The organism is Promicromonospora sp. NFX87, assembly GCF_048564965.1.
In the GTDB taxonomy this organism is placed as follows: domain Bacteria; phylum Actinomycetota; class Actinomycetes; order Actinomycetales; family Cellulomonadaceae; genus Promicromonospora.
In genome coordinates this window covers 3575503-3690845 of record NZ_CP183413.1, presented here as the reverse complement: position 1 = coordinate 3690845, position 115343 = coordinate 3575503, and the positions used below count along the sequence as shown (strand labels likewise).

Sequence of the window (115343 nt, the reverse complement as noted above, 5' to 3'; positions counted from 1 at the left end):
AGCCTCGTCGTCGGTATCCAGGGCATCCCCATGGGCCTGCCCCACACGCGCCCGCTGTCCCTGACCGCCCACGCGACGCGGCCGGCCCTCGTCGACGACTACACGTCGTGGTTCGGCAGCGTGAAGGTGCCGGGCTCGCTGGCCGCGCTGCTGGAGTACCGGCTCGGCGAGGCGGGGCACGACGCGATGGGCTTCACGGTCCACGTGCCGCACTACCTCTCCCAGGCGCAGTACCCGCCGGCGACCGTGGTGGCGCTGCACCACACGGAGCGGGCCACCGGGCTCGACCTGGCGATCCCCAAGCTGGAAGAGGCAGCCACCGACGCGAAGATCGAGGTGGAGAAGCAGGTTGCCGACTCGGCCGAGATCGCGGCCGTGGTCAAGGCGCTGGAGGAGCAGTACGACGCCTTCGCCCGTTCCGTGGGTCGCCCGAGCCTCCTCGCGGAGACCACCCCGATCCCCAGCGCGGAGGAGCTCGGCGCGGAGTTCGAGCGGTTCCTCGCACAGCAGAACGGCGACTGATCCGGGAATCCCGCGGGGGGCGCGCACCGAGCAAGAGGTCGCGCGCCCCCGCGGAACCGCAGGTCTGAGCCGCACAGCGGACGCCTGAGTCGGAGGCTGAGGCGCACACCGGCTCCGTTCGAACAGGCAAAAAGGAGCCCGGTGTGTCATAGCTGCGGCAGAAATGTGCCTGTTCCGTGGCACATTTGAGTGGTACGTGCCACACTGGCGCACGTTGCAGTGACGTACCAACGCCACGTCCGCCGTGTCGTGAGCAAGCGGGGAAAGCATTGCGGCACGGGGGTGGGCATCGGGCCCGCCGTCGGTTCCCGGACGGAAGGTCGAAGGACAGCATGGCGCAGGGTTCTGTGAAGTGGTTCAACGCGGAAAAGGGTTTTGGGTTCATCGCCCAGGACGGCGGCGGCGCCGACGTCTTCGTCCACTACTCCGCGATCCAGTCCAACGGGTACCGGTCTCTCGAGGAGGCCCAGCGGGTCGAGTTCGAGATCACCCAGGGTCCCAAGGGTCCGCAGGCGGAAGCAGTAGTCCCGCTCTGAGGTATCTGTGAAAGGCCGCCACCCCTCGGGGTGGCGGCCTTTTCGCGTCCTGGGCGGGGGTTCGCTTCCGTCGGGCGACCGGGTCAGGGCGCGGCGGTCTCCAGCGGTGCCGCCGTCCCGGCGAACGCGGTGGCGTCGTCGCCCACGAGCAGGGTGGCCGGCACCGCGAGCGTGCGCAGGGCGCGCCCCAGACGGGCCTCACGCAGGTCGGGGCGCACGATGTCGCCGTCATGCGCTGTGCGGGCCTCTGCGGCCCCCTGAGGCACGTTGTGCGGCTCTTCGCCGTGGCGGGCGGGGTCGTGGCGGGCCGCCGGAGGGTCCTTCGGCAGCTCCCGGACGGCGGCGAGGACCAGGTTGCCGTAGCGGCGGCCCTTGAGGATCGCGGGCTCGGCGACGGCGGCGAGCCGGCCCGAGGAGGCGGCGTCCGGCCCGAAGGCCTGGGCGAGGCTCGCGACCTCGCGGCGGGCGGTGGTCAGGGGCGGCTTGTCGGCGCAGTTGACCAGCAGGACGCCGCCCGGGCGGAGCACGCGGTGCGCCTCGGCGGCGAACCCGGTGCCCACGAGGTGGGCGGGCGTGCGGTCCCCGGCGAAGACGTCGCGGACCACGACGTCGTAGGACTCGTCGCGGGCGGACGCGAGTGCCCGCCCGGCGTCGTCGGCGCGCAGCCGCAGCAGGGGTGAGCGCGGCAGGGCGAACCACTCGCGGACGAGCTCGAGAAGCCGCGCGTCGAGGTCCACGCCGAGCTGGCGTGAGCCCGGCCGTTCGTGCTCCACGTGCCTGGCGAACGCGCTGCCGGCGGCACCGAGGTGCAGCACCTTGAGCGGTCCCGGCGGCAGCAGGGCGACGAAGGCGGCCATCTGCTGCATGTACTCGAAGTCGAGGAATCCCGGGTCCGACAGGTCGAGGCTGGAGCTCGGCACGCCGTTGACGTGCAGCGTCACGCGCTGCGGGAAGTCGGGGTCGCGAACCACCTCTGCGGTGCCGGTGCTGATCGGCACGGGGCCGACGGGCAGCTCTGCGGTGAGTGTCAGTGGTGCGGAGGAGGATGGGCTGCGTCGGGCGGAGCGGCGGGCCATGGGGACAGTCTCTCCCGGGTCGGCGGCTCGCTTGACAGAATAGAACGTATGTTCGATAGTGTCGCACAAGGGGTTCGATCGGAGGTTCGAGATGGGCACCATGCACTCTCAGAGCGCGCGGGACGTCGTGTCCGCGCGGATGCTCGTGCCGGTCCCGCCAGGCGTCAGCGCCCTGCTGCGCAAGGCGGACGCGGAGCTGGCCGAGGCTGCGCGTTCGGCAGACCCGGGGGACCGGTTCGTCCACGCGCACCTCGCGGCGATCCGTTCGGCGGCCGCCGTTGTGGCGCTCCGTGGGCGACCGTCGGCGCGTTCCGGTGCGCGGACGGTGTGGGACATGCTGGCGCACGCCGAGCCGGAGCTGGCGGCCTGGTCCGGCTACTTCGCGGCGGGGGCGTCCCTGCGGGCTGCCGTCGACGCGGGCCGCCCGGAGCAGGTGGAGCCCGCCCGGGCCGACGAGCTGCTCGCGTGCGCCGAGGACTTCCGGGACGAGGTGGCGATGCTCGTGGACCCGCAGGCCGGGTTCTCCGCGCAGCGCCTGACCCTGGTGCCCGAGGCGTCGTAGCAGGCGCGTACGCGGCCGGGCGGGTGTGTCCCGCCTGGTCGATACTCGGAGCGATTCTCGGAGCGCTGAGCAAGCACCGAGCAACAGCAAGAACGGAGCACGTTCGTGAGCAAGGGGCCGCGGTCAGCGGCGGCGAGACGCAACTGGGGATCGGACGAGTCCGGCTGCTCGGTGCTGCACCTGGACATGGACGCGTTCTTCGCGTCCTGCGAGCTGGCTCGCCGGCCCGAGCTGCGCGGGCTGCCGGTGATCGTCGGTGGCCAGGACCGCGGGGTCGTGCTGGCGGCGACGTACGAGGCCCGCGCGTACGGTGTGCGGTCCGCGATGCCGATGACGCGGGCCCGTCTGCTGTGTCCGCAGGCCACCGTGATCAAGCCTGACCACACCCTGTACCACGACGTGTCCCGGTCGGTCATGGGCATGCTCCAGGAGGTCACACCGCTCGTCGAGCAGATCAGCGTGGACGAGGCGTTCCTCGACGTGAGCGGTGCCCGGCGGCGGCTCGGCCCGCCCACGGTGATCGGGGCCGCGCTGCGCCGTCGTATCCAGGCCGAGCACGGCCTGACGGCGTCGGTGGGCATCGCCCGGAACAAGTTCGTGGCGAAGCTGGCCTCGACGCACTCCAAGCCCGACGGGCTGATGCTCGTACCCGTCGAGGCCACGGTGGACTTCCTGCACACGCTGCCGGTCGGCGCCCTCTGGGGTGTCGGCGAGAAGACCGAGAAGGCCCTCGCCGCGTGGGGCATCACCACGGTCGAGGAGCTGGCGCACACGGACCTGGCGAGCCTGCAGACCGCCGTCGGGCGGGTGAGTGGCGCGCACCTGCACGACCTCTCGTGGGGTCGCGACCCCCGTCCCGTCGTGCCGGAGCACCGGGAGCACAGCATCGGGGCCGAGACCACCTTCGGCACGGACCAGGACGACACCGTGGCGGTCAGCCGGCGGGTGCTCGAGCTGTCCGACCGGGTCGCCGCCCGTATGCGCCACCAGGGCGTCATGGCGCGCACGGTGTCCGTGAAGGTCCGGTCCAGCGACTTCGCCACGTTCACCCGATCGCGAACGCTGGAGGGGCCCACCGACGTCGCGCGGGACATCTACCTGGTCGCTCGGGAGCTCGTCGCGGGGGTCGATCTGGGCGGGCTGCCGGTCCGGCTGGTCGGTGTACGGGGTGAAAATCTCCAGCAAAGAGATGGTTCCACGCAGCAGCCGACGCTCGAGGAAGCGGTCGATCCGCGCTCCGGAGCCCAGCGAGAGGCTGAACTTGCGCTCGACGCTGTGCGCGAAAAGTTTGGGAAAACAGCGATCGACCTGGGTGTACATCACAAGAACGGCGCGCATCGATACTGATCTGCCCCTATAGTCGCTGGTATGCCCGGGATGTCGACTACCAACGACGGCCGGGTCGTCCTATCCTGGAAGGGACACTGTTCCTTTGCGAGATCCGGGGGTCTCGATGCCTCTGTCCGAGTACGAGCAGCGGGTGCTGGAGCAGATGGAGCGTGCTCTGACGTCAGACGACCCGCGGCTTGCAAATACGCTTCAGTCCACAGGTCGGGGTAACGCTCTTCGCTATGTGCTGTCCGGGGTCGGCGTTGTCGTCGGCCTGCTTCTTCTTGTCGTAGGTGCGGCGACGTCACAGACCTGGCTCGGCGCCATCGGCTTCGTGCTGATGTTCGCGGGCGTGGTCTTCGCGTTCCTCGGACCGCGCAAGAAGCAGCAGGACGGTCCGGTCGGCGTCGTTGCTGACGACGGCACGGTCCAGCCGCCGCACGGGGGAGCGCGCAAGCCCCGTAGGCGGCAGGGCGGTGGCAGCTCAGGCGGCTTCCTGGCCCGGCTTGAAGAGCGCTGGGAGAACCGGCGCAACGAGGGTGGTCGCTAGCCGACCGACAAACGTCGGTGGTCCGGTACCGGACCACCGACCCATGTGCGTGTCAGGCACAGCGCTACGTGCCTGACACGGCCACATGAACAGGAGCCGGGCCCCGCGGGGCCCGGCTCCTGTCATACCCGCCAACGGTCAGGGCTTGGTGGTCAGGGCGTGGGTCAGGTCCGTCGTGATCGCGGTGGTCAGCTCCTCGAGCTCCTCCGGGGTGGGCGGCGTCGACGTGCGGGCGTAACGCTCCTCCTCCGCGGCGTCGGCCAGCGCGGTGAGCCGCTCCGCGACGTCGTCGGGCAGGGGTGTGCCGGTCCGGGTGCGCACCTCGTCCGCGATGAAGGCCGGAGCCCTGCGCAGGGTGACCGACGGGCCGAGCCGCACGTCCTGCTCCGCGAGCAGCGCAAGGACACGCGACCAGGCGCGTTCGGGGTCGAGCACCTCCACCTCGGCCCGCCGGCGCAGCAGCAGCCATGCGGCACCGCCGAGCACGCCGAGCGCGATGATCACCGCGACGACCCAGGCCCAGCCGGGAAGCGTCTGGTCGGAGACGTCGTTGCCGGACGACCCGCCCGGCGTGGCAGCCGGGTCGGTCTGCTTCGTGTCCCGGGTCGGCTGCTGCGTCGGCACCTCGTTGGCCCGCGGGGCCGTGGGTGAGGCGCTGGGGGCACTGCCGACACCCGGGTTGGCGTACGCGGGCAGCGGGCCCGTCTGGACCTGGGGAGTCGGCTCGAACCGGACCCACCCGACCGTCGGGAAGTAGATCTCGGGCCAGGCGTGCGAGTCCTGGCCGGTGACCCGGTAGCCGTTGTTCCCGTCGGGCCGGCCGGGCAGCCAGCCGATGCCGATCCGCGCGGGGATGTCCAGGCTGCGCGCCATCACCATCATGGACAGGGCGTACTGCGTGCAGTACCCCTCCTTGTCCTGCAGGAAGTCCCAGACGGTGTCGGACGAGCCCCGGTAGTCGGCGTCCGGGTCGTACACGAACCCGGCGCCCGACCGCAGGTGGTTCTGCAGCGCCACCGCCGCGTCGAACCGGGTAGGTGCGTCCCCGGCGACGTCTTCGGCGTACGCGGCGATCTCGGCCTGGTGCTCGGTCTCGGGCACCTCGGTGTAGCCGGCAGACCGTGGGTCGCCGGACGTCGGCGCGGCGCGCAGCACCTCCGGCGTGAGCTGCCGGTCGATGATCTCGACGCTGTACGGGGCGCCGGGCTCGGCGCCGCCGGGACCGCGTACCTCGTCCCGGAGCGCGTCGTAGGCCCAGTCGCCGCTGACGTCGACGGTGCGGGGCTCGAGCGGCAGCGGCAGCTCTGCGCCGGTGAGCTGCCCGATCTGGATGTCCATCCGGCGACGTTCGCCGGCCCCTCCCTCGCCGTCGGGCGCCAGGACGGTGGACGAGTCGAACTCGGCAAGGCCACCCTCGGACACCGAGCGGTGGGTCTGGACGCCGTCGAAGGCCGTGAGGGTCATGACCCGCAGGGGGCCGGCCGGTTCGTCGCCCGCGAGCGTGTACGTGAGCACGGTGCTCGTGGAGCGAGCACTCAGGGGCTGGCGCATGTCCAGCTCCGACGAGAGCTCCACCGTGTCGGACGGCGTGGAGATGAGCTGGCTCCACGTCCCGGCCAGCGCGGGCAGCGCTGCCATGCCCGTGGCGACGCCGAGCGACGCCGCCGCGACCGCCGCGGCCGTGACCGCGGTGATCCACGAGCGGAACCGCTGGGCACGGCGGACCGCCGCGGAGTCGGACTCGCTGTGCCGGCCGGGGGTCACGCCCACCGGGTCGACCGTGAGCAGCAGGAGCATCGCGGTGACGCTGATGAGGAAGACCTGCCACTGCACCTCGCCGATCAGGGTGAGGGGCGGGGTCCACAGGAGCAGCAGGGGCACGCCGGCGAAGCCGGGCATGCGGGCACCGGCGAGCGAGTCCACCACGAGCAGCACCAGCAGCGTGCCACCCACGGCGACCATGCTGATGGCCTCACCCGGGCCGACCGGAGCCACCTGCGTGCTCATGGTCTCGGTGGCCTGCCGGAACCGCTCGATGACCTGGTCGAGGGAGTCCGGTCCGACGAACGGCTCGAAGCGCTGGCCGGGGCCGCCGTACCGGGCCAGCACGTACCAGCAGGCGACCAGCACGCCGGCCGCCGTCGCGATGAACGAGGCGTTGCCCGACGCGCGGTCGGCGGCCCGGTCGGCACTCAGGCCCTGGCCCGCGGCGCGGCGTGCCGCGGCCCGGTCGACGGCGGCCCGGAGCAGGAGGTAGCGCACCAGGCAGCTGGTGGCGGACACGAGGACGACGCCGGTGGTGCCGGCCGTGAGCCACGGCCCGGGGTCGATCACGAGGGTGAGCGCGTGCATCGACGCGATGACGGCGATGGCGACCAGGACGCCCGAGGCGACCGTGCGGACCAGCGGTCCGCGGTGTGCGGGGATCATCGTGCACGCTCCGCGAGCAGGGCCCAGGCGCGTTCCGGGTCGGTCCGGGCCTCTGACGTGCTGACCTGCCAGCCGGACGCGCTCAGCTCGGCCGCGGTCTCGTCCATCTCGTGCTGGAACCCGGCTCCTCGGGGGGTCACCAGGATCGCCCAGCACGTGCCCTCGGCGCCCAGGGCGGCGAGCTTGTGGCGGGCGTCGGGGTCGTGCGGGCCGAGCACGGCGATGACGATCTCGCCGGGTGTCCTGGCGAGCCGGAGCGCACGCGCGGTCGTGCTGGTCGCGTGATTGCCCTCGGCGGACCCGCGGTGCCCGCGGATGTCCACGCAGGCGTCGAGCAGCGCCGACCGGCTCGCCCGGGTCGTCGCGAACCGCTCGCCCTCCAGGCTGGGGGCGACGGTGGTGGTCAGCAGGCGGGTCGGGTGCCCGGCGTCGAGGAACGACGTGGCGATCGAGGCGGCGAGCTCCACCGCCCACTCGCCGTCGTCCACGGCCGCGGGACGGCGCGGGCTCCCTGCCTCCTGCCAGTGGGGCAGCAGCGAGCGGTCGAGCAGGACGGTCACCGGGCGTACGCCGGCGCTCTCGTCGGCGCGGACCATGAGCTGGCCGCGGCGCGCGGCGCTCGCCCAGTGGACCCGGCGCGGGTCGTCGCCCGCCACGTACTCGCGCAGCACCGAGTCGTCGGTCGACTGCAGGCGCGCGCCCGTGGCCGAGTGGTCGACGTCGCCCACCGAACGCGTGCGGACGGCGAGCTCCACGGTGCGCGGCCACACCGGCACGTGCGTCGCGGCGCCCAGCGGCTGGGTGGCGCGGACCAGGCCGAAGACATCGGTCCGGGTGGTCAGCAGCGGGCCGAGCGACCAGCGCCCGCGCCGCGTCGGGGTCAGCGAGTAGTGCACGGCGATCCGGTCGGCGCGGGCCGACACCCGGGCCCGGATGCCCTGGTGGCCGGCGAGCTCGTGCGCCGCCTGCTCGGACAGCCGCAGCCGGGACAGCCGTTCGTACGCGGCGCCGCTGGCGTGGTGCGCGGAGACGAGCAGGCTTACCTCCGCGGTCCGGTCGCGGACCACCGGGTTCGGGGTCACGGCACGGGTCACGTGCAGGGCACCGCGCCCGGACTCGAGCCGCTGGGTCCCGATGGCCACCCAGGCCACCGCGACGGCGAGCAGCGCGGCCGCGCCCAGCCCGACCAGGTCGGGCAGGGTGAGCACCAGGCCGAGGGGCACCATCGCACCACCCAGGCAGGCCGCTCCGATGCCTCGCGGGGTCAGCCTGACCCTGCTGATCCGGACGAGCGTGTCACGCCACGTCATGTGCTTGTCGCCCTGGCCGCTCAGAACTTGCGCCGGTCGGCGGGGCCGAGGGCGGGCACCGGCGTGCGCTGCACTATCTCGTCCACGAGCGTCTCGGGGGTCACACCGCTGAGGCGGGCCTCGGTGGTGAGGATGAGGCGGTGCGCCAGGACCGGCCGGGCGAGCCGCTGGACGTCGTCCGGCAGTACGTGGTCGCGGCCCGCCATCGCGGCGATCGCCTTGGCGGCGCGCAGGAGCTGGAGCGAGGCGCGCGGCGACGCGCCGAGGCGCAGGCCCGCGTGCTCACGTGTGGCCCCGACCAGGCCCACCACGTACCGCTTGACCGACGGCGACGCGTACAGGGACCGCGCGAGCTGGGAGAACCGCAGCATCGAGCGCCCGTCCGTCACGGGCTGGAGGTGGGCCAGCGGGGTGCTGGTCTCCTGCCTGTCGAGCATGAGGATCTCGGCGTCGACGTCGGGGTAGCCGACGGTGATGCGCGCCATGAAGCGGTCCCGCTGCGCCTCGGGCAGCGGGTAGGTGCCCTCCATCTCCACGGGGTTCTGCGTGGCGACGACGAGGAACGGCCGCGGCAGCTGGTGCGTGGTGCCGTCGACGGTGGTCTGGCCCTCCTCCATGCACTCCAGCAGCGCGGACTGCGTCTTGGGGGAGGCGCGGTTGATCTCGTCGCCGATCACGATGTTGCTGAACACCGGGCCGGGCCGGAACTCGAACTCGTGGCTCCCGGTGCGGAAGATGTTGACGCCGGTGAGGTCGCTCGGCAGCAGGTCCGGCGTGAACTGGATACGGCCGACGTGGCAGTCGATGCTGCGGGCGATCGCCTTGGCGAGCGTCGTCTTGCCGACACCGGGCACGTCCTCGACCAGCAGGTGGCCCTCGGCCAGCAGGACGGCGAGGGTGATGTCGGCCAGTCCCGGCCGGCCGGTGACCACCGACTCCACGGCTCCGCGGACGCGAGCCATGGTTTCCACCAGCTCGTCGAGCGCACCCGACCCGGGCGCCGCCTGCGGGGCGGCCCCGCCGCTGTAGTGAGTTTCCGCGAGGCCGGGCGCGGCGGGTTCCGTGTGCACAGGTGGAGACCTCCATCAGGGCCGAGCTACCGGCCGGGGTTTTCGGCGCGAAGCCACGCCGATTCGGAGCCGGAGCGGCTCACGCTGCCCGGCTGGTCCAGCGTAGTAGAGATGTAAAGCACTGAGTTGTCTGCGTCACGCAGTCTTCACAGGTCCCAGAAGGTGGTTTGCCCGGCGGGATCCGCCCCCTGCCAGGGCTGTGGACTGGCGCGGGAGCGCGGCTCGGTGCCAACTACTCCGACATTCCACGCCGCGCCCGGCGCGAATTTACTCCACCCACTCTTTACCTCTTTGACCTGCGCATTGAGGGTCTGTGGGTAGTTCTCCCCATCGTTTTTCCGAGTGGTGTGGTGGAAAGTGGAGTAGCGTGGAGTGTGCGGGAGCGAGAGGAGGTGCTGGCCCATGGCTGCGATGGCAGAAAATTTCGCGGGTCTGGGTCTGCTCCTCGGTACGTACACCCCGAAGCTGGACGAGAAGGGCCGGTTGATCCTTCCCGCGAAGTTCCGGGGGCGTCTGTCCAGCGGTCTGGTGATGACCAAAGGGCAGGAGCGGTGCCTCTTCCTTCTCCCGATGGACGAGTTCCAGCAGATCTACACCCAGATCCGGCAGGCGCCGGTGACGAGCAAGGCTGCACGGGACTACACGCGAAACTTCCTCGCGGGAGCTAGCGACGAAGTACCGGACAAGCAGGGCCGGGTCTCCATCCCGTCACACCTGCGCGAGTACGCCGGCCTGGATCGCGAAGTGGTCGTGATCGGGGTCGGGAGCCGCGTGGAGGTGTGGGACGCGCAGGCCTGGTCGACATATCAGGAGCAGACCGAACCCGACTACATCGATCAGGCCGAGGAGATCTTCCCCGGGCTGAGCTTCTAGACAGCTTCTAGGGCAGGGCGAGGCAGGCGGCCGTACGGCCAGGCCTCCTCCCGCTGGATCCGGCGCACTTCCCCGCCGCCGGAACCGTGCGGAGGGAGACCTGACCGGACGGCCGGCTCCTGCAGGTTCAGCAGCACGCCAAGCAGGACCCCAAGCAGGACATCAAGCAGGACAGCAGGGCACGACGCAGGAAAGGAGCCACCGATGAACGCGACCGACAACCGTCCAGGTACCAACAGCGACGCCGCCGACCGCCACCTCCCGGTGCTGCTCCAGCGGTGCGTCGACCTGCTCGCGCCGGCGCTCGCCGCGCCCGGCTCGGTGCTCGTGGACTGCACGCTCGGCATGGGCGGCCACACCGAGGCGGTCCTCGACCAGATCCCGACGGCCCGCGTGATCGGCATCGACCGGGACCCTCAGGCGCTCGCCCTCGCGGGTGCGCGGCTGGCCCGGTTCGGCGACCGGTTCACGCCCGTGCACGCGGTCTACGACGAGATCGGCGAGGTCGTCGCCGAGCACGCCGGCGGCTCCGTGCAGGGTGTGCTCATGGACCTCGGGGTGTCCTCGCTGCAGCTCGACGAGGCCGAGCGGGGCTTCGCGTACGCGCAGGACGCGCCGCTCGACATGCGTATGGACTCCACCCAGGGGCTGACGGCGGCCGACGTGCTCAACACGTACGACGAGCGCGACCTCGCGCGGATCCTGCGGGAGTACGGCGAGGAGCGCTTCGCGAGCCGGATCGCGAAGGGCATCGTCAGGCTCCGGGCGGAGCGGCCGTGGGACCGCAGCGGCGAGCTCGTCGACCTGCTGCGGGCCAGCATCCCCGCGGCCACGCGCAAGACCGGCGGACACCCGGCCAAGCGCACGTTCCAGGCACTTCGGATCGAGGTGAACGGTGAGCTCGAGGTGCTCGAGCGCGCCGTGCCCGCCGCGATCGAGGCGCTCGCCGTGGACGGCCGGATCGTCGTGGAGTCGTACCAGTCCCTGGAGGACCGGATCGTCAAGCGTGCCATCGCGCAGGGCACGACGTCGTCCGCCCCCTCGGGACTGCCCGTGGAGCCGGAGACGCACCGGCCCTACCTCGAGGCGCTCACCCGGGGCGCGGAGGAAGCCGACGCCGAGGAGCTGGAGCGCAACCCGCGTTCCGCCTCGGTCCGGCTCCGCGCCGCCCGGCGTCTGCGCCCCACGCCTGACCACCTGCTCAACCGCAACACCCAGCACCACACCGCGAAGGAGGACCGCCGATGAGTGCCACGACCGCTGCGACGGCCCGCGCCGCTCGTCCCGCCGAGCTGCCCCGTACCCGCAGAGCGCCCCTGACCGCGATCTCGGGAGGTGCCGGCCAGCGCGGCCGCCGCCTCGACGCCGTCCGCGCGCCGCTGCACGCGAAGAGCCGCGTGCCGTTCCTCGTGCTGTGCGCGACCCTGATGATCGGCTCGCTCGTGGCGGTGCTGGTCCTGAACACCACGCTCGCGCGTGGCTCCTACGAGATGTCCAAGCTGCAGGGTGAGGTCGCGCAGACCGCTCAGGACGTGCAGGGCCTCCAGGAGGACCTGAGCGCCGCCGAGACGAACCTGGACGACAAGGCCCGCAGCCTCGGCATGATCCCGGCGGAGAACCCGACGATGGTCAGTATCGAGACTGGCAAGGTGGTGAAGGGAACGGGTCAGTGACCCGCCCGACGTCGGACCCGGGCCGGCAGCGCACCCCGACGGGGCGCGCTGCCGGCCCGCGTTCCACGCAGCCGCGCGGTGCCCAGGCTCGTTCTGCCCAGCCCCGCAAGCCGCAGTCCGGTACGCCTCAGCCCAAGCGGGCTCAGCCGAAGCCCCAGGCCAAGAAGCCTCAGGCCAAGAAGCCTCAGGCCAAGAAGCCTCAGCCGAAGGCGCAGCCCGGGAAGGCCCAGCCCAAGGCCCAACCGAAGAAGCCTCAGCCCAAGGCCCAGCCCAAGAAGTCCCAGCCCCGTGCGACGAGCACCCGGCTGGGATTTCAGGCGCCCGCAGGACCCGGCAGCAGCGCGGCCCCGACACGCCCCGCCCAGTCGCCCGCCCGCTCCCGGGTGGCCCGCCCGCTGCCGCCCCGGCCGGGCCGGCCGGAGGCGCGGCAGCGCTGGCTGGTCGGCATCGCGGCGCTCGTGGTGCTGATCTTCCTGGTGCGGCTCGTCCACGTGCAGCTCATCGAGGGTCCGAGCCTCGCCGAGAAGGCGCAGGCGGCCCGTACGGCGACCGCTGTCACGCCGGCACACCGCGGTGACATCACGGACGCCGACGGCGAGCTGCTCGCGACGTCGGTGGACCGGTACACGGTGGTCGGCGACCCGGTGGCGATCAAGGACTTCCGCGGCGCGGCGCGCGGCGTGGAGGACGGCGCGCTCGGCATCGCGCACCTGCTCTCGCCGATCCTCGACATACCCAAGAACGAGCTGGCGGCCCAGCTCGTCGGCAAGTCCCGCTACAAGGTGCTCGCCAAGAACGTGGTCCCAGAGGTGCAGCGCGCCATCTCCGCGCTGGAGATCCGCGCGTACGTCCGGACCGACCTCACCTCGCGGCGCACGTATCCGGCGGGCACGGTCGCGGGCTCGCTGGTCGGGTTCGTGAACGGCGAGCAGACCGGCCAGGGCGGCATCGAGATGGCCTACGACGACCTGCTGGCCGGCACCGCGGGCACCGACACCTACGAGCGCAGCCTCGACGGGCTGCGGATCCCGGCGGCGGGGCAGGAGTCGGTGCCGGCGGTGCCGGGCAGCGACGTCAGGCTCACGCTGGTGCACGACATCCAGTGGAAGGCCCAGGACGCGCTCGACGAGGCCAAGCGGAAGACCGGCGCCGCGTACGGCATGGCCATCGTGCAGGACGTCCGTACCGGCGAGATCCTGGCGCTCGCCGACTCGGACTCGGTGGACCCGAACGACCGCTCGACCGACGCGGTGGCGGACGGTTCGCGCGTGGTCAAGGACGTCTTCGACCCGGGTTCGACGGGCAAGGTGATCACCACGGCAGCGGCGCTGGAGGGCGGCCACTGGACCCCGGAGAGCCGGTTCTCGGTGCCGGACACGTACACGGCGCCGAACGGCCAGACCTTCCACGACTCGCACGACCACCCGGTGCAGCGGCTCACGCTGACCGGGATCCTGGCGCAGTCGTCGAACACCGGGACCGTCCAGGCGGGCGAGAAGATCCCCCTGCAGGAGCGGCAGGAGTACCTGGAGAAGTTCGGCTTCGGCCAGCCGACGGGCCTGCAGCTGCCCGGCGAGTCGGTGGGCTTCATGCCGCCCGACGACGTGGCCGACTGGGACGGCCGCACGCAGTACACGGTCCTGTTCGGCCAGGGTCTCTCCGTGAACGCCATGCAGGCCACGAGCGTCTTCTCGACGGTGGCGAACGGCGGGGTGCGGATGACCCCCACCCTGTTCGAGGGCTCGACGAGCCCGGACGGCACGGTGACGCCGGCCGACCGCGAGCCGGGGAAGCGGGTCATCTCCGAGGAGACCGCCGACACGGTCGTCAGGATGATGGAGACGGTGACCGAGGACGGCGGTACCGGCACCAACGCCGACATCCCCGGCTACCGGATCGCGGGCAAGACCGGTACCGCGCAGATGCCCGCGGGCAACGGCTGGACCTACATGGCGTCGTTCATCGGCGTCGCCCCTGCCGACGACCCCCGGTACACCGTCGCCGTCTTCCTCAAGAGCCCGAAGAGCTCGATCTTCGGTGGCGACGTCGCCGCTCCGGTGTTCAGCGACATCATGGGGTTCACCCTGCAGAAGATGGACGTGCCGCCTAGCGAGCGGGAGCACCGGCGGCTCAGGACGGAGTGGTAGCCCCGGGGTCCGTGACCTCCACGGTGACCGCCACCGTGATCTCCACCGGGCTGCCCAGCGTCGCCGTCAGTATCGACTCGATGGCGAACCGGGTGGACTCCGCGAGGTCGACGGCGTCCGGGTCGAGCAGCCACTGCAGCTGAAGGCCGTCCATCAGGGCGATGACGGAGTTGGCCGCGCGCTCGGCCTCGCCGTCGGGCAGCGTGACGTCGCGCTCCTGCGCGATCGTCAGCACCGCCTGCGAGATCTCGCCGCGCAGCACCGAGAACCGGTGGGCCACCCAGCTCGACGCCGGGTGCCCGTCGGTCACCGACTCGCCGGTGAGCACCGCGTACGCCTGCACGATGCCGCGCCGGTCGGCGTTCAGGCGTGCGGTGGTGACCAGGTGCCGGAACAGGTCCATGCCGCCGGGGATGTGCTTGCCCTCCAGGTGCTGCACGTCCACGCGGTCGCGGTACTCGAGCACCTCCCACAGCAGCTTGTCCTTGCTGCCGAAGTGGTGCAGCACGCCTGCGTGCGTGATGCCGACCTGCGCGGCGACGTCGACCAGCGAGCCCTGGTGATAGCCCTTGGACCCGAAGACCCGCGTGGCCGCGGCGAGGATCTCCTCCCGCCGGTGGGCGCGGGTCGGTCGCTTGGTCTTCGGGGCAGCCTGCTCGGTCGCTTCGGACATGCCCATACGATACGGGGTGAACGGGCTTACTAACCAGTAAGTAAGTGTGGTTGAATGCGTGGCAGCCGTCCGACGCTGAACGGAGCACACGTTGTCATCGCAGGCAATCACCCGACAGGCCAGCACCACGCAGGCCGTCAACAGGCAGGCCGCCACCTCGCAGGCCACCGCCCCGGAGCCCGAGCTGCTCCGTCTCCTCGACGAGCTGTCCACCGAGGAGAAGGTGTCGCTCGTCGTGGGCGCCTCCATGTGGGCGACCACCGCGGTGCCACGCCTCGGGCTGGAGCCCGTGGTGATGTCCGACGGTCCGGTCGGCGTGCGCGGCCCGGGCGGCGGGACCTCGGCGATGTTCCCCGCGCCGTCCGCCCTCGCGGCCACCTGGGACCTGGACCTGGCCCGCCGGTCGGGTGCCCTGTTCGCCGCCGAGGCGAAGCGGCACGGTGTCGACGTGGTGCTCGCCCCGCAGGTGAACCTGCAGCGCACGCCCGTGGGCGGCAGGCACTTCGAGTGCTACTCCGAGGACCCGCACCTGACCGCCGAGATCGCGGTGGCGCTCGTGGGCGCCGCGCAGGAGCGGGGCGTCGGGATGTGCGTCAAGCACTACGTCGCCAACGACTCCGAGACCGAGCGCACGCGCTACCTCGCTCGGCTCGACGAGCGCACGCTCCGCGAGGCCTACCTGGCGCCCTTCGAGCGGCTCGTGCGCGACGTCGGCCCGTGGTCGGTGATGGGCGCCTACAACGGCGCCGACACCGGCGGCGTCTCCGCCAGGCTCCTCGAGCACCGCCCGCTCGTGGTCGACCTCCTCAAGGAGGAGTGGGGCTACGACGGCCTGTTCGTCAGCGACTGGGTCGCCACCCAGTCGGTGGCGCCCGCGGTGCGCGGCGGCCTGGACCTGCAGATGCCCGGGCCTGACGGCGCCTGGGGCGACGGCCTGCTCGACGCCGTCCGCTCCGGCGAGGTCGCGGAGTCCGAGCTCGACGACAAGGTGCTGCGCCTGCTGCGGCTCGCGCGCCGCACCGGCCGCCTCACGCTGCCCGACGACGGTGCGGCCGACCGCACGGGCGTGGTCGCGGCCGGTGTCCACGCCGCGATCGACCATGCCGCCGCGAGCACCGCCGAGCCCCCCGCCGAGCGGCTCCTGCGCGAGCTCGCCGCGCGCTCCGTCGTCGTGCTCAAGGACGACGCCGGGCTGGTGCCGTTCGGCCACGACCCGGCCCGGCCGCTGCGTGTCGCGCTGCTCGGCCCCGCGGCCGTCGAGCCGTTCTTCCAGGGCGGTGGCTCGTCGTTCGTGCACCCCGACCGCCTCACGTACCCGGCCGACGAGCTGCGCGCCGCGCTGCCGCAGGGCTCCGAGGTGACGCTGCTCGCCGGCGCGCGCGCCCTGCACAACCCGCCGGAGCTCGACGTCGACCGGTGCACCGACCCGGCGACCGGCGAGCCGGGGCTCCACGTCGAGCTCCTCGCCGCCGACGGCAGCACGCTCGAGGAGTACACGGCCCGCGAGTGGACCGGCTGGCTCCACGACGTCCGGCCCGACGCGGACGCCGTCCGGCTGCGGGCGCTCGTCCGCCTCGACGAGGCGGGCGAGCACGAGCTCGGCGTCGGCACGGTCGGTGTGCACCGGGTGACGATCGACGGCGCCCGGGTCGCCGAGGGCGACATCCGCGTGGACGAGGGCATCGTGCTCTCCTCGGGGCACAACCACCCGATCGCGGAGCTCGTCGCGGCGAGCGGGTCCGCGGTCCTCGACGCGACTCTCCAGGTCGTGCACGCGGTGGGCTACGGGCACTTCGTGCGCGCCGCCCTGGTGCACCGGCTGCCCGGTCCCTCGGTGGCGGACGAGCTGGCCTGGGCGGTGACGGCCGCCGCGGCTGCCGACGTCGCCGTCGTGGTCGTCGGCACCACAGCCGAGGTCGAGTCCGAGGGTTACGACCGCCCCGACCTGAACCTGCCGGGCAACCAGGACGAGCTCGTGCGCCGCGTCGTGGCGGCCAACCCGCGCACCGTCGTCGTCGTGAACGCCGGTGCGCCGGTGCTGCTGCCCTGGCTCGCCGATGTGCCGACCGTGCTGTGGGGCTGGCTGCCGGGGCAGGAGGCGGGCACCGCGCTCGCCGACGTGCTGACCGGCGTCACCGAGCCGTCCGGCCGCCTGCCGTGGACCCTTCCCGCGCGCTTCGAGGACGTCCCGGTGCCGCACGCGCGGCCGGTCGACGGGGTCGTCGACTACGCCGAGGGCACCGACATCGGCTACCGGGCCTGGGAACGCCGGCTTGGGGCCGCGGCCGACGGCGGCTCTGCCGGCTCGGACGCACCCGTTCCGGCCGCCCCCTTCGGGCACGGCCTGGGCTGGACCACCTGGGACTACGAGGACGCCGTCCTCGCCCGGGGCGAGGCCCACGGCTCCCCGTCGACCCTGACCGTGTACGTGACGGTGCGGAACACCGGCCGTCGTGCGGGCCGCGAGGTCGTCCAGGTGTACATCGAGGCGCCCGACGGCGGCCCGAGCCGCCCCGTGCGGTGGCTCGGCGGCTTCGCGGTCGCCGACGTCCCCGCCATGGGGAGCGCCACCGTCCGCGTACCCGTCCCGGCCCGGGCGCTGCAGGTCTGGGACCCGCAGACCAAGGACTGGGTGACGCCGCCGGGTGTCTACCGGCTGCGTACCGGCAGGTCCGTCGCGGACCTGCGACTGACCAACGAGCTGACCACATAACCATCCGTCCCGCACACGCGGGAGGAGTGCAAGGAGGCACACCGTGAGGATTCACAAGCACGTCGCCGCGGCGGCAGCCGCGGCAGCCATCGCGCTGCTGGCCACGGCCTGCGGCGGGGGCGGCGGAGGCACCGACGCCGCGGCCGGCGGAGGCGGCGAGACCCTGACCGTCGGCATGCCGAACGGCGTCCAGACGGAGAACCACAGCCCGTTCGCCACGGGTTCGTCGGCGCTCTCGCTCGGCTACGCGTTCACCATCTACGAGCCGCTGATGATGCGTAACCAGGCGCGCCCCTCGGAGGAGCCGTTGCCCTGGCTCGCCGACAGCGTCGTCTGGAACGAGGACTTCACCGAGGCGGTCATCACGCCCCGCGAGGGCGTCACCTGGTCGGACGGCGAGGAGTTCACCGCGGACGACGTCGCCTTCTCGATCCAGCTGCGCAAGGACTTCGACGCGCTCAACGCCGCGGCCCTGCCCTACGACACCATCGAGACCGACGGCACCACCGTCACGGTGACGTTCACGGCCGGGCAGTTCGTCAACCAGTCCAAGCTGTACGACCTGGTCATGGTGCCCGAGCACATCTGGGCCGACGTCGAGGACCCGACCACCGACACCAACCCGGAGCCGGTCGGCACCGGGCCGTACACGCTCGAGTCGTGGACGCCGCAGGCCGCCACCGTCGTCGCCCGCGACGACTACTGGGGCGGCGAGCCGGCCGTGCCCGAGATCCGCTACTCGTCGTACAACGACAACAACGCCCTGACCACGGCGCTCACCACCGGCGAGGCGCAGTGGGGCTGGACGTTCATCGCCGACTTCGAGAACGTCTACATCGCCCAGGACCCCGAGCACTACAACCAGTACGCCGCGGGCGGCCTCGGCATCGACGTCCTCTACCTGAACAACGAGACCAAGCCGTTCGACGACAAGGCCTTCCGGCAGGCCCTGAACATGGTGATCGACCGCCAGGAGCTCGTCGACGTCGCGACGTCCGGCGTGAACCCCGCGCTGACCAGCGTCACCGGCCTGCCCCTGCCCGCCGGTGAGGAGTTCCTCTCGCCCGAGTACGCCGGCCAGGAGTACGCCGTCGACGTCGAGGGCGCCCGCGCCCTGCTCGAGGACGCCGGCTACACGTGGGAGGGCGAGAAGCTCGTCGACCCCGACGGCGAGGAGGTCACGTTCGAGCTGGTGAACCCGGCCGGCTGGAACGACTACCTGACCGCGCTCGACCTCATCAAGAACTCGGCAGCCGAGCTCGGCGCCACCGCCACGGTCAACCCCGTCAACCAGGACGGCTGGTTCGCCGACGTCATCCCCGGCGGCGACTTCCAGGCCACCCTGCACTGGACCGACGGCGGCGCCACCCCGTGGGACATGTACTCCGACATCATGGACGGCGCCCACTACAAGAAGCTCGGCGAGCCTGCGACGTGGAACTTCGGCCGCTTCCAGAACGACGACGCCACCCAGGCGCTCGCCGACTACGCCGCCGCGCCCGACGAGGCCGCCCGTGCCGCCGCGCTGGAGACCGTCCAGAAGGTGTTCGTCGAGGAGGTGCCGGGCATCGCCATCTGGACCCGTCCGGCCACCGCGCAGTACTCGACGCAGAACTACGTGGGCTGGCCCTCCGAGGAGGACCCCTACAACCAGCCGCAACCCACCGGGGTGCAGGCCGCCCAGATCCTGATGAACCTCGAGCCTGCGGACGGCTGATGAGTCACAGCACACCGGTGCTGGCCGCGCACGGCCTCACCAAGCACTTTCGGGCGGGTGGACGCCGCATCGCCGGCCGTCCGCCCGCCCGGGCGATACACGCCGTGGACGGCGTGGACCTCGAGCTCCACCGCGGCCAGGTCCTGGCCGTGGTGGGGGAGTCGGGCTCCGGCAAGTCCACCGTCGCCCGGCTGCTGGCCGGCCTGATCCCGATCACGGCCGGCCAGGTCCTGCTCGACGGCACCGAGGTCCAGGTGCGGGGCCGGCGGGCGTTCCGCGCGTACGTGCGACGCGTGCAGATGATCTTCCAGGACCCGTTCGCGTCCCTGAACCCCGTGCATCCCGTGCGCTACACGCTCACCCGGGCGCTGCGGCTGCACCGGGGCAGGCTGCAGGGAGCGCAGCTGGAGGCCGCCCTGACCGAGCTGCTGGAGCGCGTGCACCTCACGCCCGCGGCGCGGTACGTCGACAAGTACCCGCACGAGCTGTCCGGCGGACAGCGGCAGCGCATCGCCATCGCGCGGGCGCTCGCTGCCGAGCCGGAGGTGCTGCTCGCGGACGAGCCCGTCTCGATGCTCGACGTCTCGATCCGGCTCGGCATCCTCAACCTCCTGGCCGACCTGCGCGACCGGCTCGGGATCGCCGTCCTGTACATCACGCACGACATCGCCTCGGCGCGCTACTTCGCCGACCGGACGACCGTGCTCTACGCGGGGCAGGTCATGGAGACCGGGGACAGCGAGTCGGTCACCCAGGAGCCCTTGCACCCGTACACGCGGCTGCTCGTGGCCTCCGCGCCCGATCCGGACGACCTCGCGGGCGCCGGTGCGGCGGCCGTGCGGGACCAGGGGACCGGCGGCGAGCCGCCGAGCCTCGTGGATCCGCCGCCCGGGTGCCGGTTCGCGCCGCGCTGCCCGTACGCGACCGACCTGTGCCGGGCCGAGACGCCTGCGCTGATCGAGGTGTCGGCCGGCCGGTCGGCGGCGTGCTGGGGGTACAGCGAGCGGGAGGACCGGCCGTTGGTGCCGGCGGGGGTCTCGACAGGCTCGACGAACGGGGCAGGCGCATGAGGTTTCTGCTGCGCAGGGTCCTGTTCTACGCGCTGACCGCGTGGGCCGCCATCACCATCAACTTCTTCATCCCGCGCCTGCTGCCGGGCGACCCGGTGACTGCCCTGCTGGGCCGCATGCAGGGCCGCATCGACTCCAACGCCGAGCACTCGCTGCGTGTGCTGTTCGGGCTGGACCAGGACACCACCCTGTGGCAGCAGTACGTCGACTACTGGGGTCTGCTGTTCCGGGGCGACCTGGGCCTGTCCTTCACGCACTTTCCGACGCCGGTCGCGGACATCGTGAGCCAGTCGCTCCCGTGGACGGTCGGGCTCGTCGGGGTGGCGACGATCATCGCGTTCGTCATCGGCTCGCTCATCGGCACCTTCCTCGGCTGGCGCCGCGGTACGTGGGCCGACGGGCTGCTGCCCGTGGCGACCTTCTTCCAGGCGGTGCCGTACTTCTGGCTCGGCCTGATCACCATCGCCGTCCTGTCGGTGAACCTGGGCTGGTTCCCGTCCAGCGGCAGCTACGACCGCGGCCTGGTGCCCGCCTTCACGGGCGAGTTCATCGGCTCGGTTATCTACTACGGCTTCCTGCCGGCCCTCACCGTGGTGCTGTCGTCGGTGGCGGGCTGGGTGCTCGGCATGCGCAACATGATGGTGACGGTCTCCTCGGAGGACTACGTCACCGTCGCGCACGCCAAGGGCCTGCCGGAGCGCCAGGTGATGCTCGGTTACGCGGCCCGCAACGCGGTGCTGCCGCAGGTCTCCAGCTTCGCGCTGTCCCTCGGCTTCGTCGTCGGCGGCACGCTGATCATGGAGATGGTCTTCTCCTACCAGGGCATCGGCTACACGCTCTACCAGGCGGTCTCCACGCACGACTATCCGCTGATGCAGGGCTGCTTCCTGGTCATCACGCTGTCCGTCCTCGTGGCGAACATGGTGGCCGACCTCGCCTACGCCCTGCTCGACCCCCGCACCCGGACGGAGGACCGATGAACAACCGGCTGATGTTCCTGCGCAACGGCAAGGTGATCACGGGCCTGGTCATCCTCGGCTTCTTCACGCTGCTCGCGCTGTTCGGCCCGTGGATCGCGCCGTACGACCCGAACCAGGTGAGCGACGCGCTGCTCAGCCCGCCGTCGGCGGCGCACTGGCTGGGGACCGACCACACGGGCCGCGACATCCTGTCGCAGCTCGTCGTCGGCACCCGCGGCGTGCTCGTCGTCGGCCTGGTCGCCGGCGTAAGTGCCACGGTGGTGGGCGTGCTCGTGGGCGTGACCGCCGGGTTCGTCGGCGGCGTCGGCGACGAGTCGCTGTCCGCGCTGTCGAACATGTTCCTCGTCATCCCGCAGCTGCCGTTGATCATCCTGATCGCCGCGCAGCTGCCGTCCGCGGGCGGCCTCACGGTGGCGCTCGTCATCGGCGCCACCGGCTGGGCGTGGGGCGCGCGCGTGCTGCGGGCCCAGACGCTGTCGCTGCGCAAGCGCGACTTCGTCGAGGCGGCACGGGCCAACGGGGAGCGCACGTGGCGCCTCGTGCTCGCCGAGGTGATGCCCAACCTGACGGCGGTGATCGCCTCCGGCTTCGTCGGCACCGTGACGTTCGCCGTGCTGTCCCAGGTCACGCTGTCGTTCATCGGCATCACGCCGGTCAGCGACTGGAACTGGGGCACCATCCTGTTCTGGGCGCAGAACAACCTGGCGCTGCAGCGTGGCGCGTGGTGGTGGTTCGTGCCGGCGGGCGCGTGCATCGCCCTGCTGGGCATGGCCCTGACGCTGGTCAACTTCGGTATCGACGAGATCGTCAACCCCCGCCTGCGGTCCACCGGCCTGCACGCACGCTCGCTGCGCCGCCGGGGCATCCGGCCGCGCGTGGGGTTCACCCCGGTGGTGCGGGAGGCACGGTCATGAGCCAGACGGACATCGGTACCCAGACGAGCGCGCAGGCCGAGGCGCCGACGCCGTCGGACCCGGTCCTGGAGATCCGGAACCTGAGCGTCGACTACGGGTTCGGCGACGACCCCACGCATGTGCTGCGCGAGGTCTCGCTCACGCTGAACCGCGGCGAGGTGCTGGGCCTGGCGGGGGAGTCGGGCTGCGGCAAGTCCACGCTCGCCTACGCGGCCACCAGGCTGCTGTCGCCGCCCGGTCTCATCACCGGCGGCGAGGTCTGGCTCACCGGCCGCGACGGCAGGCGCGCGGACCTGCTCTCCCTGTCCGACGCCGAGCTGCGGGCCGCCCGGTGGCGCGACATCGCCATCGTGTTCCAGGGCGCGATGAGCTCGCTCAACCCCGTGTTCCGGGTCGATCGCCAGCTCATCGACGGCATCCTCGCGCACCGGCCCCGCATGCGGCGCGAGGAGGCCCGGGAGCGGGCGGCCGAGCTGCTGCGGCTCGTCGGCATCTCGGCGGACCGGCTGCGGTCCTACCCGCACCAGCTCTCCGGCGGCATGCGGCAGCGCGTCATGATCGCGATGGCGCTCGCGCTGGAGCCGCAGGTGCTCATCATGGACGAGCCCACGACGGCGCTCGACGTCGTCATGCAGCGCCAGATCCTGGAGCAGGTCATGGAGCTGCGCGAACGGCTGGGCTTCTCCGTCGTGCTCATCACGCACGACGTGTCCCTGCTCGTCGAGGTCGCCGACCGGATCGCCGTCATGTACGCGGGCGAGATCGTGGAGACGGCGGCCGCGCGGGACGTCTACGCGAAGCCGCGACATCCGTACTCGGCGGGGCTGCTCGGGTCGTTCCCTCCGCTGCACGGTCCGCGGCGGGAGCTCACCGGTATCCCTGGCGCGCCGCCCGACCTGTCCCAGCGCCCGCCGGGCTGCCCGTTCGCGCCCCGGTGCCCGCATGCCATGGACGTGTGCCGTACGGAGCTGCCCGTGCTGGGGCGGACGACGCAGGCCGAGGAGGGGCGTCTGGTGGCGTGCCACCTGCACACGCCCGGGCTGGTGGGCGGCGAGCTGCCGGACCTGGTGGCGCGGTAGCGGGGTGCCCTAGCCTGCAGCCATGTTCGAGGCCTCCTTTCTCTGGCTCCTGATTCCGCTCGGCGCGCTGCTCGCCGTGGTCTTCGGTGGCGTGTTCGTCATGCGTCTGCAGAAGAAGCTCCGGGAGCCGCTCTTCCCGGGCGGCACGGAGCCGACGGGCGGGGGCGCCGGCGGCCCCGAGCCGACGGGCTGGGGCGCAGGCACCGGCACGTTCCAGCAGGGAGCCGGGGAGAGCCGTGAGGACTTCGTCCGGCGGCACCGCCACCGGCCGGGCGTCGTCGCCGACGGCGTGACCCTGGTGGACCTGTACGACCGGATCAGGCGGCTTGAGCACCGCATCGCGGTGCTCGAGGGCGACCGGGACGAGGACGTGCGTGGTCCTCGCCCGTGAGCCTCGAAACATCACCCTCGGCGGGTAATAGTTCACCCGTCATTTGATAATATTGGCCCCTTCTTACCCTTAATCTCCCCTATGTGGATATTTTGGGCATGGGTGGGGCGCGCCGAACAGCATCTGCGGTGGGGGACCGTCTGGCGCGAGGGATCCGGACGCGCGCCGGCAGCGGGGTAGCCGCGGTGACGGCGCTGGTCGTGCTCGCGACGGGTGCCTCAGCGCTGGTCACGACCGGTGCTGCCGACGGGATGCTGTCGGCGATGGGTCTGAGCGACGAGCCCGTGCTGGAGTGTCCCGTCGAAGAGCCCACGATGGCGGACGCCCTGGCCACCGCCGCACGGTGTGGCCACGAGGTCGAGGCGCTCGACGAGAAGACGCCCTGGCAGTCGTACTTCGGCCAGCCGTCGGGGCAGGTGCGGCTCGAGGTCGGGAGCAGCGCTGACGCGTCCGACGCGGACGGTGACGGAGACTTCGAGCCGATCGAGACCGCGGTCGCCGAGGACGAGGCCGGCCGCCTGAGCCCCACCGCACCGGCGGTGGCGATGAGCTTCTCCTCGGGCGGCGACGACGCCGCTTCCGAGCCGGACGTGCTGGCACGGATGACCTCCGCGGACGGACAGGTCGTGGACGTCGAGGCGCCCTTCGAGCTCACCGAACCGGTCGTCGACGGGGACCGGATCGTGTACCCGGACGTCCTGTCGACCGGAGGCAAGCCGTCCGGAGTCGACCTCGTCGTCGCGGTGAACGCTGACGGTTCGGGGTTCAGCCAGGTGCTGCGGATCGCGGACGAGAAGGCTGCGCGCAACCCGCACGTGGCCGGCCTCGACGCCGACTTCGGCCTCGGCGTGAGCGCCCAGGACGCCGCCGGTGCGGGCCTGGAGGTCGCGCGGGAGCACGGCGCGTTTACCGTCACCGATCCGCACGCGACCGAGCCGGACGCCGACGGCGGCGACCCGGAGGTGTTCCGGTCGTCCCGTCCGCTGGTCTGGACCTCTGAAGCGCCTGCGGAGGAAGCATCCGTGGGCGAAGAGCGTGCGGACCAGGCTGCCGGCACGACCGCCGCGCCGGCCCGGGCGGTGTCGTTCTCCGAGGCGGAAGCGAGCCCGTCCGCCTCGACCCTGTCCGGCTCGGCCGACCCGCTGGCGGGTCCGCTGACCCCGGGCGCTGTTGTCGAAGTTCCCGTGGACGACGGCGTCGACACCGAGGATGTGGTCGGCGCCGCGATCGAGAGCGCGGCGACCGAGGAAACTACACAGTTTCCGATGTTCGCCGCTCTGGCGGTTTCCGGAACTCTCTCCGAGGTGACGGCGATCCGCAGCGCCTGGCCGGACAGCTCCTCCTCGTACCAGTTCGACGGCGACGCCGGCGTCGGCCGCTGCTCGGCGCCGGACCAGTACGCGGGGTACCAGTGCGGGCTGACCAGCACGCACCGAACCCTGTACGAGTTCGGCGGCCTGAGCGGGGTGGGAGGTCTGTCGTCGGCGGACGTGACGCAGGCCGTCTTCAACATCAACGCCACCTTCTCCTACAACTGCGACAAGACCGGCGTCTGGGTGTACCAGGCCGGCGGGAACGTCGTCAGCAGTTCGACGACGTGGCACAACCCCGGGTCTTGGTCGACGAGGCTCGATACTGCGCTGGTCACGCACAGGACGGGCTGTGACGGCATGGTGCGGTCGGTCGGGTTCGACGTCACGGCGGGGGCGAAGAAGGTCGCGTCGTCGAACTGGTCGTCGCTGACCCTGGGTGTGCGCTCCGCGAACGAGACGACGATGACAGGCTGGAAGCGGTACATCGGCCGGAACGACGGCAACGGCGGCACCAGTGGACGCGCCACGCTCTCCGTCACGTACAACCGCGCCCCGGGTGTTCCGACAAGCCTGACGACGTGGTATGGCAAGACAGACTTCTCGTGCAGGACCGGGACGGATCGCCCGATGCTGCGCACCACGACCCCCAAGCTGTCCGCCTTGATCCGCGACCCCGACGGGAACACGACCAAGGCGCGGTTCCAGATCTGGCGGATCAACAGCAGCACCCAGGTCTGGGGCGCGTACATGTCGTCGTACCTGTTCTCCGGCCGGACGCACACCATCCAGGTACCGTCGGGCAGGCTGGCCCACAACACCGTCTACCGGTGGCGCGTGCTGGCCAAGGACTCGACGGGCCGAGAAGGCGCGTGGTCGCAGTGGTGCGAGTTCGGGGTGGACATCATCGGGCCGAAGACGCCCACCGTCACCGTTCTCACCTCGGGTGAGGGCATCGAGGCGGCCTATCTCGACGACAACCTGGAGCACGGCGGTGTCGGCCTGACCGGAAAGTTCCGCCTCGGCCCGAACGGCTCCACCGACGTAGCGAGGTACGAATACTCGTTCGGCGCCCAGAACTTTGACAAGCCCGCCAAGGCGCAGTCCTCGGGAACCGCGACGATCTCGTTCACGCCCAAGACCTCAGGTCCGCTGCCGCTGTGGGTGCGTGCGTACGACCGCGCGGGCAACCCGTCGGATACCCCCGACCGCGTGCATTGGTTCGACGTCGCCTATCCGGAGTCCACAGGCCTCTGGCGCTTCGACGAGGGCACCGGGACCACGGCGTTCGACGACTCCGGCTCGGAGGTGCCGCGTAACCTCACCCTGGGTTCGGGGACCACCTGGGGCAACGGCCCGCACTCACTCTTCGGTTCCCGGACGGGCGACCGTGCCCTGTCGCTCAACGGCGTGAGCGGCCAGGCTGCTGCGCCCGCCGTCGTCTCGTCCGCGAAGAGCTTCGTCGTCACGGCGCACGTCCGGCTGGACCCGGGGGCCGCGCAGGACCAGCAACACGTGGCGCTCTCGCAGAACGGGACGACCAACCCGGCGTTCACCCTCGGCTATCGCACGTCGTGCGCAGCCACGGGCAGCCAACCCTGCTGGTCGATGATGATGTACCGGTCGGACTCCTCGGACCTGACCAACATCGCCGCCCAGTCGAGGATCGCTCCGGTCAGAGGCCAGTGGGTCCACCTGACCGGTGCGTACGACGCAGACACGGACAAGGTCTCGCTGTGGGTGTGCGAGATCGGCACCCCCGACGTCCCGTCACCGGCAGAACCCGTGCGCGCCGACTCGACCACGACACTGACCGCACCGTGGGCGTCGACCGGCTCCTTCAACGTGGGCCGCCGCACCCTCGCGGGTGTGTCCGACAACTACTGGCACGGCCAGGTGGACAACATCCGTGTCTTCGACGGCCAGGTCCTTGCGGAGAACAAGATCCGCCGGCTGTGCCAAGGGGCGGACGACGTCGACTTCAAGGGCGGGGCCCCCGCGCTGGACCCGACCCTCAAGGACAAGTCGGCCGAGGAGATGAACCAGTGACCGCACGAGGAGCGGGTAGAGACGTGCGGAAGCTGACGAGCCAGATGGGGACAGCGGTGACGGGTATGGGTGCGCGGATGCGTGACGGTCTGACCAGGGCCACGGTTGGCACGGCACGAAGGGTGCGGTCTGGGTGGCGCAGCGGAGCCCGCCGCGCCGGTCTGGTGACCGTCGCGAGCGGACTGGCCCTCGCGCTGGTCGCGGAGCCGGCGCTCGCGGTCGGCCCGCACGTGGGCATCGACTGCCAGAGCACGGCGGCGGACCAGAGCACGGCGCTGGAGCTGGCGGACGCCTGCGGGCGGGATGTCGAGATCACGTCGGCACGCTCGCCGTGGTCGACGTTCACCGCTACCGAGGACGGCCTGGTTTCCCACGAGCTCACCGCGACCGCCTCGCGGACCGCGGTGACCGGCACCTGGGGACCCGTCTCGAACCGGGTCGTCGACGCGGACCCGACCGACGGCGTGCTCTCGGTGGCGGCACCCGTCTACCCGATCACGCTGTCGGACGGCACCGAGGGAGTGCCGCTCGCGACGATCACCAAGGACGGGCACTCGCTCACCTACGACAGCCCGTTCGACCTGACGGAGCCGGTCGTCGAGGGCGGCACGGTGACCTATCCCGCTGTCGCAGGCAAGGGCGCCGACCTGGTCGTCACCATCAACCAGGACGGCACGGGCATCTCCACGGCGCTGCGGCTGGCCGATCGCGCCGCCGCCCGGCGCGCGGACGAGCGGCTCGGTCTGAGCGAGCTCACCTTTCCGGTCACGACGTCGGCGGGTCTGACAGTCATGCAGAACGCCGCAGGCGGTTTCGACGTCGTCGACCCGTTCGGACAGGACATCTTCCGCGCTCCCGTGCCGAAGATGTGGGACTCCTCCGCCTCCGGCGCGCCCGACGAGAGCGCCGCGGGCTCCGGGCTGTTCAGCTCCGGTGCCACGCCGCGGGACGCCAAGGCCTCCGCGGGGCCGACGCCCGCCGCGCGGTGGGACAAGATCAGCGACGTGGACCCCGCCGACCCGGCGGCCCGTGCCACGGCGCCGTTCTACGGGGACCAGCAGGTGTCGATGCCGGTGGACCTTGTCCCGGCTCAGGCCCGCCACACCACTGGTGCGCTCACGCCGGCGCCGTCGGCAGGCGCGGGCACGGGAGCAGGTGCGCTGAGCGGCGCCTCTGCGCCGGGTACCGACCTGACCGGCGGGCTGTCCGTGGGCGGGGGCTCCCTGGACGGGCTGGGCGGGTTCGGCTCCGCCGGTGCCACCGAGCCCTCGACGGTCGGTGTGCGGATCCGGCCCGACCGGGACTTCCTGCTCTCGGCTCCGGACACGGTGTTCCCCGCGCTCATCGACCCGACCGTGACCTCCTCGGGCAACGAGTGGCTCCTGGCGCGCGAGGGCGCCCCAGGTACCACCAGCGAATACATGTTCCAGGGCAGCAAGGGCCTTGGCCTGTGCGACGCCGCAGTCGTCGCCACCTGCCCCGGGACAGTCCGGTATCGGCTCGGCTGGCAGTTTGCCGGCCTCGACCACCTCGGACTGCTCGAATCTGCTGACATCTCGTCGGCCACGTTCAGCGTCTACGGTGACGACAGCTGGGACTGCACGGCCCGTACGGTGCGGCTGTACGCCACGAAGCCGATCGACGCGGAGTCGAACTGGGAGAACTGGGGCGCTCCTCCGTTCGGTACCGAGCTGTCCCGCGTGACGGTCGCGCACAAGGAGGCGTGCGACAACGCCGGATGGGTCGACTTCGACGCGACGACGGGCGCCAAGAACCTGGCCGCGACCGATACCGGCACGCTCAGCCTGGGCCTCGTCGCCCTCGACGAGACCAACATGACGCAGGGGTGGAAGCGGTACCGCCACGACGCCAAGCTCACCGTCGAGTACGAGCCCCCGGCCGTCTCTCCTAACGCCGAGGGTGCCGACCTGGCGGCACGTACGGAGAACCTCGACCCGGCCGAGCAGGCCGCGGACGATGCGGCACCGGATGCCGCCACGCCGACACCGGAGCCTGTGGCGAGTCCGTCGGAGCCGACAGCGGACCCGGCGCTCGTCCCCGTGCAGAAGACACCGGACGCCGCCGAGGCGACCCTCCCTGTGCCCGAGACGTTGACCGCTGTCCCGGCGACGGCGCTGGGCGGGCTCGACCTGAAGATCGGTGCCCCGGCCCCTGCCGCGGGTACCCCCGAGGCCGCTTCAGAGGTGCACGTCGAGGTCGCTGACCAGGCCGCGGCCGTCGGCGCCGGGATCTCCGGTGTGCTCCTCGACGTCACCGACACGTCCGCCGAGGCCCCGCCGGAGGACGGGGTGCGGCAGGTGCAGGTCCAGGTGGACTACGACAAGTTCACCGATCTGGCCGGCGCCGACTGGTCCAGCCGTCTTGGCATCGTCCGCATCCCGGAGTGCCATGCCACGACCCCGGACCTGGAGGAGTGCTCGCCCACGCCGGTCGACTCGACGAACGACACCGAGCAAGGCACTGTCACCGCGACGCTCGACCTGGCTGCCGCCGGCAGCCCGGCCGCTGTCGCAGGCACCGATGCGGAGTCTGCCGGTGCCGAGAAGAGCGCCGGTGCCGAGGCACAGGTGAGCGCGCTCGCCGCCACCGGCGGCGACACGTTCGCGGTCACGGCCGGTACCAGCTCCGGCTCCGGCGACTGGGGCGCCACACCGTTGTCGTCGGCGTCCTCGTGGTCGGTCAGCGGCGGCACGGGCTCACTGGGGTGGTCGTACCCGATCCAGGTCCCGTCCCCGGCTGCCGGGCCCTCGCCCGAGCTCGCGATCGGGTACTCGAGCGCCTCCCTCGACGGGCGGGTGTCCAGCACGAACAACCAGTCCTCGTGGGTCGGGGACGGGTGGGACATGACCAGCGGCTTCGTGGAGCGGCGTTACGTGCCGTGCTCCGAGGACCGCGACGAGACCAGCGGCGGGCAGAACCCGAACAACGCCTCCCGCAAGACCGGTGACCTGTGCTGGGACAGCGACAACGCCTTCCTCGTGTTCAACGGCACCTCCTCGGCACTGGTGAAGGACGACGCCACCGGGACGACCGACGCCATCGAGTGGCGTCCCGAGTCCGACGACGGCACGCTCGTGCAGCAGTACGGACGACCGACAGGCGATGCCGCCAAGGACGATGCGAACTGGGCCGGGGAGTACTGGAAGGTCACGACGACTGACGGCACCACCTATTTCTTCGGCAAGGACGGGCGGTACTCCGGCGACACGCTGGCACAGAACTCCCGCTGGACCGTTCCGGTGTACTCCAACCACCCGAACGAGCCCGGGTACGAGTCCGCCTTCGCGGAGTCGGGCCACCAGATGGGGTGGCGGTTCAACCTCGACTACGTCCGGGACACGTCGGACAACACGATGACCTACCGGTACGAGAGCGAGACCAACCGGTACGGCGCGAACAACAACACGGGCGCCACGCGCTCCTACACCCGTGGCGGCACGCTCGACTGGATCAGCTACGGCACCCGCGCCGGGTCCGAGCCGGTGAGCGCAACCGGAGCCGGCGCTCCGCACCTGGTTGACTTCGCCACTGCCGAGCGCTGCCTGGCGGCGGCGGCGGACTGCGAGAACGCCGACCGCGGTACGACGGCGGGCGCGGTGCGCTGGCACGACACACCTGTGGACCTGCTGTGCTCGTCGAACATCAGCTGCCCGGACGTCCGGAGTCCGGCGTTCTTCTCGACCAGGCGCCTCACGACCGTCGTGACGAAGGTGAACGTCGGCGGCACGCTGACGGCCAAGGACACGGTCGCGCTGACCCAGACGTGGCGTGACCCGGGCGACGGCACGGGCCGGATCCTGTGGCTCGACGCCATCAAGCGCACGGCCAACGGCCCCAGCAGCGCGGCGTCGGACGACATTGTCTTCGACCCCATCCGGTTCACGGGCAGCGATCCGATGCCGGGTCGCGTCGCGGACACCGTCGACGACGGGCTGCCGGTCATGAACCGCATCCGGGTCGCGAGCATCACCACCGAGACCGGTGCGACGATCTCGATCGAGTACACCCCGACGGAGTGCACGGCGGCTTTCCACGAGCCGGTCGCACAGGGCTATCTCGATCTTGAGAAGCAGCAGAACAACGAGTCACGATGCTTCCCCGTGGTGTGGCACCCATGGGGCATGCCGCTGCCGCGCAGCGAGTACTTCCACGCCTACATGGTGTCCAAGGTGACCCAGTCGGCGGGCAACAGTGGTGCGTTCAGCGTTCCTGTCGTCACCTCGTACTCGTACGGCTTCGGCATCGAGTGGGCGCGGATCGATGACCCGCTGACCCCGAAGAAGGACCGCACCTACTCGGTCAACCGCGGGTACAAGACCGTTACCACCACCACGGGGTCCAGCTCGGTCGGTGCGAAGACCAGGACCCGGTACCTGCAGGGCACCGGCGAGCTCATCAAGCTGGAGCTGGGCTCGATCACCACCCGCGATGTCAGGGACCACGAGCGGTTTGCCGGGATGCCGGTCACGAGCACGGTAGTCAACAGTCAGATGGATGTCTCGAAGACGATCACCATCCCCGAGGCGGAGGAGACGGCGAGAACGGGTAGTGCCGGGACGGATGACCTGCTGGTCGCTCACCGGACCACCCGGGTGGACGTCTACACCGCGTCGTACACGGCCGACGGCTCGCAGGAGTACGTGACGCGCACCGATACGGAGTACGGCGAGCACGGCGAAGTCCTCAAGGTCGATGACTACGGTGCGTACTCGGAGACACCCGAGGACAACGACACTTCGGACAACCTCTGCACCACCACCGGCTATCTGAAGGACAGCGCCAAGCATTTCGTGGTGCCGATTACGACCAAGACGGTCAGCGTGCGGTGCGCCATCACGGAGACCACTCCCGACCAGTTGATCGGGGCGTCAGAGATCAGCTATGACGATCCTGACGACCGGGGGCTGCCGACGAGCGTCAGGACGAACGACAAGGACGGCGTTCTCGACGAGAAGTCTCCGATCGTGTACACGGAGTATGACGACCGGGGCCGAGTAGAGAGCTCGACCGACCCGCTGGGGCGTGTGTCTGAGACGCTCTACGACGAGAACGCTCATGGTGTCCCTGCCACGGTGACCACCAAGAGCCCGGACCCGGACGGCGCGGGCGACGGCGATGGTGATGGCGTCACCCTGACCGAACACGAGTCGACGACCACCCTGCACCCGCTGCTCGGTGTACCGACCAAGGTGAGCGACCCGAACGACCGCCTGACGACGGCGACCTACGACGCCGCCGGTCGCCTACTGTCGGTGAACTATCCGGACCGGCAGGGCGAGTCGGCGAACGTCACGTACGCGTACTCGACGTCGCGCACCGGTGTGAACGCGGTGACCACCAAGACGCTCGCCGCGGACGGGGTCAAGTACCACGTGTCCGTGGCTCTGTACGACGGTCTGCTGCGACCCATCCAGACGCAGACCGAGTCGCTGGACGGCGACGAGGAAGCCGTCAACGGCCGGCTCGTCACCGACACGGAGTACGACGTGAACGGTCGGGTCGCATTCACGACCTCGGGCTGGTTCGCGACGGGAAAGCCGAGCACGACCCTGGTGGGAGCGTCCGTCGAGCCGGACGCCAAGACAGCCTTCACCTACGACGGCCTAGGGCGGGTCCGGACCGAGGCCCTGTTCACGGGGACGCCCTCGCACCCGCTCCACGAGCGGTGGCGCACGACCACGTATTACGACGGTGCGACGACGGTCGTGATACCGCCGGACGGTGCGACCCCGACCCAGACCAAGGCCGACGCCCGTGGCCGGACCGTGGAACTGAGCCAGTTCCTGCGCGACCCGGTCAAGGACCTGTCTGTGCGCACGCTGGCCGGCGTACTGGACCTGGACGAGCAGACCACCAAGTACGAGTACGACAAGGCCGGACGGCTGTCCAAGGTCTTTGACCCCGCCAGCAACGAATGGGAGTACAAGTACGACAAGCTCGGCCGACAGTACGAGGCCAACGACCCGGACGCTGGCAAGACGAAAACGGAGTATGACGCCGCAGGCCAGGTCACGTCGGTGACGAACGGCGCCAACCAGCAGTTGCACTACACCTACGACCAGCTGGGCCGCCGTAAGACGGTCCGGCAGGACGCGGCCACCACAGGCGCGCTCCGCGCCAAGTGGACGTATGACGTCTTGACCTCCTACGCCGGCACCAACCCGCCGTCGGCCAAGGGCCAGGTCACGAGCTCGACTCGCGTTGCGCCGTCGGCCGACGGCGGTGGCGAGTTCGTCACGGCCCTGACCGGGTTCGACGCGGCCTATCGGCCGACCGGGACGGTGACCGTGATCCCGGCGACCACGCAGATGGGCGCTCTGAAGGGCAGCTACGAGCAGAAGGTCACCTACACCGCGGACGGGCAGGTCGCCTCGACCACGTATCCGGCCGCCGGTGGGCTGAGCAAGGAGACGGTGACCACCCACTTCGATGAGGAGACGAGCGTCGCCGAGTGGATGGGTGGCGGGTTCGGGTGGGGCACGTATGTCGCCTCCAGCCGCACCGACGTCTTCGGCAGACTGTCCTACCTCGACCTCGGCAACACCTACGGCACCGTCGTGTCCTACGGCTACGAGGTCGGCACCAGCCGGCTGATGAACGTGAAGCTCGACCGCGAACGGATCGGCGGAACCGAGCTCGACATCAAGTACGCGTACGACGACGCAGGCAACGTCCTCAGCGCCAAGGACAAGCCGACCACGGCGGGCCGCGCCGCGGACCAACAGTGCTATCAGTACGACGCGCTGCGCCATCTGACCGAGGCCTGGACGCCTGCTACCGGCAACTGTGCGCTGGCGAAGTCTCCCGCCGCACTGGGCGGGGCCGCCCCCTACTGGGCCTCCTTCCAGTACGACGACGTTCTTGGCAATCGCACCGACGAGACCTACACGACTCGCGGGCTTGCTGGCGATGTCGACGGCGGAGTGACGACCACGAGGGGCTACGACTATGAGGGCAGCAGGGACCTTAATGGGAACGGCAACTCGACTGATCCGGGTGAGTTCGCCGGGCCGCACGCGGTCACGTCGATCACCACGGACGGGCCTAGCGGGACCACGGGAACGTCATTCACCTACGACAACTCGGGCCGGACGCGGACCCAGACTCAGGACAGCGATTACCTGACCAGCAAGCTGTCCCTGGGCTGGGACCACGAGAGCGAGCTAGCCTCGACCAGCACTGCCACCACCGTGTACCCGGAGCCCGAGCCTGGCCCCGGGGACGACGACAGCGACGGCGACCAGTCCTCTGGGACCGGGCCCGACCGGGGAACGGGTACGACGACGACCGTCACCGGGCGGAACCTGTACTCCGCCGACGGAGATCGCCTCGTGCGGACTGCTCCGGACGGGACGATCACGGTGTACCTCGGTGGTCAGGAGATCACCAAGGCACCCAACGGAACAGTCACCGGCGCCAGGTACTACAGCTTCGCCGGCCAGACGGTCGCGATGCGTACCGCGAACGGGCTCGGTGGTGTGACCTCGCTGATCAACAATGCGCAGGGCACGCCGCTCGCCTCGGTGCACAACACCAACTGGACCACCAGCAGTGTGGCCAAGCACTACACGCTCCCGTTCGGTGAGCAACGTGGCGGGGACCCGACACCTGGCGACCACGAGTTCCTCGGCAAGGTCCGCGACGGTGCCACTGGGCTGACCCTCGTGGGGGCTAGGTGGTACGACGAAACGGTTGGCAGGTTCCTGACCGTGGACCCGGTCATGGACCTGACCGATCCGCAGCAGTGGAACGCGTACACGTACGCCAACAACAACCCGACCACATGGTGGGACCCTGACGGACTCGAACCACGGCCCTGGCACCAGGACGGCGTGGGCTTCAGCCACCCCAAGTCCAAGGCGTACCTCCGCAGCGAAGGCTCCAACAGTCGCGGGTGGGACACCGGCTGGGGTCCAGGCACCTACTCCGGACCTATGACCATCTCGACAGGGATTCCTGGTTTGGTCGATGGCTCGGGAGGGAGCTGGGGCGATCCCGTGGAACTGCACGGTGATTACGAGGGCCCGCAGCACACTCCCGGCTATGACTTCCTGGCCGGCGTGTACTCACCACAGACGGAGCAGGCCCTCAACAGTGCCTCTTGGTTGACCATATACGCCGACGCCGCACAATTTGGCCTCGACTTGGCCTGTATGGAGAGAGGCTGTCCTGACAGTCAGGAAGTTGGCGCGGGTGGCGCAGCCGTCTTAGCGGCTGGAGCTCTGCCAGGGCCGAACTTTGCCAAGGGTGGCGACGAGGTTGCCGACGCCGCAAGTACCGCGGCCAAACCAGTGCTTGGTGCTTCAATGTCATTCGGTAACGTGATGACTTCTTTCCGCAAACTTCCGCCGGGGAGGAACCCAAAGTACGTCAAGAAGGTTGCGTCGGAGGACGAGCTGGAGGCCGTCTTTAACAGCTGGACGGCCGGTGCACAGAAAGTTGAGCCTCGAGGCGACAAGGCGTCTGCGGCATTCGAATTGGCGGACGGTACTCGGTTACAGTGGCGGACGTCGTCACTGTCCGGTGGCGCAACCATTGAAATCGTCCCGACTGCGGGCAGGGAGCGAAAGGTGCACATTGATTGACGACGATGAGATTGTCGGTGAGTTTCTTGAAGACGGCCTGGATGACTGGGTCTCGCTCCACAATGTTGTGTGGTTCACAACTCGCGGAGAAATCACTGAAAAATCAAAGACGCACGCCATGGAAATACTCGGTCGGCTCTATTCTGACGGTTTGATGGTCCCGGGACGGCTTGGCGATGTCGGGTTCGAGGACTGGCCGGGCGGAGTTAGCGAATGGGTGACCAGGTCGAGATCCGAACTGGACGAACTCGATTGGAAGCCAATGGGTGCAGGCTTCCGGCTGCGCCTGACGGAGCATGGCGAAGCGATTGCTCGCGAGGCTGAAAGTCGCTCGTGATCCGAATGAACGAAGCGTGCCGAGCAGAGCTTCTGCGCTGTTATCGCAGAATGCTTCTTCACACGTTTCTATAGCAGCGGGAGGATATTTTGACGATTCTTCATGTCTGTGCAGTAGTACAACGTCCTGACGGCTCCAGGCGGCCCACGGTGGACGCCGTACGGGATCGTGTCCTAGAGAGGCGCTGATCACCGTGGCCGAGTGTATTGATCGCTCTGGCTGGCCTCTTTTCAGTTTCTGCCGATATCCGACGTGCTGGTGAGCAGACTGGTCTCGACACAACCACCACCCAAGCCCCACAGACAGGACAGGCCCCTACCCCCGGACGCGGTAGGTTCTACCCCGTGACATCCCCGTTCGACCGGATCCGCCCGGCGGCCACCACCGCGCGCCAGGTCTCCGACCTCGCCGCCGCGTTCGGCCTCACCATCGCCCCAGGTCATCCCGCTGATGCCGCGGTCACCTGCGTGGCCTCGGACAACCGGGTCGCCAGGCCGGGAGACCTCTTCGTGGCCGTCCCCGGCGCCCGCGCACACGGCGCGCAGTTCGCCGCCGACGCCGTCGCGCGCGGTGCCAGCGCCATCCTCACGGATGCGCGCGGGGCAGAGCTGATCGGCGCCGACAACACGGTCCCGGTGCTCGTCGCGGACGAGGACCCCCGCGCCATCCTCGGCCAGGTCGCCGCCTGGGTGCTGGGCAACCCCGCCGAGGACCTGATGACCTTCGGCGTCACCGGCACCAACGGCAAGACCACGACGACCTACCAGCTCGACCACCTCTTGCGGTCGCTCGGCTGGACGGGCGGCCTCATCGGCACCGTCGAGACCCGCTCCGGGGACCGCGTCATCCCCAGCGTCCTGACGACCCCCGAGGCCGCCGACCTCCAGGCCCTGCTCGCCGCGATGCGTGAGGACCACGTGCGCACGCTCGCCATGGAGGTCTCCTCCCACGCGCTCGCGCAGCACCGGGTCGACGGCGTCGTGTTCGGCGTCGCCGGGTTCACCAACCTGACCCAGGACCACCTCGACTTCCACGGCGACTTCGAGTCGTACTTCGCCACCAAGGCCGACCTGTTCACGCCCGCCCGAGCCCGCCGCGGCGTCGTCACCATCGACGACACCTGGGGCGAGCGCATGGCCGAGGCCGCGCAGATCCCCGTCGCGACGCTGTCGACCAGCGCGAAGGACGCCGACTGGACCGTGACCGACGTCGCGCCGTCGGGCACCGGATCCGCCTTCACCCTCACCCACCGCGACGGGCGAACCCTGCGCACCTCCACCTCGCTGCCCGGCGGTTACAACGTGGCCAACGCGGCGCTCGCGGTGACGATGGTGCTCGAGGGCGGCTCGGACATCCGCGACGTGACCGACGCGCTGGCGGCCGGCGACGGCCTGAGCGCCACAGTGCCCGGCCGCATGGAGGTGCTCGCCACCGCACCGCGCGTGGTCGTGGACTTCGCGCACAACACCGAGGCGCTCGAGCTCAGCCTCGCTGCCCTGCGCCCGACGACGCCCGGCAAGCTCTCCGTGGTCTTCGGCGCCACGGGCGACCGCGACCCGGGCAAGCGGCCGTTCATGGGCGCCGCCGCCGTCCGCGGCGCGGACGTGGTCTACGTGACCGACGACGACCCCCACGACGAGGACCCCGCGAAGGTGCGGGCCGAGGTGCTCGCGGGCACCGGGATCGAAGGCACGCCGAGCCGCACCGTCGATGCGGTGGACGGCAGCGGCTCGCGTACCGTGGAGGTCCACGAGGTCGCCCCGCGCGCGGACGCCATCCGCGCCGCGATCCTCGCAGCCGGGCCGGACGACACCGTGCTGGTCGCGGGCCGCGGGCACGAGACCGTCCAGGAGATCGCCGGCGTGGACCACCAGCTCGACGACCGCGTCGAGGCGCGCGCCGCGCTGGCGGACCGGGCTGTGCAACCTCAGCAGAACGTGTAACCCCAGCAGAACGTGTAACCCCAGCAGTACGCGCGAGCCCAGCAGTACGCGTAGCCAGAGCAGGACCCCGTGCAGGAGAGGACACCACAGGCATGATCGAGCTGACTGCGGCCCAGGTCGCTGCAGCCACCGGCGGGCGGCTGCACGCCGACCCGGACGTCACGGTCACGGGGGCGGTGATCATCGACTCGCGCGACGCCGCGCCCGGTGTGCTCTTCGTGGCGCTCCCCGGCGATCGGGTGGACGGCCACGACTACGCGCCCGCCGCGGTGGCCGCTGGTGCCGCGCTGGTGCTGGCGTCCCGCGAGCTGGACGGCCTGCCGACGGTAGTGGTGGACGACCCCCAGGCGGCCCTCGGCGAGCTGGCGCGCTACGTCCTCGCGAGGGCGCGCAGCGGCGCCCACGGCGGCGTCGTGCCCCAGGTGGTGGCCGTGACCGGCTCGGTGGGCAAGACGACCACCAAGGACCTGCTCGGCCAGCTCCTCACCCCCGAAGCGGGCGGCGAGGACGCCATCATCTTCACCAAGGGCTCGTTCAACAACGAGATCGGTCTGCCGCTGACGGTCCTGCGGGTCACGGCCGCCACGCGCTACCTGGTGCTCGAGATGGGCGCCGACCGCCTCGGCAACATCGCGTACCTGACGGGCATCGCGCCGCCCGACCTCGGCGTCGTGCTCGCGGTGGGCGTCGCGCACATCGGCCACTTCGGCAGCGTCGAGATCATCGCGAAGACCAAGTCCGAGATGGTCTCCGGCGTCGTCGACGGCGGTTCCGTGGTGCTCAATGCCGACGACCAGCGGGTCGTCGCCATGGCGAGCCTGGCCGGTCCCGGCACCACCGTGCAGACCTTCGGCACCATCCCGTCCGCCGACGTCCGCGCCGAGGACATCACCATCGACGCCATGGGCCGGGCGAGCTTCACGCTCCGCGTCGCCCGCGCCGGCGAGGCCGACGAGCAGCGCGCCGACGTCGCGCTGCAGCTCGTCGGAGCGCACCACGTGAGCAACGCGCTCGCCGCCGCCACGGTGGTGCTGCGCCTCGGCGTGCCCCTGCCCGACGTCGCGAAGCGGCTCTCCGAGGCCACCGCGCTGAGCCCGCACCGGATGGCCGTCACCGAGCGGCCCGACGGCGTCACGGTGATCGACGACGCGTACAACGCCAACCCGGACTCGATGAAGGCCGCGCTGCGCACCCTCGCGGTGGTGTCCGGCCGGACCCGCCGCTCCGTTGCGGTGCTCGGCGAGATGCTCGAGCTCGGCGACAGCGCCCGTGCAGCGCACGACGAGATCGGCCGGCTCGTGGTGCGGCTGAACATCAAGCAGCTCGTCGTGATCGGCCAGGGCGCGTACCACATCCACGAGGGCGCCATGCAGGAGGGGTCCTGGGGCTCGGAGTCGATCTTCGTGCCCGACATCGCCGCCGCCCGCGAGCTGCTGGACGAGTCGCTGGAGGCCGGCGACGTCGTGCTCGTGAAGTCTTCCCTCGGCGCCGGGCTGACCGCGCTCGGGGACCACCTGTCGGGTGCCAAGACCACAGAGGACAACCACAAGTGATCGCGATCCTGGTCAGCGCCGCAGTGGCGCTGCTCGTCGCCCTGCTGGGCACACCGGTCTTCATCAAGTTCCTGATCCACAAGAACTATGGCCAGTTCGTGCGCGAGGACGGCCCCACCGGGCACTTCATCAAGCGTGGCACACCTCAGATGGGCGGCGTCGTCATCATCGCGGCGACGGTCCTCGGCGTCGCCGCCTCGATGCTGGTGTCGCAGCGGCTGCCGAGCGTGTCGGCGCTGCTGGCGCTCTACCTCATGGCGGGCCTCGGCCTGATCGGGTTCCTCGACGACTTCACGAAGATCCGCAAGCAGCGGTCCCTCGGCCTGACCCCGCGCGCCAAGCTGATCGGCCAGGGGATCGTCGGCATCTCCTTCGCGGTGCTCGCGCTGCAGTTCCCCAACGAGAACTCGCGGACCCCCGCGTCGACCAAGATCTCGTTCCTGCGCGACACCGACTTCGACCTCGACCTGGGGATCGTCGGCGCCACCGGCGCCACCGTCGGCCTCATCCTCTTCGTGATCTGGGCCAACCTGCTGGTGTCCGCGTGGTCCAACGCGGTGAACGTGACCGACGGCCTGGACGGCCTGGCGACCGGCGTCTCGATCATCACGTTCGGCGCGTACGTGCTGCTCGGGATCTGGCAGCTCAACCAGTCGTGCCAGCTCGTCGCCACCGCCGGACCACGCTGCTACGAGGTGCGGGACCCGCAGGACCTGGCCATCGTCGCCGCGGCGGTCACGGGCGCGTGTGTCGGGTTCCTGTGGTGGAACGCCAACCCCGCCAAGATCTTCATGGGCGACACCGGCTCGCTCGCCCTGGGCGGCGCGCTGGCGGGTCTGTCGATCCTGTCGCGGACCGAGCTGCTCGCGGTGATGCTCGGTGGGCTGTTCGTGGTCATCGTCTCCTCGGTGGTGATCCAGGTCGGCTTCTTCAAGATGACGGGCAAGCGGGTCTTCAAGATGGCGCCGCTGCAGCACCACTTCGAGCTGTCCGGGTGGGGCGAGGTCACGATCGTCATCCGGTTCTGGCTGATCGCCGGACTGCTCGCGGGCCTGGGCATGGGCATCTTCTACGCCGAGTGGGTCGCCTCGTGACGGACGTGCCCGGCTCCGACTCCTACGGGACCGTCGAGCCGCGCGTCCCGCTCGGCGAGGCCCGGGTGGTCCTGGCCGGCCTCGGCGTCACCGGCCGTTCGCTGCAGCGCGTCCTGACCCCGCGCATCGCGTCCCTGGTCACGGTCGACGACAAGGCCGACGACGCCGACCACAGCGCGCTGGACGCCGACGGCGCCGCGGCCGTGCTGGCGGAGGCGGACCTGCTGGTCGCCTCGCCGGGCTTCGCGCCGCACCACCCGGTCGTCGCTGCCGCGCTGGCCGCGGGCGTGCCCGTATGGAGCGAGGCCGAGCTGGCGTGGCGCCTGCGGGTAGACCGCCTGGGCTCCGACCAGCCCGCCGAGTGGCTGGGCATCACCGGTTCCAACGGCAAGACGACCACCGTCGAGATGCTGGCCGCGATCCTGCGGGCCGCGGGCCTGCGCACCGCCGCCGTCGGCAACGTGGGCAGGTCCCTCGTCGAGGCGGCGCTCGACCCGACCCTCGACGTCCTCGCGGTGGAGCTCTCCAGCTTCCAGCTCCACTTCACGCACACGATGTCGCTGGAGGCCGGCGCGGTCCTCAACGTGGCCGCTGACCACCTCGACTGGCACGGCTCCCTCGACGCGTACGCGCGCGACAAGGGCCGCATCTTCGAGAACGTCAAGGTCGCCTGCGTCTACAACGTCGCGGACAAGCGGACCGAGGACCTGGTGCGCGAGGCCGACGTCGTCGAGGGCGCCCGCGCCGTCGGCTTCGTGGCCGGCATGCCGGGCCCGGGCGACCTCGGCCTGGTCGACGACGTCCTCGTGGACCGCGCCTTCCACGCCGCGGGCGACGACCCCGACCGCCGCAAGAGCGCCGCGGAGCTCGGCACCCTGGCCGATCTGAAGCAGCTGGGCGACCACAACGGCGTCGTGCCTTCGCACATCCTGGCCGACGCCCTGGCCGCCGCCGCCCTGGCCCGCGCGCACGGCGTGCCCGCGTCCGCCGTCCGCGACGGGCTGCGGTCCTTCGGGCCGAGCGACCACCGCATCCAGCGCGTCGCCGAGTCGGACGGCGTCACCTACGTGAACGACTCGAAGGCCACGAACGCGCACTCCGCGGCCGCCTCGCTGGCCGGTTTCGCACACGGCACCGTCGTCTGGATAGCGGGCGGGCTGCCCAAGGGCGCCACGTTCGACGAGCTCGTCTCGTCCCGCGCCGACCGGATGCGTGCGGCAGTCGTGATTGGCGCGGACCCCCGGCCGCTGGCCGACACGCTGGCCCGACACGCGCCGAAGATCCCGGTAGTGGTGATCGATCCCGGTGACACTGGTTCCGTGATGCGCCGGGCGGTAGCCGCAGCGCGGGACCTGGCCCAGCCAGGGGACACCGTGCTGCTGGCCCCTGCCGGTGCGTCGCAGGACCAGTTCACCTCGTACGCCCAGCGCGGCGAGGAGTTCGCACGCGTGGTGCGTGAGCTCACCGCCTGAGCCGGAGGGACGGGTATGGCCACGACGAGTACGAACCGCGGCGCTCCCGCGCGGTCCTGGCTGGGCCAGTGGAACTCCAACGTCTCCAGCTACTACCTCCTGGTGGGTACCACCGGTCTGCTGACGGTGATCGGGCTCATCATGGTGCTGTCCAGCTCGACAGTGACCTCGATCGCCGCAGACCAGTCGCCGTACGCGGCTTTCCTGGTCCAGGCGCAGTACGCGCTGATGGGCCTGCCCGTGCTCCTGGTCGCGGCACACCTGCCCGTCCGTTGGTACAAGCGCCTGGCGCTGCCCGGGCTCCTGCTCGCCCTGGCACTGCTCGTGGCGGTGATCTTCCTGGGCGAGATCCGGAACGGGCAGCAGAACTGGCTCCCGCTCGGGTCATTCGCGTTCCAGCCGTCCGAGCTCGCCAAGCTCGCGCTCGCCATCTGGCTCGGCACGGTGCTCGGCCGCAAGCAGGCCCTGCTGGGCAGCTGGTCGCACGCGATCCTGCCCGCGGCACCCGGGGCCGTGGTGGTGCTCGGGCTGGTGCTCGCGGGCGGAGACCTCGGCACGGCGCTCGTGATGGGCCTTCTCGTGGCCGGCGCCTTCTTCGTGTCCGGCGTGCCCATGTCCCTCATGACGCTCGGCGGCGTGCTCGCTGCCTTCGTCGTGGGCTACGTGTTCATCCTGCAGCAGGACGGCGGCGACCGCCTCCAGCGCATCATCGCGACCTACGGCGCCGAGTGCGACGCTGCCTCCGACTGCTACCAGTCGCTGCACGGCCTGTTCGGCCTGGGCACCGGCGGGCTGTGGGGCGTGGGCCTGGGCGGGAGCCGCGAGAAGTGGAACTACCTGCCCGAGGCGCACAACGACTTCATCTTCGCCGTCATCGGCGAGGAGCTCGGCCTGTTCGGCACGGTGCTGGTGCTCGCGCTCTTCGCGGTGCTCGGGCTGGCGATGAGCCGGGTGATCCGGCGGCACACCGACCCGTTCGTCAAGGTCACCACCGCCGCCGTCGGCTGCTGGATCGTGGGCCAGGCGTTCGTGAACATCGGCGTCGTGATCGGCGTCCTGCCGGTGATCGGGGTGCCGCTCCCGCTGGTGTCCGCCGGTGGGTCCGCGCTCATCACGACGATGGCGGCGCTCGGAATGGTGATCTCTTTTGCCCGGACCGAGCCAGGGGCTGCCAAGGCACTGGCTGCACGCGGTAGCGTCGTCCGCAAGTCACTGGCTGTGCTGGGCGGCGCGGTTCGTAGACGGTAGAAATGTGCACGGTGGCTCCATCCGTGACGAGATCCGGCAGCTCGGGTCGTGTCGCGGCGGGGCGGCCGCGCACCGATCCGCCCGCGCCGTTCGGCCGGGCGACGACGAGAAGGTGATGATGAGCTCAGCAGTTGTGTCGGTGGTGCTCGCCGGTGGCGGTAGCGCAGGACACGTGAACCCCCTGCTCGCGGTGGCCGACGAGGTTCGGCGCAGGGAGCCAGGCGCGCGCGTGCTCGCGCTCGGCACCACCACCGGTCTGGAGGCCGAGCTCGTGCCGGCCCGCGGCTACGAGCTGCGGCCCATCCCGCGTGTGCCGCTGCCGCGGCGCCCCAGCCCGGACCTGCTGCGGCTGCCGGGCAGGCTGGCCGCCGCGGTGAAGTCTGCTGAGGACGCGATCGACGAGATCGACGCGCAGGCGGTCATCGGGTTCGGCGGGTACGTGGCCACGCCGGCGTACCTCGCGGCCCGGCGCAAGGACATCCCGATCGTGATCCACGAGCAGAACATGCGCCCCGGTCTGGCCAACCGCCTGGGTGCCCGGTGGGCGTCCCGGGTCGGGCTGACCTTCGCCGGCACCCCGCTGCGCGGCGGCGTCCTCACGGGACTGCCACTACGCCAGGCCATCGCGGCGCTCGTGCAGGAGCGCGAGGCCGACGCCGCGGGCGTCCGGGTCCGCGCCGCCGCCGAGCTGGGCCTGGACCCGGCGCTGCCGACCCTCGTCGTCACCGGCGGTTCCCTCGGTGCGGTGAACCTGAACCGCGGGGTGTCCGGCGTCGCCGCCCAGATCCTCGCCGCGGGCGCCCAGGTGCTGCACCTGACCGGCAAGGGCCGCAGCCCCGAGGTGCTCGAGACGCTGGCGGCGGTCCCCGACCTCGACCGCGCGCGCTACCAGGTCCGCGAGTACCTGGAGCAGATGGAGCTCGCCTACGCGGTGGCGGACCTGGTGGTCTGCCGCTCCGGCGCGGGCTCGGTCGGCGAGCAGGCGGCGCTCGGCATCCCCGCGGTCTACGTGCCGCTGCCCATCGGCAACGGCGAGCAGCGGCTCAACGCCGCGCCGCTCGTGGAGGCCGGCGGCGGCCTGCTGGTGGACGACGCGGACCTGACACCCGAGTGGGTGTCCACGAACGTTCCCCCGCTGCTCGCGGACCGCGAGCGGCTCGGTGTCATGGCGAAGGCCGCTCGGTCGGCCGGCACCACCGACGGCGCCGCACGTGTCGTCGATCTCGTCGAGCAAGCCGTACGGTCAGCAGGTACCGACACCACGGAGGTCAGGTCATGAGCACCACGGTCACGGATCAGATGACGGATCAGGTCGCGAAGCTCGGACGCGTCCACATGATCGGTATAGGCGGGGCGGGCATGTCCGTCGTGGCGCGCCTGCTCGCCGGGCGCGGCGTGCCCGTGCAGGGCTCGGACGCTGCCGACTCGGAGACGCTGGAGGCCCTGCGGTCCGAGGGCGTCAAGGTGTGGGTCGGGCACGACCCGGCGCACCTCACGGGCGTGGACACCGTGGTGATCTCGAGCGCCGTGCACGAGGAGAACCCGGAGCTGGCCGCGGCCCGCGCCCGCCGCCTGAACGTGCTGCACCGCTCGCAGGCGCTGGCCGCGCTGATGGAGGGCCGGCGCGGCGTCGCCGTCGCGGGCGCGCACGGCAAGACGACGACGTCGGCAATGATCGCGACGATCCTGCGCGAGGCGGGTCTCGACCCGTCGTACGCGATCGGCAGCACCGTCCGCACCGCCAGCGGCTCGACGCCGGGCGGGCACCTCGGTACGTCCGACGTGCTCGTGGCCGAGGCCGACGAGTCGGACGGCTCGTTCCTGAACTACACGCCGACCATCGCGGTGGTGACGAACGTCGAGGCGGACCACCTGGACCACTACGGCACCCCCGAGGCGTTCAGCGGAGCGTTCATCCGGTTCGCGCGCCGGCTGGTCTCCGACGGCTGGCTCATCGCGTGCGCCGACGACGAGGGCTCGCTCTCGGTGGGCGCCACCATCTGCGCGACCGGTGGCCACGTCATCACCTACGGCACCAGCGACACGGCTCGCGTGCGGGTCACGGACATCTCGACGACGCCTGAGGGCACCACCGCGGTCCTGCGCGGCGACATCCTGGGCACCAACGAGCAGGTGGCCGACGGTGCCGGCGTGTCCGGCAACGTGCCGGGCATCCTGATGCGGCTCTCGGTCCCGGGCAAGCACAACGTGCTCAACGCGACCGCCGCAGTGATCGCCGCGGTGCAGCTGGGCGTCGAGCCCGCGCAGGCGGTCACGGGAGTCGAGGCGTTCGTCGGCACGGGCCGGCGCTTCGAGGAGAAGGGCACCGCCGACGGCGTCCGCGTCATCGACGACTACGCCCACCACCCCACGGAGATCCGGGCCATCCTGACGGCCGCACGCGAGATCGCCGACGGCGGCCGCGTGCTGGTCCTGTTCCAGCCGCACCTCTACTCGCGCACCAAGTTCTTCGCCGACAAGTTCGCGCTGGAGCTGTCCGCGGCCGACGAGGTGGTGGTCACGGACATCTACGGCGCCCGGGAGGAGCCCGACCCGACGATCACGGCGAACACCATCGTCGACCTGATGGCCGACCACGGTGCCGTCTACGCGGTGCCGGACCGGCTGGACGCCGCGCACGCGATCGCCGACCTCGCCCGCCCGGGCGACGTGGTGCTCACGGTCGGCGCCGGCGACGTGACGCAGCTCGGGCCCGCCGTACTGGCGCGCCTGAACGGCCGCGTGGCGACCGGCTCGAACACGGGGCTGGGCGAGGACTGATGCGACCGCCCGCGCGTCCTCGCGCCGCGGGCACGGCACGGCCGCGCCCCGCAGGTGAGGGTCCGGCACAGCAGGAGCACGACGGCCAGGAGGCCACGGGGCCGACTACCCGTGGCACCCGGGGTCCGGGTCCGGCGCAGGAGTCCGCTCAGCGGCCTCCTGCGGCCGGGCCCGGCCGCAGGCCGTCCGGTACGAAGGCACCGGCCCAGCGGCGCCCCGTCGAACAGCTGGTACCGCGGGCGCCGGAGACGTTCCCGGCGAGCCGCCCGGGCACGGCCCGCGCGACGACGTCGCGCACACGCGACGACGTGGTCTCGGACCAGCTGGCGGACCGGCTCGCCGAGCGCACGGCGATGGCCCGCTACCGCATGTGGCGGCGGATCGGCTGGACCGCCCTGGCGCTGGCGGTCACCGCCGGCCTGGTGTGGGTCACGTTCTTCTCGCCGCTGCTCGCGCTCGACCCGGAGCAGGTCCAGGTGACCGGGCAGGGCACCACCGTCGACGTCGAGCAGGTGCGCGAGGCGGTGACCGACGAGGCGGGCGTACCGCTGCCGCGGATCGACACGGTCGGTCTGCGCGAGGAGATCCTCGGAATGAACGCCGTCAAGAACGTGGCGATCACGCGCGCGTGGCCGGACGGCCTGACGGTGCGGCTCACCTCCCGCGAGCCGGTGGCCGCCGTCCCGCAGTCGGGCGACGTGTACGCGCTGATGGACGCCGAGGGCGTGCGGGTCGGCACGGTGGAGGACGCCCCTGACCACCTGCCGTCGATAGTGGTCTCGCTCACCGACGACGAGGCCGGGCGGCGGGCCATGAACGCGGCCCTCGAGGTCCTGGGCGCCCTGCCGCGGAAGCTCGCGGGCAGCATCCAGACGGTCAGCGCGGCGACGCAGGACGACGTGCGCACCACGCTGTCGGACGGTCGCGTGATCCGGTGGGGGAGCGGGGCGCAGGTCGAGCTCAAGATCAAGGTGGCGCAGACCCTGCTCCGCGCGGAGCCGTCGGCCACGACCATCGACGTCTCGTCGCCCGCCCTGCCGGTCACGCGCTGACCGGCACCTGCCGGTTTCGACCCCGGTGGGGCGAATGACGCCGAGGTCGGGCTTGTGACGTCGCAGGTCAGGCGCGGATCACCGCAGAACGGGCTTCTGACGTCGCAGGTCAGATCGGTCGCGGCCCAAAATGACATCCGTGTGATTTCTCGCGTGCATCGGTGCGCGACACGCGCAACGATGTCTTCGACACACCTCGACGACGCACCTACCGTCGAACTCAGCAGCAACCTGACATAACTCTAACCCTCTACCTCAACCTGAGGGTTCTGGGATGAGAGTCGGGACTCGGGACCCGATCGAAAGGCAGACGACGTGGCAACTCCGCAGAACTACCTGGCAGTAATCAAGGTGGTCGGTATCGGCGGCGGTGGTGTGAACGCCGTCAACCGCATGATCGAGGTCGGCCTCAAGGGCGTCGAGTTCATCGCGATCAACACAGACGCACAAGCACTCCTGATGTCGGACGCCGACGTCAAGCTCGATGTCGGACGGGAGCTCACGCGCGGCCTCGGCGCCGGCGCGGACCCCGAGGTCGGCAAGAAGGCGGCGGAGGACCACGCGGAGGAGATCGAGGACGTCCTGCGCGGCGCCGACATGGTCTTCGTGACGGCGGGCGAGGGCGGCGGCACCGGCACGGGCGGCGCGCCCGTCGTCGCACGCATCGCGCGCTCGCTCGGCGCGCTGACCGTAGGGGTGGTCACCCGGCCGTTCACGTTCGAGGGCCGGCGCCGTGCGGTGCAGGCCGACAGCGGCATCGAGAACCTCCGCGACGAGGTCGACACGCTCATCGTGATCCCGAACGACCGGCTCCTGTCGATGTCGGACCGGAACGTATCGGCGATCGCGGCCTTCCACTCGGCCGACCAGGTGCTGCACTCCGGTGTGCAGGGCATCACGGACCTCATCACGACGCCCGGCCTGATCAACCTCGACTTCGCGGACGTGAAGTCGGTGATGCAGGGTGCGGGCTCCGCGCTCATGGGCATCGGCTCCGCCCGCGGCGAGGACCGTGCGGTCCAGGCCGCGGAGCTGGCGATCTCGTCGCCGCTGCTCGAGGCCTCGATCGACGGCGCGCACGGTGTGCTGCTCTCGATCCAGGGCGGCAGCGACCTCGGTCTCTTCGAGGTGCACGAGGCCGCGCGCCTGGTGCAGGAGGCAGCGCACCCCGAGGCGAACATCATCTTCGGTACGGTCATCGACGACGCCCTGGGCGACGAGGTGCGCGTCACCGTCATCGCGGCGGGCTTCGACGGCGGCCTGCCCAAGGAGCGCAAGGACAACCGTGCGCTCGGCCAGGTGGCCGGTGCCGTCGCGACCCCCGCGGCGACGCGGAGCCCCGCGACCGCCCCGGTGCCGCTGCCCGACGTGTCCGACGCGGCGCGCCGCGCACCGGAGCACCACCACGGCAACGGCATGCCGCCGTCGGTCCCGCCGGCGCACCAGCCCTCGCCGGTGTCCACGCTGCCACGCATCATCGACGACGAGGGCTCTGACGACGTGCCGCGCACGCTCGACGAGCCCGCCGTCGTGGTGCACGGCTCGTTCAACCGGCAAGACGTCTCGCGCGAGCAGGGCGAGCGTGTGGAGGTGCCGCCGCTGTACGACGAGAACCCGCGTCGTGTCTCGGAGGACCTGGACGTCCCCGACTTCCTGAAGTGATCCGGACCGGAGTCGTCCGCCGGGTACTCTCGCACCCGTGAGCGACAGCCGGACACCTTCAGGCGTGCACCCCGTCGATCTTGGCGACGGGGTGCACGCCTTTTTCACCACCGGTACGGGCGGCGTCTCGCCGGCCCCCTGGAGCACGACTGACGGCGGCGGCCTGAACCTGGGCCTCAACGTGTCCGACGACCCGTCCCGGGTGGCGGTCAACCGTTCCCTGGTCGCCGAACGGCTCGGCGCGCCGGTGGTCTTCGCGACGCAGGTGCACGGCGACGAGGTGCTGGAGCTCGGCCCGGCCGACCGTGCGGCGTGGGCCGCCGCCTCTCCGCCGGGGTCGGCGGGGGAGGGCGACGCGCTGGTCACCGCGGAACGCGGGCTGGGCCTCGGCGTCCTGGTCGCCGACTGCGTACCCGTGCTGCTCGCCGATCCGGAGGCGCGCGTGGTCGGCGTGGCGCACGCGGGACGCAAGGGTGTGCTCGCCGGTGTGGTGCACAGGGCTCTGGACGCGCTGGTCGCCCGGGGTGCGGACCCCGCGCGCGTGCGCGCCGTCGTCGGGCCCGCTGTGTGCGGGCGGTGCTACGAGGTTCCCGCCGCCATGCGTGACGAGGTGGCCGGCGTGGTACCCGAGGCCTACGCGACGACAAGGGACGGAACACCCGGGCTTGACCTGCCGTCCGGGGTGCTGGCGCAGCTGGCCGCGCGCGGTGTCGCGGCGGGCCGGGTGCATCGCTGCACGTTGGAGGATCCGGAGCTGTTCTCCCACCGCCGGGCCAGCGGGGCCGGTACCACAACGGGCAGACAAGCCGGGATCATCGCGCTCATTTGACGCCAGCGCCCGGATCGTCCTTCCGCGACACGCCGATGGCAACGCTCTGACCTGCGAAATCACACGGATGTCGTTTTTAGCGAGCATTCGCTGAACAACTTTGGCAAAGTTGTTCGTGGCACGGCGTGTCGCACTTCCGGGTCGGATTGCGCCGGGCTACTTTTGTCAAGGCGACCTCGACCAGGGGTCAAGGTCGGACCTGCTTGCGGGCCCGCTGGACACCGAGACAGAAGGACGCACAGCAGGCGACGAACGGAGAATGAGCGATGGCCGGAGCGCTTCGCAAGACCATGCTGTATCTGGGCCTCGCCGACGATCAGGGCGAGCAGGAGTACCTCGACGACTACGACGAGGGCCTGGAGGAAAACGTGGAGGACCACCGGCACGCGCAGGTCACGCCGCTGCACCGCGATGGTGTACCGCGTGAGGCCCTGTCCTCCTCGGACCTACGCCGGATCACGACCGTGCACCCCCGGTCGTACAACGACGCACGGAACATCGGCGAGGCCTTCCGCGCCGGTACCCCCGTCATCATGAATCTCTCCGACATGGACGACGCCGACGCCAAGCGCCTGGTCGACTTCTCCGCCGGCCTGATCTTCGGTCTGCACGGCTCGATCGAACGGGTGACCAACAAGGTCTTCCTGCTCTCGCCCGAGCACGTGGAGATCGCGGCCGAGGAGCAGGCTCCGCCCGAGAAGACGAACGGGCGCGGCGGCTTCTACAACCAGAGCTGAGCCCGGCAGGGCTGGACGACCCGGCTCGACGATCCAGCTGGACGATGTATGAGGGGCGGTCGCTGCGGCGGCCGCCCCTCACATGTCCCTCGACGGCCTGTGGTGTTGGGCCTTGCCCTCATGTGCTTCCCAGTTCAGACAGGTTAGGTTGTGCCTTGTGACTGTGATCTGGCAATTCATCGGCTTCGTTCTGTGGCTGTTCCTCCTGTTCCTCATCGGACGGCTGGTCTTCGACTGGGTGCAGTTCTTTGCCCGGGACTGGCGACCGCGTGGCGTGCTGCTCGTGATCGCGGAAGCGATCTACACGGTCACCGACCCTCCGCTGAGGTTCCTCCGTCGTCTGATCCCGCCGCTGCGGCTCGGTCAGGTCCAGCTGGACCTCGCCTTCATCGTCCTGTTCTTCGGCGTCTCGCTGCTCCAGGGCCTGGTCGGGTTCCTCGCGGCTGCGTGAAGGTGTCGAATCTGTGCCGGTTCATGGCGAGTCCGATTTGGGCTGTTGTGCCGAGGCCCCGGAAACATTGACCAGAGCATGGATATGGCCTGGGGTGACACGGCACACTCTGTGAGGAAATCGTGCCCGGCGGTGCTCCCGGTGTCCCACGCCGATCTCGTCCGCTACCGTGGGCTTCGACGGAGGGCGCGCGGCTGGGCAGCGCCGACGTCCGAGTTCTGCGTTCCTACGTTCTAACTTTCGAGGTGACACGATGGCACTGCTTACTGCAGAGGACATCCTCAACAAGAAGTTCTCCGCGACGAAGTTCCGCGAGGGCTACGACGTCGAGGAGGTCGACGACTTCCTCGACGAGGTCGTGCGGACCCTGACCAACGTCCAGGAAGAGAACGAGGGTCTCCGGCAGAAGGTCGCCGCCGCGGAGCGACGCATCGCCGAGCTCTCGCGCAACGAGGCCGCCGGTTCCGCCCGCGCGCAGGCCGCGCCGGTCGCGGCTCCGGTCATGCCGACCGGTCCCGCAGGAGGCCCCAAGGGCAACGGCCCGGAGCCGGAGTCGGCGACCGGGATGCTCCAGCTGGCCCAGAAGCTGCACGACGACTACGTGCGTTCAGGCCAGGAAGAGGGCGACCGGCTCATCACCGAGGCCAAGACCGAAGGCGCGCGCATCGTGCGCGACGCCGAGGAGACCTCGCACCGCACGCTGTCCCAGCTCGAGCAGGAGCGTTCGCTGCTGGAGCGCAAGATCGACGAGCTGCGCCTCTTCGAGCGCGACTACCGCACCCGGCTGAAGAGCTTCCTGCAGAACCTGCTCGGCGATCTCGACGCACGTGGCTCGGCCCTGCCGCCGCGCAACAACCAGCAGTCCGGCCGTCCGGCAGAGATGGCTCAGGGCATCTGACAGCACCGTCTGTCGAGAGTGTCCGTCGAGCATGGCGGCCGGGCGTCCCCACCTCACGCCCGGTCGCCGCGCGCGACAAGCCAGACGCACTCATGATTGGGGCACGCCACATCGGCGTGCCCCGTTGTGCGTCCGGCCGCTTGTGCTTACGCTTCGTTGACTTGACCACCGGGGGCGACCGTGAAGGGGAACCCATGACCAAGATCTCGACCGCGACGCGAGCCGCGATCAAGCAAGAGTTCCCGAACCTTACGCGCGACGTGAAGAAGTTCCCCGTCCGCGAAGGCGAAGAACCCTGGACCGTACGTGAGGCCGAGGAGCTGGCCGCACTCCTCGTCGAGGACAAGGAACGGCTCGAACGGGAGCTGGAGTCGGCCGACCGCGAGCTGTCGGACCTTCTGCGCAACTCGGGCGACGGCGCGGGCGACGACCAGGCCGACTACGGCTCGAGCGCGCTCGAGCGCGAACAGGAGCTCACGCTCGTCAACAACATGCGTGACCTGCTGGACCAGACGAACCACGCGCTGGACCGCATCCGCAAGGGCACGTACGCCACGTGCGAGCTCACCAACCTGCCGATCGGCAAGGCGCGGCTCCAGGCCTTCCCCAGGGCCACGCTGTCGGTAGAGGCCAAGGCGCGCGAAGAGCGTCGCGGAGCCTGACCGGCGGGGCAGCGAAGCCCCGCGGTCGGCCGCCCCGAATATCCGATATCAAGATTGTGATGTCTGGGTTACGGGTATTCCTGGCGGAATGCCGCGGGGTTCGGTCCGGGAATGTCTTGTTTTATTCCCTGTGCGCCGCGTCACGTTCGAATTGACAGGGTGAATTCCTCGTCAGATGCTCGTCGAGATGAATCACACGTGTGTGGTTCGTCATCTATTCGTCTGAGCTATATCGAGGGGGAAAACACAATGATCCGAGGATTCCGTGCAACCTGCCGTGCAGGGGCAGCCGTTGTCATGTCGGCCGGCCTGATCGTCGCCGCTGCTTCGGGTGCGAGCGCCATGGTCGCGGGCGACGCGCCCGAGCTGATCAGCGCACCCGCCGGCAGTGCAACGGACGCGGCCGCCGCGGCTGAGCTGCTCGGCACCACGGACCCGCTGGGTGTCGTCACCGCCGACGGTGCGTTCGACCAGCTCGAGGGCTACGGCACGTCCGAGCTGCCCGCGGGCGTCGACGGTGCGATGGTCCCCGAGGAGGTCGCCACCACCGGTGACGTCGTCTCCTACGAGGAGAGCGACGGCAGCTTCAACGTTCTGAACGACGTGTGTGTCGCTCCCTGGTACTGGGAGGGTCCGGGCAACGTGGGCAGCACCGCCAACGTGACCGAGTACAAGGCCTGCAACGACGGTGACACCGAGCTGGGCGGCGACGGTTCGGTCAACATCGCCAACAACGTGTGTGTCGCCCCGTGGCACTGGGACGGCCCGCTGAACCTGTTCAACACGGGTAACTTCACGAAGTACGCGGCCTGCAACTGACGCTCGCGTCAATTGACTGCCGCCGTGCGGTGACGCGACGGTAGTGCTGCACCAGGCGAGGCCCTTTCCCGGATTTCCGGGAAAGGGCCTCGCTGCTTTGTCGGACGGCGCCGCCTTTTGATTCGGAATCAATTGTTGAGTGCCGAGGAACAGCCGGTGGCACAGGAACACGACACCCTTCGCCCGGCCTCCGCGCGGGCGGGCGCGGGTACCGTCCGTGGCATGGGAGAATTTGCCTGATGTCTACTCCCGCTGAACCTTCCGCCGTGGCCGGCGGCGAGACGGATCCCGCAGCAGCCACGCCCCCGTCGTCCGGCAGCCGTGTGCTGGTGGTCTGGACCGTCGTCCTCGCGGCCTTCGTCCTGGCCGCCGACCAGCTCACCAAGTGGTGGGCCGAGTCAGCGCTGGACGTGAACGCGCCGACCATCCCGATAGTGGGTGACCTGCTCGGCATCCGGCTGATCTACAACCCGGGCGCCGCGCTGTCGATCGCGTCGGGCTACACCTGGATCCTGACCATCGTGGTGACGGTGGTCGTGGTCTTCATCGTCCGGGCGATCGGACGGCTCGGCTCGCGTGGCTGGGCGGTGGCGCTCGGCCTGCTGCTCGGCGGCGCCGTCGGCAACCTGGTGGACCGCCTCGTGCGCGAGCCCGGGTTCGCGCGCGGCCACGTCGTGGACTTCATCGACTACGCGGGCTTCTTCGTCGGCAACGTCGCCGACATCGCCGTCGTCTCGGCGGCCGTGCTGATCGCGCTACTGTCGCTGCGGGGCATCGGCCTGGACGGCAAGCGGCACACGGACGACGCGCAGCCTGCCGAGCGGCCTGCGGACCGGCCGGACGACCAGAACGACCCCGCCTGATGGCGCTGCGTACGCTGCCCGTGCCCGACGGGCTGGCAGGCGACCGCGTGGATGCCGCCCTGGCGCGCATGCTCGGCTTCTCCCGGACCCGCGCGGCGGAGCTCGCCGAGGCGGGTGCCGTGCGTCTCGACGGGCGCCAGGTGCGCAAGTCGGACCGGGTGGTACCCGGCGGCTGGCTCGAGGTCGACATGCCGGAGGAGCGTCCCGCCGTCGAGGTGGTCGCGGAGCCCGTGCCCGGCATGGGCATCGTGTACGACGACGACGACCTGGTGGTGATCGACAAGCCGGTCGGCGTGGCGGCGCACCCCTCGCCGGGCTGGACCGGTCCCACGGTGGTCGGGGCGCTCGTCGCGGCGGGCTATCGCGTCTCCACGTCGGGGGCTGCGGAGCGGCAGGGCATCGTGCACCGGCTCGACGTCGGTACGTCGGGCCTGATGGTCGTCGCGAAGTCGGAGCTCGCCTACACGGGCCTCAAGCGCGCCTTCAAGGAGCGCACCGTCGACAAGATCTACCACGCGCTCGCCCAGGGCCACCCTGACCCGACGTCGGGCACCGTGGACGCGCCGATCGGCCGGCACCCGAGCTCGGACTGGAAGTTCGCGGTGACCGCGGACGGCAAGCCCTCGGTGACGCACTACGAGACGCTCGAGATGCTGTCGTCGGCCTCGCTGCTGGAGGTGCACCTGGAGACCGGGCGCACCCACCAGATCCGCGTGCACCTCGCGGCGCTGCGCCACCCGCTCGTCGGCGACCTGACCTACGGCGCGGACCCCGTCCTGGCCGCCAAGGTGGGGCTGAAGCGGCAGTGGCTGCACGCGCACCGGCTGGGCTTCGAGCACCCGACGACGGGTCGCCGGGTCGAGGTGGAGTCGCAGTACCCGGCTGATCTGGAGGCCGCGCTCGAGGTCGTGCGGGGCGCGTACAAGTGATGTGAGGTTCCGCTCGGCGTTGCTGGGCGAGAGTGTCGGTGGCTCGATTTAGACTCGCCGCATGCCCACCGCCACCGCTTCGAAGAGCGACGACTTCGTCCACCTCCACGTGCACACCGAGTTCTCGATGCTGGACGGTGCGGCGCGGATCGGTGACCTCATGGAGGAGGTCGTCCGGCAGGGGCAGCACGCCATCGCGACGACCGACCACGGGTACCTCTTCGGTGCGCACGAGTTCTGGGCCCAGGCGCAGAAGGCCGGCGTGAAGCCGATCATCGGCGTCGAGGCGTACGTCACGCCGGGGACCAGCAGGTTCGACCAGAAGCGGGTGCGCTACGGCGAGGCGGGCCAGGAGTCCGACGACGTCTCGGCGCGTGGTGCCTATACCCACATGACGCTGCTGAGCAAGAACAACACCGGCATGCACAACCTGTTCCGGGCGTCGTCCCTGGCCTCCCTGGAGGGCCAGATGGGCAAGTGGCCCCGGATGGACCGGGACCTGCTGGAGCGGTACTCCGACGGCCTCATCGCGACGACCGGCTGCCCCTCGGGCGAGATCCAGACGCGGCTGCGGCTCGGGCAGTGGGACGAGGCGGTCCGGTACGCGGGTGAGCTGCAGGAGATCTTCGGCAAGGAGAACTACTACGTCGAGCTGATGGACCACGGCCTCGACATCGAGACCCGCGTGACCAAGGAGCTCCTCGAGCTCGCCAAGACGATCGGCGCCAAGCTGGTGGCCACCAACGACCTGCACTACGTGCGGGAGGAGGACTCCACCAGCCAGGAGGCGCTCCTGGCGATCAACTCCGGCTCCACGCTGGACGACCCGAACCGCTTCAAGTTCGACGGCTCGGGCTACTACGTGAAGTCGGCCGCCGAGATGCGGAAGGTCTTCAAGGAGCTCCCCGAGGCGTGCGACAACACGCTGCTCATCGCCGAGCAGTGCGAGGTCTCGTTCGACACCTCGGCCAACTACATGCCGCGCTTCCCCGTCCCCGAAGGCGAGGACGAGATCTCCTGGTTCATCAAGGAGGTCGAGGCGGGCTTGCTGCGGCGGTACCCGAACGGCTACTCGGACGCGGTGCGCAAGCAGGCCGACTACGAGGTCGAGGTCATCATCCAGATGGGCTTCCCGGGGTACTTCCTCGTGGTTGCCGACTTCATCAACTGGTCCAAGGCCCAGGGCATCCGCGTGGGGCCGGGGCGCGGCTCGGCCGCCGGGTCGATGGTCTCCTACCTGATGGGCATCACCGAGCTGGACCCGCTGGAGCACGGGCTCATCTTCGAGCGGTTCCTCAACCCGGAGCGCGTCTCCATGCCCGACGTCGACGTCGACTTCGACGAGCGTCGGCGCGGTGAGGCCATCCGGTACGTCACGGAGAAGTACGGCGACGACCGCGTCGCCCAGATCGTCACCTACGGCACCATCAAGGCAAAGCAGGCCCTCAAGGACTCCGCCCGGCTGCTCGGCATGCCGTACGCGATGGGCGAGAAGCTCACCAAGGCGATGCCGCCCGCCGTCATGGGCAAGGACATCTCGCTCAGCGGCATCTTCGACCCCAAGGACAAGCGCTACTCGGAGGCCGCGGAGTTCCGCCAGGTGCACGAGGCCGACCCCGAGGCGCAGCGCGTGGTCGAGCTCGCGCGCGGTATCGAGGGCCTGAAGCGGCAGTGGGGCGTGCACGCGGCCGGCGTCATCATGTCGAGCGACCCGCTGATCGACATCATCCCGATCATGAAGCGCCCGCAGGACGGCGCGATCATCACCCAGTTCGACTACCCGACGTCCGAGGGCCTCGGCCTGATCAAGATGGACTTCCTGGGCCTGCGCAACCTCACGATCCTCGACGACGCGCTCGAGAACATCGTGATGAACGGCAAGGACCCGGTCGACATCGAGAACGTCGCCCTCGACGACAAGGCCACCTACGACCTGCTGGCCAGCGGTAGCACGCTCGGCGTGTTCCAGCTCGACGGCGGGGCCATGCGGTCCCTGCTGCGGCAGATGCGTCCCGACAACTTCGAGGACGTCTCCGCCGTCATCGCCCTGTACCGGCCCGGGCCGATGGGCATGAACTCGCACATCAACTACGCGCTGCGCAAGAACAAGCAGCAGCAGATCGAGGCGATCCACCCGGAGGTCGTCGAGCCGTTCGCCGAGATCCTCGACGAGACCTACGGCCTGATCGTCTACCAGGAGCAGGTCCAGCGCGCCGCCCAGATCATGGCCGGCTACTCGCTCGGACAGGCCGACCTGCTGCGCCGCGCCATGGGCAAGAAGAAGCCCGAGGTGCTGGCCAAGGAGTACGTCAACTTCGAGAAGGGCGCCAAGGAGAAGGGGTACAGCCCCGCCGCCATCAAGGCCGTCTGGGACACGCTCGTCCCATTCGCCGGCTACGCCTTCAACAAGGCGCACTCCGCCGGCTATGGCCTCGTCGCATACTGGACGGCCTACCTCAAGGCGAACTACCCCGCCGAGTACATGGCCGGCCTGCTGCAGTCGGTGGGTGACAACAAGGACAAGATGGCGCTCTACCTCAACGAGTGCCGTCGTATGGGCATCACGGTGCTCCCGCCGGACGTCAACGACTCCTCCGCCAAGTTCACGGCAGTCAAGGGCGACATCCGCTTCGGGCTCACCGGTGTGCGGAACGTGGGCCGCAACGTCGTGGACGCGATCGTGGAGGCGCGCGAGGAGAAGGGCACCTTCACGTCGTTCCAGGACTTCCTCGACAAGGTCCCGGCGCCCGTCTGCAACAAGCGCACCATCGAGTCGCTCATCAAGGCCGGTGCGTTCGACTCGCTCGGGCACACCCGCCGCTCGCTGCTCGTGGTCCACGAGCAGGCGGTCGACTCCGTGATCGGCGTGAAGCGCAAGGAGGCTGAGGGTCAGTTCGACCTGTTCGCGGACTTCGGTGGCTCGTCCGACGACGAGGCAGGCATGGGCTTCTCCGTCGAGGTGCCGGACCTGCCCGACTGGGAGAAGAAGCAGAAGCTGCAGTTCGAGCGCGAGATGCTCGGCCTCTACGTGAGCGACCACCCGCTGTCCGGGCTGGAGCACGTGCTGCAGCGCGCCGCTGACACCTCGATCGCGTCCCTGATCGCCGACGAGGGCCGCCCGGACAACTCGCAGGTGACCGTGGCCGGCCTGCTCACCTCGGTGCAGCGCAAGATGAGCAAGAACGGCAACCCCTGGGCGGCCGTGACGGTCGAGGACCTGGAGGGCGCCGTCGAGGTCATGTTCTTCGGCGAGACCTACCTGGCGTACTCGACGATGCTCGTCGAGGACCAGGTGGTGGTGCTGCGGGGCAGGGTGCGCCGTCGCGACGAGACCCTGTCGCTCCAGGCCATGGAGCTGGCCCTGCCCGACATCACGGTGGGCTCCGACTCGCCGCTGGCCGTGACGGTGCCGCACACCCGGGCGATCGAGGCCACGATGGTGCGGCTGCGCGAGGTGCTCGCCACCCACCCGGGTTCGGCGGAGGTGCACGTGGTCGTGGCCGAGCCGGGCAAGAAGACGCTGGTGCGGGCGTCCGACAGCCTGCGGGTGGAGAAGTCGCCCGCCCTCTTCGGCGACCTGAAGGCGCTGCTCGGCCAGGGCTGCCTGTCGTGACCGAGATCCCCGGCGTAGCACCGGTCGAGAGCGACCGCTATGACGAGCGCGACCACGAGCGGTTCGTGCTCGTCCCCGCCGCGTACCTCTTCCTCCGGCGCGAGGGGCAGGTACTGCTGCAGCTGCGGCAGGGCACCGGCTACCGCGACGGGTTCTGGGCGTGCGCGGCGGCGGGTCATGTCGAGGAGGGTGAGTCGGTGATCGACGCCGCCGTGCGCGAGGCGGCCGAGGAGCTTGGTGTGGTCGTGGCACCCGAGGACGTCCGGCCGCTGACCGTCCTGCACCGCGGCGAGCCGGGCGGGCCCGCGATCGAGCAGCGGGTGGACTTCATGTTCGAGGTCACCCGCTGGGCCGGGACGCCGTCGATCCAGGAGGCGGACAAGGCAGCCGACCTGGCGTGGTTCCCGTTCGTCGCGCTGCCGGAGCCGCTCGTCCCGCACGAGGCCGCGGTGCTGCGCGCGGTGCACGACGCGGGCCGGCACGGCACGGAGATGCCGCGCCTCATGACCTTCGGCTTCTGACGATCTCGCCGAGGTAGAACTGTGGCGAGGTAGAACCGCAGCTCTCGCCACGGTTCTACTTCGCCACAGTTCTACTTCGCCCTGGTTCTATCTCGGCGAGAGAGGGCGGAGGGTTACAGGCCCTTGCACTGGCCCAGCTCCTTGCCCTTGGTCGTGTTCGGCGAACCGTTGTTGACCGGCGGCGGGTCGTTGTGGAGGCAGGTGAGTGCTCCGGTGATCCGGTTGCCACCGATGACCGGGCCTTCCGACCTGGTCACGGTGACGGGGCCGGTGATCCGGTTGCCCGCGCAGTCCGCCGTCGGGTCACCGATCATGACCCCGGAGCTGCGGGTCACGGTCAGCGTGCCCGTGATGCTCGTGTCGCAGACCCGAACCTCTGACGCCTCCGTGGCTTGCACGAGCGCAAGGATCCGCGAGTCGGTGACCCGCAGCCCCGCGCCGTCGGACACGGCGACCCGGCCGGTGATGGTCGCGCCGTCGATGCAGGTGGTGCCCTCGTCGACGACGATCCGTCCGTTGTGCCGGCCGGTGATGGTCTCGTCGCACGGCGCCAGACCCGTCACGGCGACGTTGACCGCAGCTACGGCGGGTTCGTCGAACGGGTCGGACGTGACGTGCTCGGCGGAGTTGACGTAGACGCCGGTGAGCGCGTCCGGATCGACCGTGACCTCGTACGAGAGCTCGACCGGGTCGACGTCCGGCCCCACGTAGTCGAAGCAGATGGTGCTCCCATCGACGACTGTGCCAGCTGGGTTCCCCGCGTTCACCACGGTCGTGCCGACGGTGCCCGCCAGGTTCTCGACCCCGATGGTGGCCGTGGCAGGCAGTGCCCCGATGTCGCCGTACTCGAACCGGATCTCTGGGCGCGTGTCACTCACGTCCTTGTAGACCCATGCCTGGAAGGTGCCTACGGAGTTCGACAGATCTGCGGGGTCGGCGTCGTATGGGAACGGGTCGTCCCACTGAATTACTGCTACCGCGTTGTTCGAGGTGGCGAGCCGAACACCTCGACCGTGTGCCTGGGAGAGCTGGAGGTCCGCCCAGAGCGGTGCGATCACACCGTTGGGGGCAGCTTCGGTCGGGAGTTCCTGGGGAACCCAGGGCTGGCCGCCATAGCCGCCGGTGACTGTGATCAAACCGTCGTCGCTCACCGTGAGTCCGGGGTACGCATCGCCGTAGTGGGTGAACGGACCGATGTTCGCGAACGCGTTCACGGCGACCGAGTCACCATCGAGCGAGCTGAACCCGACGCCGGCTGCTTCTAGGTCCACAAACCGGGAAGCCGCCGCGCACTGCGGGTCGTCGGCGGGAGTCGACGCCTCGTAGGTGCCGGTGGCACCCACCTGCGTGGGCATCTCGACCTCCCACGTGATCGTCTGTCCCTCGACCACGCCGCCGCCTGTCACCGACGCGGGGTCGATGGTCAGCCCCTCGGGCACGGTGTCGGTGACCGTGTAGGTGAGGTCCTCCGGCGTCACGTTGGGCGCGACAGTGATGTCGTACCCGATCGTCTCGCCGATGACGGCGGTCTCCGTCGACGCGGTCTTGGTCACGTCGTCGGCCACCCGGCTGAGCCGGACCGGGATCTCACCGATGTCGCCTGCGTTGTCCGGCGAGGTACCGAGCACCGCGGTGCCGAAGTACAGGTCGCCCTCGGCGGCGTCGGGGAGATCCCAGTGCACGCGCACGTCGTACGGCTCGCCCACGGGCACCTCACCCTCGGGGCCGGCCACGCCTGCGTTACCGAGGTCCTCGGACGGGACGACGGCGGTCGCGAGCGTGTGCGCGTCCGGCTGGCTGGTGCTGCCGCCCCAGTTCTGGACGACCACCCACCACGTGCCGGCCTCCGGGTCGGGGACGTCGCAGGCCTCGGCGGAGGACGACGTGGTGGAGGCGCACACCTGGGTCGCCGCGCTCGGCGTGTCGCCGGTGCCGACGAACATGTCGAGGTCCGGCGCCTCCGCTGCGGTGATCTCCGCCACGAGCCGCGCCGCGTCGTCGGGCACCTGCAGCGTGGTGACGTGGACCTGGCTCAGGTCGTCGAACGCGTCACCGTTGGTGGGGTCCTGGCTGAGCGAGGCCTCGTGGAGGTCGGCCTCGACCAGGCCCTTCACCGAACCGGTGAAGTCGCTGACCGTCGTGGACCGGATGTCGGTCACGGCCTGCGAGCCGGTGTTCCGGCGCGTGGTGATGTCGATCTCGTCGGGCAGGATCGCCCCGGACGGGACGACGGCGACCGGGAGGGTCACTGCCGGGACGTCCGGGTTGCTCGGGGTGAGCGTGATGCGTCCGAACAGCGTCTCGCCCTCGGGGGCGTCCGCCACGTTCGCGGTGACCGAGATGCCGAGCGCGTCGCCGGGGGAGACGGTGGCCTGCGAGAGCGTCACGTCCACCGACAGCCCGTCGTCGGCGACCGCTTCCGCCGTCCACGTGACGTCAGCCGAGGCGGACGGCGGCGGGACCGCCGTGCGCTCCCACGAACAGGTGGCCAGGCACTGGGTGTTGGCGAAGGACGGCAGGTTGAGGTCCTTGGGGTCGCCGCCCGCCTCCGGGTCCGCGGCCAGGTAGTTCGCCGGCGTCTCGTCGAACAGCAGGCCCGCCTGTGCGGCGGCCCCGATGTCCATGTGGCCGCTGCCCTGCTCGTACGGCGTCGCGGGGGAGCCGTCGAAGTCCTTGACGCCGGTCCGTGCCGTGGTCATGAGCGCCGACTGCTGCTGCGCGGGGGTCCAGTCCGGGCGGGCCTGCGTGAGCAGGGCTCCCGCGCCAGCCACGTGCGGGCTCGACATCGACGTGCCGGAGATGATGCCGTACTGGACGTGGTCGTACGCGCCGTCGGCCACGCCGTTCGCGGCGAGGATGTCGACGCCGGGCGCGGTGATGGACGGGACGATCGTGTCGACGGCCCGGTTGGGCCCGCGCGAGGAGAAGCTGGCCATGGTGTCGCCCAGCGCGTCGTCGATGGTGAAGTTGGTGCCCGAGATCGCGCCGGTGTGCTCGGAGCCCTCGGCCAGCCAGGCCCGCAGCGTCTGGCCGTCGGCGTAGCTGATGGCGACGCCAGGGACGGTGAACGCGTCACCGAGCAGGGAGCCGGCGTTGGCCTCGTCGTTCGTCAGCACGAAGCCGGTGGCGCCCTGCGCCGCGACGTTGGAGGACTTCTCGACGCGGCCGTTGCCGCCACGGGCGCAGACCACGATCTTGTCGGCGTAGTCCGCCTCGTGGCCGGTAGTCGCGGTGCACTGCGGGTCGCCCACGGAGCCCGCGTCGATGATCGCCGTGGCGGGCAGGGGCCCGGTCAGCGACTTGCCGGTCAGGTCGGGCAGGTCGGTCGTGCTGCTCGTCAGGTTCGTCAGGGCGTTCAGCGCGTGCCGGTTGTGGGTCGAGGCGCCCACCGACGTGATCCACGGGGCGTCGGCGGGGGAGCCGGTGGTGGCGAACCCAGGACCGTCGTTGCCGTTGGAGGTCGCCACGAAGATGCCCGCGGCCCGCGCGTTGAGGAACCCGATCGAGTCGAAGTCGTTCCACAGGTCGGACGGCGAGGACGAGCCGATCGAGTAGTTGATGACGTCGACGCCGTCCGCGATGGCCTGGTCGATCGAGGCCACCAGGCCCGCGGTGGTGCAGCAGCCGCGGTAGCTGATCACGTTGGCGTGCGGCGCGACGCCGGAGATGTCGAACGGCGGCGGGTTGGTGCCCTCGGGGGCCGTCGGCTCTACGTCGTCGACGACGTTGCCGCCCGACGTCGAGGCGGTGTGCGAGCCGTGGCCGTCCTCGTCCAGGGCGCTCCGGTCGTCGGCGGCCAGGAAGCCGTAGGCGCCGATCAGCTTGCCGTTGCACGGGAACTCGGGGTCGTACTGGTCGGTGTTCGCCGGGTCGCACGCGCCGAGGTAGTTGCCGGCGCCGAGCGGGTTGGTGTGCGTGTAGCCGTCGTCGCCGGTCTCGGCGAAGGAGGGGCTGCTCGGGTGGATACCGGTGTCGATGGTGCCGATGACGACACCCTCACCCTGGTAGTCCTCCGGCAGGCCCAGCTCCTCGACGGCGTTCCACAGCGCGTCCGCGTTGCTCCAGACCGGGCCGGCGTCCGTGTGCAGCTCGTGCTCCTTGTCGAGCGCGATGTGCGCGACGGCGGGGTCCTTGGCGACCTTCGCGGCCTCGGTCGGCGTCAGCACGGCGGTCAGGCCGTTGACGGCGAACTGGTAGGTGAACGGCACCTCGACGTCGTGCCCCACCGCGCGTTCCATGCGGGTGACGAAGTCGTCCTGCTCCGCCTCGAGGAACTCGGTGTACTCCCGTACTCGGGTGGCGGACGGGTCGAGCGTGCGGCCGGCCCGGGGCGCGGTGGCGTCCAGCCCGGCGACGTCGCCGGAGTAGGTGGGCACCGCGGCGTCGGCGAGCCGGATCAGGTAGGTGCGCTCCGCCTTGCCGCGGCCGAGCGACAGCTTCTGCAGGGTGGCCGTGCGCTCGACGCCGGGCTGCGGCGTGGTCTCGGCCGGTACCAGGTTCTCGGCGAGCAGGTCACGGGGGTCGATCTTGTCCGCGGCCGGTGGTGCCTGGGGCACCGCGACGGCTGCCGGCGCGACCGCGGCCGCTAGTGCCGTGACGGCCGCTATGACGAGCATGGGCGTTCTGGACCGGTGTGACATCTACGGCTCCCTCGATACAGCAGCGATGGAACGAGCACATAACGAGCACATGCAGGTGCTCGCTATTCCTCGCGCACGGTGGGAGCCGTGTCAATGGTTCCGCATGGGATTCACCCGGTGGAGGGTCGCGGCTGTCACAGATCTACGGGGCCGCCGGTCATCACTGGTACACCGATGTCTACGAGAGGCGCAGCGCGATGACAGTGTCAGAGAACCACGCAGCACATGTGCACGGGAGCGGCGAGCACGCAGGGCCCGAAGGCTGGAAGACAGCGGCCACGATGCTGCAGGACGCGTCGCCCATCACCGTCCCGGACGGCGCCTCGGCGATGACCGTGCACGTCGAGTGGGAGCCCGGCGACCCGGGAACTCCGCCGCACCGCCACTCGGGTCCCGCCTTCGGGTACGTGGTCGAGGGTGCGGTCCGGTTCGAGATCGAGGGGGAGCCCGAGCGCGTCATCGAGGCCGGCGGGACGTTCTGGGAGCCGGGCGGCGACGTCATCCACTACCAGGACGGCAACGCGCTGACCGACGCCCGGACGGAGTTCGTGGTGGTGATGCTGTGCGCGCCGGGCAAGCCGATGCTCGAGCTGGTCGACGAGGACGAGCTGGCGACCCGAGCTCACCTCCGCGCCCCGCGCCCCACCGCCTAGACCGCGAAGTAGAGCGCTTGTCCGCGTCTCCCCGGGATAAGCCCGGCGAGACGCGGACAAGCGCTCTACTTCGCGGTACCTCGTGGCGTCAGTGGAAGCGGCCCCGGACCGCCTCGCCGTGCGCGGGCAGGTCCTCGTCGTTGGCGATGGCGACTATGCGGTCGGCGAGCTCCTCGAGGGCGTCCCGCGTGTACTCGACCTGCTGCACCGACTTCAGGAAGCTGTGCACGCCGAGGCCGCTCGCGAAGTGTGCGGTGCCGCCGGTGGGCAGCACGTGGTTGGAACCTGCCATGTAGTCGCCCAGCGACACCGGCGACCACGGCCCCACGAAGATCGCGCCGGCGCTGTGCACGCGCGAGGCGACCCTGGCGGCGTCGGCCGTCTGGATCTCGAGGTGCTCCGCGCCGTAGGCGTTGACGACCGCCACGCCGGCGTCGATGTCGTCCACCAGGACGATCGCGGACTGCGGGCCGTCGAGGGCGCGCGCCACGCGGGTGGCGTGCTTGGTCGCGGACGTCAGGTCCTGGACCCGGGCCTCCACCGCGGAGGCCAGCTCGACCGAGTCGGTGACGAGCACGGATGCCGCCATCGGGTCGTGCTCGGCCTGGCTGATCAGGTCGAGGGCCACGTGCCCGGCGTCGGCGGTGCTGTCGGCGAGGACTGCGATCTCCGTGGGCCCGGCCTCGGCGTCGATCCCGACGATGCCGCGCACCAGCCGCTTCGCCGCGGCGACGTAGACGTTGCCGGGTCCGGTGATGACGTCGACGGGCTCGCACAGCGTCTCGCCGTCCTGCGGCTCGGTGCCCGCGGCGCCGTAGGCGAACATCGCCACGGCCTGCGCGCCGCCGACCGCGTAGACCTCGTCCACGCCCAGCAGCGCGCACGCGGCGAGGATCGTCGGGTGCGGCAGGCCGCCGTTGTCCTTCTGCGGCGGGGACGTCACCGCGAGGCCGGGCACGCCCGCCTCCTGCGCCGCGACGACGCTCATCACCACCGACGACGGGTACACCGCGAGCCCGCCAGGCACGTACAGGCCCACGCGCTGGACCGGGATCCAGCGCTGCCGCACGACGGCGCCCGGTGCGACGTCGGTCACGTGGTCGGCGGGAAGCTGCTCGGCGTGCACCCGGCGGACGCGGCGGATCGACTCCTCCAGGGCCCGGCGCACCAGCGGCGCCAGCCCGTCGAGAGCGTCGGCGAGGGCGGTCGCGGGGACCCGCAGGTGCTGGGGCGCGATCCCGTCCAGCCGGAGCGAGATCTCGCGCAGCGCGGCCGCGCCGTCCGCGCGGACCTGGCGCAACAACGGATCGACCACATGGACGGCCTCGTCCACTCCGACCTCGGCACGGGGTAGGACGTCGAGGAGGGCGCGGCGCCCGAGTGACTGGCCGCGCAGGTCGATGCGTTGGATCACCTTGCCAGTCTATGGCGGCAGGCGGGGGACAATGGTGTCGTGTCCAACTCTGCAGCCGAATCCGGTCCCGTATCCAGCCCCGGTCCAGTACCCGAGGTTCCGATCCGCGACGACGTCATCCGCCTGGGGCAGTTCCTGAAGCTCGCCGACCTCGCCGAGGACGGTGTGCAGGCGCGCGACCTCATCGCCGACGGCGAGGTGCGGGTCAACGGCGAGGTCGAGCTCCGCCGTGGCCGCCAGCTCGTGCGCGGCGACGTGGTCGCGGTCTCGCTCCCGACGGGCGAGGAGTCGGCCCAGGTCGGCTGACGCCCGAAGGCGCGGCGTGCTCGGTGCGGCGGGTCAGGACGCCATGTAGGTCGAGGCCATCACCTTGTCGACCGTCACGCGCAGCACTATGCGGTCCGGGTTCGGCCCCAGCTGGCGGTAGCGGCGCGCGTACCGCTCGACGGCGTCGGCGATCTCCGCCTCGTCCTCGCTGACGGCGATGGTGCCCTCGAGCGTGATCCAGCGGCCGCCCGCGACCTGGCAGAGCGCGGCGCGCGGGGCTCCGCCGTCGGCCAGGGGCGTGGCGTGCCGGGCCTTGAACGAGTTGCGGTTCGTCGTGATCCGGGCGACCCCTTCCTCGGCGTCCCAGGTGAAGGCGACGGGGACCACGTGCGGGGTGCCGTCGGGACGCAGGGTGGTGAGGGTCGCGAGGTGGCGCTCCGTGACGAAGACGAGCTGCTCGGGATTGAGTCGGATCACTCCGTGAGTCTAGGTCGGCGCGGACGGGTGTCCGGCGCCGCTCGGGATGCCTGGTGTGGGTTCCCCGTATTCCCCGCCGTGCGGTGTTTGGCTAGCGTTCCTGACAAATTACTGTCAGAGCCTGGGGAGTGGTCATGAGACGACGTACATCGTTACTGGCGGCAGGTGTCGCCGCCCTGCTCGTCACGGGACTCGCGATCCCCGCGGTCATCGCGCAGACCGGGCCGGTGGCGCAGGCCGCCGCCGCCGACTGCGCGGCCCCGACCTGGGCAGAGGGCAGCACCTATCGGACCGGCGACCACGTGACCCACCTCGGCCGCGGCTACACCGCCCTGGTCGGGCACACCGCGCACGTCGGCGCGGGCTGGACGCCCGGCACCACGCCGAGCCTCTGGACCGACGACGGCGCGTGCGCCACCCAGCCCGACCCCGACCCCACGGATCCGACGCCGGACCCCGACCCCACCGACCCGACGCCCGACCCCGAACCCACACCCACCGACTGCGGCCAGCGGCCGCGCCCGTCCGGCAAGGTGCTGCAGGGCTACTGGGAGAACTGGGACGGCGCGAGCAACGGCGTGCACCCCGGGATGGGCTGGATCCCGATCACCGACTCGCGCATCACCCAGCACGGCTACAACGTCGCGACGCTGGCGTTCCCGGTGATCCGGTCCGACGGCACCGTGCTGTGGGAGAACGGCATGGACTCCGGGGTGCGGGTGCCGACGCCCGAGGAGATGTGCGCCGCGAAGGAGAGCGGCCTGACCATCCTCATGTCGATCGGCGGCGCGACCGCCGGCATCGACCTGTCCTCGCAGGCCGTGGCGGACCGGTTCGTCCAGACGATCGTGCCGATCCTGCGCGAGTACAACTTCGACGGGATCGACATCGACATCGAGACCGGCCTCACGGGCAGCGGCTCCATCACGCAGCTCTCGACCTCACAGGCCAACCTGATCCGGATCATCGACGGGGTCCTCGCCGCCATGCCCGCCGGGTTCGGGCTGACCATGGCGCCCGAGACGGCGTACGTCACCGGCGGCAGCGTCGTCTACGGCTCGATCTGGGGCTCCTACCTGCCCGTCATCAAGAAGTACGCCGACAACGGGCGGCTCTGGTGGCTCAACATGCAGTACTACAACGGGTCGATGTACGACTGCTCGGGCAACTCCTACGCGGCGGGCACCGTCGCCGGTTTCCGGGCGCAGACCGACTGCCTGAACGCCGGGCTGAACATCCAGGGCACCACCATCCGGGTGCCGTACGACAAGCAGGTCCCCGGCCTGCCCGCCCAGCAGGGCGCGGGCGGCGGCTACATGGCGCCGTCGCTGGTGAGCCAGGCGTACGGCTCCTACAACGGGTCGCTCAAGGGCCTCATGACCTGGTCGATCAACTGGGACGGGTCGCGCGGCTGGACCTTCGCCGACAACGTGCGGGCGCTGCAGGGCCGGTAGCCGGGCAGGCGCAGTCAGCCCGGCCGGCTCCTCAGCCGGCCGGGCCTGACGTGCGTACCACCGCGTACTGATAGCGGTGGCTGCTGCCCGGGCTGCTCGGCCGCGTCCACCAGGACTCGATCTCACCGTGGTCGCCCAGGCGCTCGCGGACCATCGTGTCGGTGCGGCGGTGGAAGTAGCGGGGCGGCCCGTAGGTCTTGCCCGGTTCCGCGGCGGGATCGGCGAGGGCGCCGACGGTCAGCTCCGCCGCTCCCCACATCCCCACCGCGAACAGCCCGCCCGGCACCAGCACCCTGACGATCTCGGACAGCGCCGCCTCCAGCTCGGCGTCGTCGAGATGCATCAGCGTGCTCATGGACCAGACGGCGTCGAAGGTGTGGTCGCCGAACGGCAGGTCGGTCGCCGACGCGACGTGCGCGTCCAGGCCGGCGGCCCGGGCGACCTCGACCATGCCGGGGGACAGGTCCACGCCCGTGTACGCGAGACCCGCGGCGGCGATCGCCTCGCCGTCGCGGCCCGGGCCGCAGCCGACCTCCAGCACCGTGCGCCACCGCTCCTGCGCGAGCCGGGCCAGGAACTCCTGCTGCGCGGCGGTACGCCACGCCGGGACGGGCCTGCGGGCCCGGTCAGTGGCCTCCGCGTCGTAGTAGGCCTGGAAGTCCGCGCGGCGCGCTTCCAGGTCCGACGGCGGTTCGGTCGCGTTCGCGGCGGAGGTCACCCGGCGGATTCTAGGTACGTCCGGAGCGATCGGTGTGGATAACCCGCTCGCGGTGTCGGTGGCTCCTCATAGGATCGATGACGTGACCAAGGACCCCTTCGCAGACCTCCCCTTCAGCGCGGAGGAGCCGCCCGACGACGCCTTCCTGACCGAGGTCGGTGACCCGGCGCCCCCGCCGTCCGCCCGGAACACGCCGGAGGCGCAGGCGGCCAAGCTGCAGATGCTGCGCGGCCTGCTGGACGAGGATGCGGCCGCCGCGGCGGCGAACCCGCCGCGCAGGCGCAAGCCCGAGCCGACGCCGGAGCCTGTGCTGGAACCGGCGCCGGAGGCCGAACCCGAGCTCGCCGAGCCGGCACCGCTTCCGGTGGCCGCAGCCCTGCCGGGCGCGTCGCTGCGCGAGGAGGCCGAGGCCGCGCTCCGCGAGCTCGTCGGCCGCGACGAGGCGCGCCTGCGTGACGACCAGTGGACCGCCATCGAGGCGCTCGCCGCCTTCCACCGCCGGGCGCTCGTGGTGCAGCGCACCGGGTGGGGCAAGTCCGCCGTGTACTTCGTCGCGACCAAGCTGCTGCGGGCACGCGGCGCCGGGCCGACGGTGATCGTGTCGCCGCTGCTCGCCCTCATGCGTGACCAGATAGCGGCGGCCTCCCGTGCGGGCATCCGCGCGGTGACCATCAACTCGGCCAACATGACCGAGTGGGACGAGGTGCACGCGGCCATCTCGCGCGGCGAGGTCGACGTGCTGCTGTGCTCGCCGGAGCGGCTGAACAACCCGGGCTTCCGGGACGAGGTGCTCCCGCGTCTGGCGGCCGACGCCGGGCTCGTGGTCATCGACGAGGCGCACTGCATCTCCGACTGGGGGCACGACTTCCGCCCGGACTACCGGCGCATCCGCACGCTGCTGGCCGACCTGCCCACGGGGATCCCCGTGCTCGCCACGACGGCCACCGCGAACGAGCGCGTCACCCAGGACGTCGCGGAGCAGCTCGCCGTGCACGCGGACGGTGTCAGCGACGAAGAGGTGCTGGTGCTGCGCGGCGGGCTCGACCGCGAGTCGCTGCACCTGGCGGTGCTGGAGCTCGGCGACCAGCCCACCCGCGTGGCGTGGCTGGCCGAGGCGCTGCAGGACATCGACGGTTCCGGCATCGTCTACTGCCTCACGGTGTCGGCGGCGGAGCAGGTCGCCGAGCAGCTGCGCGGCTACGGCCTCGCGGTCGCCGCGTACACCGGCCGGACCGAGCCCGCGCAGCGCGAGCAGCTCGAGGTCGACCTCAAGAACAACGACGTCAAGGCGCTCGTCGCGACGTCAGCGCTGGGCATGGGCTTCGACAAGCCGGACCTGGCGTTCGTGGTGCACCTGGGCGCGCCGTCGTCGCCGATCGCGTACTACCAGCAGGTCGGTCGTGCGGGACGTGGTGTCGACCAGGCGCTCGTCGTGCTGCTCCCGGGCGTCGAGGACAAGGCGATCTGGGACTGGTTCGGCGAGCAGGCGTTCCCCGCCGAGGGCCAGGTGCGGGCGACGCTCGAGGCGCTGCGCGGCGGCGGCACCATGTCGACGGCGGCCCTGGAGACACAGGTGGACCTGCGCCGTTCCCGCCTGGAGACCATGCTCAAGGTGCTCGACGTCGACGGCGCAGTCCGGCGGGTGCGCGGCGGCTGGGAGGCCACCGGTCAGGAGTGGTCGTACGACGCCGAGCGGTACGCGAGGGTCTCCGCCAGCCGCACCGCCGAGCAGCAGGCGATGGTGGACTACGTGGGCACGCAGGGCTGCCGCATGGCGTACCTGCGGGCACAGCTCGACGATCCGGAGCTGGCACCGGGCTGGCGGTGCGGCCGCTGCGACCGGTGCGGCGGGATGGAGCTGCCGGAGGCCCCCGACGCCGAGGCGGTCGCCGCGGCACGCGCCGAGATGGACCGACCGGGCGTCGAGGTCGAGACCCGCAAGATGTGGCCCACCGGCCTGGCCTCGATCGGCCTGGACCTCAAGGGCAAGATCCCGCCGGCCGAGCTGGCCGAGCCGGGCCGAGCGGTCGCCCGGCTCGACGGCCTCGGCTGGTCCGGCCCGCTGCGCGACCTGCTCGCGCCGACGGCGGGCGACGGCGAGCTCCCGGTGCCGCTGCGCCGGGCCGCCGCGCGTGTGCTCGACGAGTGGAGCGCGCTCCGCCCCGTGGCAGAGCCCACCGAGGCGGAGGGCGAGGACGAGACCGGCGCCGGCGAGCCCGAGGCCGGCCCGCTGGTGATCGAGGCAGTGGTGGCGGTGCGGTCCATCACCCGGCCGCAGCTGTCGTACCACCTGGCCACCGGGCTCGCGAAGTACCTGGGCGTGCCCATGATCGGTGCCATCGGTCCGGTCGCCGGGCAGGAACAGCCCGGGCGGCACGACGTGAACTCGGCGATGCGGCTCGCCGGGGTGGCCCGGCGGCTGCAGCTGCAGCTCGGTGAGGGCGCGCGCCGTGGCCTGCCGGGCCGGACGGTGCTGCTCGTCGACGACTACACCGACTCGGGGTGGACGCTGACGGTCGCCGCACGGCTGCTCCGCGAGGCCGGCGCGGCAGCGGTGTACCCGTTCGTGCTGGGTGTGCGGTGACTCCAGCGATGAATCCCGCGGTGACTTCAGTGGCGGCTCCCGCGGTGACGTTGCCCACGCGCCCGGTGGGCGGACTGGCACCGGTCCGGTGCGCCGTGGTTCGTAGACTGGTCCGGTGATGACACACGCCGTCGACCAGCACAGTGCGGAGGAAAGCGCTCCCGCGCCCTCGGTGCGGCTGCCGCTGCGCCCCGAGCTGGCGAACGAGAAGCCGTACGGCGCTCCGCAGCTCGACGTCCCGGTGCTGCTGAACGTCAACGAGAACCCGTACCCGCCCGGCGAGGAGGTGGTCGCGACCATCGCCGAGGAGGTGGCGCGCGCCGCTCGCGGGATGAACCGTTACCCGGACCGGGACGCGACGGTCCTGCGTCAGGACCTCGCGGACTACCTCGCGGCGGAGACCGGCGTCGACCTGGGGCATCTCGACGTGTGGGCCGCCAACGGGTCCAACGAGGTGATGCTGCACGTGCTGCAGGCCTTCGGTGGTCCTGGCCGTACCGCGCTGTCGTTCGCGCCGACTTACTCCATGTACCCGGAGTACGCGCGGGACACGCACACGACCTGGGTGGTGGGCCGCCGGGAGGACGACTTCACGCTCGACCCGGCCTACGCCGCCGAGACCATCCGCGAGGTACGCCCGTCGGTGGTCCTGCTGGCCAGCCCCAACAACCCGACCGGCACGGCGCTGCCGACGGCCACCGTCGAGGCGGTCTGCGAGGCGGCGCTCGGCGTGGACCTCGACGGCGCGCACCCCGTCGTCGTGGTGGACGAGGCCTACGCGGAGTTCCGGCGTCCCGGTACGCCGTCCGCCGTCGCGCTGCTGGAGCGGTACCCGAACCTCGCGGTCACGCGCACGATGTCCAAGGCCTTCGCCGCGGCCGGCGCCCGGCTCGGGTATCTGGTCGCCTCCGGCGACTTCGTCGACGCGCTCCGGATCGTGCGCCTGCCGTACCACCTGAGCGCGATCACGCAGGCAGCGGCCGGCGCCGCGCTGCGCCACCGCGAGTCCCTCATGGCCCAGGTCGCCACGCTGCGTGCCGAGCGGGACGCGTGTGTCGCCTGGCTGCGCGAGCAGCGGCTCCCGGACGGCACCCCGTTCGAGGTCGCCGACACCGACGCCAACTTCGTGCTGTTCGGCAGGTTCGGCGATCGGCACGCAGTGTGGCAGGGTCTGCTGGACCGCGGTGTCCTGATCCGAGAGACCGGCCCCGACGGCTGGCTGCGGGTCTCGATCGGCACGTCCGACGAGATGGCCGCCTTCCGCTCGGCACTCACTGAGGTCCTGCAGGAGAACAAGCACCGAGAGGAACAGTCATGACGAGGACAGCACGCGTCGAGCGCGCCACCTCCGAGTCGAAGGTGCTGGTCGAGCTCGACCTCGACGGCACCGGGCGCACCGACATCAGCACGAGCGTGCCGTTCTACGACCACATGCTCACCGCGCTCGGCAAGCACTCGCTGATCGACCTCACGGTGCACGCGACGGGCGACACCCACATCGACGCCCACCACACGGTCGAGGACGTGGCCATCAGCATCGGCGAGGCACTGCGCGAGGCGCTCGGCGACAAGGCGGGCATCTCCCGGTTCGGCGACGCCCTCGTGCCGCTGGACGAGGCGCTCGCCCAGGCAGTGGTGGACGTGTCCGGCAGGCCGTACCTGGTGCACGAGGGTGAGCCCGCCGGTCAGGAGTACCACCTCATCGGCGGCCACTTCACGGGTTCGCTGACGCGGCACGTGCTGGAGTCGATCGCCCACCACGCGGGGATCTGCCTGCACGTGCGGGTGCTCGCGGGCCGCGATCCGCACCACATCGTCGAAGCCCAGTTCAAGGCGCTGGCGCGTGCGCTGCGCGCCGCCGTCGCCGTCGACCCTCGGGTCGACGGAATACCGTCCACGAAGGGTGCGCTCTAGCAGCCATGTCCGACAGCCCCAAGCCCGAGAACGACGGGTCCAGCAGCACGCCGCCCGGCGACGACCTGCCCGACTTCGATCTCGACTTCGAGATCCCGGACGACCTGTCGTCCCTCACCGGTAGCGGCGAGCCCGAGTTCGCCGCGATCATCACCCAGATCGCCGGGGCGGAGCCGCTCGCCGCGGCCAGCTCCCTCGCGCAGCTCGACCTCGACGCGGTTCCCACGTCGGTAGGCGCCGTGGGAGTCCTCAAGGACCTCGCCGGCGACGCGCCCGAACAGGCCGCCGCCGCGATCTCCCAGCTCGTGCGGGGCGTCCCGCTCGTCCTGATCACCCGCACCGGCGAGCAGATGACGGCGGTCCGGTTCGCCGACGGCGTCCGCGGCGACGAGCTCGCCCCCGGCCTTGTGCTGGGCGGTGCCCCCGAGAACGTGGTCGACCTGCTGACGGGCGCCACCAGCGTGGCCGACCTGGACGGCGTGGTCGGCTCGACCTCGATCAGCAAGTTCAAGGCGGTGCGGATGCTCACGTCCGCGGCGCGCAAGGCCCGCAAGGGCATGGGCAAGGGCGAGCCCGGCGCGGGCAGCGCGGACGGGGCCTGAGCGTGGGCGCGAACGTCGTCGTCCTCGACTACGGCTTCGGCAACGTCCGGTCTGCCGTCCGTGCCCTGGAGCGGGTCGGCGCGGACGTGACGCTGACCGCTGACCGGACCGCCGCGCAGGAGGCGGACGGCCTCGTGGTGCCGGGTGTCGGCGCGTTCGCCGCGTGCATGGCGGGCCTGAAGGCCGTCCGCGGGCACGAGGTGGTCGGCCGCAGGCTGGCCGGCAACCGCCCGGTCCTCGGCATCTGCGTGGGCATGCAGGTCATGTTCGACGCCGGCGTGGAGCACGGCGACCGTGCCGAGGGCATCGGCGAGTGGCCGGGCGTCGTCGAGCGGCTGGACGCTCCCGTCGTGCCGCACATGGGCTGGTCGCCCGTCGAGGCGCCTGAGGGCTCTACCCTCTTCGAGGGGATCGCCGACGAGCGCTTCTACTTCGTCCACTCGTACGCCGTGCAGACCTTCACCAAGGGCTACGACGAGAACGCGGTGAAGATCTTCTCGCCGCCGAAGGTGACCTGGGCCGAGCACGGCGCACGCTTCGTCGCCGCCGTCGAGGACGGCCCCCTGGCGGCCACCCAGTTCCACCCCGAGAAGTCGGGCGACGCAGGATCCCAGCTTCTGCAGAACTGGGTCCGCACCCTCAGCTAGTCCGCCACCTCGTGGGTCGAGCCTGTCGAGACCGGTCTCGACAGGCTCGACCCACGGAGCAGCACCCATTCTTCGGACAGATCGAAACTTGGAGAGACATGACCGACCGCCTCGTGCTCCTGCCCGCCGTCGACGTCGCTGACGGCCAGGCCGTCCGCCTCGTCCAGGGCGAGGCCGGCTCGGAGACCTCCTACGGCGACCCCCTGACGGCGGCCCTGGACTGGCAGTCCGGCGGCGCCGAGTGGGTCCACCTCGTGGACCTGGACGCCGCCTTCGGGCGCGGCTCCAACGCCGAGCTGCTCGCGCGGGTCGTCGGGGAGCTCGACGTGCAGGTCGAGCTGTCGGGCGGCATCCGCGACGACGAGTCGCTGGAGCGCGCGCTCGCGACCGGCGCACGTCGCGTCAACCTGGGCACCGCCGCGCTCGAGGACCCGGCCTGGACGGCCAAGGTCATCGCCGAGCACGGCGACCGCGTCGCCGTCGGCCTCGACGTGCGCGGCACCACGCTCGCCGCGCGCGGCTGGACCAAGGAGGGCGGCGACCTCTGGGAGGTCCTCGGCCGCCTCGACGAGGCAGGCTGCGCCCGCTACGTCGTCACCGACGTCACGAAGGACGGCACGCTGCGCGGCCCCAACCTGGAGCTGCTGTCCAACGTCGCCGCGCGCACCTCCGCGCACGTCGTCGCCTCGGGTGGCATCTCGTCGCTCGACGACCTGACCGCCCTGCGCGCGCTGGGCACGATCGAGGGCGCGGTGGTCGGCAAGGCGCTGTACGCAGGTGCGTTCACCCTGCCCGAGGCGCTCGACGTCGCCGGCCGCCCGGGTGCCGAGGCCGGAGAGTGAAGTCGATCCAGCCGTCCAGCCAGTTCGCGGACGACGACGGCTCGGCCGACGCCGAGCTGACCCGGCTGCTCGACGGCTACACGACGGGGACCACCCCGCTGCGCGACGTCGTCGCGCGGCTGGCCGAGACCCGCGTGCTGGTGCCGGTCCTGGCCGAGCTCGGGGTCGCCGAGCAGAACCCGGACGGGCTGACCGTGGACAAGGAGGCGTCGTCCGGCGTCGTGGCGCTGGAGGCACCGGACGGGCGCCGGGCCCTGCCCGTCTTCACGTCCGTGGCTGCCATGCGGGCCTGGCGGACCGACGCGCGGCCGGTGCCGGTCGAGGCGTCCCGGGCCGCGCTGTCCGCGGTGAACGAGAACTGGGCGCTCATCGTCGTCGACCCGGCCGGGCCGTCGACCGCGCTCGTGCCGCGGCCCGCCGTCTGGGCGCTGGCCCAGGGGCAGGAGTGGCGGCCGGCGCTCGTACCGCACGAGGACGGGATCGTCGTGGACCCGGAGGTCGCCTCGGAGGTCGCCGTCGCGGCGGCCCCGGTGCAGCACGTGGTGCGGGCGCACGCCGAACCCGGCCGTACGGCAGAGGTCGCCGTGGTGCTCGCCCTGAACCCGGGCCTGGACCGCGCCGGGCTGGACGCGGTGCTGGCCCAGGTCAACGCCCGGCTGGCGGCGTCAGAGGTGATCTCGGCGCGGGTCGACTCGCTGGAGCTGAGGATCGGCGCCGCGCGCTGAGCAGGAAGAAACAGCAGCAAAGGGCATTCGGCATTGCGTATACGCAACACTGCTTGTCTTCTCGCGCTATAACTGTTCATCGATGGCAGTATGACTCTCCTGCGCCGGATTGAACCGAAAGCGAGAGAGCTCTGCCTGCCCACGTGTTCGTCGACGAGTCCAAGAGCGGGGATTACCTGTTGATCGCCACGGCGGTCGAGCCTGCCAGACTGGCGACCGTGCGGAAGGTGATCAGGGGGCTTGTCCTACCTGGACAGCGCCGCCTGCACATGAAGTCCGAGAGCAACCCTCGGCGTCGGCAGATCCTCTCGGCTCTTTGCGAGGAGGGCGAGAAGGCGACGATCTATCGAGCGGGGAGCGCCTACAAGAGCGACATCCAGCGTCGTCGCGCCTGCTTGAGTTCGATGGTCGCTGACATCGCGAGAGCGGGGCACCCGAAAGTCTGCCTGGAGTCCGATGAGACGATGGACGAACGTGATCGGCGTGACCTGGCCTGCCTCATCAAGGAGCACGCATGCCCGGATCTGCTCTACCTGCATGAGCGTGCCGCTCAAGAACCGTTGCTCGCCGTGTCGGACGCGATCGGCTGGGCATGGGCCCGAGGCGGGGACTGGCGTCGCCGCGCATCGCCTCTGGTGGAGTCGGTCACCGACGTCTAGAAAGCGCGAAACCCGAGCGCCACAACCGTCCGGAAGGGTCTCGGGTCCACTTCTCGGGGCTACTGCCCCTCGCGCTCTCCAGGCTACACGGTGTGTGGGCGAGGGGCCATCCCGCCCAGATGTCGTCGAAGCTCAGCAGCCCTTCGCCGGGGTGAACGCCGTGTCGTCGGCGAGCATGTCCTGGAGCGTGGACAGCGGCACGAGCAGGCTGTTGTCGTCAGCGGTCTTCGCGTAGACGACGCCGATCACCCGGCCCTTGTCGTCCAGCGCCGCCGACCCCGACGAGCCGGGCTCGACCTGGGCGTCGGTGAGCAGCACCTCGCCGAGGTTCGCGTTGAGCGGGTCCCGCGTGGCGCCCATGACCTCGCCCTCCGTCACGGTGAGCTCGCCGCCCGCCGGATAGCCCACGACGGTGACGGGGTCGCCGGGCTTCGGGTCGGCCTTGGCCAGCTTCGGGAACGACGGCAGGGGGTCGGTCGTCCGGACGACGGCGAGGTCCGCGAGCCCCGCCGTCGAGGTGGCGCCGACCGTGATGTCGTGCCCGTCGTAGGTGCTGACCTCGAGGTCCTTCGAGTCGGAGACCACGTGCTTGTTCGTGATCAGGGTGTGGGCGTCGATCGCGAAGCCGGAGCCCGTCGACAGCTCCTCGCAGCCCACGTTGCGGATACGGACCGCCATGCGCTCGACGGCGTCGAACCCGTCGGGGCTCAGCGCGTCGCCGCCGGCCGCCGGAGAGAGGCCCACCGGGGACGACGGCACGATGTCGCTCGGGACCGGCTCCGGCAGGGGCGGCAGCACGCCGCAGCCGGCCAGCGAACCGGTGAGGAAGAGCGTGCCGACGACGAGCGAGGTGCGGCGGCCCGCGAGCGAGCGGCCCGCCGGCCTCACGGCCGCAGCTCCTTCTGCAGGGACTCGTTCGCGTTCTCCGCGTCCGCGCACAGCGCGTTGACCTGCTCCTCGTAGCGGCTCAGGTCCGCCGGCTCGTACTGGTCGGCCTCCTTGAGATAGCCGACGAGCTCCTCCTGGCCGGACACACACTGCCCGAGCGCCGACGCCACGGTGGCCGCGGCCGCGCTGACCTGCGTCTGGTAGTCGAGGTACTGCTGCGAGGCGACGTTCTCGTCGCCGAGCTGGGCCTTCTCGTTCGCCAGGTCGGTGATGCGCGACGTGGCGGTGGACAGCTGGTCGCGGGCGGCCTGCAGCTCGGTGTTGGCGCCCTCGAGCTGCATCCGCAGCGAGGCCACCTCCTCGGCGTACTCGTGCGCCTTGTCCTGCCACTCGCCGGCGTTGCGCTGCCAGCGGACCGTGGTCACCCACAGGTAGGCGCCGACGGCGATCGTGGCGACCAGCAGGACGGCGAGCACACGAGAACCACGGCCGCGCCGCGGCCCGGGTGCCTGAGCGGGTTCCGGTGCCGCCAGGACGGAGACCTCGGTCATCAGACGACGGAGCCCGTGTACTTCTCGCCAGGGCCCTCGCCCGGGGCGTCCGGGATCACCGAAGCCTCCCGGAACGCGAGCTGGAGGCTGCGCAGACCGTCCCGCAGCGAGCGGGCGTGCTGGTTGCCGATGTCGGGCGCGCTCGCGACCACCAGCGCGGCGAGCGCGGTGATCAGCTTGCGGGCCTCGTCGAGGTCCTTGAGCTCCTCGGCGTCGTCGCCCTCGGCCAGGCCACACTTCACGGCGGCGGCGCTCATCAGGTGGACGGCGGCGGTGGTGATGACCTCGACCGCCGCGACCTCGGCGATATCGCGTGTGGCCTGGTCAGTGCCCACCGGAGCCTGGATGCCGGCGGGGGTCTCGTCGCTGGAGCTCATGGGCTCCATCTTTCCATCCCGACAGGGGTGCGGGTGAACAACGAGTCTGGGCTAGCCTGCCTGGGTTCAACGGTGACACAGGGGAGGCCCTTCGATGCATGACGACATCACACTGACCACCGGGCGCGCGCAACGCGTGCTGACGGAGCGCATCTGGCCGGCGGTCCACGCGACGTCCGTACCGCTCGACGTCGAGTGGCACGCGCTGCCGGGGGAGCCGATCCCCCCGCGAGAGGGTCTGGCCCTCGCGATGGAGCCCTACGAGGTGGGCACGCCGTGGGGCGCCGCCTGGGGCACCACCTGGTTCCGGCTGACCGGATCGGTCCCCACCGAGTGGACCGGCCGGGCCGTCGAGGCGGTCATCGACCTCGGCTTCGACGCCAGCATGCCCGGCTTCCAGGCCGAGGCGCTGGTCTACCGCCCGGACGGCACCACGGTGAAGTCCATCAACCCGCGCAACCAGTACGTCCCGGTGGCCGACGCCGCGTCCGGCGGCGAGCGGGTCGAGCTGCTCCTGGAGGCGGCGTCCAACCCCGTGCTCCTCGGGCACGACCTGTTCAAGCAGACCCAGGAGGGCGACACCAGGACGTCCTCGCCGCGGTCCCTGTACACGACCCGGCGCATGGACCTCGCGATCTTCGAGGCCGAGGTGCACGACCTCGCGCTCGACGTCGAGGTGCTGCTCGAGCTGCAGGCCGAGCTGCCCACCGGCCCGCGCCGCATGCGGATCCTGCAGGCGCTCGACGACGCGCTCGACGCGCTCGACCTGCAGCGCATCCCCGAGACGGCGGCGGACGCCCGGGCGGCGCTCGCGGACGTGCTCGCCAGCCCGGCGGAGCCGAGCGCCCACGAGATCTCGGCCGTCGGCCACGCGCACATCGACTCCGCCTGGCTGTGGCCCGTCCGGGAGACGATCCGCAAGGTCGCCCGGACGACGTCGTCCATGGCGGACCTGATCGACCGCACCGACGACTTCGTCTACGGCATGTCGTCGGCGCAGCAGTACGCGTGGGTCAAGGAGCACCGGCCCGAGGTGTGGAGCCGGATCAAGGACGCGGTCGCGGGGGGCAGGTTCCTGCCGCTGGGCGGCATGTGGGTCGAGTCCGACACCGTGATGCCGTCGGGCGAGGCGATCGCGCGCCAGTTCTCGCAGGGGCAGCGGTTCTTCGAGCGGGAGTTCGGGATCCGCAGCAAGGGCGTGTGGCTGCCCGACTCGTTCGGCTACTCGCCGGCCCTGCCGCAGCTCGTGCGCCGCGCCGGGTTCGACTGGTTCTTCACGCAGAAGATCTCCTGGAACCAGGTCAACGTGTTCCCGCACCACACGTTCTGGTGGGAGGGCATCGACGGCTCGCGCGTCCTGACGCACTTCCCGCCCATGGACACCTACAACTCGCAGCTCTCGGGCGAGGAGCTGGCCAAGGCGACACACCAGTTCCGCGAGTCGCGGCGGGCCTCGGGCTCGATCGCGCCCGTCGGGTTCGGCGACGGGGGCGGCGGCACCACCCGGGAGATGACCGGCAAGGCCGAGCGGCTGGCCGACCTCGAGGGCAGCGCGAAGGTCCGCTGGGAGCACCCCGACACGTTCTTCGAGCGCGCTCGCGAGGAGCTCACCGCGCATGCGACGAGTGACAGCGCTGTCTGGGTGGGTGAGCTCTACCTGGAGCTGCACCGGGCCACGCTGACCTCGCAGCACAAGACCAAGCAGGGCAACCGCCGCAACGAGCAGCTGCTGGTCGAGGCGGAGGCGTGGGCCGCGACGGCGTCGGCCCGTACCGGCGCGGACTACCCCTACGACGAGCTCGACGCGCTGTGGCAGCAGGTCCTGCTGCTGCAGTTCCACGACATCCTGCCCGGGACGTCGGTCGCCTGGGTGCACAGGGAGGCCATGGAGACGCACGCACGGATCACGGAGGGTGCGCAGGCGATCATCGAGCGCTCCCTGCGGGCCCTGGTGGGCGAGGGCGACACGGCCCTGCGGGCCAACCCCGCGGTGTTCGCGCAGGCGGGGGTCCCCGCGCTGGGCGTCGTCCCGGCGACGGCGCCGACGTCGGCGCCGAGCACCCTGACCGAGCTGTCCGACGGCGGCTACGTGCTGGCCAACGACGTCGTCCGGGTCACGCTGGACGCGGCCGGCCACGTGACGTCCGCGATCGACCTGGCAAGCGGGCGCGACGCCGTCGCGCCCGGTCGCCTGGCGAACGTGCTGCAGCTGCACCAGGACTTCCCGAACAAGTGGGACGCCTGGGACGTGGACCGGTTCTACCGCAACTCGGTGACCGACCTGCGCGAGGCCGAGAAGGTCACCGCCGCCGTGGACGACGGGGTGGCCACGGTGACGGTGCGCCGGCAGTTCTCGTCGTCGAGCCTGGAGCAGGTGATCACGCTCGCGCCGGGCAGCCGGACCCTCGAGGTCGCCCTGCGGACCGACTGGCACGAGGCCGAGAAGTTCCTCAAGGTGGCCTTCCCGCTCGACGTGCGCGCCGAGCACATGGCGGCCGAGACGCAGTTCGGCTTCCACAAGCGGGTCACGCACACCAACACCAGCTGGGAGGCCGCCAAGTTCGAGACCTCCATGCACCGGTGGGTGCTCGCGGAGGAGCCGGGCTTCGGCGTCGGCCTGGTCAACGACTCGATCTACGGGTACGACGTGACCCGCGAGGTCTCCGACGACGGCGTGGCGCCGGCGCCCGGCGTCCCCGCGGTGACGACCACCGTGCGGCTGTCGCTGCTGCGGGCCCCTCGGTTCCCGGACCCCGAGACCGACCAGGGCATCCAGACGCACCGGTACGGGCTGGTCGTGGGCGTGGACACCGCGGCGGCCACCGAGGCAGGCGCGACGTTCGGTGCGCGGACGCGGGAGCTGCGCGGCGCGACCGGCGTCGAGCCGCTCGTCACTGTGAACGGCGGCGTGACGCTGTCCGCCGTCAAGCTCGCCGACGACCGGTCGGGAGACCTCGTGGTGCGCGTCTACGAGGCGCTCGGACGTCGCGCGTCGGGCACCGTCACGGTGGCCGCGCCGGTATCCGGTGCGCGCACGGTGAGCCTCATCGAGGACGACATCCAGGACGGTATCGAGGGCGGCGCGGTGGACATGACGGCGGACGGCGTCGTCGCGCTCGACCTCGCCCCGTTCGAGGTCCGCACGCTCCGCTTCGCGCGAGCCTGACCGGAGGTCGTGGCGCGAGATCCGCTGCAGCGGATCTCGCGCCACGACCGGTCAGCGGTGCGTCAGGATCCTTCCTGGCACCACTTCTCGAAAGCCTCCCTGCTCTCCCGGAGCTCGGGCGGGACGGCACGGGACAGGTCGTGCAGGCTCAGCGCATAACCGAACGCCGTGTCGATGTCTGCCATCCCTTGTCGGACGGCCAGTCTGACGAGGTCCCACGTGTCGATCGCGACCAGACCTCGGTACCGGGCTTGCCGCGCGGCATCGGCGTCGTCGGTGACAAACATTGCTCCGACTGTGCGAGCCTCCATCAGCACTATGGTCTCTGCCTCTCCCAGGTGTGCCCGTGCACTGTCGCCGGGCCGCGCCATGAGATCGCGCAGATCGCGAATGTCGATGTGCTCTTCCTCGGTCTGAGGCTCCCAGGGCACGCCGAGCAGGTCTTTGGCGAGGAGGAGCTCCAGCCGGCCTTCGACCTGCGAGGCGCCCTCGCACTCCTGGCTGACGGTGAGGCACCATCGGCCGCGGTCCCGCAGCAGCCGGCTCAACAGATCCATGCGGTTGATGAGCGCGAAGTTGATCAGAACGGTGGTGTCCGGGAAGACGAACGCGGTCATGCGAGAGATGTCCCGAAGGCAGCCGCCAGCTCCTGGACGCTCAGGCGTTGGGTGTCGGGCCTCGATACCTCGACGGCGTCCTCGTCCACACCGAGCATCCAAGCGAGCGTGGATGCTCCGAGCCGTCCCTCGGTGATGCCACGCTCGTGCGCGTCACAGATGAACGCCGGAAAGCGTCGTGCTGTCGCCTCGCGCCGACGCTCCGCGATCTCGGCCCAGCGGTCGGGCATCGCCGTAGCACGCAGGAACTGGACTGTCGGCGTCTCGAGCCAGCCGCGAACCGTTGGACGGAGCTCGAGGCCGAGTGCCTCGGCACGGATGCGTACTGCGGCAGTCGACACGCCCCAGTCCCACAACAGTGATCCGAGCTGGGTCGCCTCTGTGACGTCCTGCAGCCGCTTCATCTCGTCGGCGGGGAGCAGCACCTCTGCCGCGAAGCGGTTGGCAGCTCGCTCGGCCGCGGCGTTGGCGGAGGTAGTGGCGCAGTCGTCGCCGTCCACCAGGTGTCCGAGCTCGTGGGCGAGCGACCAGTTCTCGTAGAACCAGTTGGCTGTCTCGCGCAGCACGACGACCGCGCGTCCGCCGATGGACATCGCGTAGTCGGTACCGACCTCGCGGATCCGCACGACGTCGACCTCGAACCGCGCTTCGACGACATCGGCAAAGCGACGGACGCCGTCAGGGCCGGCCAAAGCCTGGCGCAGCTCGACGGCATCAGCCGGCAGGCGGGAGGCCGGTAGGGGCTCGCTCGGACAAGCCTGCTGGTAGGCCACCTGGATGTCGCGGAGGACTCCCGTGTCGTCGCTCGCCGACCTGTTGCTGTAGGTGCTCGTTCCGTGGTCGTAGGCGTGGCGGGCCGCAACCTGCAACCTGTTGGGGTCTTCCTTGCCTGTGATCAGCCAGTACACCTCGACGCCGAGCTCGTCGGCCAGCTGGACGATCTCGAGCGAGCCGAATCCTCGGACACCGTTGAGCGCGCGCGAGAGCGCATCAGCAGGCATACCGACCTTGTGAGCCAGCTCCTTCTGGGTGAGGCCCTGTTCCTGGAGGATGGTGCGGACCCGGCTGCCGATCGTGGTGTCCATGCTTCAACCGTACGCTCGAATTGGGATTAACCCAATCGCTGTGGCAGGGTGAACTCTTCGTCGTGGTGTGCACCCGGAGTGCCCTGGTGCTGCCCTTGACACTGCCAGGGTCACGCGGCACGCTAGCGGCGCTAAAGCGCTTTAGTCGGCGCAGCAGCACCAGAGACACGGCAAGTCCCCGGGGCGCGACGAAGCATTGCTGGAAGGAACTGTCATGAAGATCAGGAGCATCGGGGCCGCTGGAGCAGCCCTGACCGTGCTGGCCGCCCTCGGCGGCTGCACCCTGAACGGCGGGGACGACGCCGGGGCCGGGCCTGCCGCCGACACCACTGCGGGCGCCACCGCCGAGGTGACCGGCGAGGTCACGCTGCAGACCTGGTCGCTCAAGCCGAACTTCACGGAGTACGTCGAGGGAGTCATCACCGACTTCGAGAAGACGTACCCGGGCACCACCGTGACCTGGCTCGACCAGCCGGGCGACGGCTACTCGGAGACGCTGCGCGCGCAGGCCGCGGCGGGCGAGCTGCCCGACGTCACGAACCTGCCGCCCGACTTCGCGTTCTCGCTGTCGGACGAGGGCCTCCTCACGGACCTCACGACGGTCGACGACGCGCTCGAGGACACCTACGTGCCGGGCGCGCTGGAGGCCTACCGGTACGCGGGTACGGAGGGCACGTTCGGATACCCGTGGTACCTGACCACAGACCTGAACTACTGGAACACCGAGATGTTCGAGGCCGCGGGTCTCGACCCGGCGGCGCCGCCCACCACGCTGGACGAGCTCATCGCGCAGGCGCGCACGATGAAGGACGTCACCGGCGGCTACCTCATGAGCCGCAAGCCGGGACTCGGCGACTTCGCGGCGGAGGGTCTCCCGATCCTGTCCGAGGACGGCACGAGGTTCACGTTCAACACCCCGGAGGCCGCCGAGCTGCTCGACGCCTACCGCGACGCGTACGCCGACGGCCTCATGCCCGACGACGTGCTCACCGACGCCTACCTCGGCAACAGCCAGCTGTTCACCGAGGGCAAGGTGGCCTGGTCGACCGGCGGCGGCAACTTCATCGCCACCGTGCTCGAGAACAACCCGTCGCTCGAGGGCAAGGTCGCCCCGTCGCCGTACATGGGTGCCACCCCGCTGTACGTGCAGGGGCTGTCGATCTCGAGCCAGTCGACCAACGTGCCGACGGCGGTGGCGCTGGCACGGTTCGTCACGAACGCCGCCAACCAGGAGGCGTTCGCCCAGGAGGTGCCCGGCGTCTTCCCGTCGACCGCCGAGTCGCTGGAGAAGCCGGAGCTGGCCGAGAGCGACGGCACCCCGCAGGGTGCGGCGAAGCAGATCGCGTACAACGGCCTCGGCACGGCGCGGCTGCTGCAGCCGGTAGAGGTCAGCGAGGCGATGACCACCATCATCAACCAGCAGCTCGCGGCGGCGATAGCGGGGGACAAGACCTCGCAGGAAGCCCTGGACGCGGCGGTCGAAGAGTGCGACAAGCTGCTCGCCGACCAGTGATGTCGTCCGCGGGACACTCGAACCGCAGACCGACGATCGCCGACATCGCCGCGCGCGCGGGCGTCTCCCCGACGGCGGTGTCGTTCGCGCTCAACGACCGTCCGGGGATCAGCGAGCAGACCCGGACCCGCATCCTGGCCGCCGTCGCGGAGCTCGGGTGGCGGCCGAACGTGGCCGCCCGCGCCCTGGGCGGCCGGCGGGCCGACACGGTGGGCCTGGTCGTCACGCGACCGGCGCGGACCCTGGGTGTGGAGCCATTCTTCGCCCAGCTCGTCTCGGGACTGCAGGCGCGGCTGTCGGCGGACCTCGTGGCGTTGCAGCTGCTGGTGGTGGAGGACGTGTCCGCCGAGCTCGACGTCTACCGGCGCTGGGCGGCCGAGCGGCGTACCGACGGCGTGGTGGTGCTCGACCTCGAGAGCGACGACCCGCGCCCCGAGGAGCTGGCGCGGATGGGCCTGCCGGCGGTGCTGCTCAGCGGCGACGGCACGCCGGGCCCCGTACCCGCGGTCTTCGCCGACGACCATGCCGCCATGACCTTGCTCGCCGAGCACCTGGCAGCGCTGGGGCACGTGCACGTCGGCCATGTGGGCGGCGTCGCCGCGTACGTACACTCCGCGCGGCGGGCCGCCGCGCTGCACGACGCCGGGGCGCGCCTCGGCCTCCACATCACGACAGTGCCGGCGGACTTCTCGCAGGGCGAGACCGCGGCAGCAACGAGGGCCCTGCTGGCCCGTGACGAAAGGCCTACTGCAATCGTCTACGACTCCGACGTCGCCGCGCTCGCGGGCGTCACAGTACTGGCCGAGGCAGGGCTCGACCTGCCCGGCGACATCTCCGTGGCATCCTTCGACGACTCAGAGCTGGTGCGTCTCGCGCACCCGCCGCTCACCGCGATGACCAGGGACACCTTCGAGCTCGGCGAGCTCATGGCGGCCACGATGCTGTCGCTGGTCCGGGGGGAGCCGGTGCCCGACGTCGTGGACGCCCCCGCCCCCGTGCTGACCGTGCGCGGCAGCACGGGCCGGGTCCCGGAGGTGGCCGCATGACCGGGCCGGCACACGTTCCCGCGGGGCGGCCCGGCGTCGGCCTCACGAGCGAGCACGCGCGGCGGATCGGCCACGCCGGCGCGGGCCGCACGGTGGTGCTCGACGGGCTGGACGTCCCGCTCGAGGCCGGTACGGAGCTGCGCTGGACGCTCCTGCCGGTGCTCGACCAGGAGCTCACCTACCGCTCGACCTACGTGGCGGTCGACCTGCTGCTCGACGACGGGACGTGGCTCCTGGAGACCGAGCCCGGGCGCGAGCTGAGGGACCAGCACCGCATGCCCGCGACCGCCGTCGGGCAGGGCGAAGCGCGGATCCTGGTGCCCGACCACTGGAACGTGGTCCGGGTGGACCTGGACCGGGTGGCGGAGCTGCTGCCCGGCCGGCGCGTACAGGCTGCCGCCGTCGTGACCGCGCCGCCGGACGGTGGCGACACCGAGGTCTGGCTGGATGCGGTCACCGTCGGGCGGCGCCCGGAGCGCATGGTGACCGGGCGAACCGACCTCGTCGACACCCGGCGCGGCACCCACTCCTCGGGCGCGTACTCGCGCGGGAACAACGTGCCCGCGGCCGCCGTGCCGAACGGCTTCACGATGTGGGTGCCGCTCACCGACGCGTCGACCGAACGCTGGCTGTACTCGTGGGCCGCGCACAACGGGCCGGACAACCGGCCGCGCCTGCAGGGCATCGGCATCTCGCACGAACCCAGCCCGTGGATGGGGGACCGCGACCAGCTCGCGTTCCACCTGGTCCCCGCGCAGCCGGGCGAGGAGGGCGCGCCCGACGCCGGCCTGGAGGCCCGCGCGCTCGCCTTCTCGCACGACGCCGAGACGGCCCGCCCGCACCGCTACGGCGTCGACCTGGACGGCGGCTCCCGCATCGACGTCGCGGCCTCGGACCACGGCGGCGTCCTGCGGTTCACGTTCCCGCCCGGCGCCACCACCGGCCACCTGATCGTCGACGCCGTGAGCGATGCAGGAGCGGACGGCCCGCCCGTCGCCGTCACCGTGCACGACGACGGCACGCTCACCGGCTGGAGCGACCACGGCAGCGCGCTCTCGGTGGGCCGCAGCCGCATGTACGTGGTGGGCCAGGTCTCCCGGCCGGTCCTGCGCACGGGCCGGGCACGCGGCCGCGAGCACGCCACCTACGCGACGGTGGCGCTGGACCCGGCGGCAGGGCCCGGCGACCAGGCCGACCGCACGGTGGAGGTGCGCGTGGCGACGTCGTACATCAGCGAGGACCTCGCCTGGCGCGCCCTGGACCGCGAGGTGAGCGGTTCCTTCGACGACGTGGCCGAGCGCGCCCGCACGCAGTGGGAGGAACGCCTCGGCGTGCTCGATGTAGTGGGTGCCACCGAGGAGCAGCAGGTGACGCTCTACTCGAACCTCTACCGCCTCAACCTGTACCCGTCGTCGTACACGGAGTTCGGCACCGACGGTGAGCTCGTGCACGCCTCACCCGTGCTCGACGGCGCGCCCGTCCTGCCCGGCGAGATGTTCGTCAACCACGGCTTCTGGGACACCTACCGCACCTGCTGGCCCGCCTACGCGCTGCTCTACCCGGACGTCGCCGCGCGGCTCGCCGACGGGTTCGTGCAGCAGTACCGCGAGGGCGGCTGGGTCGCGCGGTGGTCGTCGCCGGGCTACGCCGACCTGATGACGGGGACGTCGTCCGACGTCGCCTTCGCCGACCTGTACCTGCGCGACGTGCCCCTGCCCGACCCGCTCGCCACCTACGACGCGGGCCTGCGCAACGCGACCGCCCTGCCCACCCGGTCCGGCGTGGGCCGCAAGGGCCAGGACTTCGCGCTCACCCACGGCTGGGTGCCGCGCGACGTCGACGAGTCGGTGTCCTGGGGCCTCGAGGGCTACATCAACGACGCCGGCCTGGCCCGCATGGCCGCGGCGCTCGCGGACGCGCCGGGCACGCCCGAGGACCGACGGCGCGCCCTGCGCTCCGATGCCGCCTACCTGCGGCAGAGCTCGCTCGGGTACGTGCACCTCTTCGACGCGGGGACCGGGTTCTTCCGGGGGCGCGGCCGGGACGGTTCGTTCGGCTCCGGCCCGTTCGACCCGGACGAGTGGGGCGGCGACTACACCGAGTCCGACGCGTGGAACTTCCTGTTCCACCCCGTGCACGACGGCGCGGGCCTGGCCGCCCTGCACGGCGGCCGCGAGGGGCTGGAGCGGCTGCTGGAGCGGTTCTTCGCCACGCCGGAGCGGGCGGACAAGCCCGGGACGTACGGGTCCGTGATCCACGAGATGGTCGAGGCGCGCGACGTGCGGATGGGCCAGTTCGGCCAGTCCAACCAGGTGTCGCACCACATCGCCTACGCGTGGCTGTTCGCGGGACGGCCGGACCGCGCCCAGGCGACCGTGCGCGAGGTCCTGGCGCGGCTGTGGACCGGCAACGAGATCGGGCAGGGGTACCACGGCGACGAGGACAACGGCGAGATGTCGGCCTGGTACGTCCTCTCCGCACTGGGGCTGTACCCGCTGGAGATCGGGTCCTCGCGCTGGGCGGTCGGCTCGCCGCTCTTCGAGCGCGCGGTGGTGCACCGGCCCGACGGCGACCTCGTGGTCGAGGCACCCGGCGCGGCCGACAGCTGGTACGTGGCGGGGCTGGAGCTGTCGGACGTCGATGGCGCGGCCCGGGCGGTCGAGGCTCCGTCGGTGGAGCACGGCGACCTGACCGGGGGAGCGACCCTCCGGTTCGCCATGTCCGGGACGCCGACGAGCTGGGGGGTGCCGGCGTCTGCCGACCCGGGGCGCGGCCTGGCGGGTGCGGGGCCGGACAGCGAACCGGTCCGGCCGTGGCAGCGGGCCGACGGCGGATGGCACGGCGCCGACGGGCCGCTGCCGCGGCTGACGGACGGCGACCTCACGACGGCTGCCGAGGTGGCGGGCGTGCTCGAGTGGCGTCCGTCCGGCGAGGCCCCGGAGGGTGCGGTGCTCCGTGCGTACACGCTGACGTCGTCGGCGGGGTCTGCGGGGGACGCGCAGCCGCCGTCGGCGTGGCGACTGGTCGCGGACGACGGCCGCGTGCTGGACGAGCGGTCGGGCGAGCGGTGGCCCTGGCCGGGCCAGCTGCGCCCGTTCGTGCTGGCCGAGCCGATACCGCTGACCGGACTCCGGCTGGAGCTTCACGACGGTGGGGCGCTGTCCCAGGTGGAGTTGCTCGTCGCCTGATCGACGCCGACTTCGGTTACTTGCATGGGACGTCCTGCGACTTCGGTCCTTCGCCACGAGATCGGTCAATCAGCTGACCGATCTCGTGGCAAGGACCGAAGTCATGGGCCCGGCCACCCCGAACTAGTTCCGGTATGTGAGATCTGGCCATAGATCGTTGACTTCTATCGGTTCCATTCGTATGTTCTCTGACATCCAGAAGAACCGCACTAATCCGATCGGAAAGATGTAGTAACGCTGGACAGGTCATGAGCTCCGACGCGAAGCCCCGGCTGGTCGGACGGCAACCCCCCGCGCGGGTGGGTGCCCCGGGTGAGGACCAGGCCACCGCCGCCGGCGGATGACAACACGCGTCGCTCGCCGCTGGGCGAGCAGGTGAGGAGAACCACGATGACCCGGAGCGCCGCCCCCGCCGTCCACGTGCCCCTGCCGTCCTGGAACGTCTCCCCGCGGGCTGGTGCTGCCCCGCGCACGGGTATGTGTTGTCGCCGTTCCTGCCGCTGACCGCGGCAGACCCGACCCTTCCTCTCCCATACCTTCCGGCAGCCACGCTCCCGGGTGACCCAGCAACGCCGAAGCGCACAGACCGTGCGCCGCCGGCCGGGTCGTCCGGGTGCCGCCGCGCAGCCGTAGCCCCGAACGGAGCCCTGCCGTGCCGTACCCACCGCAGCCCACGTCCATTACCTCCGCCTCCTCCTCGCTCCGTCCCGTCGTGCTCGGCGTGGACCTGACCTCGGCCGGCGCCCGTCCCGGCGCGCACCGCGCCCGCGGCCCGATCCCGCCCCGTCCGTTCGACGGCGAACGCTTCCTCCAGCTGGTGCGCGCCGCCGACCGCGGCCTGCTCGACCTCATCACCCTCGACGAGGACTTCCTGCTGCACCCCGGCCGTGGCCAGGTGACCGCCCGGCTCGACACGGTCGTCGCGGCGGCCCGCGCGGCACGGGTCACGACGGGGATCGGCCTGGTCGCCGCCGTCGACACCGTCCACACCGAGGCGGCGCACACCGCCGTCGCCCTCAGCAGCGTCGACCGGGCGAGCAGCGGCCGGGCGGGCTGGCAGGCCGTCCGGCAGACGGCGGTCCCGGAGCCCGACGAGGCCTGGGCAACCCGCGTCGACCTGGGCATCCAGTCCGTGAACCGCGTCTGGACGGGACGTCCCGGCACCGGATCGGGTGCGGTCGAGGTGGACGCCGAGGGCCGCTTCCGCGTCGACCACGACGGCATCCGGTTCGCGATCCGCAGCCGCCCGACCCGTGCCGGCGGCAGCGGTGCGGCACTGTCCCGGGTGCGTCCGCCGGTCGTCCTGCGCGTGCGTTCCGAGGCGAGCGCCAGGCTGGCGGGGCGCACCGCCGACGTCGTGCGGATCGCCGTGCCAGATGCCGCGCAGGCGGTCCGGCTGCGGCGCCTTGTGCGTGACTCGGCGCTGTCCGCCGGACGCGACCCGGAGGAGGTGCGGGTGCTCGCCGAGGTGTACGTGGTGCTCGCCGCCGAACGGGCCAGCGCCCGGGCCCGGCTGGAGCTCGTCGAGGCGCTCGAAGGTCCGGAGCCGGGGCGCGGCGCGCACGTCGTCGCGGACACGCCGGACGAGCTGGCGGTCCTCATCGCCGACTGGGCGGCCGTCGGCGCCGCCGACGGGTTCCTCCTGCGGCCGTCGTCGCTCGGCGCGGACCTCGACGCGATCACCGACCGGCTCGTACCGGCCCTGCAGCGGGCCGGGCTGTTCCGCACCGAGCGCACGGAGACCACGCTGCGCGGATCGCTCGGGCTGCCAGACGCCGCCGCCGCTTCCCGCGCCCTGCCCACGGGCCGGCTGCTGAGCGCCTGACGGCGCTCCGGCGATGGCCCTCCGACGGGCCGCCGTCCCCCATCGATCCTCAAGGAGAAACACCATGAGCACCCCTGAGCTGCGCAACCCCGAGAACGCCGGCGCCAAGGTCGCGGGCGGAGCCCTGCTGATCGACGTCCGCTCCGCCGCGGGCCGGTCGGCGACCGGCGAGATCCCCGGCGCCACGCTCGTCGACCGGAGCAACCTCGACGCACTGTTCGGACCCTCGGACAACCCCGCGATCACCCTCGACACACCGGTCGTCGTCGTGTGCGGCTCGGTCGACGGCTCCGGCCCGGTCGCCGAGGCGCTCGCGGCGCGCGGCTACACCGACGTCTCGCACGTCGACGGCGGGTTCCCCGCCTGGAAGGAGGCCGGCCTGCCCGCCACCGAGCCCGAGCCGAGCACCGCACCGAGCGCCGCACCGAGCGCCGCGCCATGACCGGGTTCGCCACCCGGCAGGTGCACGCAGGCGGCACGGAGCACCACGCCGGAGCGGCCGGCACGACACGGGGCACCGCACAGCGCACCGCGCCGGAGCGCCGTCCGACCCCGCGTGCCACGCCGGTCTACCTGACCGCCGGGTTCGAGTTCGAGGAGTGGGAGCAGGCCGGCGGCCACTTCGGCGCGGGTCAGGGCTACGCCTACACGCGCACCGGCAACCCGACCACGACGGCGGTCGAGCGCCGGATCGCGGCGCTCGAAGGCGGCGCGGACGCCCTGTTCGTGGCCAGCGGCCAGGCCGCCGTCACCGTCGCGCTGCTCGGCCTGGTCGCGGCCGGGCAGCGCGTGCTGGCCGCCGCCAGCCTGTACGAGGGCACGCGCGGGCTGCTCCTGGAGAACCTGCCGCGCCTGGGCATCGAGGCCGACTTCGTCGACGACGCCACCGACCCGGCCGCCTGGGAGCGCGCGATCCGCCCCGAGACCCGGGTGCTGTTCCTCGAGTCGATCCCGAACGCGCGCAACGACCTGCCCGACCTCGCCGCCGTGGCCGACGTCGCGCACGCCCACGGGCTGGCGCTCGTCGTGGACAACACGCTCGCCACGCCGTACCTGCTGCGCCCGATCGAGCACGGGGCCGACGTCGTGGTGCACTCCGCGAGCAAGTTCCTGGCCGGACACGGGTCTGTCCTGGGCGGCGTCGTCGTCGACTCCGGGACGTTCGACGCCGCCGCGTCGGGCGCGCTCTACCCGCACCTCGTGGCGCCGTCGCGCACCGGCGGGGCGAGCGTCGCCGTGCGGCACGGCGGGCTGGCCCGCCTGGCGTACGTGCGCGAGACGGTGGCGCCGCGGTTCGGCCCGACGCCGTCGCCCCTGAACGCCTTTCTCGTGGGGCAGGGGATCGAGACCCTGTCGCTGCGCGTGGCGCGGCAGAGTGCCACGGCGCTGGAGGTGGCTCGGTGGCTGGCGTTCCGGCCGGAGGTGGCGTCGGTGGACTACTGCGGGCTGGACTCGAGCCCGTCGTACGCCCTGGCCAAGCGCTATCTGCCCGACGGGCAGGGCTCCGTCTTCACCTTCACGCTGCACGGCGGCGCCCCCGCGGCCCGTGCGTTCGTCGAGGCGGTGGAGGTGGTCACGCACATGACCCATATCGGCGACGTCCGCTCGCTCGTGCTGCATCCCGCGAGCACCAGCCACGTGCTGCGCACCCCCGCCGAGCAGGCCGCGTCCGGGGTCCACCCCGGCACCCTGCGCCTGTCGATCGGTATCGAGGACCTGCCCGACCTGCTCGCCGACCTGGAGCGGGGGCTCAGCTCCGCCAGCAGAGCCGTACCCGAGGAGACGCCATGACCCGCCAGCAGCACCTGGGCTGGTTCCTGGCCCGCGGCTTCGGGCCGCACGGCTGGGGCCACGACTACCTGGACTGGAACTACGACTGGACCCGGCCCGACCTCTACACCGAGTCGGCCCGCGTCCTGGAGCAGGCCGGGGTCGAGCTCCTGATCATCGAGGACGCGCCCTCGCTCGGCAGCCCCGAGACCATCGACCTGCGCGTGCGGCAGGCGTTCGGCGGGCCCAAGCACGACCCGCTGCTGCTGGCCCCGTACCTGTTCGCGGCCACGAAGCACCTCGGCGTCGTGCCGACGGTCAACCCGGCCGCGGTGCTGCCCTACACGGGCGCGCGGCAGCTCGCGACGCTCCAGCACCTGTCGGGCGGCCGGTTCGGGCTCAACCTCGTGACCGACACGGGCAGCGCGCGCCACTTCTCCGCCGCGCCGCCGCTGGGGCACGACGCCGCGTACGACCGCGCGGAGGAGTGGCTCGACGGCGTCCGGTCGCTGTGGCGGTCCTGGGACGACGGCGCGCTGATCGCCGACCCGGGCGTCACCGGGCCTGACGGCGTCCGGTCCGGCGGCCGGTACGCCGACGGGGGCCTGCTGCGACCCGTGCGGCACCGGGGCGAGCACTACGCGTTCGACGGTCCGCTCAACGCCCTCCCGTTCGACGACGGGGCCGACGGCGAGCCCGTGATCGTCTCGCCCGGTGGCTCGGGCCGCGGGCTAGCATTCGCCGGGGCGAACAGCGACGTCCAGCTCGCGCTCGCGCCGCTGACCGAGCGCAGCGTGCGCGACTACCGCGCCAAGGTGCACGCCGCGGCGCGCGCGGCAGGCCGGGCGCTCGACGACGTCAAGGTGCTCTTCGCGATCAAGCCGGTGCTGGTGTCGAGCCCGCAGGAGGCCGACCGGCTGGTCGCGGCGTCGGCGAACCCGGACGACGCGACGCTGCTGCGGATCGCCGAGCAGCAGTCCAGCGACCTGGAGACCGACCTGACGGCGCTCGACCTGGACAAGCCGCTGCCCACCGGACTGTTCGGCGACCACGTCTCGCACGGCTCGATCCGCCGGCTGGTGGGCGACCACGACCTGGCCACGACGCCGCTGCGCGCGCTGCTCGGAGGGCTGGCCCGGCTGGGCCGGATCGCCGACCGCTCGGGCTGGGTGGGCACCGCCGGGGAGCTGGCCGACCTGATCGAGGAGCTGGGGGAGTGGGGCAACGACGGCGTGCTGCTGTGGGGCGACCTGCATCCGGTCACGGTGCACCGCACGCTCGACGAGTTGGTCCCGATCCTGCGCCGCAGGGGCATCCTGCGCACGGAATGGGCCGACGGCGGCCTGCGGGCCAACCTGCGCGCGTTCTGAGCGCCCCGCATCGAGCCGAACGACTGCTGCCGGACCGAACGGAAGGAGCACCGCCGTGCCGGTGATCGTCTCGAACCCGACCTGGGTCGCCACGACCTGGGACGACCCGCGGGCCGCCGAGCTGCGCGAGGCCATGACCAGCGACCTCGCCCCGCGCTACGCCGACCTGTGGGAGCGGCGCGACCGGCTGCTCGCGACCGCTGAGCCGGACGCGCTGAGCCGGGTGCCGACGGCGGACGAGGTGCTGGTGACCTGGATCGCCCTGGACGGCCCCCAGGCGGTCGCCACCGGATCGCTGCGCCGGCTGGGCGGCACGGCCCGCCACCCCGAGGTGATCCACGAGGTCAAGCGGATGTTCGTGCGGCCGTCGCACCGCCGCCGGGGTCTGGCGGCGGGCGTACTGGCCGCCGTCGAGCGGTCGGCGCTGGACCGGGGGATCGGGGTGCTCCACCTGCAGACCGGCATCCGCCAGCCCGAGGCGGTGGCGCTGTACGAGCGTGAAGGCTGGACCCGGACCGACCCCTACCCGCCCTACCCGGCGGAGACGAGCATCTGCTTCGAGAAGCGGTTGTAGCTCACGCTGACTCACGTTCAAGAGGCTTCAGGCTGCCGTAACCGCCGGGGTTACGGCAGCCTGAAGCCTGGGGCCGTCAGATCGGTCCGTTGAACTCACCGCAGTTCGGTCGCTTGCGTTGAGAGGACGCGTACCGGCGGCGCACTCGGACCGAGTTCTGATCAGCGTGCAGGGCGCGCGGTAGCGTCAGCCCCGTGAACCCCGAAGCATGGCGGCGCATCGTGGCGTGGCTCGTCGACTGGCTGTGCTTTCTCGTGTGGCTCGCGCTGGTCGCGGCGGTCGGGATCCCGCTGTACCTCGCCGGCGTGACCGGCCAGTGGTCCGCCCTGACGGCGAACGTCGTCTCCGCGCTCGTGACGGCGGTGCCGCTGACTGTCTTCCTCGCCGTGCTCGAGTCCGGTACGCGGCAGGCGTCGGTCGGCAAACGGGTGATGGGGCTCAAGGTCGTGGGCGTCCGGGACGGCGGGCGGCTCTCGTTCGCCTCGGCCCTGCTCCGGAACGCGCTCAAGGTCGCCGTGCCCTGGACGATCGGGCACGCCGCGGCGATCGCCCTCGTGGGGTCCACGACCATGAGCCCGGGCCTCGCGGCCCTGACGGCGGCCGCCTATGTGCTGCCGCTCGTCTACGTCGTCACCCTGTTCGCGGGCAAGGGCCGCACCCCGTACGACCGGGCTGCGGGAGCCGGCGTCGTCCGCGCCTGACCCAGCCCCTGTTGGTCGAGCTTGTCGAGACCCTGGTCTCGACAAGCTCGACCAGCGGTGGGTGGTCTCGACAAGCTCGACCAACGGTGTGACGGCGCGCGCTACGCCGCCCCGACGGCGGCCGCCGTCCGGCGGGTGAGCGGGGCGCGCAGCCCCAGGTGCTCGCGCAGCGTCGTTCCGCTGTACGACGTCGGGTACGCGCCGCGTTCCTGCAGCTCCGGGACCACCTTGTCGACGATGTCGTCCAGGCCCGACGGCACGATCCACGGGCTGATGTTGAACCCGTCGACGGCGCCCGTGCGCACCCAGCGGATCAGGTCCTCGGCGACGGCGGCGGGCGTGCCCTCGAAGCCGCGCTCGCTGCTGTTCCGGACCACCAGCTCACGGATCGACAGGTTCTCGGCCTCGGCCAGCGCCCGCCACTGCGCGGCGATCTCGCGGGTACGTGCTCCGGTCGTCGCCGAGCCGCGCTCCCCGCCCAGCTCCTCGACCACCGGGTCGTGCGCCGGGAGCGGGCCGTCCGGGTCGTAGCCCGACAGGTCCTCGCCCCAGATGTTGCCGACTATCGAGAGCGCGGTGGCCGGGGAGACCTGGTTCCAGCGCACCCAGCGCGCCTTCTCCTCGGCCTCGGCGGGTGTGTCGCCGACGATGATGCCGGTTCCGGGGAAGATCTTGATGTCGTCCTCAGGCCGCCCGGCCGCGACGGCCCGGCGTCGCACGTCGGCCGCGAACTCGAGGGCGTCGGCCAGGACCGCGCCGTGCCGCGAGAAGATGACGTCCGCGTTGGCGGCGGCGAAGTCCCGGCCCTGCGGCGAGTCACCGGCCTGGAAGATGACCGGGTGGCCCTGCGGGCTGCGCGGCGTGGTCGGGTCGAGCTCGACGTCGAACAGGGCGCTGTGCTCGGAGACATGGGCCACCACGCCGGGAGAGCTTCCGTCCGCCGCGTCCGGGAACGCGTCCCAGATCTGGCGCGCGATGTCGAGCTGCCCCTGCGCCCGCTCGTACCGCAGCGCGTGGTCGAGGTACCCGCCGCGGCGGAAGTTGGCCCCGGTCCACGCGTTGTCGGTGGTCACGACGTTCCACGCGGCACGCCCGCGCGAGAGCACGTCCAGGCTCTGCAGGCGGCGGGCCAGGTCGGCCGGGTCGTTGTACGTGGTGTTCTGCGTGGCCACCAGGCCGATGTGCGTGGTGATCGCGGCCAGCGCCGCGAGCTGGGTGATCGCGTCCGGGCGGCCGACGACGTCGAGGTCGTGCAGCGCGCCCCGCGTCTCGCGCAGCCGTAGTCCCTCGCCCAGGAAGAAGGCGTCGAACAGGCCGCGTTCGGCGGTGCGGATCACGCGCTCGAAGGTGGCGAAGTCGGTCTGCGAGCCGGACTCGGGGTCGGACCAGATGGTGGTGTGGTTGACCCCCTGGAAGAAGACGCCGAAGTGCACCTGGGCGGCGGGGCGGGTGATCGGATGGTCGGTGGGGTCGGGGACGGTCATGGCAGGTCTCTCCTTTGGGTGCGCTGACGCGTTCAGGCGCTGACGCGGAGGTCGTAGCGGTTGGCGGGGCGCGGGAGCCCGAGGGCGTCGCGCAGGGTGGCGCCCGGCCGGGGCGCCGCGGTCAGCCGCGCCGCACGCAGGGCGGGCAGGACGTCGCGCGCGAGCACCGGCAGGTCGACGTCGAGCACGGCGGGCAGCAGGCGCACGCCGTCCACCGGGCGCCGCCCGTCCGGACCGGGGGTCGCAAGGTTGACGAGCAGCGCCACCAGGCCCGCCGCGCTGCCGACGTGGCGGAGCGCGCCGGAGCCCCACGGCGTCCGGCTCGCGGGTGGCGCACCGGCGTCCAGCTCCGCGAGGCGGTCGGCGCCGGTACGCCCGCCGGCGTCGAGCACCACCTCGATGTCGACGCCCACGCGCGGGGACCGCTCGCGGGCGGACACGGCACCGGCCCGGACCGCCGCGACGTCGGACCCGCCGACGAGCGCGACGTCGACCAGTTGCTCGGTAGTGCTCCGGAGGTCGGCGCCGGGGCCGAGAGCCGGGGCGATGTCGCCGTCGGCCGCGAGGACCACGAGCTGCCCCTGCGGCGGGCGGGGCGTGATGAGCGGTCCCTTGACCGAGAAGCTCTTGCCCTCGAAGTCCACGTAGTGCACGCGGTTGCGGTCGAGGTACCGGCCGGTGGTCACGTCGCGCACCACCGCGTCGTCCTCCCACGAGTCCCACAGGTACCTGACCACCTGGACGACGTCGCGCGCCTCCCGCTCCAGGTCCGGGACGGCGGCGCGGCCGTAGGCGGCTGCCGTCTCGGTATCGCGGGTCACGGACGGGACCCAGCCGGCGCGGCCCGCCGTCGCGATGTCGAGCGAGGCGAGCTGCGCCGCGACGTGGAACGGCTCGGGGTAGGTGGTCGGCACCTGCGGCACCAGGCCGATCGCCGTCGTCGTGCGGGAGACGAACGCGGCGCGGGTGACGGCGTCCAGGCGGGCCGACGCCGGCGAGCCGGGCACCGCGGGCAGGAGCGCGTCGGCGAACGAGACGAACGTGAGGCCCGCGTTCTCGGCCTGCCGGACCGAACGGGCGAGCCGGTCGCCCGAGACGAGGTCGGCGCCGGCGAGGCCCGTGACGCCGGCGGACGCCGGGTGGGTCCCGGTGCCGTCGGCGTCGAGGCCCACGAAGAAGGGTGAGAGGGGCTGTGCTGAGGGCATGGGGTCCTCCGAAGTCGCAGGGTGGGGCCGCAGGGGTGGGACAGCGGCAAGACCGGGCTCAGACGGCGGTGTCGTCGCCGATCCGGTGGTAGGCGCGGTTCTTGTAGACCAGCGGGGAGGCGACCGGCTCCCCGCCGGTGCGCGTGAGGCTGGACTCCAGGGCCCGCAGCGACACCAGGTAGCTGTCTCCCACCGGCGTGCGCTGCACCACGCGCGCCCGGAACCACGACACGGCGCCGTCGATCACGGGCTCACCGCTGGGGAGTGCCGTCCAGCCGCCGTCGGCGAACCGGTCGATGCCGCTGGTGGCGAACCGGCCGGAGATGTCGTCCTGGTCCGCGGCGAGGAAGCTCACCGTGAGGGTGCGCGCGGCCGAGACCGCGGGCCAGGACGACGACGCCGAGGCGAGCGAGAAGGCGAGCAGCGGGGGAGCGGCGGACACCGAGATGACGGATGTCGCGGTGAACCCGACGAGCCGGCCCTCGTGCCGGAGCGCGACGACGGCGACCCCGGCGGGGTGGTTGCGGAACACGGTCTTGAACTCGTCGGGGCTCAGCTGGGGCTCGTCCTGCTGGGCCAAGAGCTCCTCCAGGGCGGACAGGTCGGTGTCCTGCTCGGGCTGTGCGGTCATGGCAGTGCTCCTCGCAACGTGTGGAACGGCGCGGTCTCGCGTCGGGCGGGTGGCCGTGGGGAGGTATAGGTCGCCGGAAGGCGGATGACCAGGACCAGACCCGGATTTCTCACTATCCGGACCTGACAGGGCGACGCGGTTCAGTCGAAGGCAGCCGCCAGCCGTTCGACGGCGGTGCGCAGCTCGGCATCGGTGCGGTCGCCGTAGGCGAGCCGCAGCCGGCGTGCCGAGTCGGTGCCAGGTCCCGACGCGAAGAACTCGCCCTGCTGGTAGTCGACGCCCGCGGCGGCGGCCCGGGCGTGCAGCCCAGCGGCGTCCACCGAGGGGTCGGCCAGCAGCGGCCAGAGGAAGAACCCGCCCTCGGGCGCGGTGATCGTCAGCCGTCCGGGCAGCCGGGTCTCCAGCTCCCGCACGAGCAGCTCCGCGCGGTGCCGGTACAGGTCGCGGGCGCGGGTGAGCGTGGTGTCGAACCAGCCGGGCCGGCTCACGAGCAGGTGCTGGACGAGGGTCTGGACGAACGTCGAGGAGTGCGAGTCCTGGCGGTTGCGCAGGCGCAGCACCGCGTCGACCAGGTGTTCCGGGAGCACGAGCCAGCCCAGCCGCAGGCCCGGGCCGAGCGTCTTGGTGAACGTGTTGACGTGCACGACGTGCTCCGAGTCGAAGAAGACGCGCCGCCCCTGGTCCTCGCCCGCGAACCGCAGCTCGCGGTACGGGTCGTCGGCGATCACCACGAAGCCGTACCGTGCGGCCAGCTCGACCAGGGCCGCGCGCTTGTCCGCCGACAGGGTGCCCTGCGAGGGGTTGTGGAAGTCCGGCACCGTGTACACGGCGGCGATGCGGTCGCCGTCGGCGAGGCGCCGGGCCAGGTGCTCGACGTCGAGCCCGTCCGCCTCGACGGGCACGGGCAGCGTCTCCGCGGCGATCAGCTCCAGCGTGCGGAGGAACAGCGGATACACCGGGTTGTCGACGGCGACAACGGCGCCCGGCTCGACGAGCGCCTGGACGGTCAGCGACAGGCCGTGCATGCCGCCGTTGGTGATCAGGATCCGGCGCGGATCGACGCCCTCGCGCTCCGCGATCCAGCCGCGGAGCCCCTCGAAGCCGTGCGATCCCGAGTACTGGAGCGATGCGGCGGCCCCGCCGGCGTCCCAGACCTCGCCGAGCGCCGCGCGCAGCTCGTCGAGGGGGAGCGCCGACGGGTCCGGGATGCCGCCGAGCAGGCGGATCGCGTCGGGGCGCGGGGAGAGCAGGCTCTGGTCGCCGAAACCCTTCGGGACGGTCAGGCGCCGCGCGAGGGCGGACGGGGTCAGGGGGATCGGGGTCAGAGGGGCCGCGGGCGCCGCCGGCGAGGCCGGGAGCGTGGGGTCGGTGAGCGTCATGCCGCGCAGGTATAGGGCACGCGGGCCGGGGCGCCGCCCGGTTTCCCGGAACTTCTCAGTTGCTGGACACCCCGGTGGCCGGGCTGCGCGAGCCGCCGGAACAGTGCCCAGGATCCGAGACGCCGGGCCGGACCGTTGACTCGCGGAGGAACGCCTCGTAGAACCGCAGCATGTCGACAACCACCCCGCCCGCCAAGAGATCGGCCCCAGAACCGGCCCAGGAACCGGCCCCCGAGTCGGCCTCCGAATCTGTCCCGGCCACCCGGCCGGCAGCGCCGTCCGGACTGGTCACCGCGCTGCGCGAGCACCTGGCCGCGGCGGACGTGCGCACCGCCCCCGACGACGTCGAGCAGTACCGCTCCGACGCGACGGGCCTGCGCGCCGCCCGGCCGCCCGCAGCCGTGGTCGTCCCGCGCACCGTGGAACAGGTCCAGGCGGTCGCGCGCGTCGCGAGCGCGTTCGACGTGCCGCTGGTGACGCGTGGCGCGGGGACCGGCCTCTCCGGCGGGGCGACGGCGCCCGCCGATGGGATAGTGCTGTCCACCTCAGGACTGACCGGCCTCCGGATCGACCCGGACGACCAGGTGGCGGTCGTCGGCCCGGGTGTCATCACGAACCACATCGACCTCGCCGCGCGCGAGCACGGCCTCATGTACGCCCCCGACCCTGCCTCGTCCGCGACGTCGACCATCGGCGGCAACATCGCGACGAACGCCGGCGGGCTGCGCTGCGTCAAGTACGGCGTGACGCGCGAGGCGGTGCTGGCGCTGGACGTGGTGCTCGCCGACGGCACGCTGCTGCGGACCGGGCACCGCAGCGTCAAGGGTGTCACCGGCTACGACCTGGTGGGCCTGATGGTGGGCAGCGAGGGCACGCTGGGGATCGTCGTCGGCGCGACGCTGCGGCTCCTGCCCGCGCCGACCGTGGTGCGCACGCTCGTGGTGTCGGTGCGAGGTCTGCCCGACGCCGGTCGCACGGTCGGCGTCGTGACCGGTTCGGGCGTGCGCCCCTCCACCGTCGAGCTCCTCAACCGCGCGACGCTCGTGAACATCGACGCGCACAGCGGCACCGACCTGGCGGGCCGGCACGGCGGCGGCCTGGTCCTCGTGCGGACGGACGGTCCGGGCGCCGACGCCGAGATCGTGGCGCTCGCCGTCGCGCTGGAGGCGGCGGGCCTGCATGCCGAGGTGCTCGACGACGCCGAGGGTGAGCGCTACTACGAGCTGCGCCGCACGGGACGCGGCCGCCGCGACGACCTGTGGTCGATAGGCGAGGACGTGGCGGTGCCACGTTCGGCGCTGGTGCCCGTGCTGGAGGCGATCGAGGAGATCGGCCGCCGGTTCGACGTCGAGGTGAGCGCCGTCGCGCACGCCGGCGACGGCAACCTGCACCCCGGCCTGAGCGTGCCGCGCCTGCCGGGCGAGACGGCGCCGCCGGCCAGGCTCCACGAGGCGGCGGACGCCCTGGTCCGGGCCGCGCTCGCGCACGGCGGCACGATCAGCGGCGAGCACGGCGTCGGCTCGGCCAAGCGGCAGTGGCTCGAGGCGGAGCTCGGCGCCGACCAGCTTGCCCTGCAGCGCGCCATCAAGGCGCTCCTCGACCCGGCCGGGATCCTCGCGCCGGACGGATTCCTGGCCCCGGACGGGCTCCTGCCCGACGACGACGGTGTTGCTCCGTAACCGTCGCGGTCCGTGGCCGCGGACGTCTCGTCGGGGCACACAGTACTGGTTCGGCGGGTGCCGGGTGGGCTGAACTGTGTTCGGCTGCGGCACGGGTTTGCGGGCTGGGCTGAATTGTTCACCCAGCCTGAACTTCTCGGGGCCAGGGTGAACAAGATTCAGCAGACCTGGCACCCACGCTTCGAGTACACCTTGCGACCCCGGCAGCCGTCTCAGATCGCTGTCTCAGAATTACGTCTCAAGATGTGAGAAGTCCGGCAGAAGGCATGGACGTGCGGCATCTGCTCGCTACCGTCCGCGCCAGTTGCCCGACCTCGCACTCGAAGGAGACACCGATGACCACAATGCGCACCGGCCGCTGGACCGGACGTACGCGGCGAGCGGTCCAGGCCGCCGTCGGCGTGCTCGCCACCGTCACCCTCGCGGCGGGCTGCGCGGCCGGCGGCCCGGCGCCGTCGGGCGGGGGCAGCGGCGAGCCGCACGACGGGGGCGACATCGTCTTCCTCATCGACTCGCTCGGCGACACCTGGATCCCCAACAACAGCTCGATCTCGAGCTTCCAGGGGCACATCTGGGGCCACGTCGCCGACAAGCTCGTCTACGTCGACCAGGAGGGCGCGGTCAGCCCCTGGATCGCCGAGAGCTGGGAGCAGAACGACGACGCCACCGAGTTCACGCTCCACCTCAAGGACGGGGTGACGTTCTCGGACGGCAGCCCGCTCGACGCCGACGCGGTGGTCCAGAACCTCGACACCTGGGCGTTCGGCAGGCCGGAGGAGGGCATCAACCCCGTCGGCCTGTTCCCCAAGACGTACGACCGCGCGGAGGCCGTCGACGCGACCACCGTGCAGGTGCACTTCGACGCGCCGACCCTCGGGTTCGTGCCGACGCTGGGCTACCACGGCTCGATCCTCGTCTCGCCGAAGACGCTCGACCGTCCCGCCGAGGAGCAGGCCGACCTGTCCAACGACATCGGCTCCGGCCCGTTCGTCGTCGAGTCCTGGAAGGAGGGCGACAGCGTGGTCCTCACCAAGCGCGAGGACTACGACTGGGGACCTGAGGCCGTCGGCCACACCGGACCCGCCTACCTCGACTCGATCACGTACAAGCTCGTCGCCGAGTCCTCCACCCGCGCCGGAGCCGTCCAGGCAGGCCAGGCCGACGTCGCCTACAACGTCCCGCCGCAGGAGCTCGCCTCGTTCAAGGACCAGGGCTTCGTCGTCGACGTGCCCCGCTACCTCGGCTTCGTCAACGGCTACCGGCTCAACACCCGCGTCGCGCCGTTCGACGACGCCAAGGTGCGGCAGGCGTTCCAGCACGGCATCGACCGCGACGAGATCCTGTCCACCGTCTACACCGAGGACTGGTCCGCCGCCGAGTCGCTGATCCAGAGCAACGTGCCCGAGGCGACCGACCACTCCGCCGAGTTCGCCTACGCCCCCGAGCTCGCCGCGTCCCTGCTCGACGACGCCGGCTGGGCAGAAGGCCCTGACGGCGTCCGCACCAAGGACGGCAAGAAGCTCGAGCTCACGCTCTACCCCAACCCGTACCTGGCGACGTCCAAGGCCGTCGACGAGATGGTCGCCCAGCAGCTGGGCGAGCTCGGCTTCGACGTCGACATCCAGGCGTACGACGTCGTCACGTACGGCGAGCGCGTATCGAACAACACGTCGCTGTCCAACTACGAGGTCACGCGCAGCTTCATCGACGTCGGCACGGTGGCGAGCATCCTCACCGACGCCGACAACGGCGAGGACTGGTTCGGCCTGGGCGAGAGCGACACCAGGACCAACGAGCTGCGCGACGCGGTGGCGCAGGCCACGGACCTCGACAAGCGGGCGAAGGCGGTCGACGAGCTGCAGGCGTACCTGCTCCAGGAGGCGTACTTCGCGCCGCTCACCCAGATCGTGCAGCGGATCTACGTGCAGAACCCGAGCCTGAAGGACGTCACGTACAACGGCGTCGCGTACGCGAGCTACTACACGGCCTGGCTCGAGGACTGATGGCCGGGATGGAGCAGCCATGAGCACGAGCTATCTCCGGTTCGCCGGCCGGCGCCTCGCCCAGGCGGCAGCGGTCGTGCTGCTCGCGTACGTGTTCACGTTCGTGGTGATCAGCGTGCTGCCCGGCGACCCGGTGACCAACACGCTCCGCAACCCCGAGAACGGGTTCACCGAGGAGGAGATCCAGCGGATCGTCGCCTACTACGGCCTCGACCAGCCGGTCGCGGTCCAGCTCTGGCAGTCGCTGTCCCACTTCCTCGTCGGCGACCTCGGCGTCTCCCTGCGGTCCAACCTGCCGGTGAGCCGCCTGGTGGCCGAGGTGCTGCCCTCCACGCTGGCGCTCGCGGCGTCCGCGCTGGCGGTGGCCCTCGTCCTGGCGTTCGCGATCGCGCTCGGCACCCAGGCCCTCCCGCGCAGGTACGGCCAGGGGGTGCTGCGCGCGCTCCCGTCGCTGTTCCTCTCGGTGCCGGCGTTCGTCGTCGCCCTGCTGCTCATCCAGGTCTTCGCGTTCCAGCTCGGCCTGTTCCGGGTGATCGAGCCCGACGGCGCGTGGGCCACGTTCTTCGCCGCCGTCGCGCTGGGCATCCCGGTCTCCGCCCAGGTCGCGGAGGTGCTGATCACCGGCCTCGACCACGAGTCGCGGCAGGAGTACGCGACGGTCGCCCGGTCCCGCGGCCTCGGGCGGGTGCGGCTGTTCGCCAGGCACCTGCTCAAGCCGTCGTCCCTCCCCGTCGTGACGGTGATCGCGCTGACGGTGGGGGAGCTGCTGGGCGGTGCGCTCCTCATCGAGACGGTCTTCGGCCGCACCGGCGTCGGCAGCCTCGTGCAGCGGTCGGTGTCCACGCAGGACCTGCCGGTGCTGCAGGCGGTCGTGTCGCTGGCCGCCGTCGTGTTCGTCGTCGTCAACCTGATCGCCGACCTGGTCTACCCGCTGCTCGACCCGCGGGTACGGCCGGACTCGGCAGGGGCCGCCGGGAGAACCCCGGTGGTGTCCGTCCTGGAGAGGGAGCTGAGCGCCTCATGACCGCCACCACCGTCGTCGGCTCGTGGCGCACCGCCGCGGCCCGGACCCGACCCGCCGGCCGACTCGCCGCCGTCCCACCCACCGTGGTGGTCGCGTTCGCGGTGCTCCTGGTCGTCCTGCTCTGGTCGCTCGCGCCGGGCATCTTCGCGAGCCAGGACCCGGTCAACGGCGTCCCGGCCGACAAGCTGCTCGGGCCGAGCGCCGCCCACTGGTTCGGCACCGACCACCTCGGCCGCGACCTGTTCTCCCGGGTGGTGCACGGCACCGCGTCGTCGGTCACCAGCGCGCTCGTCGCCGTGACGATAGGTGTCGTCGTGGGCGGCGCCATCGGCCTGGTCGCGGGCTCTACCGGTGGCTGGACCGACGTCGTGCTGGCCCGCGTCGTCGACGTGCTGCTGGCGATCCCGAGCTTCCTGCTCGCCGTCGTCGTCGTCAGCTCGCTCGGCTTCCAGACCGTCAACGCGGCGATCGCGACGGGCATCTCGGCGGTGGCGGTCTTCGCCCGCGTGATGCGCGCCGAGGTGATCAAGACGCGCCGCGCGGTCTTCGTCGAGGCGGCGGTGCTGCAGGGCGGCTCCCGCACGCACGTCCTGCTGCGGCACGTGCTGCCCAATGCCTCGCGCTCGCTGCTGGCCCTGGCGGTGCTCCAGTTCGGCCTGTCGATCCTCGTGATCGCCGGCCTCGCCTTCCTCGGCTACGGGGACCCGCCGCCGGCGTCGGACTGGGGCCTGCTCGTCTCCTCGGGCAAGGACTACCCGACGGCGCCGTGGCTCGTCTACGCCCCTGCCCTGGTCGTCGTCGCCACGGTGGTGTCGGTGAACCGCATCAGCCGCTGGCTGCGCCGGACCGACTGACCCCCGAACGCCCGCCCGTGACCAGTCTCCGAGGGAGCGCACCATGACACTGACCGCCGCAACAGTCTCCGAAGCAACCGCCACGTCCGAGGCGACCACCGCCGCCGAGGTAGAGGGCACGTCCGAGCAGCCCGCACTCCTGCGCGTCGAGGGGCTCACGGTCTCGTACGGCCGCACCGAGGTCGTCTCGGACGTCGGCTTCTCGCTCGGCCGGGGCGAGAGCCTCGCCCTCATCGGCGAGTCGGGTTCGGGCAAGTCGACCATCGCCCGGTCGCTGCTGCGCCTGCTGCCCGACGGCGGCGCGGCCAGCGGTCGGGTCGAGCTCGACGGGCGCGACATCCTCGCCCTGCCCGAGCGGCGGTTCCGCCCGCTGCGGGGGCGCGCACTGGGGTTCGTGCCCCAGGACCCGGGCAGCTCGCTCAACGCCGTCCGCACCATCGGCGCCCAGGCGCACGAGGCCGCCGCACTCACCGGCGAACGCGACGCGCGCGCCCGCCGCGAGCTGATCCACGACACCTTCGCCCAGGTGGGGCTCGACGACCCGCAGCGCGTGTACGACTCCTACCCGCACCAGCTCTCCGGCGGGATGCTGCAGCGTGTCCTCATCGGCCTCGCGGTGCTGCCGAGGCCCGCCCTGCTGATCGCGGACGAACCGACGTCGGCCCTGGACGTGACCATCCAGAAGCGGATCCTGGACCTCCTGTCGGAGCTCCGGCCCGACCTCGGTATCGGCCTGCTGCTCATCACGCACGACCTGGCGATCGCCGCGGAGCGGGCCGACTCGCTCGTCGTGCTCCGGGACGGCGCCGTCCAGGAGGCAGGGCCGACGGCGCGGGTGTTCGCCGCCCCCCGGTCCGGCTACGCGCGCGAGCTCCAGGCGGACGTGCCCGCGCTCAACCCGGACCGCTACCGCGCGCTGCGCGCCGAACGCCCGGCCCTGGCTGAATCTCCGGCCGCGGCCCCCGACGCTGCCCCGGCCGCCGAGCCGAAGGTGGAGCTGCGCGGCGTCACCAAGTCCTTCACCGTGGAGGGACGCCGCCTGATCGCGCTCGACGACGTGTCCTTCGCCGTCCCGCGCGGCACCACGCACGCGCTGGTGGGGGAGTCCGGTTCCGGCAAGACGACGGCGGTGCGCCTCCTGCTCGGTCTCGAGCAGGCCGACGACGGCGAGATCCTCGTCTCCGGCGAACCGGTGCACGGCCGCTCGGCCAAGGACCTCCGCTCGGTACGCCGGCACCTGCAGCTCGTCTACCAGAACCCGTTCACGTCGCTCGACCCGACCTGGCGTGTCGGACGGCTCGTGCGCGAGCCGCTCGACCGGTTCCGGATCGGCCGGCCAGGCGAGCGGCCGGCCCTGGTGCGGGAGGCGCTCGCGGCGGTCGGCCTGGCAGAGGACCTCCTGTCGCGGCGCCCCGCGGCGCTGTCCGGCGGCCAGCGGCAGCGCGTGGCGATCGCCCGCGCGTTGGTGCAGCGGCCGGACGTGCTCGTGCTCGACGAGCCGACGTCCGCCCTGGACGTGAGCGTGCAGGCCGACATCGTGGAGGTGCTGGTGCGCCTGCAGGCCGAGCTGGGCCTCACCTACGTCTTCGTCTCGCACGACCTGGCGCTCGTCCGCCAGCTCGCGGACACGGTGTCGGTGCTGCACCGCGGCCAGGTGGTGGAGGCCGGCCCGGTCGACCGGCTCTTCACCGCCCCGGAGCACGACTACACCCGCCGCCTCCTGTCGTCGATCCCGGCCCGCCCCGACACGGGTGGTCGGCAGAATGTCAGGTAGTCGGCATTCCGGGCTACCGACTACCTGACGTCCTGCCGACCACGTCAGCGGTTGACCACGTCGGCGGCGTGCACGAACCAGCTCTCCCGGCCGCCGCCCGCGTACCCGACGGAGTTGAAGTACTCCCAGCCGAAGACCCCGCCGAAGTCCGGGTGCCGCGCGGCGAGGGTGCCGACCGTGGCGTCGAAGGTGGGCCAGTCGACGTACCCGCTGCAGTTGGCGGGGTTGGTGACGGTGCCGGCCACGACGCGGCCGGGGGTGAACCCGTTCGCGAGGATCTGGTCGTACACGGTGGTGGTCCGCAGGTCGCCCCAGCCGCAGTAGAACTGGGTGTTGTACCAGTCGATCCGGTCGCCGGCGCGGCGTTCGAGCTCGGCGTAGGAGAAGCCGCCGGAGAACCTCGTGCGGCCCGCCATGTCGGTCGCGACGGGCGTCAGCGTGATGACGAAGTCCGGGCCGAAGTCGGCCCGCAGTGTGTCGACCAGGCGGATCGTGTCCGCGAGCGAGAACGTCTCCTCGATGTCGAGGTCCACGCCGTCGAGACCGTACGCGCGCAGGAAGTCCCGCAGCACGGGGTAGAAGCGGTCGAAGTCTTCGCGCAGGTACCGGTAGGTGCCGGGCGCGGCGCCGCCGACGAACGCGCTGACCGTGACGCCCTGGTCCTGCATCGTGGCCAGGTCGTCCCACATCACGCCGAGCTCCGGGTGGTTCGCCGGGATGTCGTTGACGGTGAGGGAGGCGTCCGCGTTCAGGTGGATGGCGCCGACGTTGACGTCGGTGACCGAGCCGAGGAGCGGCTTGGGGTCGACGTAGCGGCGGACGCCGTCGGAACCGGTCTCGTAGATGGTCTGGTAGAACGCCAGGACGCGGTGGGACGCGGCTGTCGGCTCCGGCTTCGGGTCCTTCGGTGCCGAGGTGGCCGGTCCGGCCGCCGCCGTCAGTGCCAGCAGGCAGGCCGCGAGGGCGGCGCCGATCCGGATGAGCGAGCGAGACATCGTTGACTCCCTTGTTCCCGACGCGTTGTCATGGCGCACGGTAGCGGAGATCGGGTGAACGTAGGAGTGGTCGCCGCCTGCGGTCCGATGAAGCGACCGTCCCTACGTTCGACGGGATGGAGCGACCGTCCCTACGTTCGGCCGGGGCGGGACGGCAGAAGGCCGGGTCCCCACGAGTGGAGACCCGGCCTTCTGCTGGTGCGGGTGGATCAGACGGCGACGGCCGCGCGGAGCTTGGCGCCCAGCTCCCCGTCGACGTTCGTCCAGTACTGGAAGAAGCGCTCACGGATCTCGTCGATCGTGATGGCCTGGCCCTGACCGGTCAGGGTCTCCAGCAGACGGGCCTTGGCGCCGTCGTCGTAGACCTCGCGGTACAGCGTGCCGGGCTGGCCAAAGTCGCTGTCCTCGCTGTGCAGCGTGGCCGCGGTGCGCACGAGCTCGCCGTCCGACTCCCAGGCGCCGTCCTGGCCGCGAGCCGGGTCGGCGACGGGGCCACCGAACGAGTTCGGCGCGTAGTTCGGCACGCCGACCTCGTTGAAGTGGTGGCGCTGCGAGCCGTCCTGCGAGTAGTTGTGCACCGGGGCGGCGTGCGGCTGGTTCACCGGGACCGACTGGTAGTTGGTGCCCACGCGGTAGCGCTGCGCGTCCGGGTAGGAGAAGACGCGGGCCATCAGCATCTTGTCGGGCGAGATGTCGGTGCCCGGGACCTGGTTGGCCGGGGACAGCGCGATCTGCTCGATCTCCGCGAAGTGGTTCTTCGGGTTGCGGTTCAGCGTGAAGTTGCCGAAGTGGATGAGCGGGTAGTCCGCGTGCGGCCAGACCTTGGTCAGGTCGAACGGGTTGAACCGGTAGGTCTTCGCGTCGTCGTACGGCATGACCTGGACCTTGATGTCCCAGACCGGGTTCTCCCCGCGCTCGATGGCCTCGTACAGGTCGCGGCGGTAGTAGTCCGCGTCCGTCCCGGCGATCTTCGCGGCCTCGTCGTTGTCGAGGAACTTGACGCCCTGGCGGGAGATGAAGTGGTACTTGACCCAGAACTTCTCGCCGGCGGCGTTGGTCCACATGTAGGTGTGCGAGCCGTAGCCGTTCAGCTCGCGCCACGAGGCCGGCAGGCCGCGGTCGCCCATGAGGTAGGTGACCTGGTGCGCCGACTCCGGGGACAGGGTCCAGAAGTCCCACTGCATGTCGGCGTCGCGCAGGCCCGACCAGGGGAGGCGCTTCTGCGAGTGGATGAAGTCCGGGAACTTGATCGCGTCGCGGATGAAGAAGACCGGCGTGTTGTTGCCGACGATGTCGAGGTTGCCCTCGCTCGTGTAGAAGCGCAGCGCGAAACCGCGCACGTCGCGCCAGGTGTCGGGGGAGCCCATCTCACCGGCGACGGACGAGAAGCGCAGGGCCACCTCGCCCTTGGCCCCCGGCTGGAAGCCCGCGGCACGCGTGTACTGCGACACGTCACCGGTGATCTCCCACTCACCGAAGGCGCCACCACCCTTGGCGTGCACGATCCGCTCCGGGATCCGCTCGCGGTTGAACTGCGCGAGCTTCTCGACCAGGTAGCGGTCGTGGAGGACCGTGGCGCCGTCGGCGCCGACGGTCAGCGAGTGTGCGTCGCTGACGACCGGCGTGCCGGTCTGCGTGGTGGTGTAAGGAGTTGTCATCTTCAGACGTGCCTTCCTCTGGTGCTGCTCGGGGGTTCTGGCGGGGTTCGGCGTGGGTCGGCGAACTCTTGGTGCCCGGCTCTGCGGGCGGGCTCAGGCGCTGCAGTCCGGACACAGGCCCCAGTACGTGACCTCGGCGGTCTCGACCACGAACCCGTGGTCGGCGCTGGGGGTCAGACAGGGGGCATGGCCGACCGAGCAGTCCACGTCACCGATGGCGCCGCAGGAGCGGCAGACGATGTGGTGGTGGTTGTCGCCCGTCCGGCGCTCGTAGCGTGCCGGGTGGCCGGCGGGCTCGATGCGGCGCAGGAGAGCGGCGTCGGTCAGTGCGTGCAGGACGTCGTAGACCGCCTGTACCGAGACCGTGCCGAGCTCCGCGCGGACCGAGCTCAGGACGTCGTCGGCGGTGGCGTGCTGGCTGTGGCCCACCGCCCGCAGGGCCGCCACGCGGGGGGCGGTCACGCGCAGGCCGGCGCCGCGGAGGAGGTCCTCCGGCGTCACGGCAGCGGAGGCGGTCGACGTCATGGCTTTCACCCTACCCGCTAAACTGGAATGATTCCAGTTGTGCTCGAGCTTGCGCCGGGGCTGGAGGCTCGTGCCGGGGCGCGGCCCACCTCACACCGGCCGGTATGGCGACCCACGCCGGCATGCTGCTATCGTGGGGGCACGACCGACCCGGTGAGAGCCGGGTGCACAAAGTGGATCACCATCCCACCCGAGTCACGACCGAGCGCCGCAAGGTGCCGACAGAGGCCGGGTCCTTGGTCGGGTGCAGCGGTATCGGCTCAGTTCTTCGCCGGTCCGGGCACCCTTTCCTTGTGATGGCTTCCACCTGTGTTCAGGGCGGGAGCCATTTCTCGTTCCTGGTGGTCGATCAACGACTTCTGAGGAGCATCACCATCACCGAGCCTCGCATCAACGACCGGATCCGTGTTCCCGAGGTCCGACTCATCGGTCCTGGCGGGGAGCAGGTCGGCGTGGTTGCCACGGCGGTCGCCCTGAAGCTCGCCCAGGACGCTGACCTCGACCTCGTCGAGGTTGCGCCGGACGCTCGCCCGCCTGTCACCAAGCTCATGGACTTCGGCAAGTTCAAGTACGAGTCCGACATGAAGGCGCGAGAAGCGCGGCGTAACCAGGCGAACACGGTTCTCAAGGAGATCCGGTTCCGTCTGAAGATCGACCCGCACGACTACGAGACGAAGAAGGGCCACGTCGTCCGCTTCCTCTCGGCCGGCGACAAGGTCAAGGTCATGATCATGTTCCGCGGCCGCGAGCAGTCGCGCCCGGAGATGGGTCGTCGCCTGCTGGAGCGTCTGGCGGAGGACGTCGCCGAGCTCGGCTTCGTCGAGTCGATGCCGAAGCAGGACGGCCGCAACATGACTATGGTCCTCGGGCCGGTCAAGAAGAAGGCGGACGCCAAGGTCGAGCAGCGCAAGCGCTCCACCGAGATCAACGCCGGCCGGATGACCAAGTCCGAGGCGAAGGCGCAGGCCCGTGCGGCCGACGAGCCCGAGACCTCGGAGCCGGTCGAGGACCAGGTCGACGAGATCTCAGAGACTACGGTCGAGGAGCCTGCCGCCGCGCCGGCTCCTGAGCCCGTCGTCGAGGAGCCCGTCGCGGAGCCCGAGCCCGTAGCCGTCGTCGAGCCGGAGCCCGAGCCCGTCGTCGAGCCCGAGCCGGTCGCCGAGGCCGAGCCCGAGCCCGTCGTCGAGACGCCCGCCCCGGTGGAGCCGAAGCCAGCCACCAAGCCTGCGGCCAAGACTGCCTCGAAGCCGGCAGCGAAGCCGGCCGCCAAGGCAGCTCCGAAGCCCGTCCCGGCCCCCAAGCCGGCGCCGAAGCCCGTGGCCCCCAAGCCGCGTGCACCGAAGGCCGGCTGAGACGCGGTCCCCAAGACCACTACGACACCAGGTCGGCCCACCGGCCCAGGTACAACGTCGCCGCTCCAGCAGCGGTCGACCGACATGAGGAGAAACGGCAGTCATGCCGAAGAACAAGACGCACTCCGGTTCGAAGAAGCGGTTCAAGGTCACGGGTAGCGGCAAGATCATGCGCGAGCAGACCAACGCTCGCCACTACCTCGAGCACAAGTCCAGCCGTCGCACGCGTCGTCTGGCCATGGACCAGGTCGTCGCACCGTCTGACGTCAAGAAGGTCAAGCGCCTGCTCGGTAAGTGATTTTTGTGGCGCACGCCTGACAGGCGTCGCCAAGAACCCTTTCAGCCCCGAAGTACAAGGAGTCTCACGTGGCACGCGTGAAGCGGGCAGTAAATGCCCAGAAGAAGCGCCGTACAACCCTCGAGCGCGCCGCCGGTTACCGCGGCCAGCGCTCGCGCCTCTACCGTAAGGCGAAGGAGCAGGTCACCCACTCCCTGGTCTACGCATACCGTGACCGGAAGAAGAAGAAGGGTGACTTCCGCAAGCTGTGGATCCAGCGCATCAACGCTGCTTCCCGCGCGCAGGGTCTGACCTACAACCGCCTCATCCAGGGCCTCAAGGCCGCTGGTGTCGAGGTCGACCGCCGCATGCTCGCTGAGCTCGCGGTCAACGACATCGCGGCGTTCAACGCCCTCGTCCAGGTCGCCAAGGACGCGCTGCCGGCGGATGTCAACGCCCCGGCCGCTGCCTGAGGTTGAGCATTTCACCGGACGCCCGGCCAGCCGCCTCCTCGGAGGCCCCGTCAGCGCTTGACGTGACGCTCGCGAACCCGCGAGCCGACCGCGTCAAGCAGGTACGGGCACTGGCCGGGCGTTCGGCGCGCTCCAAGCACGGGCTGTACCTGGTCGAAGGCCCGCAGGGCGTGCGAGAGGCGGTCCGCCACGCGGCGCCGTCCGTCCGGGACGTCTACCTGACGACGTCGGCCGCGACGCGGTACGCGGAGATTGTCGACGACGCCCGCTCGGCCGGGCTGTTCGTGCATCTCGGCACCCCTGAGGTGCTCGAGGCGATGAGTGCCGACGCCCAGGGTGTGCTCGCGGTCGTGCGGTCCGCCGTGCCGTCGCTGCGCGAGGCGCTGGCCGCGCGGGAGCCGGAGCGCGCCGGACGGCCTCTGCTCGTTGCGGTGCTCGCCACCGTCCGTGACCCCGGGAACGCGGGCACCGTCATCCGGGCCGCCGACGCCGCCGGGGCCGACCTCGTGGTCCTCGCGGGGGAGAGCGTCGACGTGCACAACCCCAAGGTGGTCCGCTCGACCGCCGGGTCGCTGTTCCATCTGCCGGTGGTCACCGGGATGTCACTCGCTGCGGCGGTGGCCGAGCTGCGCGCCGCCGGGTGTCATGTCCTCGCGGCCGACGGGACCGGTCCTCTCGACCTGGACGACCTCCTGGACGACGCCGGTTCCGGCGCGGCACCCGATCTTGCCGGGCCGACCGCCTGGGTGTTCGGCAACGAGGCCTGGGGGCTGCCCGAGGAGGACCGCGCGCTGGCCGACGCCGTCGTGCGGGTGCCTATCCGGGGCAAGGCGGAGTCGCTCAACCTGGCCACGGCGGCGACCGTCTGCCTCTACGCGAGCAGCCGCGCCCAGCGCTGAACGCGCTGGACGCGGCTGAGGTCCGGCACACCTGCCGTCACTCCTCGCCCTGGTCGTCCCGGCGACCGCGTCGGCTGCGCCGGCCGTGCGGCCCGGGGTGACCGCCAGGTCCGCCGGGGAACCCACCGGGTCCTCCCGGGAATCCACCAGGGCCGCCGGGGAACCCACCGGGTCCGCCAGGGCCGCCCGGGAATCCACCGGGCCCGCCGGGGAACCCACCCGGGCCGCCGGGGAACCCGCCGCGGCCGAACCCGCGCATGCGGGGGTCGAAGCCGCCGCGTGAGCGCCAGAACTCCTCGAACGCCTCGCGACGTTCGCCGAACTCGCCGGCCCACTCACGCTCGGCGCGTTCGAGGATCCTGGCCAGGTAGCCGGACAGCTGCGCCACCTCGTCGTCGTCGAGGACGTCCAGCAGCTCCGGCGTCCCGTGCGGCGGGCGCTCGGTGGCTTGTTCGGCCGCCTTGCCCGCCTCGGTGAGCCGGACGACGACCACGCGCTTGTCGTCGGCCGAGGGCTCGCGCTCGATCAGCCCCTGCTTCTCGAGCTTGGACAGCAGCTCGGCGGTCGCCTGGCGGGACATGCCCAGCAGGAACGTGAGGTCCTTCTGGGTGGTCTCGGGCTTCAGCTGCAGCAGGGCGAGCACGCGGCCCTGCCCCTGGCTGGGGTCCAGCCACGGGGCCCCGCGTCCGCTCCGCCTGGCGCGCTTGGCGTGGTGCAGCTGCAGCATGCCGACCGTCGACAGGCGGTTCATCGCCTCCTGGCGCGGGTCGTCGGTCTCGTTCTCGTCGGTCTCGGCCGTAGCGGCCGCGCTCTCGTCGATGCCGTCGTCCGGCTCGATGTCGTTGGGGTATCTCATTGCTTCTCCTGATTGTCAGGCACCTGTCTGTCAGGTGCATGACAACAACGATGCGCCTCGAGCTCAACTCTGTCAAGTGCCTGACTGTCTTGTGCCTGACATCTCTTCGGGGGAGGTTGGTTCGTTGCCTGGGTGAAGCGCATGCCTAGGATCGCGACGTGCTGTGGTCAGGGGTCTGGGGCGAGTGGGGTCACGTGCTGCGTCCTGCGCTGCTCGGGCTGGTGGTCGCGCTGGTGGCGATCCGCCTGCTCGTGCGCCTGCGAATGCTGCGAGGAGTTCCGCGGCAACAGGCCTGGCGGCACTCGGTCGCCGAGGTCGGCATCATCGCCGGCACCGCGCCCTGGGTCTGGATGATCCTCACGCCCCGGCCGGGCGACCGGGCTCTTTCGCTCGTCCCGTTCCGGGACCTCGCCGCGCAGCTCGGCGGTCCGGTCGCGGGGGTGGTCGTCCAGGTGGGCGGTAACCTCCTGGTGCTGGCTGCCCTCGGTTTCTTCCTGCCGCTCCGCTTCCGGCTCGCCCCGGACACCGGCCGCCACGCGGTGGCGGTACTCGCCCGTGTGGCCGTGCTCGCCGCCGGGGTCTCCGCGACCGTCGAGGCCCTCCAGTACGTGCTCGACCTGGGCCGCGTGGCCTCCGTGGACGACGTCCTCGTCAATACCGTGGGCGCCGTGCTGGCTGCGCTCTGCTCGCGCAGGTGGTGGCTCTAGACCGCTGGTGCTCGGCAGGCCCGGGGGTGGTTCACATGCGTCGCGCCCGCTCGGCGAGCCAGCCCGCCATCGCACGTACTCCCGTGCCGATGGCGCGTTCGTCCGGCTCGAAGTCCACGTGGTGCGGAAAGCCCGTGGTGACGAGCGCGCCAGGCGACCGCACGCCCAGGAAGGTGTACGTGACGGGGATCCGCTGACCGAACAGCGCGAAGTCCTCCCCGTTGAAGGGCGGTGCGGCCTGCATCCGAGACACCTGT

92 protein-coding genes and 1 riboswitch (2 of these 93 only partly in view) are annotated in these 115343 nt (G+C 71.4%); of the genes, 69 read left to right on the top strand and 23 right to left on the bottom strand.

Annotated features, from left to right (window positions below; translation table 11 throughout):
• Together ACNYC2_RS16560 and ACNYC2_RS16555 are read left to right on the top strand one after the other, a co-directional pair.
• A protein-coding gene (locus tag ACNYC2_RS16560) for a proteasome assembly chaperone family protein (RefSeq protein ID WP_419702837.1) crosses the window boundary here: on the top strand, positions 1-522 show its 3' portion. It extends 408 nt beyond the left edge of the window; 522 of the gene's 930 nt are visible here — the last part of the coding sequence; the start codon falls outside the window, past its left edge; the stop codon is at positions 520-522.
• A 332-nt stretch (positions 523-854) separates the two neighbouring features.
• The gene (locus ACNYC2_RS16555) at positions 855-1058 is read left to right on the top strand and encodes a cold-shock protein (RefSeq protein ID WP_116674592.1); all 204 of its coding nucleotides are present in this window, start codon (positions 855-857) and stop codon (positions 1056-1058) included.
• A gap of 83 nt (positions 1059-1141) precedes the next feature.
• Here ACNYC2_RS16555 and ACNYC2_RS16550 read toward each other — a convergent pair whose 3' ends face one another.
• Complete coding sequence (locus tag ACNYC2_RS16550) at positions 1142-2134, bottom strand: spermidine synthase (protein WP_419702836.1); 993 nt, start codon at positions 2132-2134, stop codon at positions 1142-1144.
• A gap of 100 nt (positions 2135-2234) precedes the next feature.
• On the opposite strand from ACNYC2_RS16550, the gene ACNYC2_RS16545 reads away from it, so the two are divergent.
• The 3 genes from ACNYC2_RS16545 to ACNYC2_RS16535 all read left to right on the top strand — a co-directional run bounded on the left by ACNYC2_RS16545 (position 2235) and on the right by ACNYC2_RS16535 (position 4575).
• Positions 2235-2696, top strand: coding sequence for an SAV_6107 family HEPN domain-containing protein (locus ACNYC2_RS16545; protein WP_419702835.1), 462 nt, complete (start codon positions 2235-2237; stop codon positions 2694-2696).
• 105 nt (positions 2697-2801) lie between these two features.
• Positions 2802-4043: a DNA polymerase IV gene (locus ACNYC2_RS16540; protein WP_419702834.1), complete on the top strand. Its 1242-nt coding sequence runs from the start codon at positions 2802-2804 to the stop codon at positions 4041-4043.
• Positions 4044-4149: 106 nt separating this feature from the next.
• Positions 4150-4575, top strand: coding sequence for a DUF3040 domain-containing protein (locus ACNYC2_RS16535; RefSeq protein WP_116674596.1), 426 nt, complete (start codon positions 4150-4152; stop codon positions 4573-4575).
• A gap of 138 nt (positions 4576-4713) precedes the next feature.
• Here ACNYC2_RS16535 and ACNYC2_RS16530 read toward each other — a convergent pair whose 3' ends face one another.
• Genes ACNYC2_RS16530 through ACNYC2_RS16520 form a run of 3 tightly spaced genes read right to left on the bottom strand, consistent with a single transcriptional unit; the run spans position 4714 to position 9385 of the window.
• Positions 4714-7005 (bottom strand): transglutaminase domain-containing protein, encoded by a 2292-nt coding sequence (locus ACNYC2_RS16530; protein ID WP_419702833.1) that lies wholly within the window; start codon positions 7003-7005, stop codon positions 4714-4716.
• The gene (locus ACNYC2_RS16525; protein ID WP_419702832.1) at positions 7002-8315 is read right to left on the bottom strand and encodes a DUF58 domain-containing protein; all 1314 of its coding nucleotides are present in this window, start codon (positions 8313-8315) and stop codon (positions 7002-7004) included. Before ACNYC2_RS16525 ends, ACNYC2_RS16530 begins: the two co-directional genes overlap by 4 nt.
• Positions 8316-8335: 20 nt before the next feature.
• On the bottom strand, positions 8336-9385 hold the full coding sequence (locus ACNYC2_RS16520; protein WP_419702831.1) for an AAA family ATPase: 1050 nt from the start codon (positions 9383-9385) through the stop codon (positions 8336-8338).
• Between the two features lie 402 nt (positions 9386-9787).
• Here ACNYC2_RS16520 and mraZ point away from each other — a divergent pair, with 402 nt between their 5' ends.
• The 4 genes from mraZ to ACNYC2_RS16500 all read left to right on the top strand — a co-directional run bounded on the left by mraZ (position 9788) and on the right by ACNYC2_RS16500 (position 14078).
• Positions 9788-10258 carry a division/cell wall cluster transcriptional repressor MraZ gene (gene mraZ / locus ACNYC2_RS16515; RefSeq protein ID WP_116674600.1) on the top strand — a complete coding sequence of 157 codons (471 nt, stop codon included), beginning with the start codon at positions 9788-9790 and terminating at the stop codon, positions 10256-10258.
• A gap of 204 nt (positions 10259-10462) precedes the next feature.
• Positions 10463-11506, top strand: coding sequence for a 16S rRNA (cytosine(1402)-N(4))-methyltransferase RsmH (rsmH, locus tag ACNYC2_RS16510; protein ID WP_419702830.1), 1044 nt, complete (start codon positions 10463-10465; stop codon positions 11504-11506).
• The gene (locus tag ACNYC2_RS16505) at positions 11503-11931 is read left to right on the top strand and encodes a hypothetical protein (protein ID WP_357446187.1); all 429 of its coding nucleotides are present in this window, start codon (positions 11503-11505) and stop codon (positions 11929-11931) included. The genes rsmH and ACNYC2_RS16505 overlap by 4 nt, the downstream gene beginning before the upstream one ends.
• Entirely contained in the window at positions 11928-14078 is a 2151-nt protein-coding gene (locus tag ACNYC2_RS16500) for a penicillin-binding transpeptidase domain-containing protein (protein ID WP_419702829.1), read from the top strand. The genes ACNYC2_RS16505 and ACNYC2_RS16500 overlap by 4 nt, the downstream gene beginning before the upstream one ends.
• Here the strand turns inward: ACNYC2_RS16500 and ACNYC2_RS16495 are convergent.
• On the bottom strand, positions 14062-14751 hold the full coding sequence (locus ACNYC2_RS16495) for a TetR/AcrR family transcriptional regulator (protein ID WP_419702828.1): 690 nt from the start codon (positions 14749-14751) through the stop codon (positions 14062-14064). The two genes, ACNYC2_RS16500 and ACNYC2_RS16495, sit on opposite strands and share 17 nt — an antisense overlap.
• A gap of 91 nt (positions 14752-14842) precedes the next feature.
• On the opposite strand from ACNYC2_RS16495, the gene ACNYC2_RS16490 reads away from it, so the two are divergent.
• The 29 genes from ACNYC2_RS16490 to ACNYC2_RS16350 all read left to right on the top strand — a co-directional run bounded on the left by ACNYC2_RS16490 (position 14843) and on the right by ACNYC2_RS16350 (position 59044).
• Positions 14843-17464, top strand: coding sequence for a beta-glucosidase family protein (locus tag ACNYC2_RS16490; RefSeq protein ID WP_419702827.1), 2622 nt, complete (start codon positions 14843-14845; stop codon positions 17462-17464).
• A 43-nt stretch (positions 17465-17507) separates the two neighbouring features.
• A complete protein-coding gene (locus ACNYC2_RS16485; RefSeq protein WP_419702826.1) occupies positions 17508-19181 on the top strand; it encodes an ABC transporter substrate-binding protein in 1674 nt (557 codons plus the stop codon).
• Entirely contained in the window at positions 19181-20251 is a 1071-nt protein-coding gene (locus ACNYC2_RS16480; RefSeq protein ID WP_419702825.1) for an ABC transporter ATP-binding protein, read from the top strand. The genes ACNYC2_RS16485 and ACNYC2_RS16480 overlap by 1 nt, the downstream gene beginning before the upstream one ends.
• Complete coding sequence (locus tag ACNYC2_RS16475; protein ID WP_419702824.1) at positions 20248-21231, top strand: ABC transporter permease; 984 nt, start codon at positions 20248-20250, stop codon at positions 21229-21231. Before ACNYC2_RS16480 ends, ACNYC2_RS16475 begins: the two co-directional genes overlap by 4 nt.
• A complete protein-coding gene (locus ACNYC2_RS16470) occupies positions 21228-22145 on the top strand; it encodes an ABC transporter permease (RefSeq protein ID WP_419702823.1) in 918 nt (305 codons plus the stop codon). The genes ACNYC2_RS16475 and ACNYC2_RS16470 overlap by 4 nt, the downstream gene beginning before the upstream one ends.
• The gene (locus tag ACNYC2_RS16465) at positions 22142-23224 is read left to right on the top strand and encodes an ABC transporter ATP-binding protein (RefSeq protein WP_419702822.1); all 1083 of its coding nucleotides are present in this window, start codon (positions 22142-22144) and stop codon (positions 23222-23224) included. Before ACNYC2_RS16470 ends, ACNYC2_RS16465 begins: the two co-directional genes overlap by 4 nt.
• A 22-nt stretch (positions 23225-23246) precedes the next feature.
• Positions 23247-23615, top strand: a complete 369-nt coding sequence (locus tag ACNYC2_RS16460) for a hypothetical protein (RefSeq protein ID WP_419702821.1) — start codon at positions 23247-23249, stop codon at positions 23613-23615.
• A 128-nt stretch (positions 23616-23743) separates the two neighbouring features.
• A complete protein-coding gene (locus tag ACNYC2_RS16455; protein ID WP_419702820.1) occupies positions 23744-26974 on the top strand; it encodes a hypothetical protein in 3231 nt (1076 codons plus the stop codon).
• A gap of 23 nt (positions 26975-26997) precedes the next feature.
• A complete protein-coding gene (locus ACNYC2_RS16450) occupies positions 26998-35580 on the top strand; it encodes an RHS repeat-associated core domain-containing protein (protein WP_419702819.1) in 8583 nt (2860 codons plus the stop codon).
• Positions 35573-35917 (top strand): hypothetical protein, encoded by a 345-nt coding sequence (locus ACNYC2_RS16445; protein ID WP_419702818.1) that lies wholly within the window; start codon positions 35573-35575, stop codon positions 35915-35917. The genes ACNYC2_RS16450 and ACNYC2_RS16445 overlap by 8 nt, the downstream gene beginning before the upstream one ends.
• Before the next feature lie 344 nt (positions 35918-36261).
• Positions 36262-37860, top strand: coding sequence for a UDP-N-acetylmuramoyl-L-alanyl-D-glutamate--2,6-diaminopimelate ligase (locus ACNYC2_RS16440; RefSeq protein WP_419702817.1), 1599 nt, complete (start codon positions 36262-36264; stop codon positions 37858-37860).
• Between the two features lie 92 nt (positions 37861-37952).
• Positions 37953-39413 carry a UDP-N-acetylmuramoyl-tripeptide--D-alanyl-D-alanine ligase gene (locus tag ACNYC2_RS16435; RefSeq protein ID WP_419702816.1) on the top strand — a complete coding sequence of 487 codons (1461 nt, stop codon included), beginning with the start codon at positions 37953-37955 and terminating at the stop codon, positions 39411-39413.
• Positions 39410-40507 (top strand): phospho-N-acetylmuramoyl-pentapeptide-transferase, encoded by a 1098-nt coding sequence (mraY, locus tag ACNYC2_RS16430; protein ID WP_419702815.1) that lies wholly within the window; start codon positions 39410-39412, stop codon positions 40505-40507. Before ACNYC2_RS16435 ends, mraY begins: the two co-directional genes overlap by 4 nt.
• 5 nt (positions 40508-40512) lie before the next feature.
• A complete protein-coding gene (gene murD / locus ACNYC2_RS16425; protein WP_419707847.1) occupies positions 40513-41979 on the top strand; it encodes a UDP-N-acetylmuramoyl-L-alanine--D-glutamate ligase in 1467 nt (488 codons plus the stop codon).
• 15 nt (positions 41980-41994) lie between these two features.
• Positions 41995-43227 (top strand): FtsW/RodA/SpoVE family cell cycle protein, encoded by a 1233-nt coding sequence (locus tag ACNYC2_RS16420; RefSeq protein WP_419702814.1) that lies wholly within the window; start codon positions 41995-41997, stop codon positions 43225-43227.
• 115 nt (positions 43228-43342) lie between these two features.
• A complete protein-coding gene (gene murG, locus ACNYC2_RS16415) occupies positions 43343-44506 on the top strand; it encodes an undecaprenyldiphospho-muramoylpentapeptide beta-N-acetylglucosaminyltransferase (RefSeq protein ID WP_419702813.1) in 1164 nt (387 codons plus the stop codon).
• The gene (murC, locus tag ACNYC2_RS16410) at positions 44503-46008 is read left to right on the top strand and encodes a UDP-N-acetylmuramate--L-alanine ligase (RefSeq protein WP_419702812.1); all 1506 of its coding nucleotides are present in this window, start codon (positions 44503-44505) and stop codon (positions 46006-46008) included. Before murG ends, murC begins: the two co-directional genes overlap by 4 nt.
• Positions 46008-47060: a cell division protein FtsQ/DivIB gene (locus ACNYC2_RS16405; RefSeq protein ID WP_419702811.1), complete on the top strand. Its 1053-nt coding sequence runs from the start codon at positions 46008-46010 to the stop codon at positions 47058-47060. The genes murC and ACNYC2_RS16405 overlap by 1 nt, the downstream gene beginning before the upstream one ends.
• 315 nt (positions 47061-47375) lie before the next feature.
• Entirely contained in the window at positions 47376-48722 is a 1347-nt protein-coding gene (gene ftsZ, locus ACNYC2_RS16400) for a cell division protein FtsZ (RefSeq protein WP_419702810.1), read from the top strand.
• A 37-nt stretch (positions 48723-48759) separates the two neighbouring features.
• Positions 48760-49551, top strand: coding sequence for a peptidoglycan editing factor PgeF (gene pgeF / locus ACNYC2_RS16395; RefSeq protein WP_419702809.1), 792 nt, complete (start codon positions 48760-48762; stop codon positions 49549-49551).
• Positions 49552-49817: 266 nt separating this feature from the next.
• Positions 49818-50288 (top strand): cell division protein SepF, encoded by a 471-nt coding sequence (locus tag ACNYC2_RS16390; RefSeq protein ID WP_419702808.1) that lies wholly within the window; start codon positions 49818-49820, stop codon positions 50286-50288.
• Between the two features lie 157 nt (positions 50289-50445).
• Complete coding sequence (locus ACNYC2_RS16385; RefSeq protein ID WP_419702807.1) at positions 50446-50739, top strand: YggT family protein; 294 nt, start codon at positions 50446-50448, stop codon at positions 50737-50739.
• 253 nt (positions 50740-50992) lie between these two features.
• On the top strand, positions 50993-51637 hold the full coding sequence (locus ACNYC2_RS16380) for a DivIVA domain-containing protein (RefSeq protein WP_357446262.1): 645 nt from the start codon (positions 50993-50995) through the stop codon (positions 51635-51637).
• Positions 51638-51831: 194 nt separating this feature from the next.
• Positions 51832-52299, top strand: a complete 468-nt coding sequence (locus ACNYC2_RS16375; protein ID WP_357501582.1) for a TraR/DksA family transcriptional regulator — start codon at positions 51832-51834, stop codon at positions 52297-52299.
• A 297-nt stretch (positions 52300-52596) separates the two neighbouring features.
• On the top strand, positions 52597-53118 hold the full coding sequence (locus tag ACNYC2_RS16370) for a hypothetical protein (RefSeq protein ID WP_419702806.1): 522 nt from the start codon (positions 52597-52599) through the stop codon (positions 53116-53118).
• A 239-nt stretch (positions 53119-53357) separates the two neighbouring features.
• Entirely contained in the window at positions 53358-53981 is a 624-nt protein-coding gene (locus ACNYC2_RS16365; protein ID WP_419702805.1) for a signal peptidase II, read from the top strand.
• Positions 53981-54910 (top strand): RluA family pseudouridine synthase, encoded by a 930-nt coding sequence (locus ACNYC2_RS16360; protein WP_377136714.1) that lies wholly within the window; start codon positions 53981-53983, stop codon positions 54908-54910. Before ACNYC2_RS16365 ends, ACNYC2_RS16360 begins: the two co-directional genes overlap by 1 nt.
• Positions 54911-54971: 61 nt before the next feature.
• A complete protein-coding gene (gene dnaE, locus ACNYC2_RS16355; RefSeq protein WP_419702804.1) occupies positions 54972-58523 on the top strand; it encodes a DNA polymerase III subunit alpha in 3552 nt (1183 codons plus the stop codon).
• A 5-nt stretch (positions 58524-58528) separates the two neighbouring features.
• Positions 58529-59044, top strand: a complete 516-nt coding sequence (locus tag ACNYC2_RS16350) for an NUDIX hydrolase (protein WP_419707846.1) — start codon at positions 58529-58531, stop codon at positions 59042-59044.
• A gap of 113 nt (positions 59045-59157) precedes the next feature.
• Here ACNYC2_RS16350 and ACNYC2_RS16345 read toward each other — a convergent pair whose 3' ends face one another.
• On the bottom strand, positions 59158-63684 hold the full coding sequence (locus ACNYC2_RS16345; RefSeq protein ID WP_419702803.1) for a S8 family serine peptidase: 4527 nt from the start codon (positions 63682-63684) through the stop codon (positions 59158-59160).
• A gap of 197 nt (positions 63685-63881) precedes the next feature.
• On the opposite strand from ACNYC2_RS16345, the gene ACNYC2_RS16340 reads away from it, so the two are divergent.
• Positions 63882-64337 (top strand): cupin domain-containing protein, encoded by a 456-nt coding sequence (locus tag ACNYC2_RS16340; protein WP_419702802.1) that lies wholly within the window; start codon positions 63882-63884, stop codon positions 64335-64337.
• Positions 64338-64425: 88 nt separating this feature from the next.
• Here ACNYC2_RS16340 and hisD read toward each other — a convergent pair whose 3' ends face one another.
• Positions 64426-65751 carry a histidinol dehydrogenase gene (gene hisD, locus ACNYC2_RS16335; protein ID WP_419702801.1) on the bottom strand — a complete coding sequence of 442 codons (1326 nt, stop codon included), beginning with the start codon at positions 65749-65751 and terminating at the stop codon, positions 64426-64428.
• A 39-nt stretch (positions 65752-65790) separates the two neighbouring features.
• Here hisD and ACNYC2_RS16330 point away from each other — a divergent pair, with 39 nt between their 5' ends.
• Positions 65791-66057 carry an RNA-binding S4 domain-containing protein gene (locus ACNYC2_RS16330; protein ID WP_419702800.1) on the top strand — a complete coding sequence of 89 codons (267 nt, stop codon included), beginning with the start codon at positions 65791-65793 and terminating at the stop codon, positions 66055-66057.
• Positions 66058-66090: 33 nt separating this feature from the next.
• Here the strand turns inward: ACNYC2_RS16330 and ACNYC2_RS16325 are convergent, their stop codons facing one another.
• Complete coding sequence (locus ACNYC2_RS16325) at positions 66091-66495, bottom strand: pyridoxamine 5'-phosphate oxidase family protein (protein ID WP_419702799.1); 405 nt, start codon at positions 66493-66495, stop codon at positions 66091-66093.
• A gap of 134 nt (positions 66496-66629) precedes the next feature.
• On the opposite strand from ACNYC2_RS16325, the gene ACNYC2_RS16320 reads away from it, so the two are divergent.
• Positions 66630-67949, top strand: a complete 1320-nt coding sequence (locus ACNYC2_RS16320) for a carbohydrate-binding protein (protein WP_419702798.1) — start codon at positions 66630-66632, stop codon at positions 67947-67949.
• Positions 67950-67980: 31 nt separating this feature from the next.
• Here the strand turns inward: ACNYC2_RS16320 and ACNYC2_RS16315 are convergent, their stop codons facing one another.
• Positions 67981-68667, bottom strand: coding sequence for a class I SAM-dependent methyltransferase (locus ACNYC2_RS16315; RefSeq protein WP_419702797.1), 687 nt, complete (start codon positions 68665-68667; stop codon positions 67981-67983).
• 82 nt (positions 68668-68749) lie between these two features.
• Here ACNYC2_RS16315 and ACNYC2_RS16310 point away from each other — a divergent pair, with 82 nt between their 5' ends.
• From ACNYC2_RS16310 to ACNYC2_RS16275, 8 genes are all read left to right on the top strand, one after another.
• Positions 68750-71251 carry a RecQ family ATP-dependent DNA helicase gene (locus tag ACNYC2_RS16310; protein ID WP_419702796.1) on the top strand — a complete coding sequence of 834 codons (2502 nt, stop codon included), beginning with the start codon at positions 68750-68752 and terminating at the stop codon, positions 71249-71251.
• A 118-nt stretch (positions 71252-71369) separates the two neighbouring features.
• Positions 71370-72569 carry a histidinol-phosphate transaminase gene (locus tag ACNYC2_RS16305; protein ID WP_419707845.1) on the top strand — a complete coding sequence of 400 codons (1200 nt, stop codon included), beginning with the start codon at positions 71370-71372 and terminating at the stop codon, positions 72567-72569.
• Positions 72566-73165: an imidazoleglycerol-phosphate dehydratase HisB gene (gene hisB, locus ACNYC2_RS16300; protein ID WP_377136694.1), complete on the top strand. Its 600-nt coding sequence runs from the start codon at positions 72566-72568 to the stop codon at positions 73163-73165. Before ACNYC2_RS16305 ends, hisB begins: the two co-directional genes overlap by 4 nt.
• 5 nt (positions 73166-73170) lie before the next feature.
• Positions 73171-73767, top strand: a complete 597-nt coding sequence (locus tag ACNYC2_RS16295) for a hypothetical protein (protein WP_419702795.1) — start codon at positions 73171-73173, stop codon at positions 73765-73767.
• Between the two features lie 2 nt (positions 73768-73769).
• Positions 73770-74414: an imidazole glycerol phosphate synthase subunit HisH gene (hisH, locus tag ACNYC2_RS16290; protein WP_419702794.1), complete on the top strand. Its 645-nt coding sequence runs from the start codon at positions 73770-73772 to the stop codon at positions 74412-74414.
• Positions 74415-74512: 98 nt separating this feature from the next.
• Positions 74513-75256, top strand: coding sequence for a bifunctional 1-(5-phosphoribosyl)-5-((5-phosphoribosylamino)methylideneamino)imidazole-4-carboxamide isomerase/phosphoribosylanthranilate isomerase PriA (gene priA / locus ACNYC2_RS16285; RefSeq protein WP_419702793.1), 744 nt, complete (start codon positions 74513-74515; stop codon positions 75254-75256).
• Positions 75253-75981, top strand: coding sequence for an SseB family protein (locus tag ACNYC2_RS16280; RefSeq protein WP_419702792.1), 729 nt, complete (start codon positions 75253-75255; stop codon positions 75979-75981). Before priA ends, ACNYC2_RS16280 begins: the two co-directional genes overlap by 4 nt.
• Positions 75982-76124: 143 nt before the next feature.
• Positions 76125-76640 (top strand): hypothetical protein, encoded by a 516-nt coding sequence (locus tag ACNYC2_RS16275; RefSeq protein ID WP_419702791.1) that lies wholly within the window; start codon positions 76125-76127, stop codon positions 76638-76640.
• A gap of 132 nt (positions 76641-76772) precedes the next feature.
• Here the strand turns inward: ACNYC2_RS16275 and ACNYC2_RS16270 are convergent, their stop codons facing one another.
• From ACNYC2_RS16270 to ACNYC2_RS16260, 3 genes are read right to left on the bottom strand one after another with little or no spacing between them, the layout of a single operon-like run.
• Positions 76773-77528: a S1C family serine protease gene (locus tag ACNYC2_RS16270; protein WP_419702790.1), complete on the bottom strand. Its 756-nt coding sequence runs from the start codon at positions 77526-77528 to the stop codon at positions 76773-76775.
• Positions 77525-78079: a hypothetical protein gene (locus ACNYC2_RS16265; RefSeq protein ID WP_419702789.1), complete on the bottom strand. Its 555-nt coding sequence runs from the start codon at positions 78077-78079 to the stop codon at positions 77525-77527. Before ACNYC2_RS16265 ends, ACNYC2_RS16270 begins: the two co-directional genes overlap by 4 nt.
• Positions 78079-78456, bottom strand: coding sequence for a DUF1844 domain-containing protein (locus tag ACNYC2_RS16260; protein WP_116677642.1), 378 nt, complete (start codon positions 78454-78456; stop codon positions 78079-78081). Before ACNYC2_RS16260 ends, ACNYC2_RS16265 begins: the two co-directional genes overlap by 1 nt.
• A 94-nt stretch (positions 78457-78550) precedes the next feature.
• On the opposite strand from ACNYC2_RS16260, the gene ACNYC2_RS16255 reads away from it, so the two are divergent.
• On the top strand, positions 78551-81622 hold the full coding sequence (locus tag ACNYC2_RS16255) for an alpha-mannosidase (protein WP_419702788.1): 3072 nt from the start codon (positions 78551-78553) through the stop codon (positions 81620-81622).
• Positions 81623-81684: 62 nt separating this feature from the next.
• Here ACNYC2_RS16255 and ACNYC2_RS16250 read toward each other — a convergent pair whose 3' ends face one another.
• Together ACNYC2_RS16250 and ACNYC2_RS16245 are read right to left on the bottom strand one after the other, a co-directional pair.
• On the bottom strand, positions 81685-82239 hold the full coding sequence (locus tag ACNYC2_RS16250; protein WP_419702787.1) for a hypothetical protein: 555 nt from the start codon (positions 82237-82239) through the stop codon (positions 81685-81687).
• Entirely contained in the window at positions 82236-83324 is a 1089-nt protein-coding gene (locus ACNYC2_RS16245; RefSeq protein WP_419702786.1) for a helix-turn-helix domain-containing protein, read from the bottom strand. The genes ACNYC2_RS16250 and ACNYC2_RS16245 overlap by 4 nt, the downstream gene beginning before the upstream one ends.
• Before the next feature lie 214 nt (positions 83325-83538).
• Between ACNYC2_RS16245 and ACNYC2_RS16240 the strand changes: the two genes are divergently transcribed.
• From ACNYC2_RS16240 to ACNYC2_RS16200, 9 genes are all read left to right on the top strand, one after another.
• Positions 83539-84837, top strand: a complete 1299-nt coding sequence (locus ACNYC2_RS16240; RefSeq protein WP_419702785.1) for an ABC transporter substrate-binding protein — start codon at positions 83539-83541, stop codon at positions 84835-84837.
• Positions 84837-85883, top strand: coding sequence for a LacI family DNA-binding transcriptional regulator (locus ACNYC2_RS16235; RefSeq protein ID WP_419702784.1), 1047 nt, complete (start codon positions 84837-84839; stop codon positions 85881-85883). The genes ACNYC2_RS16240 and ACNYC2_RS16235 overlap by 1 nt, the downstream gene beginning before the upstream one ends.
• Positions 85880-89071: a GH92 family glycosyl hydrolase gene (locus ACNYC2_RS16230; protein WP_419702783.1), complete on the top strand. Its 3192-nt coding sequence runs from the start codon at positions 85880-85882 to the stop codon at positions 89069-89071. The genes ACNYC2_RS16235 and ACNYC2_RS16230 overlap by 4 nt, the downstream gene beginning before the upstream one ends.
• Before the next feature lie 244 nt (positions 89072-89315).
• A riboswitch (SAM riboswitch) is annotated at positions 89316-89426 on the top strand.
• A 297-nt stretch (positions 89427-89723) separates the two neighbouring features.
• A complete protein-coding gene (locus tag ACNYC2_RS16225) occupies positions 89724-90896 on the top strand; it encodes an LLM class flavin-dependent oxidoreductase (RefSeq protein WP_419702782.1) in 1173 nt (390 codons plus the stop codon).
• Between the two features lie 64 nt (positions 90897-90960).
• Positions 90961-91338 carry a rhodanese-like domain-containing protein gene (locus ACNYC2_RS16220; protein ID WP_419702781.1) on the top strand — a complete coding sequence of 126 codons (378 nt, stop codon included), beginning with the start codon at positions 90961-90963 and terminating at the stop codon, positions 91336-91338.
• Positions 91335-92687 (top strand): O-acetylhomoserine aminocarboxypropyltransferase/cysteine synthase family protein, encoded by a 1353-nt coding sequence (locus ACNYC2_RS16215; RefSeq protein ID WP_419702780.1) that lies wholly within the window; start codon positions 91335-91337, stop codon positions 92685-92687. The genes ACNYC2_RS16220 and ACNYC2_RS16215 overlap by 4 nt, the downstream gene beginning before the upstream one ends.
• Positions 92684-94036, top strand: a complete 1353-nt coding sequence (locus ACNYC2_RS16210) for an LLM class flavin-dependent oxidoreductase (RefSeq protein ID WP_419702779.1) — start codon at positions 92684-92686, stop codon at positions 94034-94036. Before ACNYC2_RS16215 ends, ACNYC2_RS16210 begins: the two co-directional genes overlap by 4 nt.
• A 55-nt stretch (positions 94037-94091) precedes the next feature.
• Complete coding sequence (locus ACNYC2_RS16205) at positions 94092-94610, top strand: GNAT family N-acetyltransferase (protein WP_419702778.1); 519 nt, start codon at positions 94092-94094, stop codon at positions 94608-94610.
• 194 nt (positions 94611-94804) lie between these two features.
• Positions 94805-95311 carry an RDD family protein gene (locus ACNYC2_RS16200; protein WP_419702777.1) on the top strand — a complete coding sequence of 169 codons (507 nt, stop codon included), beginning with the start codon at positions 94805-94807 and terminating at the stop codon, positions 95309-95311.
• Between the two features lie 101 nt (positions 95312-95412).
• Here the strand turns inward: ACNYC2_RS16200 and ACNYC2_RS16195 are convergent, their stop codons facing one another.
• The 4 genes from ACNYC2_RS16195 to ACNYC2_RS16180 form a co-directional block, all read right to left on the bottom strand.
• Positions 95413-96795 carry an NtaA/DmoA family FMN-dependent monooxygenase gene (locus ACNYC2_RS16195; RefSeq protein ID WP_419702776.1) on the bottom strand — a complete coding sequence of 461 codons (1383 nt, stop codon included), beginning with the start codon at positions 96793-96795 and terminating at the stop codon, positions 95413-95415.
• 32 nt (positions 96796-96827) lie between these two features.
• Positions 96828-98000, bottom strand: a complete 1173-nt coding sequence (locus ACNYC2_RS16190) for an LLM class flavin-dependent oxidoreductase (protein ID WP_419702775.1) — start codon at positions 97998-98000, stop codon at positions 96828-96830.
• Positions 98001-98058: 58 nt separating this feature from the next.
• Complete coding sequence (locus tag ACNYC2_RS16185; protein WP_419702774.1) at positions 98059-98631, bottom strand: flavin reductase family protein; 573 nt, start codon at positions 98629-98631, stop codon at positions 98059-98061.
• A gap of 140 nt (positions 98632-98771) precedes the next feature.
• Positions 98772-100010: a PLP-dependent aminotransferase family protein gene (locus ACNYC2_RS16180; protein WP_419702773.1), complete on the bottom strand. Its 1239-nt coding sequence runs from the start codon at positions 100008-100010 to the stop codon at positions 98772-98774.
• A 170-nt stretch (positions 100011-100180) separates the two neighbouring features.
• Here ACNYC2_RS16180 and ACNYC2_RS16175 point away from each other — a divergent pair, with 170 nt between their 5' ends.
• The 5 genes from ACNYC2_RS16175 to ACNYC2_RS16155 all read left to right on the top strand — a co-directional run bounded on the left by ACNYC2_RS16175 (position 100181) and on the right by ACNYC2_RS16155 (position 107344).
• Positions 100181-101689 (top strand): FAD-binding oxidoreductase, encoded by a 1509-nt coding sequence (locus ACNYC2_RS16175; RefSeq protein ID WP_419702772.1) that lies wholly within the window; start codon positions 100181-100183, stop codon positions 101687-101689.
• A gap of 335 nt (positions 101690-102024) precedes the next feature.
• On the top strand, positions 102025-103692 hold the full coding sequence (locus tag ACNYC2_RS16170) for an ABC transporter substrate-binding protein (RefSeq protein ID WP_419702771.1): 1668 nt from the start codon (positions 102025-102027) through the stop codon (positions 103690-103692).
• Between the two features lie 19 nt (positions 103693-103711).
• Complete coding sequence (locus ACNYC2_RS16165) at positions 103712-104716, top strand: ABC transporter permease (RefSeq protein ID WP_419702770.1); 1005 nt, start codon at positions 103712-103714, stop codon at positions 104714-104716.
• Positions 104713-105570, top strand: a complete 858-nt coding sequence (locus tag ACNYC2_RS16160) for an ABC transporter permease (RefSeq protein WP_419702769.1) — start codon at positions 104713-104715, stop codon at positions 105568-105570. Before ACNYC2_RS16165 ends, ACNYC2_RS16160 begins: the two co-directional genes overlap by 4 nt.
• A gap of 43 nt (positions 105571-105613) precedes the next feature.
• Positions 105614-107344 carry a dipeptide ABC transporter ATP-binding protein gene (locus ACNYC2_RS16155; protein ID WP_419702768.1) on the top strand — a complete coding sequence of 577 codons (1731 nt, stop codon included), beginning with the start codon at positions 105614-105616 and terminating at the stop codon, positions 107342-107344.
• 44 nt (positions 107345-107388) lie between these two features.
• Here ACNYC2_RS16155 and ACNYC2_RS16150 read toward each other — a convergent pair whose 3' ends face one another.
• The 3 genes from ACNYC2_RS16150 to ACNYC2_RS16140 all read right to left on the bottom strand — a co-directional run bounded on the left by ACNYC2_RS16150 (position 107389) and on the right by ACNYC2_RS16140 (position 110522).
• Entirely contained in the window at positions 107389-108339 is a 951-nt protein-coding gene (locus ACNYC2_RS16150) for a glycosyl hydrolase family 18 protein (RefSeq protein WP_419702767.1), read from the bottom strand.
• A 209-nt stretch (positions 108340-108548) separates the two neighbouring features.
• Positions 108549-109997 (bottom strand): catalase, encoded by a 1449-nt coding sequence (locus tag ACNYC2_RS16145; protein ID WP_419702766.1) that lies wholly within the window; start codon positions 109995-109997, stop codon positions 108549-108551.
• A gap of 93 nt (positions 109998-110090) precedes the next feature.
• Positions 110091-110522, bottom strand: coding sequence for a Fur family transcriptional regulator (locus ACNYC2_RS16140; protein ID WP_419702765.1), 432 nt, complete (start codon positions 110520-110522; stop codon positions 110091-110093).
• Positions 110523-110818: 296 nt separating this feature from the next.
• Here ACNYC2_RS16140 and infC point away from each other — a divergent pair, with 296 nt between their 5' ends.
• From infC to ACNYC2_RS16120, 4 genes are all read left to right on the top strand, one after another.
• Positions 110819-111874 (top strand): translation initiation factor IF-3, encoded by a 1056-nt coding sequence (infC, locus tag ACNYC2_RS16135; protein WP_419707844.1) that lies wholly within the window; start codon positions 110819-110821, stop codon positions 111872-111874.
• Between the two features lie 103 nt (positions 111875-111977).
• Positions 111978-112172 carry a 50S ribosomal protein L35 gene (gene rpmI, locus ACNYC2_RS16130; protein WP_116674656.1) on the top strand — a complete coding sequence of 65 codons (195 nt, stop codon included), beginning with the start codon at positions 111978-111980 and terminating at the stop codon, positions 112170-112172.
• Between the two features lie 68 nt (positions 112173-112240).
• Positions 112241-112624: a 50S ribosomal protein L20 gene (gene rplT, locus ACNYC2_RS16125; RefSeq protein WP_116674657.1), complete on the top strand. Its 384-nt coding sequence runs from the start codon at positions 112241-112243 to the stop codon at positions 112622-112624.
• Between the two features lie 62 nt (positions 112625-112686).
• Positions 112687-113523 (top strand): TrmH family RNA methyltransferase, encoded by an 837-nt coding sequence (locus tag ACNYC2_RS16120; protein WP_419702764.1) that lies wholly within the window; start codon positions 112687-112689, stop codon positions 113521-113523.
• Between the two features lie 37 nt (positions 113524-113560).
• On the opposite strand, the gene ACNYC2_RS16115 is transcribed toward ACNYC2_RS16120, so the two are convergent.
• A complete protein-coding gene (locus tag ACNYC2_RS16115) occupies positions 113561-114379 on the bottom strand; it encodes a MarR family winged helix-turn-helix transcriptional regulator (RefSeq protein ID WP_419702763.1) in 819 nt (272 codons plus the stop codon).
• Positions 114380-114537: 158 nt separating this feature from the next.
• Here ACNYC2_RS16115 and ACNYC2_RS16110 point away from each other — a divergent pair, with 158 nt between their 5' ends.
• The gene (locus tag ACNYC2_RS16110; protein ID WP_419702762.1) at positions 114538-115086 is read left to right on the top strand and encodes a VanZ family protein; all 549 of its coding nucleotides are present in this window, start codon (positions 114538-114540) and stop codon (positions 115084-115086) included.
• Positions 115087-115117: 31 nt separating this feature from the next.
• On the opposite strand, the gene ACNYC2_RS16105 is transcribed toward ACNYC2_RS16110, so the two are convergent.
• Positions 115118-115343, bottom strand: partial view of a M20 metallopeptidase family protein gene (locus tag ACNYC2_RS16105; RefSeq protein WP_419702761.1) — the 3' end only. It continues 1004 nt past the right edge of the window; 226 of the gene's 1230 nt are visible here — the last part of the coding sequence; its start codon lies beyond the right edge, outside the window — the gene reads right to left on this strand; it ends in the stop codon at positions 115118-115120.

What these genes read in the sequence shown, in the direction of transcription:
- ACNYC2_RS16340 (WP_419702802.1), top strand. Translation starts at nt 63,882, where the DNA reads ATGACAGTGTCAGAGAACCACGCAGCACATGTGCACGGGAGCGGCGAG.
- rpmI (WP_116674656.1), top strand. Translation starts at nt 111,978, where the DNA reads ATGCCGAAGAACAAGACGCACTCCGGTTCGAAGAAGCGGTTCAAGGTC.
- murC (WP_419702812.1), top strand. Translation starts at nt 44,503, where the DNA reads ATGAGCACCACGGTCACGGATCAGATGACGGATCAGGTCGCGAAGCTC.
- ACNYC2_RS16320 (WP_419702798.1), top strand. Translation starts at nt 66,630, where the DNA reads ATGAGACGACGTACATCGTTACTGGCGGCAGGTGTCGCCGCCCTGCTC.
- ACNYC2_RS16250 (WP_419702787.1), bottom strand. Translation starts at nt 82,239, where the DNA reads ATGACCGCGTTCGTCTTCCCGGACACCACCGTTCTGATCAACTTCGCG.
- ACNYC2_RS16380 (WP_357446262.1), top strand. Translation starts at nt 50,993, where the DNA reads ATGGCACTGCTTACTGCAGAGGACATCCTCAACAAGAAGTTCTCCGCG.
- ACNYC2_RS16210 (WP_419702779.1), top strand. Translation starts at nt 92,684, where the DNA reads ATGACCCGCCAGCAGCACCTGGGCTGGTTCCTGGCCCGCGGCTTCGGG.
- mraZ (WP_116674600.1), top strand. Translation starts at nt 9,788, where the DNA reads ATGGCTGCGATGGCAGAAAATTTCGCGGGTCTGGGTCTGCTCCTCGGT.
- ACNYC2_RS16495 (WP_419702828.1), bottom strand. Translation starts at nt 14,751, where the DNA reads ATGTCCGAAGCGACCGAGCAGGCTGCCCCGAAGACCAAGCGACCGACC.
- murG (WP_419702813.1), top strand. Translation starts at nt 43,343, where the DNA reads ATGATGAGCTCAGCAGTTGTGTCGGTGGTGCTCGCCGGTGGCGGTAGC.
- ACNYC2_RS16360 (WP_377136714.1), top strand. Translation starts at nt 53,981, where the DNA reads ATGGCGCTGCGTACGCTGCCCGTGCCCGACGGGCTGGCAGGCGACCGC.
- dnaE (WP_419702804.1), top strand. Translation starts at nt 54,972, where the DNA reads ATGCCCACCGCCACCGCTTCGAAGAGCGACGACTTCGTCCACCTCCAC.
- ACNYC2_RS16370 (WP_419702806.1), top strand. Translation starts at nt 52,597, where the DNA reads ATGTCGGCCGGCCTGATCGTCGCCGCTGCTTCGGGTGCGAGCGCCATG.
- ACNYC2_RS16555 (WP_116674592.1), top strand. Translation starts at nt 855, where the DNA reads ATGGCGCAGGGTTCTGTGAAGTGGTTCAACGCGGAAAAGGGTTTTGGG.
- ACNYC2_RS16190 (WP_419702775.1), bottom strand. Translation starts at nt 98,000, where the DNA reads ATGCCCTCAGCACAGCCCCTCTCACCCTTCTTCGTGGGCCTCGACGCC.
- ACNYC2_RS16160 (WP_419702769.1), top strand. Translation starts at nt 104,713, where the DNA reads ATGACCGCCACCACCGTCGTCGGCTCGTGGCGCACCGCCGCGGCCCGG.
- ACNYC2_RS16220 (WP_419702781.1), top strand. Translation starts at nt 90,961, where the DNA reads ATGAGCACCCCTGAGCTGCGCAACCCCGAGAACGCCGGCGCCAAGGTC.
- ACNYC2_RS16535 (WP_116674596.1), top strand. Translation starts at nt 4,150, where the DNA reads ATGCCTCTGTCCGAGTACGAGCAGCGGGTGCTGGAGCAGATGGAGCGT.
- ACNYC2_RS16295 (WP_419702795.1), top strand. Translation starts at nt 73,171, where the DNA reads ATGTCCGACAGCCCCAAGCCCGAGAACGACGGGTCCAGCAGCACGCCG.
- ACNYC2_RS16375 (WP_357501582.1), top strand. Translation starts at nt 51,832, where the DNA reads ATGACCAAGATCTCGACCGCGACGCGAGCCGCGATCAAGCAAGAGTTC.
- ACNYC2_RS16260 (WP_116677642.1), bottom strand. Translation starts at nt 78,456, where the DNA reads ATGAGCTCCAGCGACGAGACCCCCGCCGGCATCCAGGCTCCGGTGGGC.
- ACNYC2_RS16345 (WP_419702803.1), bottom strand. Translation starts at nt 63,684, where the DNA reads ATGTCACACCGGTCCAGAACGCCCATGCTCGTCATAGCGGCCGTCACG.
- ACNYC2_RS16145 (WP_419702766.1), bottom strand. Translation starts at nt 109,997, where the DNA reads ATGACAACTCCTTACACCACCACGCAGACCGGCACGCCGGTCGTCAGC.
- ACNYC2_RS16550 (WP_419702836.1), bottom strand. Translation starts at nt 2,134, where the DNA reads ATGGCCCGCCGCTCCGCCCGACGCAGCCCATCCTCCTCCGCACCACTG.
- ACNYC2_RS16155 (WP_419702768.1), top strand. Translation starts at nt 105,614, where the DNA reads ATGACACTGACCGCCGCAACAGTCTCCGAAGCAACCGCCACGTCCGAG.
- ACNYC2_RS16170 (WP_419702771.1), top strand. Translation starts at nt 102,025, where the DNA reads ATGACCACAATGCGCACCGGCCGCTGGACCGGACGTACGCGGCGAGCG.
- ACNYC2_RS16235 (WP_419702784.1), top strand. Translation starts at nt 84,837, where the DNA reads ATGTCGTCCGCGGGACACTCGAACCGCAGACCGACGATCGCCGACATC.
- ACNYC2_RS16435 (WP_419702816.1), top strand. Translation starts at nt 37,953, where the DNA reads ATGATCGAGCTGACTGCGGCCCAGGTCGCTGCAGCCACCGGCGGGCGG.
- ACNYC2_RS16180 (WP_419702773.1), bottom strand. Translation starts at nt 100,010, where the DNA reads ATGACGCTCACCGACCCCACGCTCCCGGCCTCGCCGGCGGCGCCCGCG.
- priA (WP_419702793.1), top strand. Translation starts at nt 74,513, where the DNA reads ATGACCGACCGCCTCGTGCTCCTGCCCGCCGTCGACGTCGCTGACGGC.
- ACNYC2_RS16480 (WP_419702825.1), top strand. Translation starts at nt 19,181, where the DNA reads ATGAGTCACAGCACACCGGTGCTGGCCGCGCACGGCCTCACCAAGCAC.
- ACNYC2_RS16505 (WP_357446187.1), top strand. Translation starts at nt 11,503, where the DNA reads ATGAGTGCCACGACCGCTGCGACGGCCCGCGCCGCTCGTCCCGCCGAG.
- ACNYC2_RS16305 (WP_419707845.1), top strand. Translation starts at nt 71,370, where the DNA reads ATGACACACGCCGTCGACCAGCACAGTGCGGAGGAAAGCGCTCCCGCG.
- ACNYC2_RS16150 (WP_419702767.1), bottom strand. Translation starts at nt 108,339, where the DNA reads ATGTCTCGCTCGCTCATCCGGATCGGCGCCGCCCTCGCGGCCTGCCTG.
- ACNYC2_RS16115 (WP_419702763.1), bottom strand. Translation starts at nt 114,379, where the DNA reads ATGAGATACCCCAACGACATCGAGCCGGACGACGGCATCGACGAGAGC.
- ACNYC2_RS16185 (WP_419702774.1), bottom strand. Translation starts at nt 98,631, where the DNA reads ATGACCGCACAGCCCGAGCAGGACACCGACCTGTCCGCCCTGGAGGAG.
- ACNYC2_RS16230 (WP_419702783.1), top strand. Translation starts at nt 85,880, where the DNA reads ATGACCGGGCCGGCACACGTTCCCGCGGGGCGGCCCGGCGTCGGCCTC.
- ACNYC2_RS16365 (WP_419702805.1), top strand. Translation starts at nt 53,358, where the DNA reads ATGTCTACTCCCGCTGAACCTTCCGCCGTGGCCGGCGGCGAGACGGAT.
- ACNYC2_RS16215 (WP_419702780.1), top strand. Translation starts at nt 91,335, where the DNA reads ATGACCGGGTTCGCCACCCGGCAGGTGCACGCAGGCGGCACGGAGCAC.
- rsmH (WP_419702830.1), top strand. Translation starts at nt 10,463, where the DNA reads ATGAACGCGACCGACAACCGTCCAGGTACCAACAGCGACGCCGCCGAC.
- ACNYC2_RS16465 (WP_419702822.1), top strand. Translation starts at nt 22,142, where the DNA reads ATGAGCCAGACGGACATCGGTACCCAGACGAGCGCGCAGGCCGAGGCG.
- ACNYC2_RS16420 (WP_419702814.1), top strand. Translation starts at nt 41,995, where the DNA reads ATGGCCACGACGAGTACGAACCGCGGCGCTCCCGCGCGGTCCTGGCTG.
- hisB (WP_377136694.1), top strand. Translation starts at nt 72,566, where the DNA reads ATGACGAGGACAGCACGCGTCGAGCGCGCCACCTCCGAGTCGAAGGTG.
- ACNYC2_RS16240 (WP_419702785.1), top strand. Translation starts at nt 83,539, where the DNA reads ATGAAGATCAGGAGCATCGGGGCCGCTGGAGCAGCCCTGACCGTGCTG.
- ACNYC2_RS16460 (WP_419702821.1), top strand. Translation starts at nt 23,247, where the DNA reads ATGTTCGAGGCCTCCTTTCTCTGGCTCCTGATTCCGCTCGGCGCGCTG.
- ACNYC2_RS16475 (WP_419702824.1), top strand. Translation starts at nt 20,248, where the DNA reads ATGAGGTTTCTGCTGCGCAGGGTCCTGTTCTACGCGCTGACCGCGTGG.
- ACNYC2_RS16470 (WP_419702823.1), top strand. Translation starts at nt 21,228, where the DNA reads ATGAACAACCGGCTGATGTTCCTGCGCAACGGCAAGGTGATCACGGGC.
- ACNYC2_RS16195 (WP_419702776.1), bottom strand. Translation starts at nt 96,795, where the DNA reads ATGACCGTCCCCGACCCCACCGACCATCCGATCACCCGCCCCGCCGCC.
- ACNYC2_RS16265 (WP_419702789.1), bottom strand. Translation starts at nt 78,079, where the DNA reads ATGACCGAGGTCTCCGTCCTGGCGGCACCGGAACCCGCTCAGGCACCC.
- ACNYC2_RS16545 (WP_419702835.1), top strand. Translation starts at nt 2,235, where the DNA reads ATGCACTCTCAGAGCGCGCGGGACGTCGTGTCCGCGCGGATGCTCGTG.
- ACNYC2_RS16530 (WP_419702833.1), bottom strand. Translation starts at nt 7,005, where the DNA reads ATGATCCCCGCACACCGCGGACCGCTGGTCCGCACGGTCGCCTCGGGC.
- ACNYC2_RS16165 (WP_419702770.1), top strand. Translation starts at nt 103,712, where the DNA reads ATGAGCACGAGCTATCTCCGGTTCGCCGGCCGGCGCCTCGCCCAGGCG.
- ACNYC2_RS16175 (WP_419702772.1), top strand. Translation starts at nt 100,181, where the DNA reads ATGTCGACAACCACCCCGCCCGCCAAGAGATCGGCCCCAGAACCGGCC.
- ACNYC2_RS16405 (WP_419702811.1), top strand. Translation starts at nt 46,008, where the DNA reads ATGCGACCGCCCGCGCGTCCTCGCGCCGCGGGCACGGCACGGCCGCGC.
- ACNYC2_RS16245 (WP_419702786.1), bottom strand. Translation starts at nt 83,324, where the DNA reads ATGGACACCACGATCGGCAGCCGGGTCCGCACCATCCTCCAGGAACAG.
- infC (WP_419707844.1), top strand. Translation starts at nt 110,819, where the DNA reads ATGGCTTCCACCTGTGTTCAGGGCGGGAGCCATTTCTCGTTCCTGGTG.
- ACNYC2_RS16255 (WP_419702788.1), top strand. Translation starts at nt 78,551, where the DNA reads ATGCATGACGACATCACACTGACCACCGGGCGCGCGCAACGCGTGCTG.
- ACNYC2_RS16525 (WP_419702832.1), bottom strand. Translation starts at nt 8,315, where the DNA reads ATGACGTGGCGTGACACGCTCGTCCGGATCAGCAGGGTCAGGCTGACC.
- ACNYC2_RS16140 (WP_419702765.1), bottom strand. Translation starts at nt 110,522, where the DNA reads ATGACGTCGACCGCCTCCGCTGCCGTGACGCCGGAGGACCTCCTCCGC.
- ACNYC2_RS16390 (WP_419702808.1), top strand. Translation starts at nt 49,818, where the DNA reads ATGGCCGGAGCGCTTCGCAAGACCATGCTGTATCTGGGCCTCGCCGAC.